This is a genomic window from Bacillus sp. MMSF_3328, assembly GCF_030733525.1.
In the GTDB taxonomy this organism is placed as follows: Bacteria; Bacillota; Bacilli; order Bacillales; family Cytobacillaceae; genus Bacillus_AB; species Bacillus_AB infantis.
Genome location: NZ_JASHIV010000009.1, coordinates 1 through 114,501 on the forward strand (window position 1 = coordinate 1; position 114,501 = coordinate 114,501).

The window sequence follows — 114,501 nt, forward strand, 5'->3', positions numbered from 1 at the left end:
GGGTTGGCGGGGGTTTTGGTGGGTTGTATTTGAGGATATTAGCAACTTTTGGGATTTATTAGCAAGTTTGGTGATTTATTAGCAACTTTTCTGTTTTATTAGCAACTTCTGGATTTTATTAGCAACTTTCAGCCTTTATTAGCAACTGGCCGCTTTCCGCCACTATCACTAAACGCCTGCCCGTTTTTAGGGACTCTCTCCTTGCACAAGGGTAGCCAACCGACGCATCCGGCCTCCTTTATTTGCGAGATTTCCGATTTATTTGCGTGTTTCAGCTTTTATTTGCGACTTTCTGATTATATTTGCGACTCACAATTTTTATTTGCGACTTCTCCATTTTATTTGCGACTCCCCCGTCCACACCACCAGGCAGCTCCACATCAAAACATCAAAAAAGCCCAGCAGATCCCCGCTGGGCCTTACATACCTATTTCTTAACCATACCCTTCAACACGAATGCCACATTGGCCGGGCGTTCTGCGAGCCTGCGCATGAAATAGCCGTACCAGTCTGTTCCATAAGGGACGTATACCCTCATTTTATAGCCTTCATTGGCCAGCTCCAGCTGCCGCTCATTGCGGATGCCGTAGAGCATTTGGAATTCAAATTGGCTGTTCGGGATGTTATGTTCCCTGACCAGCTGCTTTGTATAGTCGATAATCGCATCATCATGGGTGGCAACGGCTGTGTAGTTGCCGTTCAGGAGATGCATTTTGATGATTTTCTTGAAGTTTTCATCCACGTCTTTCTTTTCCGGGAATGCAACCTCCGGGGATTCTTTATAAGCACCCTTTACAAGCCTCAGATTGGGCGAATATTGGTTTAGGTCGTCCATGTCGCCCTCTGTCCTGTACAAATAGGCCTGGATGACTGTCCCGATATTATCGTATTCCGATTTAAGCTGCTTGAAGATATCAAGTGTCTTCTGGCAGCGTGAATAGTCTTCCATATCGATCGTGACAAACACGCCGTTTTTCTTGGCTGCCTCCAGGATGCGCCTCATATTCCCCATTACCACATCATCGGAAATATCAAGGCCCATGCTCGTCATTTTGAGCGACAGCTGTGAATTGATTCCTTCACGGCCGATTGCTTCGATTGCCAAAATTGAGTTATCCGCCATTTCCCTTGCTTCTGCCTCATTGTCCACGAATTCGCCCAAATAATCAATGGTCACCACAAGACCCTTGCTGTTAAGATCTTTAATTACGTTGACTGCCTGGCTGATCATTTCCCCCGCAACGAAGCGGCTGGCCCCAAAACGAAGGCCGTACTTCTTCGCAAGCTTTGTCAGCGATTTATTTTTGGATAAAAAGAGAAAAAAGTCCCTCATTACTTGTTCCATAATGGCTCCCCCTTGAAAACGCATACATTTTGGATAATTAAGCCCTGTCTTTCAGCGAAATCCGGGCAGTGGCAAAGGATCATGATTCATGGATCACATTCAATTTTGTATATGGTCAATTTTCTGAAATGTGCCTTTGATAACCATAATTCTATCATCTTTCTCTTTATTTGAATATAATTTTCCGAGAAATTTAGCGAGATTTGTCGGCTGATGGCCAAACTCTTCTACCTACTGTAATCTCGCTTATTCCGGCCTCTAATAAATGCTGCTCCCTGCCTTTCATTCTGCTCTTCCAGCTTTTTCTTGTATAGCAAAGCTGCATAATAAAAGGACCTTCCGCCCTGGAAGATCCTTCATTAGTCGCTTCTGTTATTCTCTTCTTTACGCTTTGATTCATTAAGCTCCTTGATTTCCATGATCAGCTTCTTGACCGAATCCTTCGACTCCGGGCAGGATCCATTCCAATGGCGGGCAAGTGCTGGCATGGACTTCGCGATATGATTATAAAGAATCCATACCTTCACCTTTTCAGTCATTTCCTCATTAGCTTCGCCAACAAGAAGTTCTGTATATTTACTATAAAGGCCTTCTATTTCTTCTTTGAATTTTGGATCCATATTAAACTCCCCTTTCACTCAGCCCCCATGACTTTGGGCAGGTGGTGCACCGCATTGAATCATCTATGAGATTTGAAAGGCAGCATGTCTTCCTCATCTTTGCTTCCTTCTCAGGCGAATGGTACTTTTTTAAAGGATTGTCCTTTATGCCGAATAGTTTTCCGGGCAATCCCAGGAGACAGGCAAAATCATCCGCACCTCTTGCTTTCACCTCATCATGTTCACCAGCGAGGACTGATTCGTAGAGCCAATAGATGTAAACGGCTATGTTTTCCCACAAAATGTATCTGGAGACTCCAGCGGCTTTAGATACTCTTTCCAGCAGAATTTGCATATGTTCTGAAAATAAAGCTTCAAAACATTCTTCCCTCCGCTCTTCACGGGGTTCAGACTCTGTTTGAACGGAACTTGTATCCTTCAAATAAAAGCCTGGGAGCCACATTCCATTTTTATAGCCTGATACCACAGTGATATTGGAAAATGATACATCAAGCCTGCAATTTCCGGCTGTGAAGCTATATAAATAGATTACTGCCAGAAAGCTGTATCTTTTCATAAAAAGTGAACCTGCGGCTGGGAGGGGTGCATCAAGCTCTTTCGCAAGCCTGTTCAGATATATTTCCATTTCCCCTGGCTGCAGAAGATGCCCTGTGTTAACAGAGAGAGGGTCATCGTTTTCCTCCCGGACAAGACGGAAATCTTCAAGCCTGTGTAAAGCCTGGGCCGGTTCAGACACTGGCAGCCTCAGGCTTCTTCAGAATGCATCTGCCTTTTCCGTACGGGATGCACAATGGCGTACCGAAAAGCGGATCCATCGTCACTTCGCATTCCATTCCGAACACATTGCGGACAAGGCTGCAATTGATGACGAACTCGGGCTTGCCCTGGGCAAAAATCTCTTTATCCTTGATTGCTACTATATTATGGGCATAGCGGCAGGCAAGATTTAAGTCATGCAGCACCATCAGGATTGTCCTGTTCTCCCTTTCGTTTAGTTCAAACAGAAGGTCAAGGATTTCAATCTGATGGGTCATATCCAGGTAAGTCGTGGGCTCATCCAGAAGGATGATATCGGTATCCTGCGCAAGTGTCATGGCAATCCATGCCCTCTGCCTCTGGCCGCCGGACAGGGAATCGACTGTCCGGTCCTTCAGGTGCTCGATCCCGGTTGCAGCAAGCGCATCATTCACCTTTGCTTCATCATCTTCGGTCCATTGCTTCAGCCATGTCTGATGCGGATATCTCCCCTGTTTCACAAGCTGCAGGACAGTCAGCCCTTCTGGTGCAGATGGCGATTGCGGCAGTATGGCCATCCTTCTTGCTACATCCTTTGTGGACAGCTTGGAGATGGCTTTTCCTTCAAGCAGGACTGAACCTGATTTCGGCTTCAAAAGCCTTGCAATCGAACGCAGCAGGGTTGATTTCCCGCAGCCGTTCCCTCCGATGAATACTGTGATTTCCCCCTTTGGGATTTCCAGCTCCAGTTCATTTATGATAATGGTGTCCCCATATGAAAGTGTCAGCTCTTTTGTTGAAATAGCCTGCCCGGCAGTCATAGCGCTCTCTCCTTTTTTATCTTTTCATCCAATGGCTGATATTCTTATATGCTATCCATTTCGAGTTTTAAATAATAAGTAAATAAAATACGGCGCCCCGATGCTGGCAGTAAACACACCTGCCGGAATTTCAAGGGGCGAGAACAGTGTCCTGCCTATCAGATCGGCTGCCATTACAAGTATGCCGCCAATCAGGCCGGCAGTCGGCAGCAGGGCACCGAATGATGATCCGACGAGCCTCCTTGCGATATGGGGAGCCATGAGCCCGACAAATCCAATCCCTCCGGCGAATGCAACAGATCCGCCGATCAGGCCTGTGCTGAGCATCAGCATGATGAATCTGTGGCGCTGCACTGCTCCGCCGATCCCGGTGGCCACATCATCCCCAAGCTCCTGGATGTTCAGGTTGCGGGCAAATATCATAGCCAGTGCCGATAATAGGATGATCCATGGGACAATAATTTTAACATTATCCCAATTCGATCCGTGGACAGTACCCGTGATCCATATATTGGCCTGTGAAGCCTGGTGGATGGGGCCAAGGATCATCATCAGATTAGTAAGCGCCTGGGTGAGGGTGGATATCCCTATTCCGATCAGCACAAGCCTGATTGGTGATGATCCATTTTTCCATGCCAGAAGATAGACAAGGAAAGCAATGGCTGCAGCGCCTGCGAAAGCGGCAACAGGCATCCATTCTATACTTACGGTCAAGGCATTATTATCATCACTGAATATCGCCAGGAAAGCCACAACGGCGACAGATGCGCCTCCGGTGATCCCGATGATGTCAGGTGAAGCAAGCGGGTTCCTGATCATCCCCTGAAGAATGCCCCCGGCAACAGCAAGCCCTATTCCCACCATAAGGGCAACAATAATTCTTGGCAGGCGGAAGTTCTTGATGACCAGCTGCTCCATATTCGTCCCTCCGCCAAAAAGGACCTGCAGCACTTTGAGCGGATTTATTTTCATCTCCCCCGTGCCTGTGCTGAAAAGAAAGACAAGGAAAGCAGCGGCAGCGAGAATGATTATGGTAAAAAGTGATTTACGGTCAGCCAGGAAGGAAATCCTGCCTTTGAATATCCTGAAATTCATATACTTGGACATCAGCTGCCAAACCCCCTTCTGGCGATATAAACAAAGAACGGGGTACCGATGATGGCGGTCATGACACCGACAGGGACTTCCTGCGGCATGATGATATATCTGGCAGAAATATCTGCCGCAACAAGGAGGATTCCCCCCATAACGGCGGAAAATGGGATCACCCATCTATGGTCGATCCCCACCACTGCTCTTGCCAGGTGAGGGATCACAATGCCGACAAAAACAATCGGGCCCGCTACAGCAACAGCTCCGCCAGCCAAAAGGATGATCGCGGCACCGGCGAATAGCTTCGTCCAGCCTGTGCGAAGGCCCAGCCCTTTGGCAACATCTTCGCCCATTGATATGACATTCAGCTTTTTCGCAAGGAGCAGGGATCCAATCCAGCCTGCAGCAAAGTAAGGCAGTACAGCTGTGAGAGACTCCAGCTTCCTTCCTGACACTGAACCCGCAAGCCAAAAGAGCACCTGTTCCAGCGCCGCTTCGTTGACCACAAGCAAACCTTGTGTGAAAGCTGAAAACATGGCGCTCATTGCAGCGCCTGCCAGCGTCAGCTTCATAGGGGTGAGCCCCTCACGCCCGACAGAACCGATTCCATACACAGCTGCAGCGGCTGCGGCTGCGCCTGCAAAAGAGATCCAGGTGTACGCCTGGAGGCTGGAAACGGAGAACACAGATACGGCGAGCACAACTGCAAAGCCGGCGCCTGCATTTACTCCAAATACGCTCGGCGATGCGAGCGGATTCTTTGTCACCGTCTGCATGAGCGCCCCGGCAATCGCCAGGCTTGCTCCTGTAGCAGCACCAATCAGCGCCCGCGGAAGGCGGACTGATTGGAGGATAATATGTTCATTAGATCCATCGAATGCCGAAAAAGCTTCGAAGGCCATTTTCCAGGTAGTATCTGTATAGCCATACACTATGCTGGCACACATTAGTAATAGAAGTATCAGTATTGTAATAAACAGCCCGAGCCATTTATGTCCTGTTTTTTTTAATAGCATCCTGCGTAAACCTTTCTGCACTCTTTTATAAACAAATAACAGTTTTTCTCTATTAATAAGTCTAGGGGAATCGGCATACTCTGTCAATGAGTTTGAGAATCATTTTCATTAACCTGTTGACAGTTTGAACGCTTTCATTTTATGATAAGAAAGTCATTGAAAATGATTATCAATTAATCACATATAGGAGGATACATATATGAAGTTGAGCAAAATTTATCTTGGGCTGTTTTCACTTATAGCCATCCTGATGCTGGCTGCCTGCGGAGGCGCTGCCGAGGATGAAGCGGCAGACAGCAAAGATTCATCATCCGGAAGCGGCGAAGATACAAGCTACACAGTAGAACATGCAATGGGAACTGAAACTTTAGAAAAAACACCTAAAAAAATTGTCATTCTGACAAACGAAGGAACTGAGGCACTTCTTGCTATGGGCGTCACTCCGGTTGGGGCTGTCCAGTCCTGGACTGGTGATCCCTGGTATGACCATATTTCAGACCAGATGAAAGATGTCCAGGTTGTCGGACTAGAGAGTGAAGTGAATGTGGAAGCCATCGCAGCTCTTGAGCCGGACTTGATCATCGGAAACAAGATGCGCCAGGAAAAGATTTACGATCAGCTGAAGTCAATTGCCCCGACCGTTTTTGCGGAAACATTGCGCGGCAATTGGAAGGAAAACTTCGAGCTTTACGCCAAAGCCATCAATAAAGAGGAAGAAGGCAAGCAGGTCATTGCCGATTATGATCAGCGCATCGCTGATATAAAGGAAAAACTCGGCGATGATGTGAACAAGGAAATCTCCATGGTCCGCTTCATGGCCGGAGATGTCCGCATCTATCATAAAGATTCTTTCTCGGGTGTCATTCTTGATCAGATCGGTTTTGCCCGCCCTGAAAGCCAGGATGTAGATGATTTTGCCGAGAAGAATGCCACTAAAGAACGAATTCCGGCCATGGACGGAGACGCTCTCTTCTACTTCACCTATGAAGAAGGGGACGGCGAAGCAACAGATGTGGAAAAAGAATGGATTGAAGACCCGCTCTTCAAAAATCTTGAAGTTGCTAAGGCAGGAAATGTATACAAAGTGGATGATACCATCTGGAATACAGCAGGCGGTGTCCTTGCAGCCAATCTCATGCTTGATGATATTGAAAAATTCATGATTAAATAAGGAATTTCTGCTTAACAGAAGCCCCCTCTTCTATATAGCAGCCAAAAGGATCCGGAAACGGATCCTTTTTTTATTTGCATTCGTTCATAACTATTCCAACTTTGGCAACAATATCGGTAACGCTAAAAAGATGCGGTGATATGAGTGAAAAAGAAAAGCTGGATGAAAAAGCCACGCATCCAAAAGGATGTCGAGTATAAAGACTGGGAAGAGTCACTTGTTAAATCTGAGGACTATAAAAAGACTTTCTATTATAACCAGAAAACGGGACTGAGATTCGGCTTTTCCTTTATGTCTACACTTGTGGATGAGAGCATCCTCCAAGAAGGGGTCCTTCCTTATCTTCAGGGAGAGGAATTTACCCGGATCGAGGATGTCAAAAAGATTATTCCTATTCCAGATGTAAGTGTCTCCGAGGACCCTTCAGATATTGAACAGAAGCTATTCAATGGCTATGTAATGGTGACGATTGAAACAGAAGTAAAGCATTTTGCATTTGTTGCAGCCCAGAAGGAAGTTGTCAGAAGCCTGACCCAGCCTGAGGTGGAGTTCAGTGTCATCGGCCCGAAGGAGGCCTTTGTAGAAGCTATTGACCAGAACTTGAACCTGATCCGGAAAAGACTGTCCATTAAAGAACTGATCATCGAGCAGTATACAATCGGAAAGCTGTCTAAAACGAAGGTCGCCGTCCTGTATATCGAAGGAATTGCCGACAATGAGAATGTTAACACGGTGCGGCAGCGCCTGAAGGATATTGAGATTGACCATATCATGGACAGTTCTTATATTGTCGAAATCATAGCCGACAATCAGAATACAATATTTCCGCAAATCCTGGATTCGGAAAGGCCGGACCGGGTTTCCGGCATCCTTGCAGAAGGAAAGATCGCCATTGTGGTGGACGGCTCCCCGCAAGTGCTGATATGCCCGACGACGCTTGTGGAATATTTCAGTTCTTTTGAAGATTATTATCTGAATTGGTATTTATCTTCCTTTTTCAGGCTTGTCCGCCTGTTTGCGGTTGCCTTTTCCATTTTAATCACACCCATATATGTTGCTACACTGTCTTATCATTATGAACTGATACCAAAGGATCTGATGAGCACGCTGATCACTTCCAGGAGAGAGATTCCGCTGCCGCCAATCCTGGAGGCACTATTCCTTGAATTGACTATAGAATTGCTGCGTGAGGCCGGTGCACGGCTTCCTACCAAGGTAGGCCAGACAATCGGTATCGTAGGAGGAATCGTTATCGGGACAGCTTCTGTTGAAGCCGGCCTGACGAGCAACGTCCTTCTCATCATCGTAGCTCTCTCTGCCCTGGCGTCTTTTACTACACCAGTCTACCGGATGGGCAACACGATCCGCCTTTTGCGGTTCCCCTTCCTTTTCCTGGCCGAGTTATGGGGGCTCCTCGGGATTGTATTTTGCTTCTGCATCCTTATGACGCATCTGATCAGGCTGACATCGCTGGGCCGGCCATTCCTTGAGCCGATCTATCCCCTCAGAGTACCTGATTTAAAGGATGCGCTCATCCGCCTGCCATTTTCAAAGCAGTCAAAAAGGCCGGTATATGTCCGGCCAGAGCAGCCAAGGCGTTTTTCAAAAAAGAAGGCTCAGCAAAAGAAAGACATTGATGAGTAAAACGGAGGGTTATGGCTATGAAGCAGTCCTTGCCTGAAAATGTGAAAATATCTCCCTTCCTGATATTTTATATTATAGTATCCATACAGATAGGCATCGGCGTTCTTGGGTATCAGCGGATCATTGCCAAAACAGCCGGCTATGATGCATGGATGTCAGTCATTGCGGCCGGCGCCTCTATCCATATCATTCTCTGGATGATGTATAAGACAGCCGAAAACGCAGGAGGAGATTTAATATCCATCAACTCATACGTTTTTGGAAAGAAAATCGGAAAAATAGTCAGCCTTGCTTTTTCTGCCTATTATATCCTGCTGACTACTACAATTATAAGAACATATATCGAAGTCATCCAAGTCTGGCTGTTCCCGGAATTGAGCACCTTCTGGTTTTCTTTCGGCTTCTTGGCCCTGGCAGCATATGTAGTCAGCGGGGGCCTGCGTACAGTCACAGGCGTCGCCTTTCTTGGCGCCATTCTTCCCAGCTATCTGATGCTTACCTTCGCCTTTGCAATTCCATTCAGCGATTATCGCAATCTTTTTCCTGTATTGGACCATTCCATTAAGGATATTGCACTTGCAGCAAGAGATATGTCGCTGACGTATCTTGGCTATGAAATCTTATTGCTTGTCTATCCATTTTTAAAGGATCCGGGCAAATCAAAAAAATGGGCACACCTTGCCATTTTCACCACAACCTCACTATATGTCATCCTGACAATCATTACCTTCGGCTATTTTTCTGAAAAGCAGCTGCAGAAAACTGTCTGGGCAACATTGACGATGTGGAAAATTGTTGAAATGCCTTTTGTTGAGCGGTTTGAATATATCGGGATTGCCAACTGGAATTTAATCATTCTCCCAAATGCCTGCCTGGCGATTTGGGGGGCAAGCAGGATCGTCAAACGGGTCGCGGGCATCCAGCAGCGCAAGAACGTCATTGGCATCGTCCTTATTTGCCTTGCTGTTGCCAATATATTTGAGACCAGGGAGCAGATTGATCTCCTCAATAATATCTCTTCCCAATTTGGCTTCTATTTTAATTACGGCTATGTTCCTTTGTTGTTTGCCGGCAGCCTCGTTGCAAAGAAGGTGAGGAAAAAATGAAATTATCCAGTTATTTATCCCTCCTTGCGGTCTGTATACTGCTGACCGGGTGCCTGGAAAAAGAAATTATTGATGATTTAAATATTGAGAGCGGGATTGCTTATGATTGGGAGGATGATAAATTGAAGGGCACTGCCCTTATCCCTGTCTACCTGCCCGACCAGCCTGTAAAAAATGTCACGTTTACCAGCACCTCCACATTGAGCAGGGATCTGCTGCTGGAAATGCAGCGCCAGTCGTCCGAGCCTCTGGTGACTGGAAGCTTGGAGGTAGGCGTGTTCGGCAAGGAACTCACCCAAAGGGGTATCATTGATGTCCTTGACTCATTCCAGAGGGATGCAAGCATCGGTGCCAGGGTATTTCTCGCTGTTGCAGATAATAAGGCAGGCGATATCATGAAAGGCGAGTATGGGACAAGGGGCAATGCCATTTATATCTCCAATTTGCTCAAGCACAATATGGAACAGCGCGATGTCCCCAAAAGCAATCTCCAAATTTTCCTGGCATCTTTCTATCAGCAGGGCAAGACAGCTTATTTGCCTAAGCTGAAAGATATGGGCAAGGACAAAGTAGAGATTTCAGGAATGTCCTTATTTAAATTTGATAAAGTGGTAGACGAAATTGATGCAGAGAAAATGTTCTTTTTTAAACTGCTGGTAGACAAGTACAGCGAGGGTTCCTATAAGATAAATATCGGGAACGATCAGGCAGCCATCAAGAGCATTAAATCCAAGCATAAAATTAAAATCATCAAAAGCGAGCCTTATGCATTTAAAGTCGAAATAAGCATAAAAGGAATTATCCGGGAATACTCCGGAGAACAGCTGACCATAAAAGAAATCAAGGGTGTGGAGAAGAACTTCGAGAATCTTATAGACAAGGAAACGGAAGCGCTCATTACCCGCTTTCAAAAAGAGGGCATTGATCCGGTAGGATTTGGCGCTTTTGTGAAAAGCAAAACAAGGGGCTTTGATTTTAAGAAATGGGAAGACGAATACAAGCGCATGAGCGTAAAGGTTACAAGCAATGTAGAGATACTTGAATCAGGGGTAATAGAATGAAAAAAGGACAGGGGCTTCCCTGTCCTTAGTCACTATTGGAGAACATATACTTTTTATAATGGTAGCGGATGGAGAAGATCAGGCTGATGGCAAGCATGCTGCCCATGAGCGAGCTTCCTCCATAGCTGACAAATGGAAGCGGGATACCAGTGATCGGCAGGAGCCCGATTGTCATGCCGATATTCTGGAATACATGGAATGTGATCATGCTGATGACACCGACACAAATATAGGTGTAAAAGTCGTTCTTAGTTTCCATGCCAACTTTCGTAATATGGTAAATCAGCAGGAAAAACAGGCTGATTAAAACACTCGCTCCAATGAACCCGAACTCTTCCCCAACAATGCTGAAAATAAAATCAGTATGGCTTTCAGGTAGATAGACTTCCCTTGTGCCATAGCCCTTTCCGCTTGTTTCCCCAGAACCGATGGCAAGCAGGGAGCGTGTCAGCTGGAATCCGGTCGTCCCCTGATAATTATAGGGATCGATCCAGGAATAGATGCGGCCGAACTGGTACTGTTTGACGCCCAGATATTTTTCCAGCAGATCGGGGTGCCAGAGCACGAGGTAGAAAATGCCTGCGATTAAGGTGATTCCGCCGCCGAATATTGGGAGCAGAAGCTTCCATGTGATTCCTGAGATGAAGATCATGCCAATCATGATTGCTATGAATACAAGGCTTGTGCCGAGGTCAGGCTGCTGCATCACAAGCATGAGCGGCAGGAACGTCACTGCACCGATTTTCACCAGCAGCCAGAGATCGGTTTGGATCGTCTTGATCCGATACTTCGGATGATGGTCTGTTATCACCCTTGCCAGAGCGAGGATGATAAAAACTTTAACAACCTCAGAAGGCTGAAGGGACCCTACCGCAGGGAAGGTATACCAGCTCTTTGCCCCATTTATGACAGGTGCAATCCCCGAAGGAGCCACGATCAAAAACCCAAGCAGCGCAATACCCAGCCCATAGGCATACCAGGAAATCTTCTTCAGCTGATCAGAATCAAGCGTCATAACCGTTCCAACAATGCCGGCCCCGACCACCCACCAGACAATCTGCTTCAGAAGGAAATTATCTTTATACTGGCCCGTAGTCTGCGCGCTGTAAATCGATATGCAGCTAACCAGGCACAGCAGCATCAAAATCAATATCAACCCAAAATCTATACGATAACTAGAATTATTTTTAGAAGTCATAATCGTCTCCTTTTATAGAAAAGCGGAGGCGGCTTGTTCAGAGCCGACAAGCATAAGACACACAAGAATAAAAGGCGTTCTTTGCCTTTAATTCTTGTGTGGCTTATGACTCGAGGCTCTAGCCGCCGGAGCTGGACAAATAGAAAAGCGGAGGCGGCTTGTTCAGAGCCGACAAGCATAAGACAAGCAGGACTGAAGGTTGTTCTTTAACCTTCTGGCCTGATTGGCTTATGACTCGAGGCTCTAGCCGCCGGAGCTGGACAAATAGAAAAGCGGAGGGCGCTTGCTTTATGATGCGCAGGCTGCCCAAACAAAAAATCTACTACAATTCTTCATTATATTTTTTTAAGAGACAAATCACAACTTGTTTCATGCTGTTGGATATTATTTCATTTTTCACTTTTCTTTTTCAGTTGCCGGATCAGTCTTCGGCAGGGAAGCTGTCAAAGTACTTTGCACGGATGTCCTCTTTCATCCATTCCAGATTATTGGGGACCTGCGGGATCGAATAGCCGATGTAAATAGGCGTTGTTATGAACCGCGGGACTATTTTGGCATAGATGTCCTCTCCGAGTTTATAGAAAAATAAATTATAGCTGGAGCATTTGAACGGAAAGCTGTGAAGGATATAGCGGACAGCTGCCTGAATATAAGCAGCAAAGGCACCGATTTCCTCCATGTCTCCAAGCTTTGCATTAAATTCATAGAAGCCGATTTTCGGGGCTGTTGAAATATTGAGCAGTGATCTGCCTTTTTGGCTGATGGCCAGTCCCTCAAATTCTTCTTCCCTGATATTTTCTGTGTAATCCACTTCATTAAGCCCGACAATCTGCATATGGGGATGCGCAATGGTCCCCCCTGAGAGCGGCCCGTGGTTTTTAAAAAACAGGACAGATGTGAAGCGTCCGCTGTTTTCCATTTCAATCCAATGCTTCAATCCGAAACTTAGCAGCTTTTCCAGATGCTCTAAAGAATAGGTTGAGATATCCCCGCTGCATTCGTCTGATTCAATCAAAACAGTCTGCAGGGTATTTTCAAGGACAGGGAATTTATTTTTCAGCAAAATGATATTGTCCTCGACTGCAAGGATATCGGTCAGCTTTTCTCTCTCACAGAAAGGGCAGCCCTGCTCTTTGTCACGGATACTGTTTGGCTTTTTCACTCCGATTGAAGTGTTGAAGTTCAAATGTGTTTTTGTCATATTTCCACCATCCTGCAGGTTTTTCTCCTATAAATCATATCACTTACCTCCTGAACCTGGCGCCTTTTTGACCTTGCGCAGGAAAAAACGGCAGCCCCGGAGCTGCCGTTTCTCTTTCCTATTCGCTGACTGTCAGAGGAAAATCCGAGTGTTCATGCAGCCCTTCCGAGTTTTCCACATGAACAGTCACTGTATAGCTGCCCGCCTCTGCAAAGCTATGTTCTGCAGAATATTTTCCTTCGCCGGACTCTGTCAGGTTCACCCACTCAGGGGTGTCCTTGCCTTCTTTCATGATTTCAAGCTTAACAAGCGCTTTTTCCAGGGGAGCCCCATCTTTCTTGTCCACCTGGACATCAAGGCCCGCCGCCTGTTTCATATGGATATGATCCGGCTTGATGAAACTGATTGCAGCCTCACCATGATGGTGGGATGATTCTTCTCCGCCTGACTCATGGTCATGGCCTTCATCTTCCCCATGCTCATGAGCGGCTTCTCCGTCCGCACTATTGCCAGCGTCTCCGCCCTCACCGGCTTGTACCTCAGCTTTTGGCATTGTATGCATGTCCCTCGCTGTCACATGGACCTGGACTATATAATCGCCATCCTTGCCGAAGGTCTTGGCAGCCTGGTAAATTCCTTTGCCTGTATGTTCTGCAGGAAGCATCTCACTCTCCTCTTGATTTCCTTCCTGCCAGATTTCAAACTTTACTTCATCTGCATCCTCGACAGCTTCTTCCCCCTGCACTACTTCGACAGAAAGGGTTATTTCTTCATTCAGCTCCACTTTTTCAGGAACATCAAGCTTGGCTTCAAGGATTTCCGGCACTTGTCCCCCGTTCCCCTGGCCGCTGTCATCAGAACCCTTTCCGCAAGCTGCAAGAACCATCACGGCGAGGATAAAAACATATAGATATTTCTTCATTCTTTGTCCCTCTTTCATACAGATTCCCTTTATAAAGGATACTATATCTCTTAATTGTGAAATAAGTAAGAAATTACATCAAACATTTGATAACGGAAGCTGTGCCTTTATGTACATTATAGCTTTCCTTCCCCCCGGGTCCAAATTCTATAAAAAAAGCGGCACAAGGAGGTTCCTTATGCCGCATATTTATTATATGAAAGGAGGTAGGGTTGGATAAGTCTGCGTTTTTTAAGATTGCCTATTACAGGATTTCCAGTTCAATAACCAGTGCAAGAAGTACCTGGATCAGCAGGTTAAGTGTCAGCGCTACTTGAGTATCTTCAAGGTTTACAGTACAGTCTTTCGCATTTTCAATATAAACGCTCTGGCGGTTAGATTGGTTGATTTGTGTGAATTGAAGCAAATCTTCAGTGATCCTTTCAGCTTGGCCTCCGTCAGCAATTGAGATATTGATGACAATGACGATTGCTACAACGAGGGCTGCCTGCAATGAAGCGGCAACTTGGGTTTCACTTGAGTTTACTTCAACATTGAGACAGTTTTTAAGGACAATGGACTCTTTAGAATATTGGCCCATATTCGTGCCTTGCACAACATCTTTTACATCTCTGTCGCTGCTGTCAAAAATGCTCATAGGATGGCTTGATGAAGGATCAAGGGCATTCCATCCGCTGTGGTGGCATGATGAACCGGCAGCATTGCTTTCACAATAAACATCTTCTACCTTTGGACGATAGTTTCCACTTAACAATGTAATCTCTCCCTTTAATTTTTTGCCTTATCGGCTTTTTTTCCTAAACGTGCGTTTGGCTTCTTTCTTAGGCTCTTCTTCGGCAGAATCATTTTTCTTTTTTTGTGCTTCAACAAAATCTTTAACCTGCTGTTCCAGATCTTTCACAAGATTGCGGATACGCGTTTTTTCCTCATCTGACAGGTTTTTCGTTTTCAATCCGCTTTCGTCGCTTTGATTCCGCTTTAAAAGGTCTCTGACTTTAAGGCTTACAAGCTGATTCGATAGCTCAGCCATCTTGTTATTTAGTTCATCCAACACAGTTCACCCCCTCCGAGCGCTTATACTATTTAATATGATTTTTAAGCCGGCAAGTGAGGGCTAATCCCTATCCCGGCTTAAAAGGGCGTTTGTATCGGCTGATGGTGCGCCACTCAAGGCGCTTGGCCCTTATACTACTTGTATATGGGATTTCATCCATTTAGTTCGGGCTCATCCCCCAAAAGCAAAAAAAGGGCCCTATGCAGGGGCCCTTTTACAGCAATAAAGAAGCAGGCGGCACTATTTGCCGCCCGCTGCATCTTGTACTCGGATTTTTAATGCTTCAACACTCTTCAGTCCTTTTCCACTGCTTCTGCTGCAGCGGTCCCATTATGGATCTTAATGACTTTTTGATTTTGTCCATCCCCTTTTACAAAAAAGCCATTGGAGAAATCGGTGGACAATTCCCTGAAAAAGGTGCCAAGAGTTCCTTCTTTCCCGTTATCATCAAACGAGATTTTATAGCCGCCTTCTTCTTTTACCAAAGAAGCTTCTATCCCCTTATCCCATTCTCCTGCCGGATCGTATACATCGCGGTTCACTTCAACAAGATGGAGGTCAACGCCTTCAAGAAGCTCGAACAGATGATTGACGAGGGAATGCTTGACGACCATTTCCCATTTGCTCTGAACGGCGTGGGCCATGACGATTTGAGTGGCGGACTTCTCCCGGACTGTTTCGGCGATTAAATCAGAAACCTTCTGTCCGTTCTTATACTTTTGGATGGCTGGAAGGCCGTATTTTTCAGCCAATGATTCGAACAGCATTTTCGTCTGGATCTGGTTGAACTCAAGATCCTTTTCCTGCCCCGGGAGCACTGACAATACATAGCACTTCCCCTTAAATGCATCAGCAAGGAGCTTCCCCCTTTGAATGAGCGTTTCAGCATGCTGAGGGCTGCTTACACATACCAGTATCGTTTCCAGCAAATCATTCACCTCGTTTAGAATTTTGCCTACATTATAGCATAGCCAGTCAGAGCAACCCAGCCAAAAGCTGGTGTTCCAGCCATCCTTTCAGCCGCTGCATATAAAAGATTCCTTGATGGGAAGATAATGATGTACTTAGGATAAGGAGGGGAAAAGCGATGACAAAAAAGTATAATAAAGGCAGCAGCAACCAAAACTCCCCGCGCGCTGGCCTGTCCGACCCAATAAGCGGCGACAACAGCAAAGGGAATAAACACAACAAAGACCAAAAAAGCAAAACTGACGCGGATTAATCGAAATGCGGAGGGCGCTTGTTCAGCCCCGACAAGCATAAGACGCTTCAGGATTGAAGGCGTTCTTTGCCTTCAATCCTGAAGTGGCTTATGACTCGAGGGGCTAGCGCCCGGAGCTGGACAAATCGAAATGCGGAGGCGGCTTGCTCAGAATCAAGGAACGCAGGCTAAAACCGCCACGTCCTGTGGTAACGCCTGCATGACCCGCATCCTGCGGGCCCAGCCAGCATAAGACGAGCAGGACGGAAGGTTGTCCTTTAACCTTCTGGCCTGATTGGCTTATGCTGGCTGGGCCCGCAGGAGCTGGACAAATCGAAATGCGGAGGGCGCTTGTTCAGCGCCGACAAGCATAAGACGCTTCAGGATAGAAGGCGTTCTTTGCCTTCAATCCTGAAGTGGCTTATGACTCGAGGGGCTAGCGCCCGGAGCTGGACACTCGAAATGCGGAGGGCGCTTGCTCAGCCCCGACAAGAAGCCAGCCTGTACAAGGCTGGCTTCCTTTCATGCAATGGAAGCATCCAGCCTTGGACGGGCTGAGTCGGCCTGCAGATAATCAGACAGACTCCCTTTGTATACAAGATGGAGCGAAAAGACTTTCTCCAGTTCATGCGGCTTAAGCAGTGAAACAGGCTTTTCCACCCGGCATCCGTTGGTTTCCTTGAGGATGGTCCCGACGAATTCAGAGCAGAAGAAGGCATTGGATCTGTTATATTCCCAGTTGAACAGCACGGCGAACAAGCCGAGCAGATTATATTTATAATGATGCCTGTTTTCTTCAAAAAATGCCGCCTGCTCCTGCATCCTGCCATATTCCTGCTCGCTCACCGTACAGGCATAAACCGCACAGCGGGCATTTGCAAACAAATTCGCGCGCACATCTTCTTTCACGAATCCCCCGGAAAACGGATTGGCAGGATTAATCCTCCCGAAGCTGTACACATCCAGCAGCCCTTCATCAAATGAGATGGATGCATGATTGAGTTCTTTTCCAGTAAAAATCCGGATCAGCTTTGTGAATAAAGTTCCCGTGTCGGTCAGCAGTACAAATACCTGGCGATGGCCCATTTCTTTTCCCTCCTGAAAAAAATGAAGGGAAATGCGCAGTGGCGACCGTGCTGCCCTTCTCCATAATCATACAGCCACAATGCTCCCTTAAAGAACGAACTCGGGTATTATTTGCTTCTAAGACCCTGGGCCTAGATGATGGGGATTAATGATGGAAAACATCAGCAGATCATCAAACTTTCCGCAGGTATATTCATAATTCCTCAGCAATCCTTCACGGATAAACCCGCATTTTCCGAAAAGGCGCTGGGACTGGAGGTTTGCCGGTTCAATCAGTGCCTGGATTCTCATCAGATTCAAATCCTCGAAGCCATACTGGATGATAGCCGTGATTGCCTCGGTGCCGATTCCCTGATTCCAACAGGCAGGATCCAGTTCAAGACCTATATCTGCCCGGAAATGGGTGGAATTCATATTCAAAAATCCGCAGCTTCCAATCAGCCCTTGTCCGTCCTTTAACGAAATTCCCCAGCGGATACCCGTTCCTTCCTCAAGAATGCGTTCATACCAGCCAATTTCGGAGCGTGCATCATCCAAGTCAGCAAATGGCTCGATTCCATAGTATTTCGTTACTTCGGCATCAGAAAGATATCCGAGGATATCCTCTGCATCCTCCATTATCACTTTCCTAAGCAGAAGGCGGGCCGTTTTGATTTCCGGAAACGATCCCTTCAATTTTTCATTTATATTATTCATTGGACATACTTCCGTTTCTCATTTTTAGTATTTATTCTCCAGCTGCGGACCCAGCCAATTCAAAGACGGGATTAGCTTCCCACTCTTCACGCAAAATGCCCATCCTGATTGAATCATAATGGACGCCTTTGTAAATCCGGCATTTCCGCAGCCTGGCTTCCATCGTCATCCCCAGCTTTTCGCCGACCTTGACCATCCGCTCATTTCCTGACCAGGTGGTGTAGCCGGTCCGGGCAATCGGCTTTGTTTGGAAAAGGTGGCTGATCCAGAGTTTCAATGCCCTGGTCCCATAGCCGCCATTCCAATATTCCGGCGAATAAATGACGATTCCCATTTCCAGCCACAGAGATGGCTCATGCTCCCAGTAATAGCTGACCGTCCCTTCTATCTTGCCGTTGATTTCGATGGCCAGCATATCCTCCTGGTTGACTACCTGCTCCTTCCGCAACTCATATTCAGCAAACGTCAGTGATTTATGCTCAAAATAGGGAGCGTCCCACTTTTTCCACGCCGGATGCTCTTCCTTAAAAGCCAGCTCCCATAACCGGGGCAGATCTTCTTCGGTGATGGTCCGCAGAATAACTTCAGCGTCTTTCAGTAACATAGCTCTACCTCTTTGTGTTTATTTTTGTAATATTTCCATTATAACAATAAAACCTCTCTCAAAAAATGGAAACTTCATTATTTCCTCATAATAAAAAACCGCCTTATGGCGGTTTCGTTAAATAGATTAATTGAAGGGCGGATCAATGCTGCTGCCGGCGCTCCACGAATAGGTTTTCCCCGGTTTTTTCGCAGGCTGGTATTTTCTCATCGGCCCTTTTTCAAGCACCTCTTTTAAAAACAGGCCACCGTCCGGGTTCTGCTGCTTCATGAGCTCCATCAGATATGTAATATCGTCCATCGCCCTGTGAGTTTGATGGTCTGTAATATTGTGGGCGGAAAGAAGGGTCGCCAGTTTGCTGTTGGCAAAGCCATACTTTTTCCATTGTACTCCCTTCATGGTGCAATACCATTTAAGGTCATTCACTTCAGGATACATCTGATACATGAAGCTTCTGTCAAATGATGCATTATGGGCAAATACAGAATCGGCTTTATTAAGGAAGGACTGGACTGACTCATCATGGAAAACCTGTCCCCTTACCATTTCAAACGGAATACCATGAATCCTGTAGGCACTGCTGTAATTTCTAAGGGCCCTGCTTGAAAGCGGCTCCCTAAGGAAAGACTCCTTTTCCTCAACCTGGAGGATTTCACCTGTAGCTCCATCATAAGAAAACAGAATAAATGCCAGTTCGATGATTTCGTCCCCGCCAGGAGCCAGGCCTGTTGTTTCTACATCGACCAGCAGTCCTTTTTTGTTTATATTCATTTTGATCACCTTTATATTTTTTTGCCTTCAAAAAGAAAGCTGGAATTTTTAACATTCTTATAGCTATTTCCTATTCTAGTATTTTCGCGGGAAAAATGACAGTTAAACCCCCTTTCTGGCTGAAAAAGGAAATTAATAAAAACACAAAAAGGCACGGCAGAGACCGCACCTTTAATAGGACTATAATGAAGCAACCCTTTCATATACATCTTTCAGGGTCATACAACCCTTATCCCGGACCTTGCTTATATAACAGCACCATAGCTCGGCAGCCAGCCGGGCATCCTCCAAAGCATGGTGCCGCTCCATGACCGGAATGCCGTTGTGGCTGCACAGGTCCTCCAGCCTCTGCAGGTTAAGCTCCGGCTCGGCAATCCGGTACAGGAAAGAGGTATCTATAATTCTGTGCTTAAGAGGAGCCTTAAAATGCTTCCAGCTCGCATTCTGCAGGAAGCTCTTCTCATGACGGGCATGATGCGCTATGATGGTCCGCGCTTCGCAGAATTTGAAGAACTCTATCAGCACTTTAGGCAGCGGTGGCGCCTCCTTAAGCTGGGAGCCCCTTAGGCCTGTAAGCTGTTCAATCTGAGGTGAGAGTGTTTTTTCATATCTGATCAGGGAATAAAACTTCTTATCCTCATTTATGGTTCCATTCTCTATCTTGACCGCCCCTATAGAAATAATCTCATCTCCCTGATCAGGAAAAAAACCAGTTGTTTCAATATCCATGACGATAGCTTCCATCCTGTCAAGCGGCACCGACAGCGCTTCCTCTGCCCGTATTTCTTTATGCAGTCTGCGCAGGAAGGCCTGCTGCTGGGAATTCTGCCCGCCCTGCATCCCCCCGAATACACCGGAATTCAGTTTCCCCGGCAGCCCTTTCATCATTTGAAACATGCTTTCAAAGCCCATTATTGGACACCCTTTTCAATCTTGGCCTGTACAAATTGGTGCAGCTTTTTTCCGCCCTTCAGGATATTGCGGAGCTCCGCCCGTTCTTCCCTTGGAAGGTTTCTTACATTCAAATAGTGTGAAGCCTCATAAGAGCGGGCACTGGAGAAAATGGATTCCCTGCAGGCCAGCAGAAGGCGGAAATTGCGCTCTGCCTTTTCCAGCGCATCCTTATACTCTGCCTTTTCCGCAAGCCTGCTGATTCTTTCAAGTGTGGAGGTTTCAAAAAACCCTTCCTTCATCGCCAATAGACGGATGCTGTTAACATAGGGAAGGAAAGCAGTCTGCTTCAAGTCTATGAAGCCCTCAAATTTTCCTTTTTCCTCAACAAGGATCTGGCCCAGGGGACCAACAGCCGGTTTTATATGCATGCTATTCTCTGCAAGCCTTTTTAAAAGTCTGGGACCTGCCATCATCTTAGTGTGCACATAAGATTTAAGCTCACTGATATACACTCCGCTTCCTTCCAGGGCCCTCGCATCATAAAAAATCTGCAGATACCGGATCGACTCCCAGCTCTCCTCCTCAATCCATCGCTCCAGCTGCTCTTTCCAGGCTTCCGCTGTTCTCCGCCATAAAGGGTTGCTGCTCATCACCTTGCCTTCACAATAGGGATATCCCGTTTCATTCAGGCCATATGACAGCTCTTGCCCCAGTTCCTGAAAGTACGCTGCTTCCTCTTCCCCCCCGGTAAAAACAATGCCGTGATCCTGGTCACTGATGACACCCTGCTCCAGCCTGCCTCCGCTGCCGGTCACAAACCAGACAAAATCCGATTCATCCGGCCCTTTTCTAACCTTTTGCACAGACTGCCTGAACACGTATTTCATCGCTTCATCATGGATTTCATTTATTTTGGATGTACTGGCGGCAGCCATGAAGATCCGGCTGTCCTTCCATTCCCTGATTTCTGCATATGACTGAAAATCCTGCAAATAAACGCACTCCCTTTATATGAAGAAAACATAAGGCCCCATGAAGAGGCCTTATGCTCATGAAGATAATTTATTATCTTTCGAAAGGAAAACCTCCGGGTATCCATAGCTGCCATGCTCACTGACATCAAGGCCCATAATTTCTTCTTCCTCAGATACACGCAAGCCATTCATAACCTTCTTTGCTATAAGCAGTATGACAAATGATACGGCAAAAGCATAGAGGGCAGATACAGCAACGCCCATGAATTGGACTCCCAGCTGTGTGAAGCCTCCTCCGTAGAATAATCCAGGCTGGCCGACTGTTGCCAATTCCGGGGTGGCAAAGAATCCGGTTGACAATGTGCCCCATACCCCTGCAGCTCCATGGACAGAAAGGGCGTATATCGGATCATCAATTCTCAGTTTCTCGAAGAATCGGACACTATAGAAAACGAGTATTCCCGCAACAAACCCAATGAGTACAGCTGCCCATGTGTCAACGAAGGCACAGGATGCTGTTATGGCAACAAGGCCAGCCAGGGCGCCATTCAGCATTGTCGTAATATCCGATTTGCCGAGAACCACCCATGAGATCAGGAGCGCTGCGACCGCCCCTGCTCCTGCAGCAAGATTGGTATTCAGGGCAACAAATCCAAAGAATGCTCCGTCAACAGAAACGGTGCTTCCTGCATTGAATCCGAACCAGCCAATCCAAAGGATCAAGACCCCAAGGGCAGTGAATACCTGGTTATGTCCGTAAATATTATTGGCAGAGCCATCTTTATTATATTTGCCGATTCTTGGTTTAAGAAGGAGGGTCGCTGCCAATGCCGCCATCGCCCCTGTCAGGTGAACGACAGTTGAGCCGGCAAAATCCTGCTTCCCATGTTCAGCCAGCCATCCCCCGCCCCAGATCCAATGGGCAACCACCGGATAGACAAGTGCTGAAAACAGAATCGTAAATATCAGATAGATTGAAAGTTTTGCCCTTTCTGCGAAGCCGCCGAGGGCAATCGTGATGGAGATTCCTGCAAAAGCAAGCTGGAAGAGGAAAAATACTGATGAGGAAAGACTCATTCCTTCAATTTCATATCCTGAATAAAAAAAGTGCGATAAACCTGTAAAGAAATTGCCGTTGTCGCCAAAAATAAATCCAAAGCCGACAGCCCAAAAAACGAGTGAGGCAAGCCCGAATGTAAAAATGGTCTTCCCCGCGATATGGCCGGCATTTTTCATTCGTGTAGACCCGGCCTCCAGCATAATGAATCCGCCAAGCATGAAGATGACCAGGACTGCACTAACCATGACCCATAAACTGTTCATCAAAAAAGTTGTATCCACTTTCTCTCCCCCTCAAATAATGTATGCTTATTATCTAACAAATTCATGTTAGATAATATAACATTAAGTTTCTTACCCTTATTTTATCTCTTTTCAAACAGGTGTCAATGAGTATTTTAAAGTTTCTGATAACTACATGTTAATTAAACTAACATGAAACCGCTGTCTTCCTTGATATATATGGTTTTACTTTTTTGGGGAAAAAGTTAAAAGGGATTTACGGAAGAGGACCAGATTTAATGGCTGAACTGAATTTCGCATAAAAAAAGAAGAGGGCAACTGCCCCCTCCTGATCATCACTCTTCTTGCTTCCTCTGCTCTTCGATTTGTTCCTGCGGAAGCTGGGTATTCCGCTCCAGCTCCTTCGTTTCCTGCCCCATCCCTTTCAGGAAGGTCAGCAGCAGGGTGACGGCCCTGTTGACTTCAGGATCCTTGAGAGATCTGGCCAGATCAAAAAAGCTTGTTTTTTCCTGAGTATCTCCTGCTTCCGCCACCCTGGCAATGCCTGAGTCGATTTTAAGCAGAAACGGCTCCAGCTGTTTGACATTGATCATGCCCAGTGTCCCGCCCATCAGGAGCAAATTTTTCAATGTGTTCGAGGTTTCCGGCTTGTCAGCCGCCCTGACAAGGATGTCGAGGACTTTGTCTCCCTGGCCAAACAGTCCGCTGAGCAGGGAAAGCACCCCCCGGTCATGCATATTCCTCATGACCTTGAGCGACTCCAGGATGGCTTCTTTATTATCAATCAGGGCATCTTCCACTTCCATCAGATCTTTTTTACGCTTTTCTTCCTCGCTTAATGTCTTGCGCTGGATGTGCGTGATCGCTTTAGCCATGTTCTCGCTCCTTTTTCACAAGATCTCCCGGGAAAATATAATCCTTCCGTGCCCACTTTTTCTGAACCTGTACACCAATCTGCGGCTGCGGGTTTCCGTAGCGGTGGTTGATTCTAGGAAGCGGATCTTCGCCCTTGGCCTTCAGGATCTCCATTTTTGCCCGGATTTCTTTATAAGCCGGCGTATCTGTATCTTTATCTGCGTAGCTGCTTGTCAGCAGATTGATGGCAGCCTCTCCCCTGTCATTCATCGGAAGGTACACTTCCTTCCCTTTTACCCTGTCGGTGATATGGCATTGCACCTTCACATTCCCATAAGGAGATGAAAGTCTTACAAGCGTGCCGCTTTCCAGTCCGCGCTCTTCTGCAAGCTCCGGAGATACCTCCAGGAACACGCTTGGTGTCTTCTCGCTGATTCCTTTGGAACGGTACGTCATATTGCCTTCATGGAAATGCTCAAGAAGGCGCCCATTATTGATATGGAGATCATACTCTTCCGCAAACTCCAGCGGCTTCGTCCAATCGACCGGCACGAGCCTTGCCCTGCCATCTTCAAACGGGAACCTTTCTGTATATAAAAGCGGGGTATCCTGCCCATCCTCCGCCACCGGCCATTGCAGACTGTTATATCCTTCAAGCCTTTCATACGTCACACCGGAATATAAAGGCATCAGCCTGGAGGCTTCTTCCATGATTTCAGATGGATGCGTGTAGTTCCAGCCTGCTCCAAGGCTGTTGGCAATTTCCATGATGATCTGCCAGTCAGGCTTTGAGTCCCCAAGCGGTTCAAGAGCCTGGTACAGTCTTTGGATCCTGCGCTCGGTATTGGTGAATGTCCCTTCCTTTTCAAGGCTCGGACTTGCAGGAAGGACAACATCGGCGAACTCCGCCGTCTTGCTGAGGAAAATATCCTGGACCACGAAGAAATCAAGCTTCTCAAACGCAGCATGCACATGATTGATATTTGAATCAACGAGTCCCATATCTTCACCCTTCAGGTACATGGCCTTAAGGGTGCCGGCGTGAATGCCTTCCACCATTTCGTGGTTATTGAGCCCTGGCTCGCCCGGAAGCTCTGTTCCCCATGCCAGCTCATACTTCTTCCTGATCTCAGGATCGGCGACTTCCTGGTATCCCGGGAACATATTCGGCATGCTGCCGAAATCGCTCGCCCCCTGGACATTGTTATGTCCTCTAAGCGGGTAAGCCCCTGCACCCGGCTTTGCATAGTTGCCAGTGACAAGCAGAAGATTAGAGATGGCTGTACTGGCATCACTGCCGCCCATATGCTGGGTGATGCCCATCGCCCAGAGTGCGCAGACAGATTTTGCCCTGCCGATCATTTCTGCCATATCAATCAGCTGTTCCAGCGCAATGCCCGTCACTTCAGCCGCATACTCCATCGTGTACTTTTCCAGATTCTTCGTGAATTCATCCAGTCCGTTTACTTTTTCAGCAAGGAACTCTTCATCTGCCATGCCATTGTCAATAATATATTTGGCCACAGCTGACAGCCAGACAATATCAGTGCCTGCCTTAGGCTGCACGAACAGATCGGCCCTGTCGGCCATTTCATGCTTCCGCAGGTCTGCCACAATCAGTTTCTGGCCGCCAAGTTTATGCGACCTCTTCACCCTGGTGGAGAGGACAGGATGGGATTCTGCTGTATTGGAACCTATAATAAGGACAAGATCTGACATTTGGATATCCCGGATGCTGCCTGCATCCCCGCCATAGCCGACCGTCCTGAACAGCCCGACGGTCGCAGGAGTCTGGCAGTATCTGGAGCAGTTATCGATGTTATTTGTTCCAATTACTGCACGGCCAAGCTTCTGCATCAGAAAAGACTCCTCATTTGTACATTTAGAGGAAGAAATGAAGCTCATGGCCTGTGCCCCATGTTCATTTTTAATTTCGGTGAAACGGCGGGCAATCAGGCTGATGGCTTCATCCCATTCCGCCTCCCTGAAGAATTCTCCTTCCCGGATCAACGGCTTTGTCAGGCGCTCTTCGCTATTGACAAAATCCCAGCCGAACTTCCCTTTCACACACGTGGAAATTCCATTTGCCGGGGCTTCCGGCTGCGGATCCACCTTCAGGATTTCACGGCCCTTTGTCCAGACATCAAAGCTGCAGCCCACTCCGCAGTACGTGCAGACCGTTTTCGTTTTTTTAATCCGCTCATCGCGCATCGCGGCTTCCATATCTGAGATGGCAAGAATTGATCCGTAGCCTGTCTCGACATTTTTAGTGATTTCGATCATCGGCCGGAGCGTCTGCTTGGCAATACCGGTTAAATAGCCGGCTTCCCCTTCCATGCCTTTTTCCAGCATGGCATTGCACGGACAGACGGTTGAACAGTGTCCGCATGAAACACAAGAAGACTCATTGATTGGGACATCATTATCCCAGATGACCCTTGGTTTTTCACGTTCCCAGTCGATTGTCAGCGTCTCTGTCACCTGCACATCCTGGCATGCTTCCACACAGCGTCCGCAAAGGATGCACTGATCCGGATCATACCGGTAGAAAGGATGGGAATTATCCGCAGGATACGGTTTCTGTGCAAAAGGGACGCTCTGATGGTTGATTTTCATTTCTTTGACTGTGTTATGTACTTCGCATCCGCCGTTATTATAATCGCATACTGTGCAGTAAAGCTCATGATTGGTCAGGATGCGGTCCATCCCGATAACCTGTGCTTCCTTTACATCCGCTGATACCGTATCAATGATATCCCCATCGTTGAGCTTGGTTGAGCATGACCTGACAAGCTCCCCATTCACACTGACGATGCAGGTATCACATGTTTCAATCGGCCCGAGGCTCGGGTGATAGCACACATTCGGCACCTCCACCGATGAGTTCTGCAATAGCTGAAGGATGGTTGTCTCATCACCTGCCGCCACCTTCACTTCAGCACCATTTAGTTTTACTTGGTATGTATCAGGCAAATCACTCATCCTTTCTCACTTAATCATTTTCCTGCTAACAATCCCTCTACCCTCCTTTTTCCAAAATAAACATCCGAGGAAAAGCGGTTTCACTTGTATGTCTAAGGTCTTAGAAGAAAATCATGCGGAGGTGCATTAAAGGAGATTGGATCTTCCGGTAGAATACAAACAAGGACCATTTAATGCTAAATATAATATAGAAAGAGGTTCCCATATGAAAAAAATCATTCTGTTATTCCTGGTTATCACCGGTCTTTACCTGGCCTTTACAAGCTTCAGCCATTTCAGCTGGCTGGGCCTGGGCGCAAACGGAAAGGAAAAAGCTTCAGCCGAGCGGGTAAGCCGGATTGAAGTAAATGTGTCAGGAGTAGAGACAACTATCATCCAGGAAGAAAGAGATACCGTTGAAGCCGTTCTGGATGGCAAGGGTGAAGTGAACGTGAAGAAAAACGGCAGGACAATAAAGGTCGATTATAAACGAAAATGGCCTCACTGGTTCGGCGGCTTTGAAAAGACAGAGCTCAGCATTTATATCCCTCAAGACTATGACAAAGATCTGGACATCAATCTCGGCTCCGGAGATTTTGATTTTGCCGGCAATGAACCGATAAAGCTGCGGGACGTCTCTCTGGATATGAGCTCAGGAGATGTTATGCTCGGAGACCTTCAAGTCCGGGAATTTGAGCTTAACGGCGCATCTGGAGAACTATTCATCTCTTCATTGAAAGCAGAAGAAGCAGACCTTGAAATTAGTTCAGGCAGCACCATCATTGACAGCTTAGAAGGAAAACTTGAGGCCGGCATCGCATCAGGAGAGCTCGGCATCAAAATGAAAAAGCTTTCAGCACCTATCGACCTGGATGTCAGCTCAGGCGATGTCCAGCTCGATTTGCCTGATAGTGCCAGCTTTACACTTGATGCCCATTACAGCAGCGGTGACATTCATGCAGATGTCCCCATGGACCAAAAAGAAGTGAAAGACAACCGCATAAGCGGCTTCAATAAGGAAGGCAAACATGAAATCAAAGTTGATGTTTCCAGCGGTGATGTCAGCATTTATTAATCTGGAAAGGGCCCCTCATTATGAAGGTAGGCCCTTCTTTTCTTTCAGGATGGACGAAGATAAATGATCCATCAGCTGAAGCGCATCCGTGATCATATCTAGTTCCGGTGCTTCCGGAGGTGTATTCCCCTTTCGAACAAGCAGAGCCAATTCAATCACTGAATGCCATTTATCCGGCATATTCATGAGCCCATATTTCCCTGCCCCTGCTTTGGAGGTGATCCCGTTCTCCCGAATGGTATAAAACTGCCGCAGCAGGCCCAGTATGCTCCACTCCAGCTCTTCATAAATCATCTCTGCCGGAAGCTCCATCATTCTTTTCGGGTCAGCTTTCATTGCCTCCGTTCTTTTCCGCCAGTACGACTGGCTGTTCTCCCTGATATATTCAGCCAGGTCCTCCTCCAAAACAGGGATAGAAAGATCTGAAATGTCTGGGCCCCTTAATCTGACTCCATGATCTTTTAAGATTCTCCACATGACCGGGTTAAAGGGCGCGCCCTCTTTAAATTCCCCGCCATTATAGATATAGCGGGATTCCGCTGCAAGACTGCCAAGGTCGTCCCATATGATATAGCAGCCATCCAGTTCTGGAGATTGATGCTTAAAAGCAAGCTCTCCATGGACCCTGATAAGCCGATCTGCTTCCTCCTGACTTAAGACACCTTTTGTTACCGCAATAAAGTCAATATCGCTTTTGCCCGGCAGATAAGCTCCGAGCGCGGCAGAACCATGGATATACAGGCCTTCCAGCCTGCCTGGCAGATAACGGTCGGCCAGTTCCATATACTCTTCCATTATCAGATAAAATCCATTTCCCAATCTGCTGCCTCCCCCCTGGGATTTTCTTATCACCTTCTACTATTCGAGCCGGAAAATAAAAAACCTTCTGTAAAAGAGAAATTACCTGCCAGTCCTTCACTAAGGCCCCGGCATGCTGCTTCAGGTTAATTCATCGGTAAAAAGGGAAAGGACAATAAAAACGCTAAAGGAGAGAAATTCTTTGAAAAAAGCAATGATAGCTGCAGTTATTGTGCTTGCCGGCTGTTCTGACAGCAGCGGTGCCGAAGAAGAAGCTGTCTCCAGGCCAGCAGAGGAGCAGACAGCCGAGCAGATGATGATCGATGCCCCGCATATTTCCCAGAAGCCTGAGCTGATGAGGGGCTGCGAAGTGACAACTCTTGCCATGCTGCTCCAGGATGCTGGTGTCTCTGTTGACAAAATGACCCTATCCGAGGAAATCAAGCGGGTGCCTTTCGAGGAAAACGGTGTCCGCGGCAACATCCATGAAGGATTCGTCGGCAATATGAAGACAATGGATGAGCCTGGCCTTGGCGTTTATCATGAACCGGTCGCCGAACTGGCAGAAAACTATCTGCCGGGGAAAATAAAAGACATGACAGGTGAAAGCTTTGACTCTGTACTGGCGCAGGTCGAAGATGGCCGCCCTGTCTGGGTCATCGTCACCAGCACCTTCGATAAACTTCCTGAAAGCGAATGGGAAACATGGGAGACCGAAAGCGGACCTGTCAAAGTCACCTACAGCATGCATTCAGTCCTTGTCACAGGATTTGATGAACAAAACCTCTATGTTAACGACCCTCTCGACAAAAAAAACCGCAAGCTCCCGCGGGAAGAGTTCATAGCCGGCTGGGAGCAGATTGGAAAGCAGGCCATTACTTATGAGAAAGCGGCAGATTAACAAACGAATCATTGGCATTCCAGCTTTATGATAACAGAAGGCAGAATTTGCTCTGCCTCTTTTTCCCATTTCTCCATGAGAGATGCCGCTGTATTCAGGAACCTTTCATGGGCACTATCTCTAGCCATCTGTCCCCCTGCAGGTTTTTCTTCCGGGCCATAAAGGGAATCTGCAAACAGCCGCTTATTTTTCTACTTCTGCTGCTAAAATCCAGCCGGCAGGACAACTTAATAAAGTGAAAAACAAAAAAGACTGCTTCGCATGAAGCAATCTTTTTTCGTCATTTTGCAGTCTGATCGGGATCCTGGCCAGAGTTTATGACGGTCTCCATATAATTTTTCCCCCAGCTGTACATGCTGTCCAGGATTGGCATGAGCGTCCTGCCCTGTTCAGTAAGGGAATATTCGACCTTTGGCGGCACGACAGGATAAACTTCGCGGTGGACGATGGCGTCCTCCTCCAGCTCGCGCAGCTGGTTGACGAGCATGCGCTGGGTGATGCCCGGTATAAGGGCTTTGAGTTCGCCAAATCGTTTGGTGCCTTCTTTGCCCAGGTGCCATAAAATAATCATTTTCCACTTTCCGCCAATTACGGAAAGAGTCAGTTCTTTTTCACAGTTAAAGGTCTTATCCAGCATGCGGGACATCCCAACCACCTCCGAAGCCTATTATAACTCATTAGTATACTTTTAGGCACTATGTAAAAATAAAGTGCGTACTTACAATCGAGAGTCGTTATCTCTATAATGACATTCATACTGTGATATTCAATAACACAGTTCATCCCAGACAATTTTGAAGGAGTGAAAGAAATGGAATTACAATTAGCATTAGACCTGGTAAACATTCCTGAAGCAATCGAGTTGGTGAAAGAAGTAGAGGAGCATATCGATGTCGTTGAAATCGGCACTCCTGTTGTTATAAATGAAGGCCTCAAAGCCGTCAAAGAAGTAAAAGAGGCATTCCCTAACCTGAAAGTGCTTGCCGACCTGAAGATCATGGATGCAGCAGGATATGAAGTCATGAAGGCATCTGAAGCTGGCGCAGACATCATCACGATCCTCGGCGCTGCTGAAGACGAGTCCATCAAAGGGGCCGTAGAAGAGGCGAAAAAGCAGGGCAAAAAAATCCTTGTTGATATGATTGCCGTCAAGGACCTCGAAGGGCGCGCAAAAGAACTGGACGAGCTTGGCGTTGACTATATTTGCGTACACACCGGCTATGACCTGCAAGCTGTGGGCCAGAACTCTTTTGAAGATCTAAAAACAATTAAAAGCGTTGTAAAGAATGCCAAAACAGCCATTGCAGGCGGAATCAAGCTTGAGACCCTTCCGGAAGTGGTCAAGGCTCAGCCGGATCTGGTCATCGTCGGCGGAGGCATCACCAGCCAGGACGATAAAAAAGCAGCTGCAAGCAAAATGCAGGAAATCATCAAGCAAGGGTAAGATGATGGATACTGCAGAATACGTGAAAAAGATTCTTAGCGAGCTGGAGCATGCAGCTGAAGCAATTGACCCAGGGCAGGCGGAAGCACTCGCAAGCCAGATACTCGAATCCGGAAAAGTGTTCACAGCAGGCGCCGGCAGGTCAGGCTTCATGGCAAAATCCTTTGCCATGAGGCTCATGCATATGGGGGTCGACGCCTATGTCATCGGCGAAACCGTCACGCCGGGCTTCGAGGAGAATGATCTGCTGATCATCGGGTCGGGCTCCGGAGAGACAAAGAGCCTCGTTTCCATGGCTGAAAAAGCCAGGTCGATCGGCGGCAAAATAGCAGCCGCTACGATAGTCCCTGACTCATCCATCGCCAGCCTTGCTGACATCATTGTCAAAATGCCTGGCGCGACAAAGGATCAGAACGAAGGCGGGCTTTCCACCATCCAGCCGATGGGATCACTGTTCGAGCAGTCCCTGCTCCTGCTTTATGATGCCATCATCCTCCGCGTCATGGAGAAAAAAGGCCTTGATTCAGCCAAAATGTTTGGCAGACATGCCAATTTGGAGTAGTATCATATCATTAAAAGGAGTGATCTTATGCAAAGCCTAAAAGGAAAAACAGCTTTAATCACAGGCGCCGGCCGCGGAATCGGCCGTGCAGCGGCAATTGCTTTCGCTAAGGAAGGCATTTCTGTCGGACTGCTCGGAAGGACTCTTTCCAATCTTGAAAAAGCAGCCGATGAGCTGAAAGAGTTTGACGTAAAAGTCTCTATTGCAGCTGCCGATGTCCAGGACAGCGAGTCCGTCAACAAAGCCGTTGAAAAGATAACGTCTGAGCTTGGCCAGATCGATATTCTGATCAACAATGCTGGCATCGCTAAATTCGGCGGCTTCCTGGAGCTTTCCCCGCAGGAGTGGGAAGACATCATTCAGGTAAACCTGATGGGCGTCTACCATGTCACACGTGCAGTCCTGCCTGGAATGATTGAAAGAAAATCCGGCGATATCATCAATATCTCTTCAAGTGCCGGCCAAAAAGGTGCTCCTGTGACCAGCGCATACAGTGCTTCCAAATTTGCCGTTCTCGGCTTGACAGAATCACTGATGCTTGAGGTCAGAAAGCATAATATCCGGGTCAGTGCCCTGACGCCGAGCACTGTGGCGACAGATCTTGCAATTGAAACAAACCTGTCTGACGGAAATCCTGAAAAAGTCATGCAGCCTGAAGATTTGGCTGAATACATGGTTGCCCAGCTGAAGCTGAACCCGCGCATCTTTATTAAAAATGCCGGAATGTGGTCGACCAATCCATAAGAATCTTAAGAAGCAGACCGCACCGGTCTGCTTCTTTTCTATCTCTCCTTAGTCAGCTCAACCCTTCCGACTGTAAAATAAAATGGGGACGGGAATGGCGGGCGCCTCTTCTTTCTTAAACAGTCCAGGGCGATGTTCATCCAGTTTCTTTCCCTGTGCAGCCCTGTAAAAAATACATAGAGGGTATTCCGGTCAGCTTCCGACTCCCCATAGTGGCCTGAGGGGCTGCCAATGCCGTGCTTGTACCAGTCCTCCCCCTCCTCTGCATCCAGGATACAATAAGGATCAGATGACCAGCCGCTGCGCTTTCCGTCCGGCTCAGTTCCCTGCAAAAGCCACAGGCCCTGTTTGGGAAACGGCTTTCGCCCATATAAATTGGTGCTGCGGCATACCAGCATTTCAAACCCTTCCGGTGCTGAAGGGTGAACTGATGCATCATAATAGTTTTCATCCTCTCCAAACAAAGGGAAAGGGCTGCTCCAGCCTGTCAATCCATTGTCACTTTCTGTGTACATGATTGTATAATGCGGATAGCCCTTTTTCCCTGTCTCCCGTCTTGTGGTTACATACCACATCCTCCACTTTCCATCCATGAATCCTGCCTTAGGCTCGAGCACATTCGGGCTACTGCTCGTCCCCTTAATTACCGGGAAGGGTATCCTCCTCCAGCCGCGGGCTGTCCTTTCAATAGCCCCGATAGAGTATGGAGCATCATTGTCGAGGACCTTTTTGGAGGCTCTTCCGGTATAATAAATCAATTCTTTTGTTTCACCATTTTTTCCTTTTCCCTTCACATAGCAGGGAGTATGAAAGCCGAAGTAATCCCAGCTCCCTTTCTCGGAATTCTCAATAAGAGGCTTTGCCTTTTTCGGGTTCTGATTATCCATGGAAAGCTTCCAATTATTGCTGCTGAGCGGTTCCCCATGCGGGAGCGAGGCGGTGAATAGGTTGTTTTTGAAATTTGTCTGAAAGCCGCCGATAAACATCTGCCACCGGCCATCCACTTTTTCTACATGCGGATCCCCGAATCCAAGAACATTGGTGATTTCGCCATACCTCTCAATCTGGTCAAATAGCTTGACCGGCTTTTTCACAATATATTTCATATAGAAGTCACCCCGCCTTTCATCTATGCTATCGTTAATTTATGCTATATATCTTTTCACATACAAAAAAACCGCCCCTCTTGAGGGGCAGCATCCTGTTATAAAATATCCATCCAGGTCTTAATAGCTGTAGCGAAGATCAGGACAGCCAGGATCACTTGCAGCAATTTCGTATTGGCTTTTTTCCCTGCATTCGCCCCAAGAGGAGAGGCCAGCAGGCTTGCCGCAACCATGATCAGGGCTGGAAGATACTCCACCTGTCCGGTCGAAATCTTAGCCGCTGTTGCACCAATGGAAGAAATAAATGTAATGGCGAGGGAAGATGCTATCGTCATCCTTGTTGGTATTTTCAGGACAGCAAGCATAATCGGAACAAGCAGGAAGGCTCCGCCGGCGCCGACGATTCCCGCACCGATGCCGACGATGAAGGCAAGTGAAGCAGCAAGCCATTTATTAAAAACGACCTCATCGAGCGGAACATCATCAATCCTCTTCTTCGGAATGAACATCATGACCGCCGCAATCAAGGCAAGTATGCCGTACACAAGGCTGATGCCTGCTTCAGCCAGGAATTTCGAACCGAATCCGCCGATCATGCTTCCGGCAAGGATGCTGATGCCCATATAAAGGATCAGGGACTTATTTAAAAACCCTCCTTTACGATAGGCCCATACACCGCCGATTGTCGCAAATAGCACCTGGACCGCACTGATGCCGGTAACTTCATGCGCAGTGAATGAAGCCAAACCCAAAAGAGCCGGTATATACAGCAGCATAGGAAAATTGATGATCGCACCGCCTATGCCGAGCAGCCCGGAAATAAACGATCCAGCAAAGCCAAGCAGGAAAATGACGATGATTAATTCAATGCTCATGGTTCTCATCCTCCCTTTTCAGGAAAAAGCCTGCCGGCTGTGAAAATTCAAACGGCAGGCTTTTTCCTCATAAAAAAACAGCAATTTTCACTTAGATTACTGTCTAGCAGCTGCGCCCCCTCGAGGTCACAAGTCAATCCTCCCAAAAAGGCAAAGAACGCCTTTCTGGGAGGATCGCCTTGAGGCCCCCAGGATGGGGGTCATGCAGACGTTGCCACAGGACGTGGCGTTCTTAGTCTGCGTTCCTTTAGTAGCAAGGCGCTTGCGCTTTTCTAATTACCTGACAGCACAGCGGTTTGGACCTATTTCCATTTCACGCTGCTCTTCTTCATCAGGAGTGATTCTGCCCATATTGGTTTTGCGGATTTCCTGATAGGCATTCGGCTGCGGCGGGAGGTTTTCGGTGACCAGCCTGCGGAATTCTGCCTCATCGCTGATGTTCAGGCCATGGTTTTCTGCAAATAAGGTGCCCAGCTTCTTAGAAACAGAACCATCATCATTCAATTCATCAATGATCATGAAATGGGCCGGCAGAACGAGCAGCTCTTCAGACAGATCGCGGTATCGCTTATACAGTGTCTCACGCAGATCCCCTACCCAGTCGTCTGCCAGGCCGGCCAGATCAGGACGGCCAATGCTGTCGATGAATAAAATATCGCCAGAAAGCAAGTATTGTCCATCAATCACGAAAGATGTTGATCCAATCGTATGGCCAGGAGAGTACAATGCATGGATATCAATAGCAGTTGTGCCGATTTTCACTGTTCTTCCATCTTCAAGGCTGCTGTAATCGAAAGTGACTTCGCCGGCATCCTTTGGCGGCAGCCAGTAGCTAGCGCCAGTCTGCTCAGCAAGCATTCTTCCTCCGGAAATATGGTCGGCATGAAGATGTGTGTCAAACACATGCTTGATCGCTGCGCCTTTTTCGTCAGCAAACCCTCTGTATGCTTCCGTCATCCGGGCTGCATCAATAATGGCCGCTTCCCCGCCGGAAATCGCCATATAAGAAAGACAGCCTTTCCCCAGGCGCACAAATTGGTACAGCTCTCCGCCGTCCTTCAGGTCCCCAACTTTGACCGGTTCAAGATGCTCGCTCCATGCCTTCATTCCGCCCTGCAGATAAGATACATCCAGCCCTTCATCGGAAAGCATCTCAGCTACCATTACAGATGAACCTTCCTTGGCACAGACAACCAGGATATCTTTATCTGCCGGCAGCTTTTCCATAATCTCCCCGACGCCGTCCAAAAGATCGAAATAAGGAATATTCAAATACTGAAAGTGGTCTCCTTCCATTTTCCAATCCGCGAATGCATCATGATTTCGGACATCAAGAATGAACATTTCTTCTTTTTGAATTACTTTTTGCGCAGCTTCTTCAGCAGTCATTGCTTTTACAGTCAACCCAATTACCCCCTACCGTATATTTTAATGTAAAATTTTTTATTGATTCATACTGGCTGATGGTCCGTTCCACTGGCTCATGCCAGGGATCACATTTTTAACATCCTTGAAGCCTTTGGCATCAAGCATCCTTGCAGCAAGATCGCTTCTGCTGCCTGTCCGGCAGACTACATAAACCGGCGCTTCAACGTCCAATTCTCCAGCGCGCTCCTCCAGCTCTCCTAATGGGATGGAGACAGCGCCCGGAATGTGGTGGAAAGCAAATTCTGCAGATTCCCGTACATCCAGCACAATGATATCGCCGTCTTCTCCCACAAGTTTCTCAAGATCTTCATTGCTGACAACATGAGGATGCTTTTTCTCCTGCACCTCTTCGCCGCTTGCTTTGCGCAGATAATGCTTAAGCACGCCTTCCTCTTCAACAGTTCCAAGATACTGATGGCCGGCACTTTCAGCCCAAGCCTTCAAATCTGCTTTTGAACCTTTATCAGTAGCCAGCACCTCCAGTACTTCGCCTGCATTCATGCCCGTAATCATTTTTTTCGTTTTGACAATTGGCATAGGGCATGCAAGCCCTTTTGCGTCAAGAGTGGAATCAGTTTTAATCTGTGTCATCTTTAAACCTCCCAGGGTATATGATTTCCTAAAAAAATTACTCCGTGCGCCCTTCCCAGGCAAGCATTCCGCCTTCCATATTAACAACCTTGAAGCCATGGGATTCAAGCAGCTGGCACGCCCTTCCGCTGCGGCCTCCTGACCGGCATACAAGGACATATTCTTTATTTTTATCAAGCTCATGCATCCTGAATTCAAGGAGTCCAAGCGGGATATTCACACTATCAGGAATACGGCCCTCTTTTACCTCATCCACTTCCCGGACATCCACAATATTAAGCATCCCTTTTTCCAGCTTGCTTTCTACTTCTTTAGCTGACCATTTCTCCATTGTGTTGCCCTCCTATATAAACAGATTTACATTGCCGTCTTCGGCATCACCAAGATAAGCTGCAACACCAGCATATTCAATATTGTCAAGCAGCTCCTCCTGCTGCAGTCCGAGCAAATCCATCGTCATCGTACAGGCAACCAGTTTTACATCCTGTTCCTGAGCCATCTCGATCAGCTGCGGCAGCGGGAGTGCATTATGCTTTTTCATTACGCCTTTGATCATCTTAGGGCCAAGGCCAGCGAAGTGCATCTTTGAAAGCCCCATTTTATCGGCTCCCCTTGGCATCATCCTGCCGAACATCTTTTCCATGAATCCTTTTTTAACCATAGTATTCTCATCTTTCCGAAGAGCATTCAATCCCCAGAAGGTATGGAAAATGGTAACTTCGTGATCATACGCTGCAGCACCGTTCGCAATGATATAGGCTGCCATTGCTTTATCATAATCTCCGCTAAAAAGGACAATCGTTGTTCTTTTCTTTTCTGACATTCTAATCCCCCTCATCTACTATACTGTACTGGGTATATAACCCTGCAAAAAAAAATCAGCCTTTTTTAATGTAAAAAGTAAATACGCCTGCTTCTTCCTTCATATCGATCAGTTCATGACCTGTTGATGAAGCCCATGCTGTCAGATCGCTCTTCGCTCCCTTGTCAGTTGCCAGGACCTCTAATATCTGTCCTGATTCAAGCTCACCGATTGCCTTCTTTGTTTTAACGATCGGCATTGGGCAAGCCAAACCTTTTGCATCTAATACTTTATTGCTTTTCATGAAAAACTCCTCCTTGGATAATTGTTTTATTTTAATACCTAGTGGGGTATATAATATTTCAAAATAAAAAGGATGTCAACCCTATCTGCTTCTCACAAGCAGATTGACTGCTTCCTTTATCATCTCTTCCGGCTCCAAAGTGCCATCTTCATCGGCACCTTTCATGCATTCCACAAGATTTGTGCTCACGATTACGCCGATTGCCCGGTCAATTGCCGACCTTGCAGCAGACAGCTGGGTAATGACATCCTTGCAATCTGCATCTTCTTCAATCATGCGCATAACACCGCGCATCTGCCCTTCGACCCGCTTGATCCGGTTCTTCGTTCCATTATTATATTCCAAAGGATGCCCCCTCCATTCTTTTGTGAACGCCGCTTTGTTCGGCGGCTATGAACCAATATTATACCCTACTAGGTATTTTGTCAACACTCCAAATCTGAATTTCTGTAATACTGCATAGCAGGCGCTTTAATACCGGTGATAAGGCTTAAGATTGGACGGGAAGTCTGTAATCCTGCCAGCCTTTTCTTTGCGCTGCAAACTCCCCTGCCTTTTTTTTATCAGCACTGGCATTCATCCTTCCAGCACCGGCTGATCCTGATACCCCCTCGGCTATAAGTTTCTATCTGCTGGCAAAAGGGTAATTTTTCTTTAAAATGCGAAAGGGGGAAAGAGCATGGAGCCGATAAAAATAATACTGCTGCTTTTGGCGGGCTACATTGTTTTGACCATTGATAAAAAGAAAAAGCTGTTCCCAGGTCCGCCTGTATTGGTGCTGATAGGGATCGGCCTGTCTTTTATAGGCTATTTTGCATCGCTTCATATCGGAAAGGAAATTTTGTACGAAATTTTCCTGCCTTCATTATTATTCATTTCAGCATATCGCTTTCCTCCAGCCGCCCTGAAGAAAAATGCAGGCATGATTGGTTTCCTGAGTACAGCCGGCCTTTTGATCACGGCTCTGCTCCTTGGGACTGCCATTTATTATTTTGCCAATCTTTTCGTTAGCATCAGCTTCCTGGGAAGCCTGATGATTGCGGCCATTCTTACACCGACCGATCCGGTTTCCGTCATATCCATCCTAAAGGAGGCATCCTCCGACCCGAGGGTAAGCGAAATCGTGGAAGGTGAGTCCATGATCAATGATGGGACAAGCTTTGTACTGTTCACTGTACTGACAGGGATGTTTGCCAGAGGAGAATCCTTTTCGGTTCTTTCTTTCGCAAAAGACTTTCTCTTTGTATCCCTTGGGGGTATTTTTCTTGGACTAATATGCGGCTGGATCGTCAGCAAGGCCGTCCATGTGACCGAGCGGAAAGATTATCAGGTGATGCTCAGCATCATTCTTTCGTACGGAATCTTCTATGCAGCCGAGCTTGCAGGCGTTTCGGGTGTCCTGGCAACGGTTTCTGCCGGCATCATGCTGTCATGGGAGTTCACTCACACAAATAAGGAAGACCATTACCTGGAGTCGCTCGACAGCTTCTGGGGAATAATCGAGCCAACCATCATATCCCTCGTCTTTCTTATGATCGGAATTGAAGTAACCAGCCATCTGGCCATTGATCAATGGGGCATTGCCTTTGTCATTTTTGCTATGAGCATTCTGATCCGCTTTGCTGTCATCCATGGAACCGTCCTGGCCCTGCCAAAAGAAAGGAAGCTGTTCGGCTGGCGGGAATCGTCCATCATATCATGGGCCGGTATTAAAGGGACCATGTCGGTCGTTCTGCTGCTGATCCTCGATGCAGCACAAACCACCAGGGCGGATATGATCATCTCGCTGACCTTTACAGCGGTCATTTTAAGCTTGATTATCCAAAGCTCAACCATTTATCCCCTTTCCAAAGTGCTTATAAAAAAATGAAAAAGCTGCCATGATGCAGCTTTTTCCCTTGATGAGCATATTTCTTCAGGATGAAAGCTTCTTTTCCCTGCTCCTGCCCTCCAGATCCTTCACCGTTTTGCTTGTTTCCACTTCCTTCTCATCCTTTAACGTCCCAAACAGAGCATCGACAAAAGGGGTTGAGACACCGTACCAATAGTTTTCATTTTTAAAATGGTGAAGGATATGCGTCTTTTTCAGCCATATTCCAAATTTGGATTTCGGTTTGATCGGGCGGTGTGCTACATAATGCTTCCATTCATAGATCAGCAGCATGAGCACGAGGCCGAGGCTGAATGATACCGTATCAGGAAGCGAACCAGTAAGGAAGAAAAAGATGAGGGCAAGGACCGATAAGTTCGGCAGGCTGTACCAGACCGGCAGAAACAGCAGCTTTAAATCATTGGGATATTTGTGGTGGTCATAGTGAATGCGCTTTAAAAATGTCAGAAACAAAGCATTCTTTGGCGGATTAAGATGGAACAGGAAGCGGTGTGTGAGATATTCACTGAACATAAATGTAAGCATTCCCCCTGCTGTAAAAGCAAGGAGCTGCCAGCCAGCACCGAGTACTGCTATATACCAAATGAGCCCGGCTGCAAAGAGGCCTGACATGATGATGATATCAGGATGGAAAAAGAAATCCTTATAAATGCCTTTGCTTTTCAATTGCTTCACACTCCTGTCTAATATGTCCAATATATTCTTGGAGATATTATATGTCAATATTTTCTGAATATTTATTAGGCAATAATAAAAGCCTGGATAGAGTCTATCCAGGCTTTCGCTTTTTAATCCGCTTTACTCAGCCACTTCCACATTTCCTGCGGAGTGGCATTTTTGCCGTGCATTAAAATGCCAACCTTAAATATCTTCCCGGCCGCCTTCATCAGTAAAGCAATACTGGCCAGGAGGATGATTGCTGAAAGAAGGATCTCTCCCCATGGCCATTCCTCCATGACGGAAAGCCTCATGATCCATACCCCCGAGGCTGTGAAGGGGATAAAAGAGCCCGCGATTGCAATCACTCCTTCAGGATCGGAAAAGACCGGCTTGATTAATAAAAGCGGTGCAAAAGGAAGCATCAGTATAAAGCCCTGAAAATTGCTGGCAGAGTTTACATCTTCCACGGTTGCACCCATCCCTGCAAAAACTGCGGCAAACAGCAGATAGCCAAGGATCGCAAACAGCATAAGGACCAACGTTTCCGGGGCTGCGAGATACTGGATCAGCGGGACATCGAGCCTCCATGATGCGGCCGGGATGACGAACAGAAGCCAGACGGCCACCTGAATGATGCCAAGAGTAAAATAACCGATGATTTTCCCCTGCATCAGTTCACCGGATGTCAGAGAAGACAGCATAATTTCAGCTATTTTATCTTTCTTTTCCTGTGACGCACTCTGGAAGATCATCATTCCCGAGATTACAACCGAAAACAGGACAACACCCGCAGTGATTCCCGGGATCAGCTGACCATACATATCCTCTCCAGCGCCCGTCTCCTTCGCATCAACCGCTGCAAAACTGATATCCTGTGAGACTGCTGCCATCTCCTCTTCATCATTTGCCAGCTGGCTCAGCTGAAAGGCGCGCAAGGGCTGCTCCAGCAGCATCGCCTGCTGCAGAACATCATCCGGTACTCCTTTACTCTTATAGATTGGGAAACGTCCAGCATCAAGTCCGTTCTTTGTCAGTGGAATAAAGATCGTATTCTCAGCCGCTTCAAGCTTATTTAAAATTTCACTTTCAGAGGCATCTGTCAGTTTGACTTCCCAATCAAGCCCTGCCATGATTCCTTCAGTGCCATTCCAGATACCCAGTTCGTCCTTTATAATTACATTAACCGGCTCGGGCTCGCTTTGAAAACGGTCCATCATGGCTGGCAATATGGCAAAAAACAGGAAGCTTAACGGAGTCAGCAAAAGCGAAATGACAAAGGATTTATTTTTCAAATTCCGTTTTATCTCCCATTTGGCTACCTTTAAGCTATTGCGCAATTCTATGACCTTCTTTCTGTACAGGATGCTTTTCCGATGCAATGTCTATGAATATTTCATGCAGAGAAACACGGTCGATGGACAGCTCCTGGACTGCCAGCTCCTCAGGCAGCTGCTTCAGCCACCTGGCTGGATGAACATGGCTGTCGAGATAAAGGACTGACACATCGCCTTTTTGCTCCACCCTCTGCACATGGGGGATTTCCTCCAGCATTGCCGCTCCATTTGCCCCGCGGATTGTGCATTTATAGTTCGCATACTCTTTTTTCACTTCTTCCACCGTTCCAGCAAGGACCTTGTGCCCTTTATGGATCATAAATAACCGGTCGCACATTTCCTCTACCATATTCATCTGATGCGAGGAAAGCAGAATGGCCGTCCCTTTATCCGCAAGCTCCCTGATTTCCTTTTTGAAGACCTCCTGGCTGACTGGATCAAGCCCGGAAAAAGGCTCATCAAGGATGAGAAGGCGGGGCTCATGAAGGACAGAGGCGATAAACTGGATTTTTTGCCCCATCCCTTTGGACAGTTCCTCCAGTTTAGCTTTCTCCTTCCCTTCCATATTGAACTTAGCCAAATACTCCAAGACCCGCTCTTTTGCCTTTTTCAATGGGTAGTCCTTTAACTCCGCAAGATAGAGCAGCATATCCATCACCTTGACATTTTTATAAAGGCCCCTTTCTTCAGGGAGGTAGCCGATCAGGTGGCGGGGAATGCTTTTTCCTGAAGAATATCCGTGAAACGTGATATCTCCTTCATCCGGCAGAATGATGCCCATGATGCTGCGGATCGAGGTGGATTTGCCGGCGCCATTCGGTCCAAGGATTGCCATGATCTCACCCTCATGCACCGAAAAAGAAATATCCTTCAGCACCTGCTTTTCTTTATATGATTTGCCGATTCCTTCAACAGAAAGTACCTTCCCGGTCACTCTCTCCACCCCTTTTCCTGTTTTGGCTGCTGAAGCATGATGGTCAGCGCTTCCTCAAGCTCCGGCACCTCTTCCTCCAAAATCGAAATGCCAGCTTTTTTAAAATAACGTTCTGCTTCCAAGGCTGCCGAGGTTATGACCATCCGATCCCCCTGGCGTGATACTTCCCCCGGTATGCTTGAATCCGGCAGCTGGCCCACCCAATACTTTTTAAACTTGAGGGCCAATTCATCTTTTTCAAAATGGCCAGTGATTTCTCCATCCTTCATAAAAAGGATATAATCGGCCAGTTTGCGGATATCCTCTGCCTGATGGGTCGCAATGATCATCGTCTTATCTCCCCGCTCCATCCACTTAGCAAGCACTTCCATTAAAAGATGCTTTGCAGGTATATCCATGGAGGCAGACGGTTCATCCAGAAGAAGAATCTCTGTATCCCTGGGCAGGGTCAATGCAAGATTAAGTTTCTGCTGGACGCCTTGGGAAAGCTTTCCGTAAGGCTTATCAAGGGGAACCGAAAATAGGTTTACAATCTCGTCGAACAGCTGCTTATCCCAGGAAGGATACCATCGCGAAACAAGTGAATACAGCTCATATCCGGTAAGCGTGCTGACGCCGTTCAGTGTCTGGGGCTGATAAGCGATGGTCTGCTTCCATGACTCTCCCTCTGAAATCGATTGTCCGTTTATCAGGATATCTCCCTTGTCTCTCTTGGCAAGATTCATCATTAATTTTAATAGGGTGCTTTTTCCTGATGAGTTATTGCCGATCAATGCTGTGATGGTCCCTGGCTCAAAGCTTGCATTCAAAGGGCCCAGTTTGAAGCCGTCTATATTTTTTTCAAGTCCGGTGATTTCTATTGGCAGCATGCTCATTCCTCCCCGTTCTTAATTTTTTCTACCACTTTATGAAAAATCTCTTCTATTTCTTCAAGTGTGCAGTCATAGCTCATGGCCGTCCGGATGCCATTTTCGAGTGCCTGGTAGACTGAACTGTGCTTAACATCCGCCTTTTCCGATTCAGCCACCTCGGCTACAAAGGTTCCCTTTCCCTGGATCGTGGTGATGAAGCCTTTATATTCAAGATCCTGATAAGCCCTTCTCGTTGTGATGACACTCACCTCAAGATCCTTAGAGAGGGAGCGGATGGACGGTAGCGGCGATCCTGCCGGGAGCACCCCGCTCGCAATCAAAGCTTTTATCTGGCCCTCAATCTGGTGGTAGATGGGAACGCGGGATTCCTTGGATAATCTGATAGGAAGCTCCAAGCGGTTTCCTCCTTTCTATGATAGATAGTCGATTGTAGACATTTTCTTCAGCATGTATTTTTTATAGAAGAGCGTGCAAGCCACTGCCGCTGCTATCGCCAGCAGGGAAGTAAATAATGGCCATCTCCCCGCGGCCATAATCGTCCAGCCGACAAGGCCGCTGCTGTAGGTATTGAAAAGGATGACAGCTGCAATTCCTCCGCCATACAGCATAATGCTGTAAATGACCATGCGGGTGCGGTTGATCATATCGCCAGCTTCCATTACCGGGAAAGACAGGCCAAAGAAAATGCTGAAAGCAAGCCACATAAGAGTAAAGGCAGCAAATCCGCCTAATCCCAGCTCATGGTTCAGACTTGGACTAAAGCTGTACAGCAGAATCATGAAAATCAGCTGTGCTGGGATAACGGTCATAAAATAAGTCAAAAAACGGCTTTTCACCAAAATCCCTTTCCTGATCGGCAGCTGGCTCAGCGTCATGAAATAAGGGGAGGCCCATACATCTCTTTGCACCTTTTGAGATTGGAAGTCTTTTGTCCTCGACCAAGCCCCCGAGAATCCGAATAAAATCATAAACATAAAATCCACAATGGCAGTTTTGCCAATACCGAGCGAAAAAGCTAAAACGGTTACCCCAAGGAACAGGACAGTATTGAGTATGAGCTGTATAAAACCTCTTGCTGATTTGCCCAGTTCAAACTTAACGAGCCACATTGCTTCTTTCCATTCATTCAATTTTGATTCCTCCCACTGTTATACTGTTTATATCTATATACACAGTATATGATATTTAGTATTATATTTCCAATGTTTTTTAAAGGTTTTAAACACCAAAAACAGTTGTTCCTTTTCTACTCACCACTTTTTAAAAAATCCGGATAGGATATCCTCTGATAAGCTTAAGTCAAAATTTACGATACCCTAAACACTTAAAGTTATTTGACGATAATAAATTGGTGAATCAGACCAATTAAAAGAAAGAGGAGTTTGCATAATGAAATTATCAATCAAGCAGAAATTAATAGGAAGCTTCCTAATTGTGTCCTTCATTTTTGGGATTGCATCCTTTATTTCATACAAAAATATGAAAGACTCAAATGAATCTTATGATTATGTAGTTGAAACTGTTGCTGAAGTAAGAGCACTGACACAATCCATCCAGACAGACGCTGCTCTGCAGACAGGCTATTACCGTGCTTTCCTGTTATATGATGAAGACAGTGAAAGTTTCAGAGATATGATGAATCAGGCAAATGAAAGAATCAATGCTTCTATAGCCAAAGGAAGAGAGCTGGCTACCCTGCAGGAAACACAGGATCGATTTAACTCTATCCAGGAAGCAAATAAGAACTTCAAAGAATTGGCTAACCAAATCATGGATGACAGCAGCATAGATAAGGAGAAAGCAATTGCTGAAGGCTTAAACTTAATTGTCCCTATCAGCAATAATCTGACAGAGAGCACGCTTTCTATGCATGATTGGCTGAAAGAAGACATTCTTGATGTTAAATTTAAAGAAACACAGGAACAATCCAGCAAAGCACGAATGTTATTGCTTTCTCTAAGCCTAGCCGCTGCATTAATTGCTTTGGCCAGCGGGATTATTATCTCCGTGTTAATCACCAGGCCGATTGCGAAACTGGGCAGTCTGGCCAAGCAGGTAGCTGGCGGAAATTTAAACGTGGATACATTGAATTTAAAGAATAAAGATGAAATTTTTGATTTAAATCAATCTTTCGAGGAAATGAAAAATAATCTCAGAGACATGATCAGCTCCATCTCTTCTAACTCTGATTTAGTGGCTGCATCTGCTGAGCAGCTGAATGCGAGTGCGGAACAGTCAACCATAGCCAGCGAAACAGTTTCATCTGCCATACAGGAAATTGCCGGTGGAGCCGAAAACACGACAATAAATCTGGAGAATAATTCAAAAGCCTTAAATGAAGTGCTTCAGGGCATTTTACATATCTCGGAAAGGTCAGCTAATGTAGCCGAGCTCTCAAGAAAGACAACTCAGGAGGCTGAAGAGGGGGAGAAACAAGTTACAGACAGCCTAGAGCAAATGAAGTTTATTCACCATTCCATCAAGCGATCGAACCAAGTGATATCTTCTTTATCCAGCCGTTCAAAAGAAATAGGTTCAATCTCTGATGTGATCAGCGGGATTGCTGATCAAACAAACCTGCTGGCTTTAAATGCCGCAATTGAAGCGGCAAGAGCCGGAGAGCATGGGAAAGGGTTTGCAGTGGTAGCTGATGAAGTGCGCAAATTAGCAGAGCAGTCTCAAGCATCAACAAAGAGTATCGCTGACCTGATTGCACTAATACAGCAGGATACAGAAGAATCAGTTAAAATCATGGATGAAGCTGTAATAAATGCAGAAGAAGGCGTAAAAGTTTCAGAGCAAACATCTGAAAAATTTGCCGGGATACTAAATAGCACCAGAAACATTACCCCGCTGATTGAACAGGTTACTGCCACTGTCCAGCAGATTACTGCCAGTATAGATGAAGCGACTAATGCAGCAATGGATATCTCGATGATGGCCCAGGAAAACGCATCAACTTCGGAAGAAGCTGCTGCATCAACAGAGGAACAGCTGGCATCAATGGAGGAAATCCATTCATCTGCCCAAGCATTGGCACAAATGGCTGAAGAATTGAAGCAGGTGGTAGATAAATTTAAAATCTAAGCAGTACTAGTAGAGCCACTCATATTTTATGGGTGGTTTTTTATATTTCTATGAGCCTGCTACAGACGGAATAAGTAAGCAGGTCATAAAGGTGAGCTTATAAAGAAACACCGCCCTGCCTAGCAGGACGGTGCTCAAGAAGCTAACAGCTTTTATTCATTTGTTCCCCTTTTAAATGGCCACCAGTTTGCCTGGCCGAAGTTTTTCACCATCACCGGGATAAACAGAGGGAGGATGATGAACGCATACAACAGGAGTCCGACCAGGATGATCGAGGCAATCTGCAGCAATGACAGCATGCCGGATGGCATCATCGCCGCGAATGTACCGCCAAGGATGACAACTGCCGAGATGATGACAGTTCCCATCTTCTTCATCGCCATCAGCATCGCATCTGCTACAGAAAGGTCTTTATATTCATTGAAGCGGTCCATGAGGAAGATGCTGTAATCCACCCCAAGCGCAACAAGAATGACGAACCCGAAGAACGGCACGGCCCAGCTGATGCCTGTATAGCCGAGAATATCCACGAAGATCACTTCGTTCATCGCCATGGACGTGTAATAAGTCAGGATCAGTGATCCGATAATATAGACTGGCATAATAATAGAACGGAACAGGAATACAAGAATGATAGAAATGCCGACGAGCATCAGCACGACTGTGCGGGAATAATCCTTGCCTGACATCTCATCAAGATCTGCGTTCGTACTTGTAATTCCGCCCAATGCCAATTTAGCATTTTCAAGCTTTGTATCCTTCGTCGCCCTCTCCACGGCATCCTTAATTTCCGGAACCTGATTGATGGCTTCATTTGAATACGGATTTGCTTCAAAAATAACATCCAGTGTCATGACTTTGCGGTCTTTTGACATATAAGCATCTACCGCCTGGTCGAAATCATCGCTTTCCAGGACTTCTTCCGGCAGATAGAATGCATTCAGGGAATCTGACTGCGACAGTCCGGACAGATAGTCCTGTGCAGAACCCAGTCCGTCTGATACCTGATTCAGCCCATCCACACTCTGATTAAGGCCGTCAGTCAGCTCACCCAGCTGGCCGCCGAGGCTGCCGAAGCCATCCAGCAGCTGCTTTTGGCCATCATTAACGCCTGCAAGTCCGTTTGACAGCTGCGGGAATCCATTGACAATCTGGCCCTGCCCGTCTGCCAGCTGTTCGAGGCCGGCCTGCTGCTGTTCGAGGCCGGTGATGATTTTCTGAAGTCCGCCGGCCAAATTCTGCTGGCCGCTGATCGCCTTGCCGAAGTTATCATTTGCCTTATTAAGTCCATTCTCTACGCCTGCCAGCCCGCCATTCAGCTGTGTCAAGCCTTCTGCCAGAGGTTTAATATTTGCCTGTACATTCTGCACAGTTCCTTTAATTTTTTTGTAAGAATCATTTTCAGCTATTCCTTGATAATTGTCTTCCAATATAGCAAAATCATCTGCTGTAATGCCTGCAAGAGCTTCTGAAAGACCGTTTAAACCTTCACCGATACCCTTATATTTAGCTTGCAGCCCACTTACTCCTTCGGCAGCTTCCTGATATCCTCCGAGTAATTTATTGTAATTTACAAGCAGCTCTTCCGCCCCAGCCTTTGTCTCCTCCAGCCCTTTTTTCAGCTCAGTGGATCCGGCTGTGCCCTGGCGGAGGCCGTCTTCAATTTTGGCCAAATTGGTTTGAATTTCAGAAAGGCCATTCTGAATTTCGCCTGTTCCTGATATCAATGTACCGATGCCTGAAACAGCCTGATCCAGCTCCGGCTCTGATTTAGACAGTTCGCTTCCTGCTTCCTGTAGCCCGTCGCTGATCTGTTCAAGTCCGTCTTTTCCTTCGCCCAGGCCATCTTCAAGGCTTTCGGCCTGCTTGGAGACGAAGAAATCTTCAATCGGCTCACCTGTCGGCCTTGTTACAGACCGGACAGTATCGACCAAGTCCACTTTTTCCAGCTCCTGGCTGATTTTTTCTGCGAGAGCGATGTATTCAGCTGAATCCATCCGCTCATCGTTCTGGAGCACAATTTGCGTCGGCATCGATTCACCAGGGCCAAAGCTGCCGCTGATGGCATCAAATGCCTTGATGGACGGTACATCCCCGCTGATTTCCTCCAGGGAGTTATAGGAAAGATCTCCGTCATACACCACAAGGAACGGCACACAAACCGCCGCAACTATGAACAGGGCAATGAATGGGCGTGCAAGCGAGAAGCGCCCGACAGTACCCCAAAGCTTGCTTTCACCATGTTCTGCCGTGCTTTTTGAAGGCCAGAAGATCTTTTGGCCGAGCACAGCCATGAAGAATGGCACTACCGTGAACAGGGCGATCAGCAGCAGCGCTACCCCTACGGCAACAGCTGAGGCTGACTGATACAGCTTAAACTGGGAGAACCCGATGGCCGCAAAGCCGATCATAACCGCCAATCCGCTGAAAAATACGGTGCGGCCGGCATTCTTATACGTCGCAACAATCGCATCTGCCGTTGATTCACTGTGAGCCAATTCTTCTTTAAACCGGCTCAGCAGCAGGATACAGTAATCAGTCCCGATACCGAAAAGGACGGCCACCAGGAAGATCTGCGTATAGTTGGAAATCGGGAAATCCACTTTATCCACCAGGATCGATACAATCGATTGTGAAGCCAGATATGAAAATCCGACCGTCAGCAGCGGGATGACCGGCGCCACGATAGAGCGGAATACCAGGAACAAGACAACGAGGATGAACACAACGGTAATACCCTCTGTTTTCTTCAGGCCTTCCTCAGAGCTGGTGGTCAGATCTTCATTGATCATCCAGTTGCTCGTATAATAATGGTCAACATCCGCATCTTCAATGGTTTCATACAGGGCATCGCTCAGCTCGCCTGCTTCGCGGCCGTTCCAGCTGATGCTCAATGATGCGAGAATCGACTTCCCGTCATCGGAAACAAGCTGGTCTTTCAGGTTTTCTTCTGTAAAATGGGAGAGGATCTGCGTGATCCCAAGTTCCTCTTTATTTGCTTCCAGATCATTGATGGCTTTCTCAGCTTCTTTGATCTGATCTGCCGACAGCTTTTTATCATCATGGAAAACAAGGGCCACCGAGGTTTCATCGCCTCCGCCTTCCTGCTTCTGCACTTCGTCCATAATCTGGCCGGCCAGCTTGGAGGAGTATTCCTCCGGCACATCCACCTGCCCTTTTTCACGGACAAGATCAGCCATATTAGGGGCCAGGAAAAACAATCCGGCAATAACTGCGATCCACGCAATAAGGACAAACCATTTTCTCTTGATTATTGTATACACGCCTATTCCTCCACCTGTTGATCTTTAATTTCAAGCAGAATACTGCCCAGTTTCTCATAGGTTGTGATAAACTGCTCTATCTCCTGCTGGTCAAATTTTTTGATAAAAGATTCAACCAGCTTGTTGATGCGTTCTTCCGTTTCCGAAAAAAGCTCCCTGCCTTTTTCAGAAAGCGTCAAGTACACGACCCTGCGGTCTTTTTCATCACGGGTCCGTTCGATCAGGCCCTTCTCAAACAGTCTGTTGATGATGGCCGTGATCGCACTTTTTTTGACATCGAACACCTCAGCCAATTCTGTTGACGTGCAGTTCTCTGAATGGTGGATGTATCTGAGCGTGTAATGCTGGTCATTTGTCAGTTCATCCCCGAGCTGGCACTTTACCAGGTTTTCGCCCGTCTTGTTTACTGAGAAGGAAACGGATATGTACCGGTCCACTAAGTCTTTTATATTCTCATGCGGCATGCATTATTCACCTCTCCCGCTATAAAGTTCTACCCTTTAATAATTCAACACTTTAACTAATTTATCTTAATTGTATTTTTCTGTCAAGGGGGAGTTTTTGAGTAAAAATTGAACTCAAATGGATTTCCTATAATTAGACTATTTCTGTAAAAATGAGTTTTTCTGGATATCTGCTTATTATGGGGTGTTGATTTCCGTTACAGGCACTTCGCTTTCCGCGGGGCGGCGCTGCAATCCCGCAGGAGTCTTCGTGCCTTCCACTGCAATCAACAGGTTTTTGAAACTCGTTTAGCTTATGTAACCAAGGCTGTTGAACAATCAAAAAAAAGAGGTACGGAATGAGAATATTCCGTACCCTTTTTTCTGTTATTTACTTAATCGATTAGGTTTTTCTGTTTCAGGAAGTCGATTGCTACTTCGCGCGGGTTTTCTTTGTCGAGGTCGACTCTGGCATTCATTTCAGCCATTTCTTCCTCGGAAATCTGGTTGCCGAGCCTGTTGATGACTTCTTCAAGCTCTGGATATTTTGCCAGTGTTTCCTGGCGGATGATTGGTGCTGCATAGTATGGCGGGAAGAATTTCCTGTCATCTTCAAGCACCTTCAGGCCGAAGCGGACAATCCGCCCGTCTGTGGTAAAGGCAGGGATGGCATCTACTTCCCCTTCCTGTACAGCGGAGTACATCAGGTTTGCATCCAATGTCCGCTTTTCGCTGAAATCGAGATTATATGTCTCAGTGAAAGCGGTGAATCCATCCTCACGCTCGTAAAAATCTGCAGGACCCCCAAATCGGAGCTCCGAGGACACAGGAGATAGGTCGGAAATTTTTTCAGCACCATACTCGCTGTCGGTTTCCTGATTGACTGCGAGGGCATATGTGTTCTGGAATCCTAGAGGCTCCATCCACTCCAGCTGATATTCTTCGCTGTAGCCTTTCTTTACTTTGTTATATATATCCTCAGGGCTGTCCTCCGGGTTATAGGATTCCTTCATGATCGTCAGGAGACCCGTCCCCGTATAGTCCACATACATATCAATATCGCCCTTTCGGAGGGCCTGGGTCAGGATTGGAGTGTCTCCGAGCCCTTCCTGCACCCTGACATTATAATCTGTCTGATCTTTGATATATTCAGAAAGGATATGAGGGAGGATATACTGCTCTGTCCATCTCTTCCCGCCGAGGACAATGGTATCTTCCTCATTGCCGCCCCTGAGTCCAAAGAACAATGCCAGCGCAGCAATAGGAATAAGGACAAAGGAGATCTTCTTCCAGTTCACCTTTCTGCCTCTGCGCGGGTCGGTGGCAATTTCAATTCTTTTCAAGATCAAATCAATCACAATCGCAAGGACGGCTGCCGGTATCGCACCTGCAAGCACAAGCTCATTGCGGGCAGTGGAAAGGCCCCTGTATATCAAGTCCCCGAGACCGCCTGCCCCAATGAAGGCGGCGAGGGTCGCCACACCGATTGTCAGAACGGCTGCTGTCCTGAGGCCTGCCATAATGATCGGCAATGCAAGAGGAAGCTCAATCATCCTGAGGATCTGGTTGCTTGTCATCCCCATGCCGCGTCCTGCCTCAACGGCAGACTGGTCTACACCATTGATGCCTGTATATGTATTTCTTAAAAGAGGCAGCAAAGCATACACAGTCAGGGCGATGATCGCCGTTACATTTCCTATCCCGAACAGGGGAAGCAAGAATCCGAACAGCGCAAGGCTCGGGATCGTCTGGAAGATGGATGTAATGCCAATGATCGGCTCAGCCAGCTTCTTCCTCCGCGAAATAAAGATACCCAAAGGCAGGGATATCGCTGCTGCTATCACAATGGAAACAACCGACAAAAATAAGTGCTGCTGAAGGGCTTCCAGAATTTCAGGCCATCTATTTTTAAAAATATCAACAACGAGTACAAAGAAATTATCATTCATTTATAGTGCCCCCTTCAGCCGGTGATGAAATTTTCATCCCCGCCAGGCCTCTCATCATCGTGGACCTTGTGATAAGCCCGGCAAGCTTTCCGCCCTCAAGGACGGGAATGTAAAGGGACCCTTTGGCAAACAGCTCAGCAACCTCATTATAAGGTGCATCAACGAGTACTGACTGATAGTTCGCGCTCATAATATCGCCAAGCGTTTTTTCTTCCTCGGCGTAATTTTTTTCGACATCATCAATGGTTGCAATGCCAAGGAGCTCATTCTCGCCATTTACTACAAAAAGTGAGTCAACCTTATATGTCTTCATCGTTTTCAACGCCTGTGCCAGACCTCTGCCGGGACGCGCTGTAATGACCTTCCTGAGCATCAGGTCAGCAGCAGCAGGCTGCCCGTTCTCAGCATCATTCAGGCGGTCTTCGCCGATGAAGCCTTTGACAAACTCATTCTTTGGATAACGCAGAATTCTTTCCGGCGTATCGAACTGGATGATCTCGCCGTCTTTTAAAATGGCAATCCGGTCGGCGATTTTAATGGCCTCATCCATATCGTGGGTGACAAACACAATGGTCTTTTTGATGGTTTCCTGCAGCTTGACCAGCTCATCCTGCAGCTGCTCACGGCTGATCGGATCCAGTGCGCTGAAAGGCTCGTCCATAAGGATGATGGGCGGTTCTGCCGCCAGGGCGCGGATAACGCCTACACGCTGCTGCTGTCCGCCCGACAGCTCGCCGGGGAACCGGGTCCGGTATTCTTTCGGATCCAGGCCGACAAGCTCCAGTAATTCGTCCACTTTATCGGAGTACTGCTCCTTTTCCCAGCCTTTAAGCCTCGGAACAAGTGTAATATTATCTTCAATGGTCATATGGGGAAGCAGGCCGATCTGCTGGATCACATAGCCGATATCCCTGCGCAGCTTCACAGGATCCTTTTTGGATATGTCTTCTCCATTGATAAAAATCTGGCCGCTGGACGGCTCAATAAGCCGGTTGATCATTTTCATGGTTGTCGTCTTTCCGCAGCCGCTCGGCCCGATCAGGGCAACCAGTTCCCCTTCTTCTATATGGAAATCAATATCCTTGAGGGCAACAAAGCCATCCGGATATTTCTTTCCTACATGCTTAAACGTAATCAATAATCAACGCCTCTTTCATTATGTAGTGCTGCTAGGTTTAACATGCCCAAAACAGGCAGCTTGAATGAATGCACAGAAAAAACAGGCTGTAGCTTCATAAGCAGCCAGGTGTATACTATTGGATTTGCAAAATGGTATTAGACAAGAGTTCTGCGATTAGCAGATGCAGATAAATGCGGGAATTTCAAAGACAGGTAGATCCTGAAAGATTGATTTGCCTTATATGGCGCTGAGGATTTTGGCCATAAAATCGCGGATTCAGCAAATCAATGTATTGAGCAGGCGTTCGCCGTTCCCAAATACTCAGCAGCATGATGCGGTGGAGACCGCCAGAGCTGCCTGCCCTAAACAGGGCTGATGCAAAAAAATGAAATCCCAATAGCAATAATTCTTTGTAGCCTTCCCTCCTTTATATAGTCCAACTTTTTACCCATCTCTAATTAATTGTAAACATAAATGACACAGTTTTTCAAATTTATTTGAAATAACGACTGTTTTAACTTGATGCTGAATTCAATTTTCTGTGGTTTCTTAGTGAATGAAGCTGCGATTTAAAAACACAGCACAATATCTGCCAGCTTATATATTGTTTTTTAATCAAACGGACATGGATTCTACCAAATCCGCCTTTAATTTCACCAATTGAGCATATATTCTACCAAATTGGGCAAGGATTCTACCGAATCGGCCAAATATTCTGCCGATTGAATATCTCCCCTGCTAAACAGACTCTTTTTCACCAGCCATTACCTCATCTGCACGCCACGCCATTTATTTGCCAATTAATCACCATCAGCCAGCTCTTCCTTGTTGGAATCCAGCACGTTTACCGCAATTTCAGTCCCGGCTTAATAAACCAAAAAAGGCCGCCATTAAGGCAGCCAGGCTAGGATACGGAAACAGGTGATTCGCAGCATGTAACTCTGTTTCTGCCTCCATTTTTTGATTGATATAAAGCAGTGTCTGCATTGTGAAGCAGCCGTTCGAGCGTCATTCCCGGTGCTGCTTCTGCCGCTCCAAAACTCGCGGTCAATGAAATCATTCCCGTTTCAGAAGGCAGAAAAACCTCTTCGATTCCGGCCCTGATTTTTTCTGCCTGATCAGCCGCTGATTCTAGATCGGCACCAGGAAGGCAGATGACAAATTCCTCTCCTCCGTAGCGTGCAAAAATTGAACCTCCTCCCAGCAGGCTTCCGCTGACCCGCGCTATATGCCGAAGCGCTTCATCGCCCTGCAGATGTCCATACTGATCATTGATATTCTTAAAATAATCGATATCAAACAAAATGACTGACATGGTTCCCCCGGCAGCTTCCGCTTCCTTAAGAAGCCTGCCGCTCTGCTCAATGAAATAGGTCCGGTTATAAATGCCTGTCAGCCCATCTTTAAAAGCAAGCTCCTCCAGTTTCTGCCTTAGCTGTACTTCCTGGGTGATATTGCTGAGGATCACCGTAGTACCGGCCAATTCGCCGCTGCTTTTTTTTATCGGGAAAGAATGGATCTGGATATAAGTTTCTGCCTCGCTCTCAAACTTATGGATGCCGGAATAGCTGCCGCCATCAGCCCCGGTCCCTGAATATGCTGCAGCCGGCTGGAGAACTACCTTCATCTTTTCACCGATTGAGCTGGAATCAAGCCCTGGCAGCATTTCCTCTGCAGCCGGGTTAAAGTCCACAAGTCCATCATCCTGGGCAAAAACGAGAACCCCATCTCTCATGCTTTCAAAGACCCGTTCCTTTGCGATCGGTGCGGCTGTCAGCCTGTCCATAAAAAAGGCGCGCAAATATAAAAAGGATGTCAGGCACATCACCATCGGAACAGGATCCATGCCGTAAGGGGAATATCCCATTAAATAAAGGAAAGAGGCTGTCATGGGGATCGTCAGTCCCGCGAACATGGTCATCAGCTGCCTTCTGTAGGCGAATCCTGCCCTCTTCCAATACCATACAACCATGCAAGCCCCTGCAAAAAGGCTGCCGAAGGTAAAGCTGCCATGAATCACATACCAAAAGCCAACATCCATATCTACAAGCAGATATGACCCCTCCCGGTGCAGATGATATCCGGTGTAAAAAAGGCCATGCCAATCATTTGTCAGCACCATAACCATGCTGATGAAAGGAATGGTGTATAAAAGAATAAGATTGAAGGTGGTCAAATATCTGTCCAAACCTGTGAATCTCATGATCATGACTAATGTGATAGGGGAAATAAAGGGCAGGCCCGCATATTGAAAGGCAATCCAGAACTTGATTTCTGCCAGCGAATCAGCTGTCAGTTCAAAAGCATGCCCGAATATGTAGATGGCCGAGGTAACCGCTATCCAGACAAAGGTTTTGCCGGCTGAAAAGGTCTTTCTTTTAGCAAAGGCATACATGCCCAAAATGCTTGTCAGGACTCCGGATACAGAGATCAGAACCATATAGCTGAAAATATCTGAGTTCATTATATTCACCAGGTTAATTTTTTGCTTTAATGGTACCATAACCCGGATAGAAAAAGAATATAAACCGGAAAGATGGAATTTTGTTTAGTTGTAATCAGAAAAAACCTGCCTGGACTTTTGTCCGGCAGGCCGTTATGTAGCGGCAGCCTTCATCCAAGGCTGCCATAGTGCTTATTGAGGCTCAAAAGTTTTACAGTCGGTTTCTTCATTGGTGCTCGCTTTCTTTCCGGTGATCGCCCCGACAAAAATCTCATCCGCCCCGCATTTCCTGCCGTTGCGGTTAAACTTGCAATTGACTACTTCACATAATACATCCTGTGCCACTCTAACCACCTCCTGTGAGATTTGTAAAGTGAGACTAGTGTTTCTGATTAAGTAGCACTTAATAGTCTATTCCCGTATAGAGGCATTTTAAACGCTTTTAAACGGAACCCGCGGGGCTGCCGGTCACCTGATTCAGTATGCCGCTACTCTATAAGCCCTTCATTTTTCAGGAATTCCCTGGCTGTATCTTCAGCACTCATTCCATCAACATTGACTTTATAGTTCATTTCCCGCATCTGGTCGTCTGTGATTTTTCCTGCCAGCTTGTTCAAAGCATCCGCGATTTCCGGATGATCATCAAGCGTCTCTTTCTTTAAAAGGGGAGCCCCCTGATAAGGCGGGAACAGATTTTTATCATCTTCAAGCACCTTCAGATTGTAGGCTTCCAGCTCACTGTCCGTCGAATAGGCATCCACCATATTGATATCGCCGGTTTCAACGGCACTATAGCGAAGCTTAGGCTCCATTGTTTTCACATTAGGAAACTCTATGCCATACAGCTTTTGAATACCCCGGTAGCCATCTTCCCTGTCGGAAAACTCCAGCGTAAAGCCCGGGTTGATATTCTGCTGAACCGCTTTTACATCTGAGATCGTTTCAAGTCCATATTGTGCAGCCAGCTCTTCCGGCACAGCCAGTGCATATGTATTGTTATAGTCCATCGGCTCCAGCATCTCCAGTTCAAACTCTTCTGACATGCCGTCCCTTGCCTGCTCATATACTTCCTGCCGGTCTGTGCTCACTGCCGTTTCTTTTAAGAATTCCGAAATGGCTGTTCCTGTGAACTCAGGGTAGATATCAATATCACCTGAACGGAGTGCATTGAACACAAAAGAAGTCTTGCCAAGCCCTGGCTGCAATTCAACGCTCATATCCGTTTCCTCTTCAATGAGGAGTTTGTACATATTGATCAGGATCTCCGGTTCAGAGCCAAGCTTTCCGGCAATCACGAGATCTTTTTCTCCCTTGCCTGAAACAAACGGCAGAACCATGATGACAATGGCTGCAAGGGCAATCGCCCCGAGCGGGATCAGTGATTTTTTGAATGAAATCTTTTCGAACCTTTTCAGCAGCAGGTCAAATAATATGGCCAGCAGCGCTGCCGGGATTGCTCCCAGTACAATGAGGGATGTATTGTTCCGGTCAATCCCGAGAAGGATGATATCTCCAAGGCCTCCTGCACCGATCAAAGCTGCAAGCGTTGCTGTCCCGACGATCAGGACCATTGCCGTCCTGATCCCTGCCATGATCACTGGCATGGATAGAGGCAATTCTACTTTAATAAGCCGTTTCCAGCTGTTCATCCCCATGGCCCTTGCCGCTTCAATAAGCGAAGGCTCCACTTCTTTTATGCCTGTGTACGTATTCCTCAGGATCGGCAGAAGTGCATAGACGATCAGCGCGATGCTTGCAGGCACTTTCCCGATCCCGAACAGCGGGATAAGGAGCCCTAGCAAGGCGAGGGAAGGAATGGTCTGCAGCACCGCTGTAACGCCGATGACTGCCTCAGCTGCTCTTTTATGCCGCGTCAGATAAATTCCGAGCGGGATTGAAATCAGGACAGCGAAGAAAAGCGCAATGAATGAGATTTGTATATGTTCAATGAGTGCACTGAAAAGCTCTGATTGCCTCTCTTTAAAAACACCGGCCAAATCATTCAATTAGAGCCCCCCTTTCTCCTAAGCTTCCCGCCACATGCCTGATGGCTTCCCTGCGGCTGATTGAACCGACGATGGTCCCGTCTTTTTCAACAGGTATCTCTTCCCTGTCAGTCAGCAGTTCCAGCACTTCCTTTAAACTGGCCGAAGCTGCGACCGCTTCAGCAGACACACTTTCGGCATATCCGGCTTTCATCATTTTTTCAGCTGTAATCTCGCGGCCGGCTCCAGCCTGCGCACCGACAAATTCACGCACAAATTCATCTGCCGGATTTGCAATGATTTCCTCAGGCGCAGCCAGCTGCACAATCTTCCCTTCCTTCATGACGCAAATTCTGTCTCCCAGTTTAAGAGCTTCCTGCATATCATGCGTCACAAACACGATCGTCTTCTTAATATTGCGCTGCAGATCCAGAAGATCATCCTGCAGCTTTTCCCTGCTTAAAGGGTCAAGTGCACTGAAAGGCTCGTCCATCAGAATGATTTCAGGGTCGGCTGCGAGGGCACGGATAACACCGATCCGCTGCTGCTGCCCGCCGGAAAGCTCGCTCGGCTTCCTCGTCAAATATACATCCGGCTCCAGCCCGACCATAGTCAGCAGCTCTGCCGCCCGCTTGCGGATCTTTTCCCGCTCCCATTTTTTCAATTCCGGGACTATAGCGATATTTTCTTCGATCGTCATATGCGGAAAGAGCGCGATTGACTGCAGCACATAGCCGATGCTCCATCGTAATTCATGGATATCATACTCACTGATCCTTTTCCCCTCTATCCTGATCGTTCCCTTCGTGAGATCGATCAGCCGGTTGATCATCTTGAGCGTCGTTGTCTTCCCGCACCCGCTTGGCCCGATCAGCACGAAGAATTCCCCTTTCTTTATCGTAAAATCCAGGGACTCTACCGCCTTCGTTCCGCCGGGGTACTCTTTTGTCACACCCTCAAACTCTATCATGGCTTCTCTCCTTTTCATCGTCCTGTTTACTCTTTATGTATAAACACCATTTTTATTATTGCCTTTTTTGAAATGTCTGCGGCTCCTGCACCTAGGAAAATTTAACCACCTCACTCCATTAACTCTATTACCTACCCTGTTGCCCATTTTTCCAAACATAGCATTTTTCACTGCCAGCTTCAATTCTCAGTTCTCTTACAAAAAGTAAAAAAGCCGGGAGCAGTCTCCCGGCACTTATTTGTTTATTTGTTATAATACTCGCCAAGGTATTCTGATACCTGTTCCGGTGTCTTCGCATTTGCGCTGTGAAGATGCCCGAGCTTTTCATCGTTCTTGAATACCAGCAGACTCGGAATGCCCATCACATTATATTCAGCAGCCAAATCAGGCAGTTCGTCTTTGTTCAGCTCATATAAAGGAAACTCCTGAAATTCCTCCAGCACGCTCGGCATGAACATATCCATCCGTTTGCAGTCCGGGCACCAGTCCGCAAAAAACTTTACAGTCACTGTTTCCCCGCTGCCGATTATTTCCCTGAATTCTTTTTCTGTTTTGATCATATTAGCCATTCTCATCAACCTCCTGCCCTCATTATATACAAAACGTTTCTGCTTATCCTCAAACTTGCTTCCCTTCGAAAATAGGGTATTTCCGTGTTACACTTAAGCATAAAAGAACACAAGTGAGGAGCATGTAACGATGAAAACTTTATGCTTGCTGGGAAGCACCCGCAAAAATGGCAACTCAGAATATTTGGCAGGAAAAATTCTTGAAGGAACAGACCATACTGTTGTTCACCTGGCTGATAAGCATATTGAAGCCATCCACGACCAGCGCCATGCTGAAGGCGGCTTTGATCCGGTCCACGATGACTATGACGAATTGATTGAGCTGATTTTCAGCCATGATGTCATCCTGTTTGCTACTCCCCTGTACTGGTATGGTATGAGCGGCCCAATGAAGAATTTTTTTGACAGATGGTCACAGTATCTTCGCGACGAGCGCTTTAATTTAAAAGAAGAGCTTGCCAGAAAAAAAGCTTATGTAGCCGTAACAGGCGGCACAAGCTCAAAAATCAAGGGACTGCCGCTCATCCAGCAATTTGAATACATATTTGAATTTGTCGGCATGGAATTCGCAGACTATATCATCGGCGCAGGCGTCAAGCCCGGCGAGGTGAAGGAAGACCAGATTGCGCTGGCTAAAGCAGAGGCTTGGAATAAAGGATTGCGCTCATAATAGAAAAGGACCTGCTGGGAGGGCAGGTCCTTTTCTCCTAAGATTTCTTCACTGACTTATTAATATTCTCGATTTTGCCTTCAATGAAAGAAACGAATCTATCATCCTTCTGCGCTTTAAAAATGCTAATTGTTATATCATAGTGCTCAATCGCCTGATTGTATTCTTTTAAGCCTTCATAGCTTATGCTCAGATAATAATAGAGCTCCCCTAAATAGTCCAGCAGATTCGCCTTCACGCACCAGTTAATGCCTTTATAGCAGCACTCTATTGCCTCTTTATATTGTTGAAGGGCCCATAAGCTTCTTGCTTGATTATACAGTACTTTAGTTTTCAAATCCTTATTTTGCAGCTGCGGCAGCTCTTTAATAACCTGAGACGCTTTTTTCAGCAAATCATAGCACTGCTGGAATTCTTTTATATCATAGTGGAAAATGCCCATGCTGATATAAATCTCGAGCTCGGATTCCGTCCAGATCGAAGCATTTTTATGGGTAAGATCAATCGCTTCCTGCAATATTGAAATACTTCTCTCAAAATCTTTTTCCAAGTAAAAGGTGTAGATTCCTTTATTCCAGAGAAGCACCTGATGGTATTCGGGATTTTCCAGAATTCTAGGATTCTTTTCCTCGACTTTAACAATATCCCTTACCTGGTCATACTCCAGCTTTTTCCGGGCATTATACAGCTGTGTCATTACTTCTTCAACATACTCATTGCTGGCAATGCCGTTCATCCCGAAAAAATAGGAAATATCCACTCCAAGCCTCCGGGCGATAAGATAAAGAGTGGAAGAAAGCGGGATGATATCCCCCCGCTCAATCTTGCTGATCTGCGCCTGTGTGCAGATGCCTTCAGACAGTTCACTCTGCTTAAGCCCTCTTGAAACTCTTAAATCTTTAATTTTTTTCCCAAGATTGCTTCCAAAAATATTCAAACTATCACGTCCTGGATTATCTTTTATTGTAGAATAGCAATAAATCCAGCAAAATAGAAATGATTTATCCGCGGTCAGCTCATATTAAAATGGCTTCATTACCATTAGAACAATCAAAACAACTGCTGCTAAGTGTGTATATAAGGTGAATGGCTGCTGTTCTTTGTTTATGCGGTGGTAAGAGTCAGGCAGTGATTCGTCCTTGCCTTCATGATTAGCAAGAAGCTCCTGCTGTGCTTTGACTTTCTTCGGCAGTACTGCTGCTACAATCGGCTGAACAGATATAAAGATTATGATGGAAATGATATACCAGACCTGTTTGAATAAAGCAGGATTCAAAGCTCCAAAAATCAAACCGGTGATCAATAGTATAATACTCCCGTATTTTGCGAGCTTCTCTACTCTCTCATTGATTGAAATACAAAGCCTAGCCTGTGAAACCGTTTTTGGAGCCTTTGAAATGATGGGCTGCGCAAAAGCAGCGCCAAGGCCGCACACTGCGGCAATGATATGCACTGTAAGCAGGATGGAATAAAAAGTCAAAGATAAGTTCCCCTTTCAAACAAAATTTTTTATATCTCTCTTGTATAATAATACAGATTTGTTAAAATATGAGCATTTCTTACCAATTTAATGGATAATTTTCTCTATTTTATTGAGTCATATACATGAACGACCATTATCTTGAGGGCGTTTATAAGGAAATTGGCATGTGTTTTCTTATGCGAAGAAGGTATATATGGAGGTTTTTTAAGCAAATAAAAAAGCCTGAATCTTCCATCAGGAAAATCCAGGCTTCGTAATTTAAGATTTAATCCACCAAAGTATGTATGGTGGAGACGGTGGGAGTCGAACCCACGTCCAGAAACATCGCCACTTAAGCTTCTACGAGTGTAGTCAGCATATTTGCGTTTCGCTGCATCTTATGCCTGCTGACAGGCGTCCGTGCAGCTAGTCTGGTTGTTCTCTTCCTTCATCCTCAGACGGTGGAATCCGGCGTAGTCCACTTAGAGTGAGTCCCTTACCCTACCACATGGACGATGGAGGGAGGAACCGCTTAGCGCTATTAGGCAGCTAGAGCGAAGTTGTTTTGTTGTTTGCCAGTTATAGGCTTTGACGTTTTAACGAGGCCGATCCCCTCGACTCGCAACCTAAGCTCGAACTATCCCTGTCGAATCCGTAACGTCCCCATATTGGGCAATGTGCATAACGCATCATTTCCGCTGAGAGCCGGTGCGAATCTTATTCTGCCACTCGGTTTGACGCCAGGAGCGCTCGAAATAGAAGAGCGTAAGTCAGATAGCATCGCTGCTACAATACTTATTATATCATATACAGCACGGATATCAATTGTTAAGTCTTGGATTTACATTTTCTGCCGTTCGCGGAATGCCCGCTCAATATCCCGGCCTGCTTCTTTCTTTTTCAAGGTTTCGCGTTTATCATAATTCTTTTTACCCTTGGCCAGGCCGATCAAAACTTTCGCAAAACCATTTTTCAAATACATTTTCAGCGGTACGATAGAATAGCCGGCTTCCTTTGTTTCGCCGATCAGCTTGCTGATTTCTTTATTATGAAGCAGCAGTTTCCTGGTTCTGAGCGGATCATGGTTGTACCGGTTTCCCTGCTCATAAGGGCTGACATGCATGTTGATCAGGAATACCTCCCCGCTGATGATCCTTGCATAAGAATCCTTCAGCTGCACCCTTCCTGCCCGGATAGCCTTAATCTCTGTACCTTGCAGGACGATTCCCGCTTCATAGGTGTCTTCTATAAAATAATCGTGATACGCTTTTTTATTTTGGGCGATAACCTTGCCCGTTCCCTTTGGCATATGAATTTCCCCCTCAATCTCTTACACTGATTTTAACAAAAATCTCTCCCAGCAACAATCATGACTCTATATCGGAAAGGAGAGCCACTTGGATGGCTCTCCGGGTTCCAGCTTTTTAGCGTTTCTTTTTCTTACGCTTGGCTTTTGGCGCATTTTCAAAGTGCTTTTTCTCTTTCCGGGCAGGTCCGCCGCTTTTGCCTTTCGAGCTGCCGCTGCGTCCTTTTGGGCCTTCGCCGGCTTTGCCTCTGCGCGGCTTCTTTTCTGTGCTGCCCGTCTTGAACACTCGCGGCGCATCCCGGTCATCACGCTTCCGGGGGCCTTTCATGCCGACGATTTCAAAATCTATGGAGCGCTCATCTTTGTTGACATTAATGACGCGTACTGTAATTTCGTCGCCAATCCGGAACACATTGCCGGTTTTCTCGCCGATCATCGCGAAATGGCGTTCATCATAACGGTAATAATCGTCCGTCATATAGCTGACATGGATCAGACCTTCAATCGTGTTCGGCAATTCGACGAACATGCCGAAGTTTGTAACTGAGCTGATGATGCCATCATATTCTTCGCCAATTTTATCAGCCATATATTCTGCTTTCTTCAGCTCATCTGTTTCCCTTTCAGCTTCGACCGCGCGGCGCTCCATATTGGAGGAATGCTCGGCAATATCAGGAAGCCTTGAATTCATCCGCTCTCTTGTTGCCTGGCTTAAATCGCCTTCAATCAGATAGGTGCGGATGAGCCTGTGGACAACCAAGTCCGGATACCGGCGGATCGGTGATGTGAAATGAGTATAGAACTCAGTCGACAGCCCAAAGTGGCCGAGGCTCTCAGGATCATATTTCGCCTGCTGCATCGAACGCAGCATGACGGTCGAAATTACCATTTCCTCAGGTGTACCCTGCACCTCTTCAATGATTTCCTGGAGGGCGCGCGGATGCACAGAGTTTGCCGTGCCTTTTACAATGTAACCGAAGTTTGTAATAAACTCGAAGAATCTTCTCAGCTTATCTTCCTTCGGATCTTCGTGAATACGGTAGATGAACGGCACATCCATCCAATGGAAATGCTCGGCGACCGTTTCATTGGCTGCAAGCATGAATTCCTCGATGAGGCGCTCTGCCACGGAACGTTCGCGGAGTACGACATCACTTGGCTTTCCTTCTTCATCAACAAGAACCTTTGACTCTTTAAAATCAAAGTCGATGGCGCCGCGGCCCATCCGTTTCTTGCGGAGCACCGCTGCCAGTTCCTCCATAAGCTGAAACATCGGGACAAGCGGCTCATAGCGCTTCATCAGCTCTTCGTCTTTATCGGTCAAAATCTTGTTAACGTCATGATAAGTCATACGCTCTGTTGTTTTAATGACACTCTGGAAAATTTCATGATTAACCACTTCACCGGAGCTGTCCATTTCCATTTCACAGGAAAGGGTCAGGCGGTCAACCTGCGGATTAAGGGAACAGATGCCATTGGATAATCTGTGCGGGATCATCGGGATGACCCGGTCCACCAAGTAAACACTTGTCGCCCGTTCTTCCGCTTCCTGATCGATCGGTGTATTCTCGCGCACATAATACGTCACATCGGCAATATGTACTCCGAGCTTATAGTTTCCGTTTTCAAGCTTTGTAACAGTTACCGCATCATCCAGGTCCTTCGCATCAGCGCCGTCAATCGTGACGATTGTCTGGTCGCGGAGATCGCGCCGGTTCTTGATTTCACTTTCATCAATGCTGTCAGGTGTATCATTCGCCTGCTCCAGCACTTCTTTCGGGAATTCCATCGGCAGCCCATGTTTGTGGATGACAGACAGGATATCCACGCCTGGATCATTTTTATGGCCAAGGATCTCAAGGACTTCCCCTTCAGCACTCTTGCGCCCCTCCGGATACGTCGTCAGCTTGACAACGACCTTATGTCCTTCTATTGCCCCTTTAGAAGCTGATTTCGGGATAAAAATATCGCTGGTGAACTTTTTGTCGTCCGGTAGCACAAAGCCGAAATTTTTACTTTCAACATATGTCCCGACAATCTGCTGGACACCTCGTTCGAGAATGCGCACGACCGTCCCTTCACGCCTCTGGCCGGAAGATTCAGAAGAAACCCTTGCAAGGACAATATCGCCATGCATAGCATTATTCGTCTCATTCGGCGGTATAAAGATATCATCAAGGCCGGGCTCTTCAGGAATGACAAAAGCAAAGCCTTTTGCATGGCCGGACAGCTTACCTTTGATCAGATTCATCCTGTCCGGCAGGCCGTAGCGGTTGCTCCGTGTCCGGACAACAAGCCCTTTCTGCTCCATGACCACAAGGGCCTTCACAAAGTCTTTAAAATCGGAAGAATCCTCGATTCCGAATGCCTCTTCCATCTCCTGGACGGTCAGTGGCTTATATGCTTCATCTTTCATAAAGTGGAGAAGCTTATCCACGATTTGCTTAATATTATTTTCCATCTATGCTATCCCTCCTAAATAAAGGATTTAAACAGTCCAATCCAGCGATTCCAGGAACTGATATACATCCTCATGCAGCTGATCCTTTTCCTTGTCCAATGTGATGACGTGGCCGGACTCTTCATACCATTTCAGCTTTTTATTATCATTCTCCACTTCGCTGAAGATGATGTTCGCGCTGTCGGTATTGATCATGGCATCATGACGGGCCTGAGCCACAAAGGTTGGGGAATAGATCATATCCACATGATTCCTCACATCGGCGATCAGCTCCTGCAGCGTTTTAAGTGTCTCCATCGGAGTTTTCCTGAATTCAGCCATTTCCTGTTCAATCTGCTCAGGGGATTTGCCTTCAAGCCTCTTATACTCGCTGGCATAGTGAAGGATGCCCTGATACATGACTTCCTCGCTCTTAATATACATTGGTGCACACATTGGAACGATACCCTTTATAGGAACAGTGTAACCTAATTTCAAGGAAAATACCCCGCCAAGCGAAAGCCCGGCAACTGCAATCTCTTCATAGCCCTGTCCCTTCAGCAGCTCATAGCCTTCCATAACATCCTTCCACCAGTCCTCAGGCCCGGTATGGACCAGCTCTTCAGGCGGCACCCCGTGTCCCTTATACTGTGGCGCATGGCAGGTATACCCCTTGGTCTGCAAAAACCGTCCAAGCATCCTGACATCCGCAGTATTGCCTGTAAAGCCGTGCAAAAGCAGGACAGCCCTTTTTCCGCCTTCAAAGGTAAATGGTTTCGGTGCAACAATCTTCATTTTGAAAACTCCTTTTGCTATGTAAATGATTTCTTTGATAAGTTCAGCTTCCTTATTTTTAGCAAAGCCGCGCCCAACAATCCACTAAAACGGCTTATCGGCAGCTGCAGGAAAAATATTCCGTTTAGCGGCAAATAAAAAACCTGACCTTCTGGGCCAGGCAGCAGCTTTATTATTTTACAAAATAAGCGACAGCAATTGTTAAAACAAAAAACAGTACAGATAACACAATCGTCACACGGTGGAGTATAAGATCAAGCCCGCGCGCCTTTTGCTTGCCGAAAAGCTGCTCGGCACCTCCTGAAATCGCGCCGGAAAGACCCGCACTTTTTCCTGATTGAAGAAGTACAACAACTATAAGAGCAACTGAAACAATAATCAACAGCGTAATTAATAATGTGTACATGAAGTCCACCTCCTGAAACGTACAATCACATTATTCTTAATTTATCATATTTTGGCGGATTGGACAATAGCAATGTTGGTTTGCGGAAGATTGAGCGGGTGTTATTTGAGAAGGGAAAAGACGGTGCCGGATGAATTGGAGCACGTGGAGGAAGGAGCATTGGGTGTGGGGGATTTAGTTAGCAGCTCAAGAAGGAGGACAGGACATGGGGGACGAAATAATTAAATAATACATTTATAAGGAGGAAGATATGATTGTTAAAGAATTAACAGTACCAGAGAGGATTTTAGCCCTGGAAGCTCTGCTGCGCCGGCTGGAGGAAGGGAGTCCTGACTGGCACCGTGTTAAGGAAGATCTTGCGAAACGCTGGGCGGGCTACTATGGTGAATTGTCTTTGGATTATTATTTGCAGATGCTGCCGGAAAAAGAGTATCTGGTACTGCATGATCTGCGGCTCGGCCTGTCCGGGAGCTTTTTTCAAATTGATCTACTTGTCTTGCATGCTCATTTTGCATTAATCCTGGAGGTTAAAAACATACTTGGCACCCTTGTATTCGATAAGCAATTTAGCCAGATGATCCGCACCCAGGATGAAAAAGAAGAAGGCTTCCCCGATCCGATCGCTCAGGCAGAACATCATAAAAAACAGCTGGCCCGCTGGTTTGCGGAACGCAGCATCCCTCTCCCCGTCGAAGCCCTCGTTGTTATCAGCAAACCATCCACTGTCCTAAAAGCGAACTCCCCAGCCATCAGCAGAACGGTCATCCACAGCCATCGCCTCCTTGGGAAGATAGAAGACTCGAGCGGCCGCTATCCACAAGCGCTCCTGGATGCGAGAGAGCTGAGAAAAACCTCTAGATTGTTGATCAAACACCATACACCTGAAAAAATTGATATTTTGTCCAGGATGAGAGTCAGCCCGGAGAATGTGAGGATGGGTGTCCATTGCGGCGGCTGCGGCCATATTCCGGTTATAAGGGTATATGGTACGTGGCTTTGCCCGAAATGCGGGTTGAAGGACAAGTCAGCGCATATCGCAGCTTTGAAGGACTACTTCCTTTTGTTTGGGAAGGAGATTACGAATGGGAGATTTCGGGAGTTTGCGGGGGTGGAATCCGTCCATACAGCTTCAAATATACTAGCAAGCTCAAATTTAGTGGTCTCAGGCAGAGGAAAAGGGCGCAAATACAGCGCACCAGCAGATTGATGGAATGGGTAAAAAGCGTTTATTAGCAACTTTTTCCGTATATTAGCAACTTTTCAAATTTATTAGCAACTTTTTTGTTTTATTAGCAACTTTCAGGATATATTAGCAACTTTTGGATTTTATTAGCAACTAGCCCTGAGCGCGGCCACTAAACTCCAATCAGGTACCATGCATCAGCTCGAAAAACCAAAACCCAAAAAAACACCAGCCCCAAAAGGCTGGTGTCTCCCCCAAAAAAGAATTACTTCTTCAGGTTATAAAAAGATTTCAGTCCATCATATACAGCCAGATCGCCAAGCTCGTCTTCGATGCGAAGAAGCTGGTTGTATTTCGCGATGCGGTCAGTACGGCTCATAGAACCAGTTTTGATTTGGCCTGCGTTTGTTGCAACAGCGATGTCAGCGATTGTGGCATCTTCTGTTTCACCTGAACGGTGGGATACAACTGCAGTGTAGCCTGCGCGCTTAGCCATTTCGATTGCTTCGAAGGTTTCAGTCAGTGTACCGATCTGGTTCACTTTGATCAGGATGGAGTTGCCAACGCCCTGCTCGATACCTTGTGCAAGCTTCTTAGTGTTTGTTACGAAAAGGTCATCTCCGACAAGCTGAACTTTTCCGCCGATGCGGTCAGTCAGAAGCTTGTGGCCTTCCCAGTCGTTTTCATCCAGTCCGTCTTCGATTGAAAGGATTGGGAATTCGTTTACCAGCTCTTCGTAGAAGTTAACCATATCTTCTGAAGATAAGCCAGTGCGGCCTTCGCCTGCAAGGTCGTATTTGCCTGTTTCTTTGTTGTAGAACTCAGAAGAAGCAACGTCCATGCCAAGAAGGATGTCTTTGCCTGGCTCATAGCCGGCACTCTTGATTGCTTCGATGATGACTTCAAGTGCTTCGCGGTTAGAACCAAGGTTTGGAGCGAATCCGCCTTCGTCGCCGACTGCTGTGTTAAGGCCTTTGCCTGAAAGAACTTTCTTAAGCGCGTGGAATACTTCAGCACCCATGCGGATCGCTTCCTTGAAAGTAGGAGCTCCTACAGGAAGGATCATGAATTCCTGGAAGTCAACGTTGTTGTCAGCATGTGATCCGCCGTTGATGATGTTCATCATTGGAGTTGGAAGCTGCTTCGCGTTGAATCCGCCAAGGTAACGGTATAATGGCAGGCCTACAGATTCAGCTGCAGCGTGCGCACAAGCCATGGATACGCCAAGGATTGCGTTAGCGCCCAATTTGCCTTTGTTTTCAGTACCGTCAAGCTCGATCATTGTGCGGTCGATTCCGACCTGGTCAGTTACATCCATGCCGATGATCGCTTCTGAGATCAGGTTGTTTACGTTGTCCACTGCGTTTTGAACACCTTTTCCAAGGTAGCGGGACTTGTCGCCGTCGCGAAGCTCAACTGCTTCGTGCTCGCCTGTTGATGCTCCTGAAGGAACGATTGCTCTTCCGAAGAATCCTGATTCTGTTAATACTTCTACTTCAACTGTTGGGTTACCGCGGGAATCTAATACTTCGCGGGCATATACGTGCTGGATAAATGGCATAGTAAAATCTCTCCTTAAAATGGGATTATTTTTTTAAAATCGTTGTGCCGGTCATTTCTACCGGCTTGTCAACTCCGAGCAGGTCAAGCATGGTTGGGGCAAGATCAGCAAGGATTCCGTCCTCGCGCAGCTCATCCCCTTCTTTTGTTACGATGACAGGCACCGGATTAGTGGTGTGTGCTGTCATTGGATTGCCTTCAAGGGTGACAACTTCGTCTGCATTTCCGTGGTCAGCTGTGATGATGGCATGACCGCCTTTTTGAATGATCAGGTCAACAATGCGGCCAAGGCATTCATCCACAGTTTCGATTGCTTTCACTGTCGGCTCGAGCATTCCGGAGTGCCCGACCATATCAGGATTAGCAAAGTTCAGGATGATAGCATCAAAGTTATCTGCTTCTATTTCTTTCACGAGGGCATCGGTTACTTCATATGCACTCATTTCAGGCTGAAGATCATAGGTTGCCACTTTTGGCGAATTGATGAGGATCCGTTCTTCGCCTGGGAATTTCTCTTCACGCCCGCCGCTCATAAAGAATGTTACGTGCGGGTATTTCTCAGTTTCAGCGATGCGCAGCTGTTTAAGATTGTTCTGGGCCAAAACCTCGCCGACCGTGTTGTCCAGGTTGTTTGGCTTGAACGCTACATAGCCGTCAACGGTTTCGCTGAAGTGGGTGAAGCAGACAAAGTGCAGATTCTGCGGGTGCCCTGGGCCCCTGTCAAAGGATCTGAAATCTTTGTTTGTGAATGTATTGGAAATCTGGATCGCACGGTCAGGGCGGAAGTTGTAGAAAATGACAGAGTCATTGTCTTCAATGGTTGCCACCGGTTCTCCGTTTTCCCTTGTAATCACGGATGGAATGACGAACTCGTCAAAGATTCCGTTTTTGTAGTTGTCTTCGACAAGATCAAGCGGATCGGAATAAGATGGTCCATCTCCGTACACCATCGCACGGTAGGATTTCTCCACACGGTCCCAGCGCTTGTCGCGGTCCATGGAATAGTAGCGCCCTGAGATGGTCGCAAATTCGCCTACTCCATATTCCTTGATTTTTTCCTGTGCTTCTTTGATATATTTCTCGGCTGTTTTCGGACCGACGTCTCGGCCGTCAAGGAAACCGTGGATATATACCTTTTTTAGTCCCTCATCAGCTGCAAGCTTCAGCAGGGCGTACAGGTGGTGGATATGGCTGTGGACACCGCCGTCGGACAAAAGGCCAAACAGATGGAGAGCTTTATCGTTCTCCTTCGCATGGTTAATTGCGTCTAAAAAGGTTTGATTCTTTTCAAACTCGCCTTCACGGATGGCCACATTCACCCTTGTCAGGCTCTGGTAGACGATCCTTCCGGCACCGATATTCAGGTGTCCTACTTCCGAGTTCCCCATCTGCCCTTCAGGAAGGCCGACTGCTTCTCCGCTTGCCTGCAGGGTAGAGTGGGGATATTTGTTCCAATAACGCTCAAAGTTCGGTTTGTTCGCTTGAGCAACTGCGTTTCCCATCCGTTCACCGCGCAGGGCGAATCCGTCCAGGATAATCAGTGCTACTGGGGATTTACTCATTCTTGCCTGCCTCCAGTAATTGAAGGAATGAGTTCGGCTCAAGGCTCGCCCCTCCGACCAGTGCACCATCGATATCAGGCTGGGCCATGTATTCTTTGATGTTTTCCGGCTTAACGCTTCCGCCGTACTGGATGCGGACTGCCTCAGCTGCCGCAGTTGAGAACTCCTCGCCTACCACCTGGCGGATATGGGCGCAAACTTCGTTTGCATCCGCAGAAGTGGAAGATTTGCCTGTCCCGATTGCCCAGATAGGCTCATAAGCGATAACAGTCTGCTTCACCTGGTCTTCTGTCAGGCCGGCAAGGGCTTTTTTCACCTGGCTGCCGACGATTTCAGTTGTTTCGCCGTTTTCGCGCTGTTCGAGCGATTCGCCGACACAAACAATCGGTGTCAGGTTGTAGTTGAACGCAGCCAAAGTCTTTTTGTTAACAGCTTCGTCTGTTTCGTTGAACATTTCACGGCGCTCTGAGTGACCAAGCACTACATAAGATACACCAATGTCCTGAAGGGCTTTCGGGCTGATTTCGCCTGTGAAAGCACCGCTTTCTTCAAAGTGCATATTTTGGGCGCCGATTGCGACGTCATGGCCTTCTGCACTTTCAACAAGTCGCTCTAAGAATAAAGCTGGAGCACAAACGACTGTATCAACATCTTCCTTTGAAGGTACAAGGCCGTTGATTTCCTCTAAGAAGCTTTTCGCTTCAGGCAGGGTTTTATGCATTTTCCAGTTGCCTGCAATAATTGATTTACGCATTCCGGCACATCCTTTCAACTCTTTTGCTTATTTATCATTTAAAGCCGTTACACCAGGAAGCTCTTTTCCTTCGATGAATTCGAGGGAAGCGCCGCCGCCTGTTGAGATATGGCTCATTTTATCAGCAAGATCAAACTTTTCGACTGCAGCCGCAGAGTCTCCGCCGCCGATTACCGAATATGTATCCTGGGATTCAGCAAGGGCTTCGGCTACTGCTTTCGTTCCGCCTGCAAATGCATTCAGTTCAAACACACCCATAGGGCCGTTCCAGATGACAAGCTTGCTTGATTTGATGACATCCTGATAGATGGCACGTGTCTTCGGACCGATATCAAGCGCTTCCCAGTCTGAAGGGATTTCTTCAATGGAAACTTCTTTAATATTGGCATCCTCGGAGAAATCATCCGCAACAAGCACATCGACAGGCATATAGAATTTAACGCCTTTTTCCTCTGCCTTTTTCATGAACGAATCGGCAAGATCGATTTTGTCTTCTTCAAGAAGGGATTTCCCGATTTCATGGCCTTGTGCTTTAACGAACGTATAAGCAAGACCTCCGCCGATGATCAGATTATCTACCTTATCAAGCAGGTTTTCGATAACACCGATTTTGTCCTTTACCTTCGCTCCGCCGACAATTGCCGTAAACGGGCGCTCCGGATTGGACATCGCTTTTCCAAGAACGTCCAGTTCCTTTTCCATCAGCAGGCCGGAAACAGCCGGAAGATGGTGTGCAATGCCTTCAGTTGAAGCATGGGCACGGTGGGCAGCGCCGAATGCGTCATTTACATACACATCCGCAAGTTCTGCAAACGCCTTTGCCAGCTCAGGATCATTCTTTTCCTCACCAGGGTAGAAGCGGACGTTTTCAAGAAGGAGCACATCGCCCTCAGCCATTTCGGAAACCAACCCTTGTACAGCTTCACCGTAGGCTTCGTCTGCTTTCTTTACAACCTTGCCCAACAGCTCTGATAAGCGCTTGGCAACTGGTGTAAGGCGCAGTTCTTCTACTGCCTGGCCTTTTGGACGGCCAAGGTGGCTTGCAAGGATGACTTTAGCTCCCTGTTCAGTCAAGTACTGAATGGTAGGAAGAGCTGCTGTGATGCGAGTTTCGTCCGTAATAGAGCCATCTTTCATCGGCACGTTAAAGTCCACACGGCAAAAAACGCGTTTACCTTTTAAATCAATGTCTTTTACGCTTTTTTTGTTCACGGCAAAGGACCTCCCAGTTTCTGATAGTGTTCAAAAGAAAAGGGAGAGGGAATTGTTTCCCGCTCCCCTTTTCCCCATCATTATAGATGTTCGCTATTTTTTTATCCAATAAAACAGGGTTTTAAAGGAAAGCTTCGGTTCCCGGAGTTCATACAGGACCAAACAATAGCTTATTTATTGTTTTAAATCGTGCCTATTAAAGGCCTTGCTTTGCAATGTAGTCTACAAGGTCTACAACGCGGTTAGAGTAGCCTGATTCGTTGTCATACCAAGAGATTACTTTTACCATGCTGCCTTCCATAACCATTGTTGACAATGCATCAATAGTAGAAGAAGCAGGGCTTCCGTTGTAGTCGCTTGATACAAGCGGCTCTTCGCTGTAAGCAAGGATTCCTTTAAGGTCGCCTTCTGAAGCTGCTTTGAATGCTGCGTTGATTTCTTCAGCTGTTACGTCTTTGTCAAGCTCAGCAACAAGGTCAACAAGAGAAACGTTTGGAGTTGGAACACGCATAGCTCCGCCGTTCAGCTTGCCTTTCAGTTCAGGCAATACAAGGGAAACTGCTTTTGCAGCACCAGTTGTAGTTGGGATGATGTTTTCAGCAGCTGCACGCGCACGACGGTAGTCTTTGTGCGGAAGGTCAAGGATTTGCTGATCATTTGTGTATGAGTGAACAGTAGTCATCATACCGCGCTTGATGCCGAACTTGTCGTTCAATACTTTAGCGAATGGCGCTAAGCAGTTTGTTGTACAAGATGCATTTGAGATAACGTGGTGGCTTCCTGCATCATATTTGTCATGGTTAACACCCATAACGATTGTGATATCTTCGTCAGAAGCTGGAGCTGAGATGATAACCTTCTTCGCGCCTGCTTCTAAGTGTTTAGCTGCATCGTCGCGCTTTGTGAAGCGTCCAGTAGATTCTACTACTACTTCAACGCCAAGGTCTCCCCATCCAAGCTGAGCAGGATCGCGCTCTGCAAGAACCTTCACTCTTTGGCCGCCTACTACCAGGAAATCTCCGTCTACAGAAACTTCTTCGTTAAGTGTGCCGTGAACTGTGTCATATTTTAAAAGGTGTGCAAGCATGTTTGCATCTGTAAGGTCGTTTACCGCTACAACTTCTACTTCTGAGTTCTTAAGTGCTGCGCGGAATACGTTGCGCCCGATTCTTCCAAATCCATTAATACCAACTTTAACTGCCATGTTAATATTTCCTCCTTTAGATAGTAGGGATATTTGTTAGTTTTATATTAAAGGGGATTACCCTTTTAACAACTGTTTTGCTGCGCCTTCATCCGTGATCAGGATCGTTGAGGACGGCGCCTGTTTCATATAGGCCCTTATTGCCTTTGCCTTCGAAGACCCTCCGGCAACTGCAATAACATGTTCGATATCTGCCAGGTCTTTGAGCTGAAGCCCTATGGTCTGCACTTTATGGACCACTTCGCCCGCTTCATCGAAATAATAGCCGAATGCTTCTCCTACTGCTTTCCGCTCCTGAATCTTCAATAAGTCCTCCGGTGTCGTTTTACGGCGCTCCGCCATTGTTATAGCGTCTCCAATTCCATGTAAAACCATTCCAGCGGATTGTATCAGATTCAATACTTCATTAATAACGGGTTCCTTCATGATTGTCTCGTACATCGTCTTGCTTACCTGATCCGGGACATGAAGGAATTTGTGGCGGGAGGCTGTGTGCTCCGCCATCATGGCGCAGATGGTATTCGCCTGGTTTTTGACCTCCTCGCCGATGCCGCCCCGTGCAGGGACGAACAGCAATTCGTCGTCAAAGAGATTGGGCGTCAGCATCTCCGCCACGGCCGCCATGGTCGATCCGCCCGTTACAGCAACGGTATTCTTCCCTTTAAGCCTCTGTTTCATACTGGCCGCACAGGCCCTGCCAAGCTCGCTTTTCACCCATGGTGATTCATCGCTGTTGCCGGCAACCACAATCACCTGCCGGACGCCAAGGACTTCTTTCAGCCTTGCTTCCAGTATGTCTATACCCGTTATGTCTCTCATTATGCTTTCAAGTCTTTCCAGTAAATCCTTGCCTTCGGCTGTCAGGTTCATACCTGAACTTGCTACAGAGATAAGATTTTGATTCTTTAGGAAATCAACCTCGCTTCTAAGCACTCTTTCCGTTGATCCAAGGCTCACTGCCAGACTTCTTCGGCCCACCGGCTGCATAAAACCTATGTACTGAAGAATTTGGTAGCGTTTTTGCATAACAGTAAGTAAATCAGGCAATAATCTTTTTTGTATATCGATCAATGAGTCCATCGCATGCCCCTTTTTTAGAAGTATTCCACATAGGAACGTTCTAACGTGGTCAATTTCTGTCCCGCATAGACATATTATGTCCCGCTTGAACCAAAAAAAATCACCCCTGTTACAATTACATTCTAGCAGGAGTGATTTGCGAATTCAACTGATTAGAACCGGTTTTTTGCTGTAAGCGCTTCATATAGCGTAAATTGATCAATCCGCCCAAACTGGACCTCTTCCCCATCCAGTTCCACGACCGGAATCATAAGCCCGTACCGTTCAGTCAGATCATCGCTGGCGGTGATATCCACTTCCTCAAGCTCAAATTCATGCTCTGCTTGAAGATCCAGGATTAATTTTTTTGCATTATCGCACAAATGGCAGCCTTCTCTTGTATATAATCGCATCTGTCGATCTTTCACTATACTTCCTTCTTTCTTCATTCATATCTTTTGCGTTTCGCTGAAGAGGGGATGCCCAGCTGGTCCCTGTATTTGGCGACCGTCCGCCTGGAAATGACGATAGCATCCCCCTTCTCCAGTATGCTCATGATCTCCGAGTCAGAAAGAGGCTTCAGTTTATCCTCAGCTTCTACCATGGCAGCAATCTTCTTCTTCACACTTGCTGACGAAGCACCATCGGCACCGGTAGTCTTTACCGCGCTTGTAAAAAAGGTCTTCAGCTCAAATGTGCCAAAAGGAGTCTGGACATACTTTTCGCGGACCGTCCGGCTTACTGTCGACTCATGGATTTCCAATTCATCCGCGATTTCTTTCATTGTCATCGGTCTCAGCTTTGCAGGCCCTTCAATGAAAAAATCCTGCTGTTTTTCTACCAGCTTCATTGTAACCTTTTTAATCGTATCTTTCCTTTGTTCCAAACTGCGGACAATCCAATTATAGTCCTGCGACCGGTCCTGGAGGTATTTCCTGACCTCTTTGTCGCCAGTGCTTTTAAAGCTTTCATAATACTGGCTGTTAAAGCTGACTTTTGGGAGCAGCTCATCCTGGACGGTTATCAGGAAAGAGCTGCCGTCCCAGCTGACAGCCACATCAGGAACAATATAGCCTGCACTTTCTTTTGAAAAAGCCGCTGCAGGCCTTGGATTGAGCGTTCTGACTAAATCGGAGACACGCTGGATATCCTTCAGCTCCACACCAAGGAGCGAAGCCAGCTGCTTCCACTTTTTATCGGCGAACCATTCGAAATGCTCTTCCATGATCACTTCAGCGAGATCATCCGGGCGCAAAAGCCGCTGCACCTGCAAAAGGAGGCATTCCTGCAGTGTCCGCGCCCCAATGCCCGCCGGCTCCAGAAGCTGAAGCTCTGCGAGTGCTTCAGCTGCATCGCCTTCACTGACGCAGAGCTCATCCGCAATTTCTGTGACACTTTCACGCAAGTAACCGTTTTCATCTATACTTTTAATAATCCTTCTGATGATCTTGTCCATCAGAGGAGATATATATTTAATTTCAAGCTGTGAGATCAAATAATCCTCAAGCAGATTGTCTTTTGCCCTGATCTGCTCGATCCACGATCTGTCATCCTTTTTCAGCTTGCTGCTTGCACCTCTGACTCTGTCGCGGCGCGGATCCATCGCCCTTACATTTTCTGTCTCTATCTGCATAAGGGGATTTTCAAGCGCCCTGCTCTCCAAAAAGGCCGTAAGCTCAAGCGCAGAATATTGAAGGAGCGCAATCGCCTGGGACAACTCCTGTGTCATCGCCAATTTAAGCGACTGCTGCTGAAATAAACCTGCATTCATGTTCATTGCACATTCCCCCTTCTTCTATTTTACATGATGGAAGGGGAATGGTGAATGGGAATATATATAAAGAAAGCAGAAGCTTTTCGCATTCCGGACTATGGCAGGTGATTCCATGATGTTCATCCCGCGAAGCTGTAAAGCATCTTTCAAACGAAAAAAAGCCTCCAGCCCTATAACAGGCAGGAGGCTTTTGGTACGCCCTCGGCAGGAATCGAACCCACATCTCAAGAACCGGAATCTTACGTGCTATCCGTTGCACCACGAGGGCAAATCATACAAGTCTTCTATAAGACACTAGTATATAATACTAAAGCCGGCCGCTTTTTGTCAATGGTTAAACAATAATTGACTATAGCGGCCGATTTTATTTAAAGTTTTTCTCGATATACTTCTGTTCCTCTTTTTCGCTCAGGAGTCCTTTGGCTTCCCCGACAGTACCGCCCTGGAGCTTCCAGATGCTGTTATGGTCCCTGGCTGCAGACGAAAAGTCGCCCTCACTCCATCTTTTAAGGATATCCAGGTATAAATCTGAATGCTGGTAGTTCATTTCATTGGCTTCCACCACATAGATCAGCCTGCTGATCCTGTCAGGAGTGATCTGCAGTGCGCCCCATTTATTTTCCGCTTTCACCTTTTGATGGCTCATGTCATGGATGGCCTGCTGTACAGCTGATTCTTCCATATTGCCCGGGAACAGCTTTTTCAAGTCCTTTTCCCCTTTGGACGAAGCTGACCTTTCTTCCGCAGCCCGTTCTCCCTTTCCTAGTGAAGTATAATTATAGGCAGCATATCCGGCCAGTGCCAGGATGATCAGGCCCAGCCCTGCAAGCCGCAGCTTATTATGAAAAAATGATTTCTTTTTTTTAGACAAAATCGCAGCCTCCAGCATTAATTTACATGCCCGTATCCCCACTTCAATTTTCAGCTTCCTTTGTTTAAAAATAGAAGAGGTGGGTATGATGGTTATGGATAAGGAAATTTTTATCAATGCAATTATTATACCGCATTAAGCAGGTATATCCTGCTAAAGAGAGAATAAAATGATTGCAGCATATATTGGATTTCCATAAGCGATTTGTTTGACCTTTATTGACCATCAGTGTATCATAATGATTACATACAGAACCCAAAATATTTCTTCTTATGGAAGAACATGCTTTAATCCGTTGTATGTTGGATCTTTATCTTGAAGGAGGAACTGACAAATGAATTTAATCCCTACAGTTATTGAACAGACAAACAGGGGCGAGCGCGCATACGATATTTATTCACGCCTTCTGAAAGACCGCATCATCATGCTTGGTAGTGCGATCGATGATAATGTGTCAAACTCCATTGTAGCTCAGCTGCTATTCCTGGAAGCAGAAAACCCTGAAAAGGATATCACTTTGTACATCAACAGCCCTGGCGGCAGCATCACTGCCGGTATGGCGATTTATGATACGATGCAGTACATCCGTCCGAAGGTTTCCACAGTCTGCATCGGGATGGCCGCTTCCATGGGTGCATTCCTTCTGGCAGCAGGCGAGAAAGGCAAGCGTTTTGCCCTTCCAAACAGTGAAGTCATGATCCATCAGCCGCTGGGCGGAGCTCAGGGCCAGGCAACAGAAATCGAAATTGCCGCAAAGCGCATTCTTTTCCTTCGCGAAAAGCTGAACCAAATCCTTTCAGAACGCACAGGCCAGCCGCTTGAAGTGATCGCTAAGGATACTGACCGCGACAACTTCATGACAGCTGAGAGAGCATTGGAATACGGCCTGATCGACCAGATCATCAGCCGCAATGTCCTGGAAGAAAAGAAAGACAAGTAAAGAGAGCAAGAGGGCTGACAGGTTCAGCCCTCTTTTTTATGGTTAAAGAGATTATGGTGTTAAACAAAGAAAAAGCGCCCTGCACAAATGCTCAGGGTGCCTTTTCAGTTTTTTTCAGCTTTCCTGCTGGATATATTGCGAAAGCTCTTCGAGTGCTTCCTCTTCATCACTTCCATCAGCCACCAGGTTTACAACAGAGCCGGTGCTGACTGCAAGGCTCATAAGGCCCATGATGCTCTTCGCATTGACCTTCTTTCCGTCCTTCTCCAAAAAGATATCTGAAGAAAAGCGGTTTGCTTCCTGGACAAACAGGGCGGCAGGTCGGGCCTGCAGGCCGGTCCGCAGCTTTACTTCCACTTGTTTTTCAACCATTTCTCTCTAACCTCCCATATTATCTTATTTCTAATTGCCTGTTATGGATTCACCTAAACGCAGTTTTTCTGCTATTTCATCTATTTTTCTAAGTCGGTGATTAATGCCTGATTTGCTGATATGGCTGCCTGACACCATCTCCCCAAGCTCCTTCAGGGTTACATCCTGATAGGCTACCCGAAGCTCTGCAATTTCCCTGAGCTTTTCCGGGAGTATATCAAGGCCGACAGTATCCTTGATATAACGGATATTCTCGACCTGCCTGAGAGCCGCGCCGATTGTTTTATTAAGATTGGCGGTCTCGCAGTTTACAAGCCTGTTCACCGAGTTCCTCATATCCCTGACAATCCGGATATCCTCAAAGCGCAGCAGCGCTCCGTGGGCACCGATGATGTTCAGGAATTCGGTGATCTTCTCGGCTTCCTTCAAATACGTGATATAGCCTTTTTTTCTTTCAAGTGTCTTGCTGTTCAATCCAAATGTATTCATTAATTCACACAAAGAATCATTATGCTCTTTGTATAGTGAAAAAATTTCCAAGTGATAAGATGATGTTTCAGGGTTGTTCACCGAGCCGCCGGCAAGGAAGGCGCCGCGCAGATAGGAGCGCTTGCAGCATTTCTTTTTCACAAGCTCCTCTGAAATATCATGGGTAAAATCAAATCCCTCTTTCAGGATCTTCAGGTCGGCGAGTATTTCCTGCGCCTGCTGCGCCAGTCTTACAATATAGACATTATTCTTTTTCAGGCGCATCTTTTTTCGTACAAGCAGCTCCACTTGAACGGTGTAATTCTTTTTCGTCAGTGTATAAATTCTTCTCGCTATGGCGGCATTCTCTGTCTGGATATCCACAATTAGTTTCCGGCTGGAAAAAGAGAGTGATCCGTTCATCCGAATAAGCGCTGATAATTCAGCCTTGCCGCAGCAGTCTTTAACTTCAAGGTTGGTTAGTTCCTTTTTCGTTTCCGAAGCGAAAGACATACCTTCACCCCCCCGCCCAGACAAACGCTTGCACATTTATATTTACGCTTTATATCGCTTGCTGGTTTCATTTATTAGTAAAGAAAATAAAATATCTGCTACTTCCTGTGTATCATGGCGGATAACGCCGCCGTCCAGGCTGACGATTTCGCCGTGGACAACCTCGAGGCCCAGCCCCTGCAGGTTGGCCACATCATAATGGACAGGCTTGGCCAGCTCCTCGCTGTACCGCTCCTGTACTTTTTCCGGAATATCTTCCTTATTGACAAGGATCGTATTGATAAAAGAACAGTTCATATGGTCATATATGGCCTTTACATGATCGCTCGCCGTAAAATCAAGCGTCTCCCCTGCCTGCGTCATCAGATTGCAGATATAGACCTTTTTGGCCTTCGCATTGCAGACCTCTCTTCCCAGGTTCGGAACAAGGAGGTTTGGAAGTATGCTTGTATAAAGGCTGCCAGGTCCGATGATGATCAGATCCGCCTGCCTGATGGCCTGGATGGTCTCCGGCAGGGCATTGACATCCTCAGGGCTCAGGAAGACTTTTTTAATTTTTTTCCCTGAGTATGGAATCTTGGATTCTCCTGAAACAATTGTCCCATCCTCCATCTCAGCATGGAGGACGACACTCTGGTCTGCAGCCGGGAGAACCTTTCCCCTAACATTGAGGACCTTGCTCATTTCCTGGATGGCATGAGTGAAATTGCCTGTGATCGAGGTCATGGCAGCAAGGATCAGGTTGCCGAGTGAATGGCCGGAAAGCTCATTCGCGGTGCTGAACCTGTGCTGGAACATTTCCTCGATGAGCGGCTCCACATCAGACAGTGCAGCTAAAACATTCCGAATATCCCCAGGGGGAGGAATCTGCAGTTCATTCCGGAGGCGGCCCGAGCTCCCGCCATCATCAGCCACCGTCACGATGGCTGTGATATCTGCAGGATGCTTCTTCAAACCGCGCAGGAGGACCGGGAGCCCTGTGCCTCCCCCTATGATGACGATTCTAGGCTGTTCTGTACCTGTCATGTTGTTTTATCCTTTCTCCTCTCGATATCGCGATGAGTGATATGTGTATGGTAATCCGCTTCATAAAAGCGGGCAATATACTCAGCTAGGGCTACAGAACGGTGCTGGCCGCCTGTGCAGCCAATCGCGATCACCAGCTGGGCCTTGCCCTCGCGCTTATAGTGAGGGAGCATGAAGCTCAGCAGATCTGTAACCTTTTCGAGAAATTTATTGGTTTCATTCCATTTCAGTACATATGTCGACACATCTTCGTCCAAGCCGGTTTTCGGCCTCATGCTCTCGATGTAATGGGGATTCGGCAGAAATCGTACATCAAACACAAGATCTGCGTCTATCGGCAGGCCATGCTTAAAGCCAAATGACATTACATTGACGGTAAACGTCGTCTTCCGGTTGACTGAAAACTGATCAAGGATTTTTTCCCTCAGCTCCCGCGGCTTCATGTTTGATGTTTTATATATCAGCTGGGCCCTCCCCTTCAGCTCCTCCAGAAGCTCCCTTTCAAGCTTGATGCCTTCAAGAGGCAAACCTGACGGAGCAAGGGGATGGGAACGACGCGTTTCCTTGTAGCGCCTGACCAATGTAGAGTCATCCGCATCCAGATACAAAATCTGCGGAGCCACCCATGAAGTTTCGGCCAAATCGTCCAGCGCCTTGAATAGATGATCAAAGAACTCCCTGCCGCGAAGGTCCATGACCAGTGCAACCTTATTCATCTTATTCCCTGATTCCTTCATCAGTTCAAGAAATTTCGGAAGCAGAGTCGGAGGCAGGTTATCCACACAGAAAAAGCCAAGATCCTCAAAACTCTGGATCGCCACTGTTTTCCCTGCTCCCGACATCCCAGTTATTATGACCATTTGTGTATCAGTCGCCGCACCGCTGCTCATTCCTATTCTCCCCCTGTAATCTATATTATTTAACTCGGGTCCAGCCGGTAGCTTAGAAGCTCGAAATTCGGCGTATACGTAAACGTCCCGTAAATAATTCCATTTCCATGAATCATATATTCAAGAATGTGATAATCGCCGGCAGCCATCGGCAGATTCTTAATATCATCAAAATCATGCCAGGCCAGCTTCCCTTCCTCCGACTCATCCAGATTGATGCCATCAGACTCCCGTGCAAGGAAAGTAAACATCATCCATTCAGAAAGCACCTTATCCCCGTCTTTCATAATGAAGGTAAAGATCCCCTTCAAGCCCGGGTTTCTTAAGTATATGCCTGTCTCCTCGCGGAATTCCCTGATGCAGGAATCCCGGACTGATTCACCCGGCTCCATCTTTCCTCCGGGCGCTACCCACCAGCCACGTCTCGGTTTTTGTAAAAGCAATACTTGATTTTCCTTCAACAGCACACAATTCGTGACCCGCTGCAACAGCCTCACCTCAGCATTTCCTTCTCATGACCGCCGTACAGGCAGTCCTGTCGAATATATTCTTTTCATTATACTATTTTTGTCATGCAGCCACAATGAAATGAAAAAATGAAATGTGGAGGCGGCTCGCCCAGAGCCGACAAGCATAAGACGCAAAAGAATAAAAGGCGTTCTTTGCCTTTAATTCTTTTGTGGCTTATGACTCGAGGCTCTAGCCGCCGGAGCTGGACAAATTGAAATGCAAAGGCGTCTTGCCTTCGCCCCAAAAAAAAGAGCACAGGCTATGTAGGCCTGTGCTGCACAAAGGATTATATCTTAAAAGGGGGTCAATTTCTATTCCTATATTACCCGATGTTTATTGCACTACTGTTACAGTACGATTAAAACAAAATGACTTTTTAAAATTCTGGTAAAAAGCTGCCCAAAACCCTTATATATTGCGGCTTTTGGCCTATTACCCCAGCTGGATGGAAGCGGCATCTTTATTACTTTTCCCTCTTAAAAAATCTTATCTGCCCTGACAGTGAATGAAAAAAACGTCCATCTTCGGAATGGACGTTTTTTCAATCAATATTAAGCTTTCGCCTTTAAAGATTCCATCAATTCTTCCACAAAGTGCTGGGCACTTTGTGCGGCAATACTGCCATCGCCTGTTGCTGTCACGATCTGGCGAAGCATTTTCTCACGGATATCTCCGGCAGCGAAAATGCCGGGAACCTTCGTTTCCATGCGTTCGTTCGTTTCGATATAGCCGTTCTCATTGGTGATGCCAAGGCTTTGGAAAGGTTTGGACAATGGCACCATGCCAATGTAGATGAATACGCCATCTGCCTTGAATTCGCGCTCTTCCCCATTTTCAGTAGAAACAAGCGTGACGCTTCCTACCTTGCCTTCGCTCTCGTTGATTTCTTTAACTGTAGAGTTCCAGATGAAATCAACCTTCTCGTTGTCAAACGCGCGCTGCTGAAGGATTGCCTGTGCGCGCAGCTCGTCGCGGCGGTGGACGATGGTTACTTTTTCCGCGAAACGGGTCAGGTAGACGCCCTCCTCGACAGCAGAATCTCCTCCGCCGACAACAACAAGCTCTTTGCCTTTGAAGAACGCGCCATCACAGACAGCACAATATGATACACCGCGGCCGCCGAGTTCTTTTTCACCCGGAACACCGATTTTTTTATATTCAGCACCCGTTGTAATGATTACAGCACGGGCTTTATATTGTTTTGATCCTGCAACCACGGTTTTGTATTCTTCACCGTCGATGATTTCTTTGATATCGCCATATGCATATTCGGCGCCGAATTTCTTGGCGTGGTCGAACATTTTAGTAGACAGGTCAGGGCCCAGGATATGATCGAAACCAGGATAGTTTTCGACTTCTTCTGTGTTGGCCATTTGCCCTCCCGGTACGCCGCGTTCAATCATCAATGTAGACAGGTTGGCACGGGATGTATACACAGCAGCTGTCATTCCGGCCGGTCCTGCGCCAGCGATGATGACATCATAAATTTTTTCTTCTGTCATCTTGCTCCACTCCTTCACTAGGACTTGCTGATTCCCCCTGAGAAATGCTTTTTCTATAGTCATATTACCGCTCTGAAAAAATTGCCTTTACCGCCTCGGCGGGCAGAAGAGACTGATGGAGCAGTGTATTTATTCCCAAGAAAAACAGCGGTTGTTTCAGTAGTATTTCCTTACTAACCATATCCTATAAAACAATAAGGTTACAGTCCAAGAATCTGCTCATTTCAGAAAGCTGCTGACTGATTTTACATACTTTTGCAGCGTGGAAGCAGAAAGTCCGTACTGTGCTGCGACGCTTTGCTGCGAGACTTTTTCACTGCGCTGCTTTCTCCAGACATATTCCACGGCACCGGCCCATGCTTTTGCATTCCTGGCAAGGAGCCCCTGGTCTTCGGCTTCATTGAAGACAGTAAACCATGCCAGGTACAATCCGGCTTCAACCGTTCCGATCGGCTTGTGGTGTTTGTATAAGAGCTCTGCCGTTTCATGGGCAATATTCACACTGTTTTTTTCTGGAGCGCCCTTTTCAATCAATGATGCATATTCTCTGTCAACGCTTGTGAATTTCGGATTCTGCTTAACATCCTTGCTTGCAAGGATCTCATCTTTGCTGCCTGATTTTGAAGCAAGGAAAAGAGCAAATAAGCGTTCCTCCGCATATTCACTGTTCATTTTTTTATAGATGGAATCCAGATGGTCCTCGAAACCCGCTGTTTCCGGCTTATCTTCATTCCATGGTTCAAGGCCCGCCTTCTCAGGGCTGTATTCCAGCACCCGTTTCCAGAAGTTCCTGGCCTGGTCCTCTTTCCCCGTAAAGTAGGAAGAATAAGAAAGCCAGTAATAAAAGGCGCCATCCCCCTCGTAGCCTGACTTGTGAAGCTTGCGCAGCCACTTGTAGGCAGGCTCATATTCACCGACAAGCGCGAAGGTGGCCCCCAGCTTGAACTGGTGATCAATCAAAAGCGGCTGAATTTTTTTCAGCGTTTCAATTAAAGCCTTTACCTCTTCAAGATCATGCTGATAGTAGGCAAACACAAGCTTATTGCAGAGCGCATGAAGATTGCCCTGGTTGCGTACAAGCACCTCGTCAAGGATATCGTTCGCCTTGTTCACTTCTCCCAGGTAAAAATGGGCAAGCGCCAGGTTATTGTAGGCTGACCAATATTCCGGATAATCCTCAATCACCGTGCTCAAAATTTCCACCGCTTTCGGGAAATGCCCTGATTCTAGAAGCTCTCTTGCCTGCTCCTGCTTGGTGATCAGGTCGTCCTGCTCATACAGCTCTTCATCCAGATCTTCTGCTTCCAGTGTCAAAAGTTCCAAAAGATCTTCCGTATCCTCAATGAACTCTCCATCAGGCTCGAGCTCCAAATACGTATTGGCATGCTGGTAAGCATCCTTGAAGAATCCCAGGTGGGCATAATTATTGGCAAGGAAGTAATGGCATTCAGCCATTTCCTCGTCAAGCTCCTCCAGGACAAGATGCAGCAGCTTATTCGACTTCTGGTATTCATTCAATTCTGTATACACGATCGCCAGCTGGCAGGCAATCATCGGCTCGCCCGGCTCCAGCTGCATCGCACGCTGCAGATATTTGCTAGCTTTATGAAAATCCCGGCGGTGAAAGGATTTGATCCCTTTTGAAAAATAATACTCGCCAGTCGGGATGAATGTAAGTAGTTTCCCCATCGGTTGTCTTGCTTTTGAGTCTTTGCTCATGTAATCCCTCATCTCTAGGCAGCAGGCCAATCACTCGCACACCTGCGCCAGCCTTAACTACAGTAGTATATCACATGTGCAAGCCGCCGGAGAAGAGCAGAATGAGATTAGTATTTTTCGGTAAACAGAATTGTGGCCATGAGTTTAAAAGCGTATCTGCAGGTGGAGTTTTCCTGCCCATCATGGCATTCAGTTGGTTTGCCTAAGGCACTTCCGGAGGTTCTTGAGGAAATTTCTTGGATTCTTTCACAATATCTGCGGAATTTCCGCACTGTTCTGCTTAACCTAAGCATGTTACAGCATAATTCTGCCGTGATTCTACCTAGAACAGCCGTTATTCAACCCTGATCCCGCATGATTCACCCTAGTTTTTTTGTTATTCACCCCAGTTTCCGCATGATTCACCCCTTCTTACATTTTTCACCACAATTCACCAAAAAGAGGCCAGCTTAAGCGTGCTGCCCTCCTCAAAAATCAACCTTTTTCATGCCGCTCTTTCAGCACACCAAGCACTTCCTCGAATGGCAGCTTCTGCTCGCGCAATAGGACGAGCAGGTGGTAAAGCAGATCGGCGCTTTCCCATTTGAGCTCTTCCTGGTCGCGGTTTTTTGCCGCGATGATGACCTCTGCGGATTCCTCGCCAACCTTTTTCAGGATTTTATCCACACCTTTTTCAAACAGATAGGTTGTGTAGGCCCCTTCCGGACGCTCTTTTTCCCGCTGCTCAATTACCCGCTCCAGATCGGCAAGGATGCTGTAGCTGTCCTGTATACCTTCTGCCAATCCTTCTGATTGATAGACCGTTTCATTAAAGCAGCTGACGGCACCTGTATGGCATGCAGGCCCGGCTGGCTCAACAAGCACGACGAGGGCATCTTGGTCGCAGTCATATTTGATTTCAGCGATCCTCTGCGTATTTCCGCTGGTTGCTCCTTTATGCCACAGCTCCTGGCGTGATCTGCTGTAGAACCATGTTTCGCCGCTTTCAATGGAAAGAGACAGTGATTCACTGTTCATATAGGCCAGAGTTAATACTTCCTTCGTTTTCCGGTCCTGGACCACCGCCGGAATCAGACCGTTTTCATCAAATTTCAGTTCTTCCAGATTCATCGGACCGTCACCCCTTTTTCTTTTAAAAATTGTTTTACTTCGCTGACTGATGTTTCTTTATAATGGAAAATCGACGCAGCAAGGGCCGCATCAGCCTTCCCTTCTGTAAAGGCATCAGCGAAATGGGCGCTGTTGCCGGCACCTCCGGATGCGATGACCGGAACGCTGACAGCCTCGCTCACTGCTTTCGTTAATAAAAGGTCAAACCCGTTTTTCCCGCCGTCGGCATCCATGCTGGTCAGCAGGATTTCCCCGGCGCCAAGCTCAACCGCCTGCCTTGCCCATTCAATCACTTCAAGGTCCGTCTCTTTGCGGCCTCCATGAGTGTACACTCTCCAGGATCCAAGCTCAGGATCATACTTCGCATCAATTGCAACAACAATGCACTGTGACCCGAAGAAGCTTGCTCCTTCCCTGATCAGGTCCGGATTGTTTACAGCTGCTGTATTCAAGGAAACCTTGTCTGCACCTGCCCTGAGGATTCTTTTCATGTCATCAAGTGCATTGATTCCGCCGCCGACCGTGAAAGGGATGGCCAGCTCTGAAGCGACCGCCTTCACCACTTCGGTCATCGTTTTTCTGCCTTCATGTGATGCTGAAATATCAAGGAATACAAGCTCGTCAGCTCCCTGCTGATCATAAAAGCGGGCGAGCTCGACCGGATCGCCGGCATCGCGGAGCTGTACGAACTGAATTCCTTTTACAACCCGGCCTTCCTTAACATCCAGGCATGGAATGATTCGTTTTGTCAGCATCAGCGGGTCACTTCCTTCAAGGCCTGTTCAACTGTGAACCGGCCTTCATAGATGGCTTTCCCGACAATCGCGCCGGAAACGCCTTCAGCCTCATTCTCCTTCAATGCTGCCAAATCAGCAAGGCTGCTTACGCCCCCTGAAGCAATGACGCTTTTTCCGGTCGCTGCCGCGAGCTCCCTGACCGCCTCGGCATTTGGCCCGGACAGCATCCCGTCTGTCGCGATATCGGTAAAAATAAAGGTCTCTGCTCCAGCTTCAGCAAACCGCTTCCCAAGCTCAACCGCCTTTACACCGGAAGTGTTAAGCCATCCGTGTGTCGCAACATAGCCATCCTTCGCATCAAGACCGACCGCAATTTTATCGCCGTACTTGCGGATCATCTCTTCAGCAAATTCAGGATCAGAGACCGCAATGCTGCCGATGATCACACGGGATACGCCATTATCGAGATAGTGGGCGATATCCTCCTCTGTCCGGATCCCCCCGCCTATTTGGACCTTTGCACCAAGCTCCTGCGCAGCCTTAATGACAAAAGAGTCATTCACACGCTTGCCATCTTTTGCGCCGTCAAGGTCGACCATATGTATCCATTCTGCGCCTGCATCGGCAAAAGATTTGGCCATATCGAACGGAGAATCGCCGTAAACCGTTTCCTTCTCATAATCTCCCTGCAGCAGGCGGACACATTTGCCCGCTCTCATATCAATGGCCGGATAGATGGTAAAGCTCATTGAGACTCTCCTCCTTTGCTGGCTATCGTCGTAAAATTCCGCAGCAGCTCCATGCCAAGGGAACTGCTTTTTTCCGGGTGGAACTGCATCCCGAAGACATTGTCCCTGCCGACCACAGCAGGAACTTCCCTATCATAAAAGCTTCTTGCAATGACAACATCATGATCACCCGGCTCTGCATAATAGGAGTGGACAAAATAAACATATCCTTCTTCCACATTCTTCAGAATCGGTGAAGAGTTGATGAACTCCAGCCTGTTCCAGCCCATATGCGGGACCTTGTATTTTTCCCCTTGTTCATCTTCTCCTGGGAAACGGACAACCTTTCCAGGCAAAAGTTTCAAGCCTTCTGAATAGCCATTTTCCTCACTGCTTTCGAACAAAAGCTGCATGCCAAGGCAGATGCCGGCAAGCGGCTTGCCTGCCGCGGTATATTTCTGAATCATCCCTGTCAGCCCGGTAGCATTCAGCCGGTCCATTGCATCCTTGAAGCTGCCTACTCCAGGAAGGATCAGCCCATCCGCTTTTTTCAGCTCTTCCTGGTCTTCTGATAGAAAGTAAGGAACTTCAAGCCGCTCTAGCGCTTTGCTGACGCTGAACAGATTACCCATTCCATAATCAATGATGCCGATCATTTTATAACATCCCTTTCGTTGACGGAACTCCTTTAATTCTTGGATCGATTGTCGTCGCTTCATCAAGCGCCCTTGCAAGCGCCTTGAAAATGGCTTCGATAATATGATGTGTATTTTGGCCATAGTGGACGATCACATGCAGATTCATCCGCGCTTCAAGGGCCAGCTTCCACAGGAATTCATGGACAAGCTCTGTATCGAAGGTGCCGACCTTCTGGCTCGGGAAGTCTGCCCTGATTTCCAGGTGCGGACGGTTGCTCAGGTCGACAACAACTTGCGCTAATGCTTCATCCATCGGCACAAATGCATTTCCGTAGCGTTTGATGCCTTTTTTATCCCCTAGTGCTTCCTTTAAAACCTGGCCGAGGCAGATGCCGATATCTTCTGTTGTATGATGGTCATCCACCTCTGTGTCGCCCTTCGCATCTACTGTCAGATTGAATTGCCCGTGCTTGGCAAAAAGGTCGAGCATATGTGTCATAAATGGGACAGGCGTTTCCAGCTTGGATTGTCCTTCTCCATCAATTTCGAGGGAAAGAGCTATTTGTGTTTCGTTTGTAATCCGTTCAACAGATGCCGTTCTTGCCATTTATTTTTCCTCCTTGTTATTCAAGCGCTCCTCGATTGCCCGCGCATGGGCTTCCAGGCCTTCAAGCCTGGCAAAGGCAGCGATTTTTGCTCCATTTTCCTGAAGCGATTTTTTACTATAATAAACGATGCTCGATTTTTTCTGAAAATCCTCCACATTGAGCGGACTGGAGAAACGGGCTGTCCCGTTCGTCGGCAATACATGATTCGGGCCGGCAAAATAGTCGCCGACAGGCTCAGGGCTGTATCTCCCCAGGAAGATGGCCCCAGCATGCCTGATCTGGCCGAGAAGCTCCATCGGGTTTTCCGTCAGCACTTCGAGGTGCTCAGGTGCCAGACGGTTCACCGTTTCTACGGCTTCTTCCATAGTTTCCGCCACATAAATCATACCGAAGTCTTCAATTGATTTCCCGGCAATTTCCCGGCGGGGGAGATCTGCAAGCTGCCGTTCCACCTCTTCTGCTACCTTTTCAGCGAGAATTGAGGAGGCTGTAACCAGAACACTGCAGGCCATCGGATCATGCTCTGCCTGTGACAGCAGATCTGCAGCCACTTCGTTTGCTCTCGCCGTTTCGTCGGCGAGCACGGCAATTTCACTCGGGCCGGCAATCATATCGATATCAACATCTCCAAATACTTCCCTTTTGGCAAGAGCTACGAAAATATTACCCGGTCCAGTAATTTTGTCTACAGGCTTAATGGATTCTGTTCCATAAGCCAATGCAGCAATGGCCTGTGCACCGCCGATTTTATAGATCTCTTCTGCTCCTGCTTCCTTAGCAGCTACAAGTACTGCAGCCGGGAGCTTTCCGTCCCGGCCTGGCGGGGAGGTGATAACAATCCTTCTGACTCCCGCCACTTTTGCCGGAATTACATTCATCAGGACAGAGGATGGATAGGCTGCAGTGCCGCCCGGAACATACAAGCCTGCTGAATCAAGCGGTGTCACCTTCTGGCCTAGCATCGTCCCGTTTTCATCCGTGGTCATCCAGGATGGCCGAAGCTGCTTCTCGTGAAAGCTGCGGATATTGGCTGCGGCCTCCTTGATTACCTCGAGGATTGAAGGATCAATTGTACTGTAGGCTTCCTCTACTTCAGCAGAAGTGGCCGCGAAGGAGGAAAGCTGGATCCCGTCAAATTTTTCTGTGTAGCTGCGGACGGCCTCGTCACCATTTTTGCGCACTTCGGCAATGATGCTTTTAACAGCATTCCTTTGCTCTTCCGTACCGCTATCAACCGATCTTTTAATAGAAATCTCTTCTGATACTCTGATGATTTTCATCCTGTTTCCCCTCCCTGAAGCAGCAAGCTATTGAGCTGCCTGTTCATTCACGACCCTGCTGAGCTTGTCGACAATCTCGCTGATGCGCTTGTCCTTGATCCGGTAGCTGACCGGATTGACAATCAGCCTGGATGTGATGCCGACGATCTGCTCATACTCGACCAGTCCATTTTCTTTCAGTGTCCTGCCTGTTGACACGATATCGACGATCCTGTCCGACAGTCCGATCAGCGGGGCAAGTTCAATGGAGCCGTTCAGCTTGATGATTTCAACTTGTTCCCCCTGCTCGCGGAAATATGCCGCGGCTACATTCGGATATTTAGTTGCCACTTTCGGCGCCACTTCATTCATTTTTGTACCCGGAATTCCTGCTACAGCAAGATAGCAGGCACTGATTTTCAAATCAAGCAGCTCATATATATCACGCTCTTCCTCGAGCATAACGTCTTTTCCTGCTATCCCGAGGTCCGCCACCCCATGCTCCACATAGGTCGGTACGTCCATCGGCTTTGCAAGGATAAATTGAAATCTTTCTTCTTCCACATCAATGATCAGCTTGCGTGAGTCATCAAATTCGGGAGGCAGATCGAAGCCGGCCTGGCGCAGCAGCTCTGCAGCCTCCTCAAATATCCGCCCTTTCGGCATCGCAATCGTCAGCAGGTCCTTCATTGCTGCTCCTCCTTCCCGGCTTTTCCAACTAAAAAGGTAATATCATCATATTGGCTTGTGCACGCATCCAGGTTTTTGACGCCGCTGATATCCTGAAGCACAGCCTTGATCCCTGATTTCCGCATAACCTTTGCTTTTTCATATGCCTCGCGCCTGCGCTCCGAGCTGAAGATGATGCAATGGAGCGGCTCTTTTTCCCCTGCTCCGCCTAGAGCTTCAAGCAGGCGGTCAAGCCGGATGGCAAAGCCGGTCGCCCCTGAAGATTTTCCAAACTTTTTCAGCAGAAGGTCATAGCGGCCCCCATTGCCGATCGGAAAGCCGACATTCCCTGCGTATACTTCAAATAAGATTCCGGTGTAATAGCTCATATGGCTGACAAGCGTCAGATCAAGCTTGATTTTTTCACCTTCGCCAAAATCGGCTATCGTGTCCCACAGACGTTCAAGCTGGACGATCGCTTCCCTGCCCTTATTATTTTCAATCAGGCTGAACGCCTGCTCAATCGCTTCGCGGCCGCCCCTGAGCTGAAGGAAATCCAGGAGGCGCTGCTTATCTATAGAAGATAGCGGGAGATTCTTCACATGCTCCCGGTACCCGACATAATTTTTTTCATAAAGAAATCTCGTTAATTCATTGGCCCTTTCTTCTGTTCCAAGAACCTGGCGGAAAAACTCCTGTACAAAGCCGATATGGCCGACAGACAGCTGGAAGTCCTCCAGGCCCGCTTTTTTCAGCGAGCTGATGAGGAGAGCCAGGCCTTCGCCATCCGCGCTGATGGAATCATCGCCAATCAGCTCGACGCCGATCTGTTCAAACTCAGCCGGGCGGCCGCCTTCTCTCTGCTGGGCCCGGTATACATTGGCTGAATAGGCGAGTCTCAATGGAAGATCTTCTTTCAAAAGCCTGGATGCAGCCACCCGGGCAATCGGGGCTGTCATATCCGGCCGGAGCACAAGAGTATGGCCCTGCTGGTCCAGGAGCTTGAACAGCTGTTGATCAAGTGTCGCCGAAGCCGAGCCGACGGTTTCATAATATTCAAGCGCCGGTGTTTCCATAAATTGATAGCCCCAGCTCTTCATCTCCTCTTCAATGGAAGAGCGGACCCTGCTTTTTGTTTCATATATTTCAGGCAATGTATCACGCATGCCTAATGGCTTTTCAAACATAAATAAACGGCTCATCGTATTCCACCTCTAAATCAAAAGTTCCGAATCCTTTAGTTCGCTAATATGTTATCGAATTGAAGTTAATAGTAGTTTATCGCTGTTTCCAGCATGCGTCAACCATTAATGCTTATTTTCTGAAAATCGGGAGGATGTATCCGTGGAAAAGCTTTTGAGGCAGTTGAACTGGGCTTGGAACCGGTATTGCAGGGGTTCTATGGTTTATATTTGCGGGATTTTTGTTTTATTTGCGGGAATCTGATTATATTTGCGGGTTTTAATTTTTATTTGCGAGTTTCCAATTTTATTTGCGGCTTTTCCGATATATTTGCAAGTTCCCCTTTTTGCAGCTTTCACGATTTACCTGTCCCCTCCTCCTATCAAAAAAGCTCCATCAACCGAAGTTAATGGAGCTTTTCTCACTCAGCCTGGCCGTAGATCGGATCATCCTGCCAGCGCTTTTGCAGTTCTTCTTTTGTATAAATGACGCGCATCGGGTTTCCCCCGACGAAACTGCCGGGCGGGACGTCCTTGTGGACAAGGGTGCCGGCGGAGACGATCGCACCGTCGCCGATCGTGATTCCGGGCAGCAGAGTTGAGTTGGCGCCGATCATGACCTCGCTGCCGATTTTCACCTCACCGAGGCGGTATTCGCGGATTAAATATTCGTGCGCCAGGATGGTCGTGTTATAGCCGATGACCGTGTTGCGTCCGACGCTTATTTTTTCCGGGAACATCACATCCAGCATGACCATAAGCGCGAACGAAGTCTGATCGCCGACCTTCATTTTCAGGAATGTACGGTACAGCCAGTTTTTCAATCCGAGAAAAGGGGTGTACCGGGCCAGCTGTATGACGATGAAATTTTTTACAACCTTCGCAAACGGGACCGTTTTGTACACATGCCAGAGAGAATTGGCGCCCTCAACCGGATGCCTGACTGTCTTCCTCATCCTTTATAATCCTCCAGAATATCAAGAAGGTCAGCCATATTCTCCAGCATAAAATCAGGCTTGTACTGCATCAGATGCTCCCTGCCCTTAGCAGACCAGGCGACAGCGGCTGATTTGGTGCCTGCATTATGCCCGGCAAGAATATCATGGTGGTTATCCCCCACCATAATAGCTTCCTCCGGACGGGAGCCGAGGAGCTCAAGCGCCTTGTAAATCGGCTCCGGATCAGGCTTAGCTTTTTCAACATGGTCCAGTGCCACAACAACTTCAAAGTACTGGTCCAGATTCGTCAGCTTCAGCCCTTTTTCCACGACTGGCATAACCTTCGTCGTAACAATCCCAAGCTTGTAGCCTGATTCCTTCAGGGTCCTGACTGTATCAAACACACCATCAAACTCTTTGACAAGCACATCATGGTTCGCAAGATTGAACTCGCGGTATTTGCCGATCATCTCTTCAACCCGGCTTTCATCAATGCCGGCAAAAGTCTCATGCAGGGTCGGACCCATGAACGGAAGCACATCCTCCCGCTTGTATTTGTTCGGATAATACGCTTCAAGCGTGTGGAGGAATGAGCTGATGATCAGTTCATTTGTATCAATCAATGTTCCGTCCAGATCAAATAAAATCGTGTTTATGTTTTCGTTCACAAAGCAGCTTCCTTTCTATTGCTGGCCACTTGGGAGCGGCGGTTCCAGAAAAAGGCGACCGCCAATGTCAGTACAATGGCTGTGCCAAGGCGTATCAGGAGCAGCGGCAGCACCGGAATGCCCAGCGGGAGGAAAATAAGTGTATCTTCGATTACCGCATGGCATGCGACCAGGAAGATGAACGCGATGGTTACATCCTTCCTGCTGACTCCGTCCTCTTTGACAGCCTGTATCATGACTCCCGCCCCGTATGCCAGGCCAAAAATCAGGCCGGCAGCCAAAGTGGTCGAGGTATTCTCTTTCATTCCCAGCGCCCTTGTTGCAGGCGCCATCCATTTTGAAAAAACATCCAGCCATTTCAAGTCTTTCAGCAGCTGTATCCCAATCATCAGCGGAATGACGATGATGGCGAGCTGCAGAATCCCGAGACCCGCCTTGGTTACCGCTTCTAGAAGAATGGCAGCAACACCTGATGCCTGTTCTTCCTTGGCCGGGATCAGGCCGTACTGTGCAAGCTCGGAGCCGCCGCGCCATACCAGATTGATCACCACGGCAGACAGGATGGCCAGGCCGAAACGTACGGCCAGGATAATCCAGAGCTTAACACCCACCTTGAGCGCCACACCGGATTCAATCAGGATATTATGCGAGAAGGACAGCATAACCGCAATGATGAATACTTCCTTCACCGAAAGATCCAATGTCAGGATGGCCCCGATGGCTGCGTACAGATTCAGGAAGTTCCCGAGCACAAGCGGAATGGCGGCATCACCGGATAGTCCAAGCAGTCCCATCAGCGGCGTTATCACCTTAATGACCCAGGGAAGCACAGGCGTATATTGAAGCAGCGCAACGATCAGCGTGACAGGGAAAATGATTTTCCCCAGTGACCATGTCGTTTTAAGCCCTGCAGCTAATCCTCGTTTGAGCGTGCCGAACAGCATGTTTCTCTCTCCCCTTTGTTTTTATACTATGAGCTTAAGCACTCTTATCCAAATACCTTTTATCTGCATAACCCTTTGTTCTTCTGATAACGATGAGCACTATGGCCCCGATGACCAGGACGATGGATATAAACTGCGCCATGCGGAGACTCTCAGTCAGCATCAGGCTGTCCGTCCTCATCCCTTCAACGAAAAAGCGGCCGATGCTGTACCAGATCACATACGTAAGGAAAAGCTCGCCCCTGCGCAGATTTACTCTTCTTAAAGACAGCAGGATAACAAATCCGGCTATATTCCATACTGATTCATACAGGAAGGTCGGGTGGTAATACGTTCCGTTTATGTACATCTGATTTATGATGAACTCCGGAAGATGAAGATTTTCCAAAAACGCACGTGTCACTTCACGGCCATGTGCTTCCTGATTCATAAAGTTGCCCCAGCGGCCGATGGCCTGGCCAAGGATGATGCTCGGCGCGGTGATGTCAGCCAGCTGCCAGAAAGAAATGCCTTTTTTCTTCGCAAAAACATACGCAGTGATGACTGAGCCGATCAGTGCCCCGTGTATAGCGATTCCGCCATGCCAGATCTTTATGATTTCGGCAGGGTTTTGTGCATAATAGTCCCATTCAAAAATGACATAATACAGCCTTGCAGACAAAATTGCGATCGGAATCGCCCACAGCATCAGATCAGCAAACAATTCCTTCTGCAGCCCGCGCTTTTCCCCTTCGCGCATGGCCAGCCATAAAGCAAGCGCAATCCCCGTACCGATGATCAGCCCGTACCAGTGAACCTGGATGGGACCGAGCGAAAAAGCAATCGGATCAAGCGGCTGGATATTTTCTTCCATAATCATTCTCCTTTTTGCAGAATCCCCTTACAGAAACTCTCTATTTATTTGGGTATACTAGTCGTTGTCCCCGTCCTCGATCACATCAGAAAGGCGGCTTGTAAATTGTTCTGCGGCATTGACGCCCATTCGCTTCAAGCGGAAATTCATCGCCGCCACTTCAATGATGACAGCCAGGTTCCGCCCCGGACGGACCGGGATGGTCAGCCTTGTGATATCTGTGTCAATGATCTTCATTTTCTCTTCATCAAGGCCAAGACGGTCATATTGTTTTTTCTGATCCCACAGCTCAAGATTCATAACGAGGGAAATGCGTTTATTGCTGCGGACAGCACCTGCACCGAACAAGGTCATCACATTGATGATGCCCAGTCCCCTGATTTCAAGCAAGTGCTCAATCAGTTCCGGCGAAGTACCGACAAGATAATCTTCATCTTCCTGGCGGATTTCCACGCAGTCGTCAGCAACAAGGCGGTGGCCTCTTTTCACAAGCTCAAGGGCCGTTTCACTTTTACCGACGCCGCTCTTGCCCGTAATGAGCACGCCAACTCCGTATATATCGACTAGCACGCCATGCACCGCGGTCGTCGGGGCCAGCTTGCTTTCAAGGAAATTTGTCAAAAGGCCGGAGAACCTCGTCGTTTTCTGCTTGGAACGCATGACAGGCACCGCTTCCCTTTCAGAAGCCTCAATCAGCCCTTCCGGCACTTCCATATCCCTTGTAATGATGATGCCTGGCGTGATATCAGTGCAGAGGGATTCCATCCTGTTTTGCCTGTCTGCATCACTCAGCTTTTCCGCAAAGCTCATCTCTGTCTTCCCTATAAGCTGGATGCGCTCTGCAGGGTAATAGTCGAAAAAGCCCGCCATTTCAAGCCCGGGTCTGGAAATATCACTGGTTGTAATCGGACGGCTGATCCCTTCCTCCCCGCTGATCAGCTCTAAATTAAATTTCTCAATGATGTCTTTTGTTCGCACTTTTGCCACGCTGTTGTCCTCCTTTTGCGGAATGCGCCTGATAAGGTCTATTATAATGAATGGTTTCTTTCGATTGGAGAAACTAGACAATAAAGTTTCATCTTATTGTAGCATTTTTCCCCGCAGAACCAAATTGTGCTATCTGATTTTTTCAAAAACCTTTACATAAAGGATACAAAATTGGTATAGACAACTATATGTGTTTATTTTATCATGGAAATATAAAATATCAGGATTCAGAACGGAGATGTGAGGCATGAGTTCCCTACTTTTAAAAAACAGCAGAGTGCTGACAGAGGATGGAATAATTGATAAAGGATATATATTGGTTGAAGACGGCAAGATTAAAAGCTTCGGCCCGGCGGATGAGCTTGGCGGCCAGTCTGCAGACAAGACGATAGAGCTGGATGCCGGTGCAACCCTGGCGCCGGGCTTTATCGACCTTCATATCCACGGTGCAGGCGGGGCCGATACGATGGACAGCACACCTGAAGCATTACAGACAATAGCCCGGACCCTTCCCGCCGAAGGGACGACAAGCTTCCTCGCGACCACCATTACACAGGAAAGATCCTTGATCGAAAAGGCATTGGCAAATGCAGCGGCATACAAGCCGGAAGGATTTGAGGCCGAAATGCTCGGCATCCACCTGGAAGGCCCATTCATCAACGAAAAACGAAAAGGCGCCCAGCCGCTCGAGCATATCCTGAAAAGTGATGTCGAGTTATTCAAGGCTTGGCAGGAAAAATCCGGACAGCTGATCAGGCTCGTCACCCTTGCACCTGAACTCGAGGGCGGAAAAGAGCTGGTCCGCCATCTGGCCGAAACAGGCGTTATCGCTTCCATCGGGCATTCCGATGCTGACTATGAAGAAGTCAGGGAGGCTGTCGAAGCAGGTGCGACCCATGTAACCCACCTGTTCAATGGCATGAAGGGACTTCATCACCGTGAACCAGGCACAGCAGGCGCAGCTCTCCTCTTCAAAGAACTGATTGTGGAAATGATTGCAGATGGAGTCCATGTGCGTCCAGAAATGATCAAACTTGCATTGAACAGCAAAGGCATAGACGGAATGGTGCTGATCACCGATTCAATGAGGGCAAAATGCCTGAAAAACGGCACCTATGATCTCGGCGGCCAGGATGTTACTGTCAAGGATGGGATGGCCTTGCTTGAGGACGGCACACTGGCGGGAAGCATCCTGAGAATGAAAGACTCTGTTAAAAATATGACCAAGTTCGCGGATATCACATTGGCTGAGGCAGTCAAGCTCGCCAGCGAAAATCCGGCAAAGCAGCTGAAAGTATTCGACCGCAAAGGCAGCATTGCAGAAGGAAAAGATGCAGATCTTACTGTACTGAACGAAAACATGGACATCGTACTGACGATCTGCCGCGGAAAAGTCGCATATAATCATTTGGAGGTAGAATGATGAAAATCGTCCAAGCAAAAAACTACCAGGATATGAGCTCGATTGCCTGCCAGATCATCCTGGAAAAAATCAAATCGGCTCCTTCCCTCACACTGGGCCTTGCAACCGGCAGCACACCGAAAGGGCTTTATGATTGCTTAGCAGCAGATTATAAGGAAAACCGGACTTCTTATAAAAATATCCATACCGCCAATCTTGATGAATATATCGGCCTCCCGAAGGAAGATAAAAACAGCTATCATACCTTCATGAATGAAAACCTGTTCAAGCATATCGATATACCTTTGAGCCAGACTTATATTCCGAATGGCCTGGCTGCTGACCTGACAGAGGAATGCAGGCGCTATGACAGGCAGATCAAAATGCTTGGCGGAATTGACCTTCAGGTGCTTGGCATCGGCCAGAACGGCCATATCGGCTTCAACGAACCAGGAACCCCCTTTTCAAGCAGGACCCATGTCGTAGACCTTGATAAAAGCACAATCGAAGCAAACAGCCGATTTTTCTCCAGCATAGAAGAAGTTCCGAACCAGGCCATCACAATGGGCATTGCCTCTATCCTGGACAGCAGGGAAATCCTGCTGCTTGCTTCCGGAAAATCAAAGGCCGAAGCCGTCTATCACCTATTGAACGGAAAGCCGGATGAAAAATTCCCTGCCTCCGCCCTCCAGCTGCATCCGCACGTGACAATCGTGGCTGACGCAGAGGCATTGCAGAAGGTATAAGGAGACATTCATATGATTGATAAAAATTCACCGATCCCTATTTATCACCAGCTGGAAGAACAGCTGAAAAAGCAGATCAGGGAAGGCCTCCTGCAGGAAGAAGAAGCCATCCCATCTGAACGGGAATATGCGGAGCAGTTCCAAATCAGCAGGATGACCGTCAGGCAGGCCATCAGCAATCTTGTGAGGGAAGGCCTCCTTTATCGGGAAAAAGGCCGCGGCACATTCGTCAACAAACAAAAAGTCGAGCAGGAGCTTCAGGGGCTAACAAGTTTCACGGAGGATATGCAGATGCGCGGGATGAAGCCGAGCAGCCGCACCCTTTCCTTCCAGACACTGCCGGCTCCAGGCGGCATAGCATCACGCCTCCAGATTGCCGAGGGCAGCCCAGTCTATGAAATCTCCAGGATCCGCCTGGCCGACGGACTCCCCATGGCACTGGAAACCAACTATATCCCTGAAGCGCTCATGCCCGGCCTGACCGAAGAGGACCTGGGCCATTCCCTTTACGAATACGCTGAAAACCGCCTATCTCTGTCCATTGCAGAAGCAGAACAGGAAATCGAAGCAGCCGGCGCCAAAAACCGGGAGGCAGGACTTCTCTCCATACAAGAAGGCTCCCCCATCCTCCTCATCCTCCGCACAACCCGGCTCTCCGACGGCACCCCCTTCGAATTCGTCCAATCGGCTTACCGTGCTGACAGGTATAAATTTATTCATACCATGCGGAGGGTGTGAGGGTTCAGCGGTTATTAAATCAGTATAGAATGGGGAGGGTGTGCTTCTTCATGGGGGCGGGTTAAGTTACTCAACTCGGAATGCTGTCATATTGAAGGGAGTTTAAGGGAGCCTTTGAAAGCAGCTTTAGGTTGCCCAATCAATTTTCAGAAGCTCTGTTGATCGGAGTGGAAGGCACGTAGACTCCTGCGGGAAATAGCGGAAAAGTTGAGACCCCACAGCGCGCAGAGCGAGGAGGCTCAACTCCGCCCCGCGGAAAGCGAAGTGCCTGCAGCGCAGATCAACAGCCCCATTCAAAGAGAGCTAAGGTCTCCCTTTTGCTAATGCAAATAAATTCTAAAAACCCTGTTGATCGGAGTGGAAGGCACGAAGACTCCTGCGGGATTGCAGCGGCAAAGCTGACACCCCGCAAGAGCTCGCTCTGAGGAGGCTCAGCGCCGCGGAAAGTGAAGTGCCTGGAACGCAGATCAACAGACTAAATCCAAAGAACCAAACTACATAGTTCCTAAAATTTTTTCTCCCTCACCATGTCCTAAATCCCCATTTCCCCCTATATAGTAAATGAACAAATCATTAGGAGGGAAACAAATGAAAATCATACTCGACGCAGGACACGGCTACGAAACCCCTGGAAAAAGAAGCCCCGACGGCTTCAGAGAATACGAATTCAACCGCCAGGCCGCCCACCACTGCCGCAAACTCCTCGAACAGGCCGGATTAACCGTCATGGACACTCATTCCGACGAATGGGACATCCCATTATCCGAAAGAACCGGAATGGCCAACCGCTGGAAAGCAGACTGCTATGTCTCCATCCACGCCAACGCCTACGGAACAGGCTGGAACAGCGCAAACGGAATCGAAACATACGTCCACACCTCCCGCCCTGCAGAAGCAGTAAAGCTAGCCCAATCCGTCCAGGCACAGCTCGTAAAAGAAACCGGCCTGGCCGACCGCGGAGTCAAAACTGCGGACTTCCATGTACTAAGAAAAACCACAATGACAGCCATCCTCATCGAATGCGGATTCATGACCAATAAAACAGAATGCAGTCTACTGCAATCCAAAGAATACCAGCAGCTCTGCGGAGAAACCATCGGCATGGCACTCCTATCATTTTACAAACCAGCCGGCGGCCTCTACAAAGTCCAGGCCGGAGCCTTCTCCCAACTAACAAACGCCCAATCCCTCGCCGGAAAACTAAGAGAAAAAGGCGTACCTGCATATATTACTTACTCCCAAGAAAAGCAGAGGTGAAAACTCTTCATAGGTAGACCCATTCGATTTTATAAGTAAAAGGGGTACGGCATAATGCTTCAGTACCCCTTTTGTTTATATGATTTTTTTATACCAGCTTAAGGCATTAATGGAATGTTGGCCTGTCTGGTTTGTAAAGTTGCCAAAAAGTTTTAGAACCCTGTTGATCGGAGTGGAGGGCACGCAGACTCCTGTGGGATTGCAGCGGCAGAGCTGAGACCCCGCAGACGCGCAGCGGTGAGGAGGCTCAGCGCCGCCCCACGGAAAGCGAAGTGCCCGGAACGGAGATCAACAGCCTCATTATCGGCAGTAAACTATTTTTATAAGTTAGCTGGAAAGGCGGGCTTTCCGTTAGAAGCCCCTCCACTCCTTCAGTTTTCCTTCCGATCCATAACCGTCCTCTGAATAACCAAATTAACAACCGCCATAATCACAGCCACCAAAAAAGCCATCCCAAACCCATCTATCTCAAAAGAGCTCCCCATAATCCCATCAGTCAGAAGCAAAGTAACAGCATTGATAACAAATAAAAACAAGCCAAGCGACAAAAGCGTCACAGGCAAAGTCAAGATAATCAGAATCGGCCGCACCAGCACATTCAGCAGCGACAAAATGAAGCTTGCCCCCAATGCTGCACCAAAGCTTTCTAAATAAAACGATTCACGGAAAAATCCTGCCAGAGCGGCAAACAAAACAGCATTGATCAAGATGCCTATCAGCCATCTCACGGTCCATCACCTCTTTTATAGATAAAAGCCAGAAGCATCGCTTCTGGCCGCAGCTTATTCTTATATTATTTAACAAAATCACCAGTTTTAACAGCAATTGAACCTGTCTTGGTCTTAGCCCTTAAATCGATGGCAGCTGCAGGGTCTTTAACAGACTGAAATCTGAGCATTTTCTGCACCATTTCTGATTTTTCCTCCACTACCTGGATTCCATCCAGCTCAAGCTGGAAGCCTCCAAGATTGGTTCTCAGATCACCATTCACAGGCGTTCCGGATGGAAGATACACGTCGACTGTACCGGTGACAGCTTCCGCTTCGAGCCGTTCACATCTGTCGCCTTTAACATGAACCTGGATATTACCATTAAAAGATTGAAGATCAGCACTTTTATAATCACCAGCAACTTTTATCGCCCCATTGACGGTCTCTGCTTCAATATGATCCAGTGTGCTGCCAGTAACTGTGATCTGGCCATTTCCTGCCTCAGCTTCAAGATGGCTGGCATTAAGCTTATCCAGCGTAATTTTTCCGTTCGCTGACTTGACCTTCAGTTTTGTCACGGCCAGGTCGCTGCCTTCTACCGGCCCATTGAACATCCTGATTCGGATGCTGTCATACTGCTCCTTTGGAATATGCACAGCGGCCTCAACTTTCATCCACTTCTGCTGCGCAGAAAACAGCAGCCGGCCATTGTCCGCCGTAAAAAGGACATCCCTTAAAAAGTTCTGGCGGGCTTCATCTTGGGTTTCACCGCGGTACACCTTAGCCCGGCAGTCAATTCGGACATCATTCTGTTCCCAGGGAATCAGCGTCAATTTCCCATTCGCCACTTCCATTTCAATTTCAGACAATCTGACATCGTTCTGCTGGAACACATGAGATATTTCAAATGCAGGGCCGAAATTGAAATCAAGATCGGCATCCTTAATCTTCTGGAAAGCAGTATCTACAAACTCAATGATTTTTTCTTTGGCATAGTGGAATTTATATTGGGCCGTGTCCTGCTGCTGTTTCTTCGCTTCTTCAAAATAGGTCTGGTTTCCCCATTCACTATGCAGCTTTTCTTCTTTTTTCTCCATCGTTTTCGACGCCTTTTCAAGCTCCTCAAGCAGAAGAAGTGCCTCCTCAGCACGCAGGCTTCCGTCCTCGACCATTTTTAAAATCCTTTTTCTTTCATCTTTCATGTTATTGCCTCCTCGATATAGTATTCACTATTCACTTGCAGCCAATATCTGAACGCCTTTGACAATATTCCAGACTACAACAATCAAGCTAAGAATTACGGAAAGGCCGATTCCAATCAGGAAAAAGACCGGAACTTCGTTTGGATTGGAAAAAATCTCAAAAGGGATGGCCAGAAAAATGACCGGCAGCGCAATCAAAGGGATCAGATGCGACAAAAATGCCTTTTTAGCATGCACTTTTACAAAAGGATTTTCAGATGCAAAGAAAACCACGAGCGGAAAAATAAATCCTGCAAAAAACACACTAAAATAACTTAATGCCGAAAGCACCTTTTTAGAATCCATCATTTTCAACTCCTTGATAATACTTACGCACGGGCGCTTTAAAAGTTTCACTGAAGCTGAAAATAATGAGGGTAATCATAATTTTTAAAAATGGAAAGAAATGAAAGAATTCGTACTACATTCATAAAATTAACCCGAAAAGAGGACAAATTAATGTACGCTTGCAGTATCGTAATACCTGGAGTAATATTTATTAGCAGCTTTTTCTTTTTATTAGCAAGTTTCCCAATATATTAGCAACTTTTTCAGTTTATTAGCAACTTTTTCAGTTTATTAGCAACTTTCCCGATATACTAGCAACTTTCACGTTTTATTAGCAACTAGCCTAAATCAACACAGTCCCAGCCCCAGCTGACAAATAAAAAAGCACTGATTACCAGTGCCCCTTCGAAAGTCAGCTTAAACCGTTTTCGCTGCTCCCTTCCTGCATACTTCATCAATTTTATGGACAAACATCTGAAATACCTTGCGCTTTTCTTCCAAATCCCGGATTGAGCCCTTCAGCTCATTATATTTTTCCTCAAATGGGCGGTGGTACTGCTCTCGGATGGTTTCAATGATCTCATCATTGACCGTTGATTGTATAACCTGCTTTGTTATCCCGTATTTGTATGTATATACCTGCAATTCCCTTTTGACCTCTTCATAATCCTGATTGATCTGGTCCAACACCTTGGAAATATCTTCTTTCCATTCATTAAGGGAATCTTCGATATAAGAATGCATGGGCTGCCCCCCTGAAACTCTTTTTCTTTATTATAAAGGCTGCAGTTTACAGCCCTTTTTCTTTTCGTTTACAGAGTGGTGTCAATCTTCCTGCAGCCTGGCATATTCCTTGGCCACCCGGTCTGCAATCAGGTCATATCCGCGGTCATTGGGATGCAGGGAATCATAGAAAAAGAGACTTTTCTCCTTGCCCTTAAACAAATCGTCAGTAGGAACCCATCTTACCTGATGATGGCTCGCAGCTGCTGCTTTTACTTTCTCGTTCCAGCCCTCTATGATGCTGCCGATTTTTTCATTGCCTGGATAGGGATTATAGAGGCCAAGCAAAAGGATTGGACTCTCAGGATTGTTCCGCTCTGTCCACCGGACTATTTCTTCCAGGTTTCCCCTATAAATTTCTTCTGCCTTCTTAAGCCTTTCTTTGTGCAGTGGTGCCAAATCCCCGCCATTTGCATGAAGCAGGTCATTTGTGCCGATAAAAATGATGATTGTGTCTGCCTCCTGCACCTCTTTTAAAACAGCCGGGGTATTCAGCTGTTTTTTGACGTTCAGTGTATCTTGTCCATAGATTCCAAAGTTTTCAACTTCAACGTTTTCCTCATAAATCTTGTCCAATCTTCCCTCAAGCCTTCCGGTATAGCCTTTTCCGTTTTTATCGCCATACCCATAGGTGAGAGAATCCCCGAGTGCCACGATTTCTGTCTCGCCATCATGCGAAACAGTATTTTTTGCCTGGATGGCGACAGCAGAGCCAATTAACAGTATAAAGCCGATAATAATCCAAATATATTTTTTCATCATGAACCTTCCTTTTCTAATTAAGGTTCATTTACCCGATTCAGCGGCAGGCAATCTGGCAATATTCAGCAGGAATTCCATCATCCTAAAAAAGCGAGCCCGCAGTAAATGCGGAACTCGCTTTTGGGTTTATGCTTTTGATACGCTTGTTTCTCTTTCTTTGACCAGCTTCTGCATGCGAATGCGGTCTCTGTCCAGGATAGGCTTTAGATATTTGCCGGTATAAGAGCCTTCTGCTTCAGCCACTTTTTCCGGGGTGCCCTGGGCAATGATGGTTCCGCCTTTATCGCCGCCTTCTGGCCCAAGATCGACAATATAGTCGGCAGCCTTGATGACATCGAGATTATGCTCGATGACCAGGACTGTATCCCCGTTTTCAACAAGCCGCTGCAATACAGTGAGCAGCCTGGAGATATCATCGACATGAAGTCCGGTCGTCGGTTCATCCAGTATATAGAAAGAGCGGCCGGTTGACCTGCGGTGCAGCTCTGAAGCCAGCTTTACACGCTGAGCCTCCCCTCCGGATAATGTGGTTGCCGGCTGGCCGAGCGTGATATAGCCCAGGCCAACATCATAGATTGTCTGGAGCTTTCGGCTGATTTTTGGAATATTTTCAAAGAATTCAAGTGCATCCTCGACTGTCATATCAAGGATATCTGATATATTTTTCCCTTTATACTTAACTTCAAGAGTTTCGCGGTTATAGCGTTTCCCGTGGCAGACCTCGCATGGGACATACACATCAGGAAGGAAATGCATCTCAATCTTAATGATTCCGTCTCCCCGGCATGCCTCGCATCTTCCTCCTTTAACGTTAAAGCTGAAGCGTCCCTTCTTATATCCGCGGACCTTTGCTTCATTCGTAGAGGCGAAAACATCGCGGATATCATCAAAGACACCGGTATAGGTGGCCGGATTGGAACGCGGTGTACGTCCAATCGGCGACTGGTCGATGTCAATGACCTTATCAAGATGCTCAATTCCTTTGACATCTTTATGCTCGCCTGGCTTTGTTTTGGCTTTATGGAGCTTTTGCGCCAGGGTTTTATGAAGTATTTCATTGATCAGCGTACTTTTTCCTGATCCTGATACACCAGTGACGGCAGTAAACGTGCCAAGCGGGAATTTGGCATTTACGTTTTTCAGGTTGTTTTCCTGTGCACCCTTGATTTCAATGAAGCGCCCATCGCTTGTTCTCCGTTCAAGCGGCAGCGGGATAAACTTCTTCCCTGACAAATACTGGCCGGTCAAGGAATTCGGATCATCCATTACCTCTGCCGGTGTCCCCTGGGAAACAATCTGGCCGCCGTGGACGCCGGCTCCCGGGCCGACATCGATAAGGTAGTCGGCTGCAATCATCGTATCCTCATCATGTTCAACAACTATGAGCGTATTCCCGATATCACGCATATTCTTGAGCGTATCGATCAGCCTGTCATTGTCGCGCTGGTGAAGGCCGATTGACGGCTCGTCCAGGATATACAGGACACCGGTCAGGCGGGAGCCGATCTGAGTGGCAAGACGAATGCGCTGAGCTTCCCCTCCTGAAAGCGTGCCTGCTGCCCGGCTTAGTGTCAGATAGTCCAGTCCCACATTGATCAGGAATCCGAGCCTTTCTTTTATCTCCCTAAGAATCAGGTTGGCAATCTGCCTTTCTTTCTCAGAGAGAATCACATGTTCAAAAAAGTCTTCTGCCTCTTCAATGGACAATGATGTAATCTTTCCAATATGCTCCCCTGCAATCAGGACAGCAAGACTTTCCTGTTTCAGGCGGTTTCCTTTACAGGCCGGGCAAGGGTGCTGGGCCATATACTTTTCCATCTGTTCGCGGATATAGTCAGAGCTTGTTTCCTTGAAGCGCCTTTCCACATTGCGGATCACGCCCTCAAACTCAATAAAGTTTTCTCTTACCTGGCCAAAGTCGTTTTCATAGCGGAAATAGATTTTTTCCCCTTTTGCTCCGTAAAGAAGCTTGTCAAGCAAATGCTTCGGTATATCCTCTACAGGCATATCCATGTCAATCCCCAAATGGCTGCTGACTGCCTCAAGCAGCTGCGGATAATACTGGGAGCTTGTCGGCTCCCATGGTGCGATGGCATGCTGTCTTAAAGATAGTCCGCGGTTTGGGATGACAAGGTCAACATCCACTTCAAGCTTGCTGCCAAGACCATCGCAGGATGGGCAGGCGCCGAATGGGCTGTTGAAGGAGAACATCCTCGGTTCAAGCTCGCCGATTGAGAAGCCGCAGTGCGGGCAGGCATGGTTTTCGCTGAAGAGGAGCTCTTCCTCTCCGATTACATCAATGATGACTTTGCCTTCACCGAGCTTAAGCGCCGTTTCAAGGGAGTCAGCCAGCCTTGCTGCTACGCCCTCTTTTACGACCACGCGGTCAATGACCACTTGTATGCTGTGTTTCTTATTTTTTTCCAATGTGATGTCTTCGCCCAGGTCATGCATTTCGCCGTTGACTCTGACACGGACATAGCCTTGCTTTTTCACATCCTCAAGAACCTTGACGTGGGTCCCCTTCCTGCCCTCAACGACCGGAGCGAGGACCTGCATCTTCGTTCTTTCCGGATATTCCATGATCCTGTCGACCATCTGTTCGATTGTCTGGGAGGATATCTCCACATTATGAATCGGGCATGTCGGACGGCCGACCCTGGCGAACAGCAGCCTCAGATAATCATAGATTTCCGTCACGGTGCCGACAGTCGATCTTGGGTTCCTGCTTGTTGTTTTCTGGTCGATGGAGATTGCCGGCGACAGCCCTTCTATGGCATCGACATCAGGCTTATCCATCTGGCCGAGGAACTGGCGCGCGTAGGCGGAAAGAGATTCCACATAGCGGCGCTGCCCCTCTGCATATATCGTATCAAAGGCCAAGGATGACTTCCCGGATCCGGAAAGCCCCGTCAGCACCACAAGCTTATCCCTCGGGATGGTGACATCAATATCCTTCAGGTTATGGGCCCTGGCGCCTTTTACAATCAGTTTTTCCATTGCCATCAGTTCGTCATCCTTCCGCTTTCAGCTCTAATAATAGATCACGAAGCTCGGCCGCCCGCTCGAAATTGAGCGCCTTGGCAGCTTCCTTCATTTCTTTTTCCATATTTGCGATCAGTTTGTCGCGTTCTTTCTTCGTCATTTTTGCCGGTTTGGCTGGTGCAGCATAGTCGGCCTGCTCCTCGGCAGCGTGGGTGGCGCGGATCACATCGCGGATTTCCTTCTGGATCGTCTGCGGTGTGATGCCGTGCTCCTCATTATAAGCTTCCTGGATTTCCCGGCGCCTTTTCGTCTCGCTGATCGCCAGCTCCATTGAATTGGTGATCTTGTCTGCGTACATGATGACATGGCCGGAAGCATTCCGGGCCGCGCGCCCGATTGTCTGGATGAGGGACCTCTCTGAACGGAGGAAGCCCTCTTTATCTGCATCAAGTATGCTGACAAGGGAAACCTCTGGTATGTCGAGCCCCTCCCTCAGGAGATTGATCCCGATCAGTACATCATATTTTCCAAGGCGAAGCTCACGGATGATCTCAATCCGCTCAAGCGTCTTGACCTCTGAATGGAGATATTGCACCTTTATGCCGATTTCCTTCAGATAGTCGGTCAAGTCCTCTGACATTTTTTTCGTCAAGGTCGTAATGAGGACCCTCTCATTCTTCTTTACCCGATCATTGATTTCGCCAATCAGGTCATCAATCTGGCCTTCGATCGGGCGCACCTCGATCGTCGGATCAAGCAGCCCTGTCGGCCGGATGATCTGCTGGACCATTTCCGGCGTATGCTCTATTTCATATGGACCCGGGGTTGCGGAAACATATACAATCTGATTGATATGCTTTTCGAATTCCGGGAAGGTGAGCGGCCTGTTATCCATCGCGGATGGCAGCCTGAATCCATGATCCACAAGGACTGACTTCCTGGCCTGGTCCCCGTTGAACATCCCCCTGACCTGAGGGATCGTTACATGTGATTCATCGACGACCATCAGGAAATCGTCAGGGAAATAATCAAGCAGCGTATACGGCGTTGATCCGGCCGGACGGAGAGTCAGATGGCGCGAATAGTTCTCGATCCCTGAGCAAAAGCCCATTTCCCTCATCATCTCCAGGTCATAGCGCGTTCTCTGCTCCAAGCGCTGAGCCTCAAGAAGCTTGCCGTTTTCACGCATTTCCCCCAGGCGCTCTTCCAATTCCTTTTCGATATTCCCGATCGCAATTTTCATCTTTTCCTCGCGTGTTACGAAGTGGGAGGCCGGGAAGATGGCAACATGTTCGCGCTCGCCCATGATTTCTCCGGTCAGTGCATCCACCTCCCGGATCCGGTCAATCTCATCACCGAAGAATTCGACCCGCATGCAATGCTCATCCCGTGAAGCCGGGAAGATTTCCACCACATCGCCGCGGACTCTGAAGGTCCCCCTCCGGAAATCAATATCGTTCCGCTCATACTGGATATCAACAAGGCGGCGCAGAAGCTGGTTCCGCTCAATTTCCATTCCTGTCCTCAAAGAGAGAACAAGCTCCTTGTATTCCTCAGGTGAACCGAGGCCGTATATGCAGGAAACACTGGCGATGATGATAACGTCCTTCCGTTCAAAAAGCGAAGAAGTTGCTGAGTGGCGCAGCTTGTCAATCTCATCATTAATGCTTGCATCTTTTTCGATGAATGTATCTGTCTGGGGCACGTATGCCTCAGGCTGGTAGTAATCATAATAACTGACAAAATACTCTACAGCATTGTTCGGGAAAAAGTCCTTGAACTCACTGTAAAGCTGGCCTGCCAGGGTTTTGTTATGGGCTATGACCAATGTAGGCTTGTTAACCTCTTTAATCACATTGGAAATGGTAAACGTCTTACCAGTACCAGTTGCACCCAGCAGGGTCTGGTGCCGCTTGCCGGAGCGGATGCCCTCGACAATCCTGCTGATGGCCTCTGGCTGATCGCCCTGCGGCGAATATTTTGAGACTAATTCAAATTGGTCCTTCACAAAAAAAGCCTCCTGTTCAAGAAGTTGATTTTAACATTTTATCTATATTTGCAGGCAGGCATACCAGTAAGCAAGAACCTTGCTTCTGTTGCCCCTGTTCTTTTAATGGTTAAGCGGTCCTGAATGCACGTGATGATTCCTGCTGAAGTTATATTATAGAAGAAAAAGGTCTGAAGCCTTGTACGAAGCTGAAAAACTCATATCCTCATTCTACCACAAAGCACATGAAAGAAACCAGGAATATGCGAACGGATATTCGTTTTTCATGAAATAGCATGTGATGAGTAAAAAGGCTCCTGCCAGGAACGGCTCGATTCCTGCCGAATAAAGGTTAATCAAACGTTTGATTAAATGGTGGACCGGCCCTTTAAAGCTGGAATATTTCCCGCGAAATATGTCGGCAGGAAATATGGATGGAGATGACAGCTGAAAGACTTGCTTGCCAAATAAAATAACCTGCCCGATTAAAACCAGGCAGGTTTTTGAGAATCATTATAAAATCAAGCTCGCTTCTTTGCTCTTTGTTTCATGATCTGCGCATACCAGAAACCGGCAGTCAAAGAAAAGGCATCAACAACAATAAGCCCCCAGCTGTCTGTATAGCCCTTGTAGACGGAGGCGGCAATCAGGGCTACTGTCAGAATGAGCCCGATTACATGATTATACGTCACCCTCGTAAAGAACATGACAAGCAGTCCGGGCAGCAGCAGGGCTGAAAGATACTTTAGCGCCACTTTTTCACACCTTCTTTATGATAGATTCACTATGAATTGCGGACAAGTATAACATTAGAATAGCGGTTCAAACTATATGATACAAGCAATTTCAAAAATATGCCGCTATATTTTTTTGCTTAGGGCATTGTTGTCCATTCATCGATTTCTGTTTGCAGCTGATGATATGGACGGGCTTCGCTTAGAAAAAGGCTGTTTGCAAAATATTATCCATAATGAACGGAAAGGAGGTTTGCATATTGTCCAGAAGAAGGAGGCGCCCCCTAGTTCCAGAATCCCGTGAAGCCCTCGACACATTGAAGGCACGTGTTATGGCTAACCAGGGCTATAAGGTCGGACCGGATGCGCCGGAGGAAGTAAAATATGAGGTGGCCAGGGAAAAGGATGTTCCGCTTCAGCATGGATATAACGGCAGGCTGACATCGCGCGAGGCCGGCAAAGTCGGCGGCCCGATCGGCGGCAGCATGGTGAAGGAATTAATCCGGCTGGCCCAGGAAAGCCTCAACAAAAAGCAATAGTATAATGGAAAAATGGAGCCGCCATATAGGCAGCTCCATCCTTTATTTTTGCGCTTCTTTGTTCCTAGCGAACTCTTCTTTAATGGAAGCAAGCAGTTCAGGCTCCGTGATAAGCCGGAATGCGGTTTGTGCCAGCGCCTTTGCACCTGTGAGCAGGGCTTCATCGCCTTTTTCCGACCGTGCAGCTTCACGGAAAGGTACAGTATGGGCAACAAGATCATCGCTGCCGATCTTGATATAAGGGTGGATCGTCGGTACCTGCTGGCTGATGTTGCCTGCATCTGTTGAACCGATTCCTTCCCTTCCTGACAGATCGACCTCTTCCCCCAGTTCCTCGATGACTTCACGGAACGCTTCATCATACGCTCTATTTAATAGGAGATTATCGACTTCATTCTGGAATGCAATTACATTCAATTCAGCGCCTGTTGCAAGGGCGGCAGCTTCTGCCACCTTCTTCACTTTTGCTGTAACTTCATTTAGATAGGTTCTTGTCGCTGCCCGGATGAAGAAACGCGCTTTGGCATATTCCGGAATGATATTTGGTGCGTCTCCTCCATGGGTGATGATGCCGTGGATCCGCACATCATCTTTCAGCTGCTGGCGCAGGGCATTGATGCCGTTGAAGAGCTGGATGACCGCATCAAGTGCATTAATTCCTTCGTGCGGTGAAGCCGCAGCATGGGCAGGCTTGCCGATATACTCAAAGTCCAGCGGATCCACCGCCAGGGAGGAGCTTGTTAATGCCGTCCTGCTTGAAGGATGGATCATAAGCGCCGCATCAATTCCCTCTGTCAGGCCGTGCTTCACGAAGCTGCCCTTTGCACTGCCGTTAGGTCCGCCTTCTTCGGCGGGTGTTCCGAATACGACGACCTCTCCGCCTGTTTCTTCAATCACCTTGCTTAAAGCAATCGCTGCCGCTGTGCTTGTTGTGCCGATGATATTATGGCCGCAGGCATGGCCGATTCCCGGCAGTGCGTCATATTCGGCAAGGAAAGCGATGGACGGTCCCGGTTGGGAGGATTTTTTCCTTGCAGCAAAGGCTGTTTCATGGCCGGCAACAGCACGCTCAACCTCAAAGCCCTCTTCTTCAAGAATTCCTGAGAGCAGCCCGGATGCGAAAAATTCCTGGTTGCCGATTTCCGGTTTGTCATGAATCTGGTGGCTTGTTGAAAGGTAAAGCTCCCTTCCAGCTTCTACACTTTGATTGATTCTTTCCTTCAGCTCGGTTACAGATTTAGCAGGTGCTGACATAATGATCTCCTCCTTGGGTTATAGCGGTGCCAGGCACCGGTTATTATTCTCCGATTTCACTAAGCGGAACGAATGTCGGGATTGTGCTGCCTTTGTATTCTTTTTCAATGAATTCAGCTACATCATCTTCCTGATACAGTTCGCCGAGGCGCTTCAGTGTCTCATTGTCTTTGTCTTCTGTTCTGGCGGCAATGATGTTGATATATGGAGTTGCTGTTGCACTTTCATGGAAGATAGAGTCTTCTACAGGGTTGAAGCCAGCATCAACAGCGATTCCATTATTGATGATGGAGGCAGCTACATCCGGCAGGACGCGTGGTGTCTGGCCCGCTACTACAGGGACGATTTCCAGGTTTTTCGGGTTGTCGACGATTTTGTCGATGCTGCCATTTCCGTCAAAGTCTTCAGGCAGCGTGATCAGGCCGGCTTCCTGCAGAAGCAGGAATGATCTTCCCATATTGGTTGCTTCGTTCGGCACGGCAATCTTTCCGCCTTCCGGGATATCTTTTACATCTTTATATTTTTCAGAGTAGATCCCCATTGGTGCAATAACGGTTGTCGCGATTGGTGAAAGATCCAGATCATGCTCCTTTTTAAAAGCGTTGAAATAAGAAATGGTCTGGAAGGCATTGGCATCAAGCTCTCCCTCTGCAAGGGCGATGTTTGGCTGGACATAATCAGAGAAGCGGACGATTTCCACTTTGATTCCTTCTTTTTCAGCCTTCTTGGCTACAAAGTCCCAAATGCGGTTGTCTGACCCGCTGACCCCGATTTTCACTTCTTTTTCTTTTTCCTTGCCGCTTGTTGATGATGAGCAGGCTGCACTGAAAACCGCCAGTGCGAGGATGATTGCCGTTAATAGTAGTTTTTTCATGGATGATTCCTCCTGTTATCGTCTTCTGATTTTTTTGGATAAAATATTGCCGAAGCTTTGCAGCCCCTGGACCATAATGACCAGGATAGCGACTGTTATGAGCATGACCGTTGTATCAAAGCGCTGATAGCCATAGGTAATGGCCAAATCGCCAAGCCCTCCGCCGCCGACAGCCCCTGCCATGGCGGATGCTCCGACAAGTCCGACGGTTGCAATGGTCAGTGCCAGGACAAGTGAGCTGAGTGCTTCCGGTACGAGAAACTTAAAGATGATCTGTGCCGGAGTCGCTCCCATCGCTTCCGCCGCCTCGAGGACACCGGGATCAACCTCGAGGAGTGAGTTCTCGATTAACCTTGCAATATATGGGCCGGCATAGAATACTAGCGGTACGACAGCAGCCGCCGTTCCGATTGAGGTGCCTACTAAAAGGCGCGTCACCGGGATGATTGCGACCATCAGGATGATGAATGGAACAGAGCGGAATATGTTGATGATCCCATTCAGCACGTTAAAAACGGGCAGATTCTCCAGCAGATGGCCTTTTCTCGTAATAACCAGCAGGATGCCCAGCGGCAATCCGAGGATGGTTGAGAAAAGAAGCGAGAAAGCCACCATTTGAATGGTTTCGATGAGTGCTTCTATGATTTGCGTGTGATCAACTAGCATGTGCTTTCACTTCCTTGATTGAGACTTTTTCCTGATGAATATACATAAGCGCGCGCTGCACTTCCTGGTCGGTTCCCTGGAACTCGACAACAAGGTTTCCAAAAGGGATTCCCTGAAGCTCGGTTATATTCCCGAACAGCACGTTGATATCAATATCGAACTTCTTGGCAAGTCTGGAAAGCAGCGGCTGCCCGGCTGACTCGCCGACGAAATTGATCCGGAAGATCCTTTCCTTTCCATCGTTTTTCTCTACAAGCTGCTTTACAGAATCAGGGATTGAATCATTCATGACAGAGCTGACAAAGTTCTGGGCCGTCTGTGTTTTCGGCGCCGAGAATACATTGAACACTGACCCTTCTTCAATGATTTTTCCTGCCTCGATCACTGCCACCCTGTCGCAGATTTCCCTGATGACCGTCATTTCATGGGTAATGATCAGGATGGTGATGTTGTATTCTGCATTAATTTTTTTCAAAAGCTGAAGGATGCTGCTCGTCGTCTGTGGATCAAGGGCCGATGTCGCTTCATCGCACAGAAGAATCGATGGCTGTGTCGCAAGCGCCCTGGCAATCCCGACCCTTTGCTTCTGGCCGCCTGAAAGCTGATCCGGATATTTATCCGCTTTATCGGCAAGGCCGACAAACTCAAGCAGTTCAGCGACCCGTTTGCGGATCTGCTCTTTCGGCAGCTTTGCCAGTGTGAGCGGCATGGCTACATTGGCGAACACCGTTTTTGAGTTGAGCAGATTGAAATGCTGGAACACCATGCCGATATTCCGTTTAACTTCCCTCACCTCTTTGGGCGAAAGCGAGGTTAGATCATGGCCATCGACGATCACCTTGCCCGAGGTCGGCCTTTCGAGCAGATTCACACAGCGGATCAGCGAGCTTTTTCCCGCTCCGCTAAAGCCGATGACACCAAAAATTTCTCCTCTTTCTATTGCTAGATCAATCCCGTTGAGCGCGGCAACCTGCTGCCCGCCGCTTTCATACACCTTTCTGAGATCCTGAAATTCTATCATTTTGCTTCACCCTCCATATCAAATAAAAAACCCTCTTCTGAGAACAGAAGAGGGCATGTATCATCAGCATCCGCTCTTCTTATCTCCCAGGCTCACACCTGCTGGAATTGGCACAGTACTCATAAGAGTCCGCTGCCGAGGCTTCATTGGGCCAGTCCCTCTGCCTCTCTGGATAAGAAATTATGGTTTTCCTATAAAATTAATTGGTTTTAACACAATAGCTATGCAGCATCACGCACTTTTATTCCGGAAAACAAGAAAGCCCTCTTCAAAAAGAAGAGGGCAGAATAATAGGCGTTCGTCCTCTTCTTATCTTTCAGGCAATCTGCCTGCTGGAATTGGCACGGTTCATCAGTCCGCTGCCGAGGTGTCATAGGGCCAGTCCCTCTACCTCTCTGGATAAGAAGCTATCGTATTAAGTTTATTTGCTTGATTAATTGTTTTTTACTTTACACGCGTTTCAAAGTTCTGTCAAACCCTTTTTAAAATTTTTCG

114 protein-coding genes, 1 tRNA gene, 1 other RNA gene and 2 riboswitches are annotated in these 114,501 nt (G+C 47.4%); of the genes, 20 read left to right on the forward strand and 96 right to left on the reverse strand.

Annotated features, from left to right (window positions below):
* Positions 1-427: 427 nt before the first annotated feature.
* The 6 genes from RBB45_RS15180 to RBB45_RS15205 all read right to left on the reverse strand — a co-directional run bounded on the left by RBB45_RS15180 (position 428) and on the right by RBB45_RS15205 (position 5,629).
* Positions 428-1,345: a proline dehydrogenase family protein gene (locus RBB45_RS15180; protein ID WP_094768565.1), complete on the reverse strand. Its 918-nt coding sequence runs from the start codon at positions 1,343-1,345 to the stop codon at positions 428-430.
* 359 nt (positions 1,346-1,704) lie between these two features.
* Positions 1,705-1,965: a YusU family protein gene (locus tag RBB45_RS15185; protein ID WP_306009871.1), complete on the reverse strand. Its 261-nt coding sequence runs from the start codon at positions 1,963-1,965 to the stop codon at positions 1,705-1,707.
* Between the two features lies 1 nt (position 1,966).
* On the reverse strand, positions 1,967-2,701 hold the full coding sequence (locus RBB45_RS15190) for an IucA/IucC family C-terminal-domain containing protein (RefSeq protein ID WP_306009872.1): 735 nt from the start codon (positions 2,699-2,701) through the stop codon (positions 1,967-1,969).
* Positions 2,694-3,521: an ABC transporter ATP-binding protein gene (locus tag RBB45_RS15195; RefSeq protein WP_009793150.1), complete on the reverse strand. Its 828-nt coding sequence runs from the start codon at positions 3,519-3,521 to the stop codon at positions 2,694-2,696. Before RBB45_RS15195 ends, RBB45_RS15190 begins: the two co-directional genes overlap by 8 nt.
* Positions 3,522-3,572: 51 nt before the next feature.
* Complete coding sequence (locus RBB45_RS15200) at positions 3,573-4,628, reverse strand: FecCD family ABC transporter permease (protein WP_009793149.1); 1,056 nt, start codon at positions 4,626-4,628, stop codon at positions 3,573-3,575.
* Positions 4,628-5,629 carry a FecCD family ABC transporter permease gene (locus RBB45_RS15205; protein WP_306009873.1) on the reverse strand — a complete coding sequence of 334 codons (1,002 nt, stop codon included), beginning with the start codon at positions 5,627-5,629 and terminating at the stop codon, positions 4,628-4,630. Before RBB45_RS15205 ends, RBB45_RS15200 begins: the two co-directional genes overlap by 1 nt.
* 199 nt (positions 5,630-5,828) lie before the next feature.
* On the opposite strand from RBB45_RS15205, the gene RBB45_RS15210 reads away from it, so the two are divergent.
* The 4 genes from RBB45_RS15210 to RBB45_RS15225 all read left to right on the forward strand — a co-directional run bounded on the left by RBB45_RS15210 (position 5,829) and on the right by RBB45_RS15225 (position 10,611).
* Positions 5,829-6,800, forward strand: coding sequence for an ABC transporter substrate-binding protein (locus RBB45_RS15210; protein ID WP_306009874.1), 972 nt, complete (start codon positions 5,829-5,831; stop codon positions 6,798-6,800).
* A gap of 162 nt (positions 6,801-6,962) precedes the next feature.
* A complete protein-coding gene (locus RBB45_RS15215; RefSeq protein WP_035402201.1) occupies positions 6,963-8,444 on the forward strand; it encodes a spore germination protein in 1,482 nt (493 codons plus the stop codon).
* A 17-nt stretch (positions 8,445-8,461) separates the two neighbouring features.
* Positions 8,462-9,550 carry a GerAB/ArcD/ProY family transporter gene (locus RBB45_RS15220; RefSeq protein WP_022544360.1) on the forward strand — a complete coding sequence of 363 codons (1,089 nt, stop codon included), beginning with the start codon at positions 8,462-8,464 and terminating at the stop codon, positions 9,548-9,550.
* Complete coding sequence (locus RBB45_RS15225; protein WP_224949731.1) at positions 9,547-10,611, forward strand: Ger(x)C family spore germination protein; 1,065 nt, start codon at positions 9,547-9,549, stop codon at positions 10,609-10,611. The genes RBB45_RS15220 and RBB45_RS15225 overlap by 4 nt, the downstream gene beginning before the upstream one ends.
* A 25-nt stretch (positions 10,612-10,636) precedes the next feature.
* Here the strand turns inward: RBB45_RS15225 and RBB45_RS15230 are convergent, their stop codons facing one another.
* From RBB45_RS15230 to RBB45_RS15255, 6 genes are all read right to left on the reverse strand, one after another.
* A complete protein-coding gene (locus RBB45_RS15230; RefSeq protein WP_022544361.1) occupies positions 10,637-11,809 on the reverse strand; it encodes an FtsW/RodA/SpoVE family cell cycle protein in 1,173 nt (390 codons plus the stop codon).
* Positions 11,810-12,230: 421 nt separating this feature from the next.
* Complete coding sequence (locus tag RBB45_RS15235; protein ID WP_306009875.1) at positions 12,231-13,010, reverse strand: DUF4931 domain-containing protein; 780 nt, start codon at positions 13,008-13,010, stop codon at positions 12,231-12,233.
* A 118-nt stretch (positions 13,011-13,128) separates the two neighbouring features.
* A complete protein-coding gene (locus tag RBB45_RS15240; protein WP_187445324.1) occupies positions 13,129-13,932 on the reverse strand; it encodes a FixH family protein in 804 nt (267 codons plus the stop codon).
* A 244-nt stretch (positions 13,933-14,176) separates the two neighbouring features.
* Complete coding sequence (locus RBB45_RS15245) at positions 14,177-14,686, reverse strand: spore coat protein (protein ID WP_022544363.1); 510 nt, start codon at positions 14,684-14,686, stop codon at positions 14,177-14,179.
* A 27-nt stretch (positions 14,687-14,713) separates the two neighbouring features.
* Entirely contained in the window at positions 14,714-14,983 is a 270-nt protein-coding gene (locus tag RBB45_RS15250) for a hypothetical protein (protein WP_022544364.1), read from the reverse strand.
* A gap of 296 nt (positions 14,984-15,279) precedes the next feature.
* Positions 15,280-15,924, reverse strand: coding sequence for an adenine nucleotide alpha hydrolase family protein (locus RBB45_RS15255; RefSeq protein WP_009793136.1), 645 nt, complete (start codon positions 15,922-15,924; stop codon positions 15,280-15,282).
* Between the two features lie 149 nt (positions 15,925-16,073).
* Between RBB45_RS15255 and RBB45_RS15260 the strand changes: the two genes are divergently transcribed.
* A complete protein-coding gene (locus tag RBB45_RS15260; protein WP_022544366.1) occupies positions 16,074-16,208 on the forward strand; it encodes a hypothetical protein in 135 nt (44 codons plus the stop codon).
* 501 nt (positions 16,209-16,709) lie between these two features.
* Here RBB45_RS15260 and RBB45_RS15265 read toward each other — a convergent pair.
* The 9 genes from RBB45_RS15265 to fdhF all read right to left on the reverse strand — a co-directional run bounded on the left by RBB45_RS15265 (position 16,710) and on the right by fdhF (position 26,351).
* Positions 16,710-17,273: a hypothetical protein gene (locus RBB45_RS15265; RefSeq protein WP_101549542.1), complete on the reverse strand. Its 564-nt coding sequence runs from the start codon at positions 17,271-17,273 to the stop codon at positions 16,710-16,712.
* Between the two features lie 117 nt (positions 17,274-17,390).
* Positions 17,391-17,969 (reverse strand): GNAT family N-acetyltransferase, encoded by a 579-nt coding sequence (locus RBB45_RS15270; protein ID WP_101549541.1) that lies wholly within the window; start codon positions 17,967-17,969, stop codon positions 17,391-17,393.
* Positions 17,970-18,000: 31 nt separating this feature from the next.
* Positions 18,001-18,573, reverse strand: coding sequence for a GNAT family N-acetyltransferase (locus RBB45_RS15275; protein WP_009793131.1), 573 nt, complete (start codon positions 18,571-18,573; stop codon positions 18,001-18,003).
* A gap of 126 nt (positions 18,574-18,699) precedes the next feature.
* Positions 18,700-19,344 carry an exonuclease domain-containing protein gene (locus RBB45_RS15280; protein ID WP_101549539.1) on the reverse strand — a complete coding sequence of 215 codons (645 nt, stop codon included), beginning with the start codon at positions 19,342-19,344 and terminating at the stop codon, positions 18,700-18,702.
* 180 nt (positions 19,345-19,524) lie between these two features.
* Complete coding sequence (locus tag RBB45_RS15285; RefSeq protein ID WP_306009876.1) at positions 19,525-20,256, reverse strand: exonuclease domain-containing protein; 732 nt, start codon at positions 20,254-20,256, stop codon at positions 19,525-19,527.
* Entirely contained in the window at positions 20,256-21,230 is a 975-nt protein-coding gene (locus tag RBB45_RS15290; RefSeq protein ID WP_009793128.1) for a putative nucleotidyltransferase substrate binding domain-containing protein, read from the reverse strand. Before RBB45_RS15290 ends, RBB45_RS15285 begins: the two co-directional genes overlap by 1 nt.
* 57 nt (positions 21,231-21,287) lie before the next feature.
* Entirely contained in the window at positions 21,288-22,553 is a 1,266-nt protein-coding gene (locus RBB45_RS15295) for an ammonium transporter (protein WP_022544367.1), read from the reverse strand.
* 296 nt (positions 22,554-22,849) lie between these two features.
* On the reverse strand, positions 22,850-23,389 hold the full coding sequence (locus RBB45_RS15300) for a helical membrane plugin domain-containing protein (protein ID WP_009793126.1): 540 nt from the start codon (positions 23,387-23,389) through the stop codon (positions 22,850-22,852).
* Positions 23,382-26,351 (reverse strand): formate dehydrogenase subunit alpha, encoded by a 2,970-nt coding sequence (gene fdhF / locus RBB45_RS15305; protein WP_129613388.1) that lies wholly within the window; start codon positions 26,349-26,351, stop codon positions 23,382-23,384. The genes RBB45_RS15300 and fdhF overlap by 8 nt, the downstream gene beginning before the upstream one ends.
* Before the next feature lie 205 nt (positions 26,352-26,556).
* Here fdhF and liaG point away from each other — a divergent pair, with 205 nt between their 5' ends.
* Positions 26,557-27,405: a LiaG family protein gene (liaG, locus tag RBB45_RS15310; protein ID WP_129613387.1), complete on the forward strand. Its 849-nt coding sequence runs from the start codon at positions 26,557-26,559 to the stop codon at positions 27,403-27,405.
* 18 nt (positions 27,406-27,423) lie between these two features.
* Here the strand turns inward: liaG and RBB45_RS15315 are convergent, their stop codons facing one another.
* Complete coding sequence (locus RBB45_RS15315; RefSeq protein WP_306009877.1) at positions 27,424-28,224, reverse strand: aminoglycoside adenylyltransferase domain-containing protein; 801 nt, start codon at positions 28,222-28,224, stop codon at positions 27,424-27,426.
* 181 nt (positions 28,225-28,405) lie between these two features.
* On the opposite strand from RBB45_RS15315, the gene RBB45_RS15320 reads away from it, so the two are divergent.
* Positions 28,406-29,104: a C39 family peptidase gene (locus tag RBB45_RS15320; protein ID WP_022544370.1), complete on the forward strand. Its 699-nt coding sequence runs from the start codon at positions 28,406-28,408 to the stop codon at positions 29,102-29,104.
* A 280-nt stretch (positions 29,105-29,384) separates the two neighbouring features.
* On the opposite strand, the gene hxlR is transcribed toward RBB45_RS15320, so the two are convergent.
* Entirely contained in the window at positions 29,385-29,750 is a 366-nt protein-coding gene (gene hxlR, locus RBB45_RS15325; protein WP_009793120.1) for a transcriptional activator HxlR, read from the reverse strand.
* A gap of 165 nt (positions 29,751-29,915) precedes the next feature.
* Here hxlR and hxlA point away from each other — a divergent pair, with 165 nt between their 5' ends.
* From hxlA to RBB45_RS15340, 3 genes are read left to right on the forward strand one after another with little or no spacing between them, the layout of a single operon-like run.
* Positions 29,916-30,548, forward strand: a complete 633-nt coding sequence (gene hxlA, locus RBB45_RS15330; RefSeq protein ID WP_009793119.1) for a 3-hexulose-6-phosphate synthase — start codon at positions 29,916-29,918, stop codon at positions 30,546-30,548.
* Positions 30,549-30,552: 4 nt separating this feature from the next.
* Positions 30,553-31,110 (forward strand): 6-phospho-3-hexuloisomerase, encoded by a 558-nt coding sequence (gene hxlB / locus RBB45_RS15335; protein ID WP_094768575.1) that lies wholly within the window; start codon positions 30,553-30,555, stop codon positions 31,108-31,110.
* 27 nt (positions 31,111-31,137) lie between these two features.
* Entirely contained in the window at positions 31,138-31,854 is a 717-nt protein-coding gene (locus RBB45_RS15340) for a 3-ketoacyl-ACP reductase (RefSeq protein WP_306009878.1), read from the forward strand.
* Positions 31,855-31,892: 38 nt separating this feature from the next.
* Here the strand turns inward: RBB45_RS15340 and RBB45_RS15345 are convergent, their stop codons facing one another.
* The 8 genes from RBB45_RS15345 to RBB45_RS15380 form a co-directional block, all read right to left on the reverse strand.
* Positions 31,893-32,960 (reverse strand): hypothetical protein, encoded by a 1,068-nt coding sequence (locus RBB45_RS15345; protein WP_306009879.1) that lies wholly within the window; start codon positions 32,958-32,960, stop codon positions 31,893-31,895.
* A gap of 98 nt (positions 32,961-33,058) precedes the next feature.
* On the reverse strand, positions 33,059-33,835 hold the full coding sequence (locus tag RBB45_RS15350; RefSeq protein WP_129613383.1) for a sulfite exporter TauE/SafE family protein: 777 nt from the start codon (positions 33,833-33,835) through the stop codon (positions 33,059-33,061).
* Between the two features lie 276 nt (positions 33,836-34,111).
* On the reverse strand, positions 34,112-35,224 hold the full coding sequence (locus tag RBB45_RS15355; protein WP_371931602.1) for an MBL fold metallo-hydrolase: 1,113 nt from the start codon (positions 35,222-35,224) through the stop codon (positions 34,112-34,114).
* Positions 35,225-35,278: 54 nt separating this feature from the next.
* Positions 35,279-35,854: a sulfurtransferase TusA family protein gene (locus RBB45_RS15360; protein WP_009793113.1), complete on the reverse strand. Its 576-nt coding sequence runs from the start codon at positions 35,852-35,854 to the stop codon at positions 35,279-35,281.
* A 37-nt stretch (positions 35,855-35,891) separates the two neighbouring features.
* On the reverse strand, positions 35,892-36,185 hold the full coding sequence (locus RBB45_RS15365) for a rhodanese-like domain-containing protein (RefSeq protein ID WP_009793112.1): 294 nt from the start codon (positions 36,183-36,185) through the stop codon (positions 35,892-35,894).
* Between the two features lie 12 nt (positions 36,186-36,197).
* A complete protein-coding gene (locus RBB45_RS15370) occupies positions 36,198-36,677 on the reverse strand; it encodes a DsrE/DsrF/DrsH-like family protein (RefSeq protein WP_009793111.1) in 480 nt (159 codons plus the stop codon).
* Positions 36,678-36,732: 55 nt separating this feature from the next.
* A complete protein-coding gene (locus RBB45_RS15375) occupies positions 36,733-36,960 on the reverse strand; it encodes a sulfurtransferase TusA family protein (protein WP_129613381.1) in 228 nt (75 codons plus the stop codon).
* A gap of 81 nt (positions 36,961-37,041) precedes the next feature.
* Positions 37,042-37,305 (reverse strand): metal-sensitive transcriptional regulator, encoded by a 264-nt coding sequence (locus RBB45_RS15380; RefSeq protein ID WP_306009880.1) that lies wholly within the window; start codon positions 37,303-37,305, stop codon positions 37,042-37,044.
* A 334-nt stretch (positions 37,306-37,639) separates the two neighbouring features.
* Between RBB45_RS15380 and RBB45_RS15385 the strand changes: the two genes are divergently transcribed.
* Positions 37,640-38,830: a cation:proton antiporter gene (locus tag RBB45_RS15385; RefSeq protein WP_009793107.1), complete on the forward strand. Its 1,191-nt coding sequence runs from the start codon at positions 37,640-37,642 to the stop codon at positions 38,828-38,830.
* Positions 38,831-38,875: 45 nt separating this feature from the next.
* Here the strand turns inward: RBB45_RS15385 and RBB45_RS15390 are convergent, their stop codons facing one another.
* From RBB45_RS15390 to RBB45_RS15415, 6 genes are all read right to left on the reverse strand, one after another.
* Positions 38,876-39,463 carry a sterol desaturase family protein gene (locus RBB45_RS15390; RefSeq protein WP_156917063.1) on the reverse strand — a complete coding sequence of 196 codons (588 nt, stop codon included), beginning with the start codon at positions 39,461-39,463 and terminating at the stop codon, positions 38,876-38,878.
* Between the two features lie 176 nt (positions 39,464-39,639).
* Complete coding sequence (locus RBB45_RS15395) at positions 39,640-40,803, reverse strand: ABC transporter permease (RefSeq protein WP_306009881.1); 1,164 nt, start codon at positions 40,801-40,803, stop codon at positions 39,640-39,642.
* A gap of 34 nt (positions 40,804-40,837) precedes the next feature.
* Positions 40,838-41,779, reverse strand: coding sequence for an ABC transporter ATP-binding protein (locus tag RBB45_RS15400; RefSeq protein ID WP_306009882.1), 942 nt, complete (start codon positions 41,777-41,779; stop codon positions 40,838-40,840).
* On the reverse strand, positions 41,776-42,648 hold the full coding sequence (locus RBB45_RS15405; protein ID WP_306009883.1) for an ATP-binding cassette domain-containing protein: 873 nt from the start codon (positions 42,646-42,648) through the stop codon (positions 41,776-41,778). The genes RBB45_RS15400 and RBB45_RS15405 overlap by 4 nt, the downstream gene beginning before the upstream one ends.
* A gap of 2 nt (positions 42,649-42,650) precedes the next feature.
* Positions 42,651-43,046 (reverse strand): GntR family transcriptional regulator, encoded by a 396-nt coding sequence (locus RBB45_RS15410; protein WP_009793102.1) that lies wholly within the window; start codon positions 43,044-43,046, stop codon positions 42,651-42,653.
* Positions 43,047-43,061: 15 nt separating this feature from the next.
* Complete coding sequence (locus tag RBB45_RS15415) at positions 43,062-43,781, reverse strand: hypothetical protein (RefSeq protein WP_306009884.1); 720 nt, start codon at positions 43,779-43,781, stop codon at positions 43,062-43,064.
* 259 nt (positions 43,782-44,040) lie between these two features.
* On the opposite strand from RBB45_RS15415, the gene RBB45_RS15420 reads away from it, so the two are divergent.
* On the forward strand, positions 44,041-45,738 hold the full coding sequence (locus RBB45_RS15420) for a methyl-accepting chemotaxis protein (RefSeq protein ID WP_253618311.1): 1,698 nt from the start codon (positions 44,041-44,043) through the stop codon (positions 45,736-45,738).
* A 152-nt stretch (positions 45,739-45,890) separates the two neighbouring features.
* Here RBB45_RS15420 and RBB45_RS15425 read toward each other — a convergent pair whose 3' ends face one another.
* From RBB45_RS15425 to RBB45_RS15465, 9 genes are all read right to left on the reverse strand, one after another.
* Entirely contained in the window at positions 45,891-49,022 is a 3,132-nt protein-coding gene (locus RBB45_RS15425) for an MMPL family transporter (protein WP_306009885.1), read from the reverse strand.
* A 2-nt stretch (positions 49,023-49,024) separates the two neighbouring features.
* Complete coding sequence (locus RBB45_RS15430; RefSeq protein WP_009793098.1) at positions 49,025-49,486, reverse strand: MarR family winged helix-turn-helix transcriptional regulator; 462 nt, start codon at positions 49,484-49,486, stop codon at positions 49,025-49,027.
* Between the two features lie 374 nt (positions 49,487-49,860).
* Positions 49,861-51,414: a glycine betaine ABC transporter substrate-binding protein gene (locus tag RBB45_RS15435; protein WP_306009886.1), complete on the reverse strand. Its 1,554-nt coding sequence runs from the start codon at positions 51,412-51,414 to the stop codon at positions 49,861-49,863.
* Entirely contained in the window at positions 51,407-52,552 is a 1,146-nt protein-coding gene (locus RBB45_RS15440) for an ABC transporter ATP-binding protein (RefSeq protein WP_306009887.1), read from the reverse strand. Before RBB45_RS15440 ends, RBB45_RS15435 begins: the two co-directional genes overlap by 8 nt.
* An 886-nt stretch (positions 52,553-53,438) precedes the next feature.
* The gene (locus RBB45_RS15445) at positions 53,439-54,998 is read right to left on the reverse strand and encodes a histidine kinase N-terminal 7TM domain-containing diguanylate cyclase (RefSeq protein WP_306009888.1); all 1,560 of its coding nucleotides are present in this window, start codon (positions 54,996-54,998) and stop codon (positions 53,439-53,441) included.
* 171 nt (positions 54,999-55,169) lie between these two features.
* Positions 55,170-55,322, reverse strand: a complete 153-nt coding sequence (locus RBB45_RS15450; RefSeq protein WP_009793092.1) for a DUF1540 domain-containing protein — start codon at positions 55,320-55,322, stop codon at positions 55,170-55,172.
* A 143-nt stretch (positions 55,323-55,465) separates the two neighbouring features.
* Positions 55,466-56,983 carry an osmoprotectant update ABC transporter permease/substrate-binding subunit OpuFB gene (gene opuFB, locus RBB45_RS15455; RefSeq protein WP_101549508.1) on the reverse strand — a complete coding sequence of 506 codons (1,518 nt, stop codon included), beginning with the start codon at positions 56,981-56,983 and terminating at the stop codon, positions 55,466-55,468.
* A complete protein-coding gene (opuFA, locus tag RBB45_RS15460; protein ID WP_306009889.1) occupies positions 56,976-57,932 on the reverse strand; it encodes an osmoprotectant update ABC transporter ATP-binding subunit OpuFA in 957 nt (318 codons plus the stop codon). The genes opuFB and opuFA overlap by 8 nt, the downstream gene beginning before the upstream one ends.
* Before the next feature lie 242 nt (positions 57,933-58,174).
* Positions 58,175-58,501, reverse strand: coding sequence for a thioredoxin family protein (locus RBB45_RS15465; protein ID WP_306009890.1), 327 nt, complete (start codon positions 58,499-58,501; stop codon positions 58,175-58,177).
* A gap of 130 nt (positions 58,502-58,631) precedes the next feature.
* Between RBB45_RS15465 and RBB45_RS15470 the strand changes: the two genes are divergently transcribed.
* Positions 58,632-59,171: a flavodoxin family protein gene (locus tag RBB45_RS15470; RefSeq protein ID WP_306009891.1), complete on the forward strand. Its 540-nt coding sequence runs from the start codon at positions 58,632-58,634 to the stop codon at positions 59,169-59,171.
* Positions 59,172-59,208: 37 nt separating this feature from the next.
* On the opposite strand, the gene RBB45_RS15475 is transcribed toward RBB45_RS15470, so the two are convergent.
* The 7 genes from RBB45_RS15475 to secG all read right to left on the reverse strand — a co-directional run bounded on the left by RBB45_RS15475 (position 59,209) and on the right by secG (position 65,580).
* A complete protein-coding gene (locus RBB45_RS15475) occupies positions 59,209-60,108 on the reverse strand; it encodes a helix-turn-helix domain-containing protein (RefSeq protein WP_009793087.1) in 900 nt (299 codons plus the stop codon).
* Between the two features lie 84 nt (positions 60,109-60,192).
* A complete protein-coding gene (locus RBB45_RS15480; RefSeq protein WP_009793086.1) occupies positions 60,193-60,651 on the reverse strand; it encodes a DUF2269 domain-containing protein in 459 nt (152 codons plus the stop codon).
* A gap of 288 nt (positions 60,652-60,939) precedes the next feature.
* Positions 60,940-61,298: a transfer-messenger RNA gene (gene ssrA, locus RBB45_RS15485) on the reverse strand.
* A 176-nt stretch (positions 61,299-61,474) separates the two neighbouring features.
* On the reverse strand, positions 61,475-61,942 hold the full coding sequence (gene smpB, locus RBB45_RS15490) for an SsrA-binding protein SmpB (protein ID WP_009793084.1): 468 nt from the start codon (positions 61,940-61,942) through the stop codon (positions 61,475-61,477).
* A gap of 115 nt (positions 61,943-62,057) precedes the next feature.
* Entirely contained in the window at positions 62,058-64,400 is a 2,343-nt protein-coding gene (gene rnr / locus RBB45_RS15495; protein WP_148948926.1) for a ribonuclease R, read from the reverse strand.
* A 27-nt stretch (positions 64,401-64,427) separates the two neighbouring features.
* On the reverse strand, positions 64,428-65,174 hold the full coding sequence (locus RBB45_RS15500) for an alpha/beta hydrolase (protein ID WP_306009892.1): 747 nt from the start codon (positions 65,172-65,174) through the stop codon (positions 64,428-64,430).
* Between the two features lie 172 nt (positions 65,175-65,346).
* Positions 65,347-65,580 carry a preprotein translocase subunit SecG gene (secG, locus tag RBB45_RS15505; RefSeq protein ID WP_009793081.1) on the reverse strand — a complete coding sequence of 78 codons (234 nt, stop codon included), beginning with the start codon at positions 65,578-65,580 and terminating at the stop codon, positions 65,347-65,349.
* A 250-nt stretch (positions 65,581-65,830) separates the two neighbouring features.
* Between secG and RBB45_RS15510 the strand changes: the two genes are divergently transcribed.
* Complete coding sequence (locus RBB45_RS15510) at positions 65,831-66,787, forward strand: nuclease-related domain-containing protein (protein ID WP_306009893.1); 957 nt, start codon at positions 65,831-65,833, stop codon at positions 66,785-66,787.
* A gap of 241 nt (positions 66,788-67,028) precedes the next feature.
* Here RBB45_RS15510 and eno read toward each other — a convergent pair whose 3' ends face one another.
* The 10 genes from eno to RBB45_RS15560 all read right to left on the reverse strand — a co-directional run bounded on the left by eno (position 67,029) and on the right by RBB45_RS15560 (position 76,759).
* Positions 67,029-68,324 carry a phosphopyruvate hydratase gene (gene eno, locus RBB45_RS15515; protein WP_009793079.1) on the reverse strand — a complete coding sequence of 432 codons (1,296 nt, stop codon included), beginning with the start codon at positions 68,322-68,324 and terminating at the stop codon, positions 67,029-67,031.
* Positions 68,325-68,349: 25 nt separating this feature from the next.
* Positions 68,350-69,885: a 2,3-bisphosphoglycerate-independent phosphoglycerate mutase gene (gene gpmI / locus RBB45_RS15520; RefSeq protein ID WP_129613363.1), complete on the reverse strand. Its 1,536-nt coding sequence runs from the start codon at positions 69,883-69,885 to the stop codon at positions 68,350-68,352.
* On the reverse strand, positions 69,878-70,639 hold the full coding sequence (gene tpiA, locus RBB45_RS15525; RefSeq protein WP_009793077.1) for a triose-phosphate isomerase: 762 nt from the start codon (positions 70,637-70,639) through the stop codon (positions 69,878-69,880). Before tpiA ends, gpmI begins: the two co-directional genes overlap by 8 nt.
* A gap of 27 nt (positions 70,640-70,666) precedes the next feature.
* Entirely contained in the window at positions 70,667-71,851 is a 1,185-nt protein-coding gene (locus RBB45_RS15530) for a phosphoglycerate kinase (protein WP_306009894.1), read from the reverse strand.
* Positions 71,852-72,047: 196 nt separating this feature from the next.
* The gene (gene gap / locus RBB45_RS15535) at positions 72,048-73,055 is read right to left on the reverse strand and encodes a type I glyceraldehyde-3-phosphate dehydrogenase (RefSeq protein ID WP_094768528.1); all 1,008 of its coding nucleotides are present in this window, start codon (positions 73,053-73,055) and stop codon (positions 72,048-72,050) included.
* Between the two features lie 57 nt (positions 73,056-73,112).
* Complete coding sequence (locus RBB45_RS15540; protein WP_009793074.1) at positions 73,113-74,135, reverse strand: sugar-binding transcriptional regulator; 1,023 nt, start codon at positions 74,133-74,135, stop codon at positions 73,113-73,115.
* Between the two features lie 152 nt (positions 74,136-74,287).
* The gene (locus RBB45_RS15545; RefSeq protein WP_371931600.1) at positions 74,288-74,542 is read right to left on the reverse strand and encodes a glutaredoxin family protein; all 255 of its coding nucleotides are present in this window, start codon (positions 74,540-74,542) and stop codon (positions 74,288-74,290) included.
* A gap of 17 nt (positions 74,543-74,559) precedes the next feature.
* On the reverse strand, positions 74,560-75,891 hold the full coding sequence (gene rpoN, locus RBB45_RS15550) for an RNA polymerase factor sigma-54 (RefSeq protein ID WP_224949681.1): 1,332 nt from the start codon (positions 75,889-75,891) through the stop codon (positions 74,560-74,562).
* Positions 75,892-76,084: 193 nt separating this feature from the next.
* Positions 76,085-76,156 (reverse strand) — tRNA-Arg (locus RBB45_RS15555).
* A gap of 96 nt (positions 76,157-76,252) precedes the next feature.
* Positions 76,253-76,759 (reverse strand): DUF6241 domain-containing protein, encoded by a 507-nt coding sequence (locus RBB45_RS15560; RefSeq protein WP_022544379.1) that lies wholly within the window; start codon positions 76,757-76,759, stop codon positions 76,253-76,255.
* Between the two features lie 334 nt (positions 76,760-77,093).
* Here RBB45_RS15560 and clpP point away from each other — a divergent pair, with 334 nt between their 5' ends.
* Entirely contained in the window at positions 77,094-77,699 is a 606-nt protein-coding gene (gene clpP, locus RBB45_RS15565; protein WP_009793069.1) for an ATP-dependent Clp endopeptidase proteolytic subunit ClpP, read from the forward strand.
* A 114-nt stretch (positions 77,700-77,813) separates the two neighbouring features.
* On the opposite strand, the gene RBB45_RS15570 is transcribed toward clpP, so the two are convergent.
* The 21 genes from RBB45_RS15570 to hprK form a co-directional block, all read right to left on the reverse strand.
* Complete coding sequence (locus RBB45_RS15570; RefSeq protein WP_009793068.1) at positions 77,814-78,071, reverse strand: HPr family phosphocarrier protein; 258 nt, start codon at positions 78,069-78,071, stop codon at positions 77,814-77,816.
* Between the two features lie 30 nt (positions 78,072-78,101).
* Positions 78,102-79,052 carry a DNA-binding protein WhiA gene (whiA, locus tag RBB45_RS15575; protein ID WP_009793067.1) on the reverse strand — a complete coding sequence of 317 codons (951 nt, stop codon included), beginning with the start codon at positions 79,050-79,052 and terminating at the stop codon, positions 78,102-78,104.
* A 42-nt stretch (positions 79,053-79,094) separates the two neighbouring features.
* On the reverse strand, positions 79,095-80,078 hold the full coding sequence (locus RBB45_RS15580; protein ID WP_009793066.1) for a gluconeogenesis factor YvcK family protein: 984 nt from the start codon (positions 80,076-80,078) through the stop codon (positions 79,095-79,097).
* Entirely contained in the window at positions 80,075-80,968 is an 894-nt protein-coding gene (gene rapZ, locus RBB45_RS15585) for an RNase adapter RapZ (protein WP_009793065.1), read from the reverse strand. The genes RBB45_RS15580 and rapZ overlap by 4 nt, the downstream gene beginning before the upstream one ends.
* Before the next feature lie 29 nt (positions 80,969-80,997).
* A complete protein-coding gene (locus RBB45_RS15590) occupies positions 80,998-81,456 on the reverse strand; it encodes an 8-oxo-dGTP diphosphatase (RefSeq protein ID WP_094768572.1) in 459 nt (152 codons plus the stop codon).
* A 573-nt stretch (positions 81,457-82,029) separates the two neighbouring features.
* Complete coding sequence (gene trxB / locus RBB45_RS15595; RefSeq protein WP_009793062.1) at positions 82,030-82,980, reverse strand: thioredoxin-disulfide reductase; 951 nt, start codon at positions 82,978-82,980, stop codon at positions 82,030-82,032.
* 219 nt (positions 82,981-83,199) lie between these two features.
* On the reverse strand, positions 83,200-84,699 hold the full coding sequence (locus tag RBB45_RS15600) for a tetratricopeptide repeat protein (protein ID WP_306009896.1): 1,500 nt from the start codon (positions 84,697-84,699) through the stop codon (positions 83,200-83,202).
* A 474-nt stretch (positions 84,700-85,173) separates the two neighbouring features.
* On the reverse strand, positions 85,174-85,809 hold the full coding sequence (hisIE, locus tag RBB45_RS15605) for a bifunctional phosphoribosyl-AMP cyclohydrolase/phosphoribosyl-ATP diphosphatase HisIE (RefSeq protein WP_009793059.1): 636 nt from the start codon (positions 85,807-85,809) through the stop codon (positions 85,174-85,176).
* Positions 85,806-86,564: an imidazole glycerol phosphate synthase subunit HisF gene (hisF, locus tag RBB45_RS15610; protein ID WP_129613360.1), complete on the reverse strand. Its 759-nt coding sequence runs from the start codon at positions 86,562-86,564 to the stop codon at positions 85,806-85,808. Before hisF ends, hisIE begins: the two co-directional genes overlap by 4 nt.
* Positions 86,564-87,295, reverse strand: a complete 732-nt coding sequence (hisA, locus tag RBB45_RS15615) for a 1-(5-phosphoribosyl)-5-[(5-phosphoribosylamino)methylideneamino]imidazole-4-carboxamide isomerase (RefSeq protein WP_306009897.1) — start codon at positions 87,293-87,295, stop codon at positions 86,564-86,566. Before hisA ends, hisF begins: the two co-directional genes overlap by 1 nt.
* Complete coding sequence (hisH, locus tag RBB45_RS15620) at positions 87,292-87,930, reverse strand: imidazole glycerol phosphate synthase subunit HisH (RefSeq protein WP_306009898.1); 639 nt, start codon at positions 87,928-87,930, stop codon at positions 87,292-87,294. The genes hisA and hisH overlap by 4 nt, the downstream gene beginning before the upstream one ends.
* A 1-nt stretch (position 87,931) precedes the next feature.
* Entirely contained in the window at positions 87,932-88,519 is a 588-nt protein-coding gene (gene hisB, locus RBB45_RS15625; protein ID WP_009793055.1) for an imidazoleglycerol-phosphate dehydratase HisB, read from the reverse strand.
* Positions 88,520-89,800 carry a histidinol dehydrogenase gene (gene hisD / locus RBB45_RS15630; RefSeq protein WP_306009899.1) on the reverse strand — a complete coding sequence of 427 codons (1,281 nt, stop codon included), beginning with the start codon at positions 89,798-89,800 and terminating at the stop codon, positions 88,520-88,522. It lies immediately after the preceding gene.
* A 27-nt stretch (positions 89,801-89,827) separates the two neighbouring features.
* On the reverse strand, positions 89,828-90,469 hold the full coding sequence (gene hisG, locus RBB45_RS15635; protein WP_009793053.1) for an ATP phosphoribosyltransferase: 642 nt from the start codon (positions 90,467-90,469) through the stop codon (positions 89,828-89,830).
* A complete protein-coding gene (locus RBB45_RS15640; RefSeq protein WP_306009900.1) occupies positions 90,466-91,650 on the reverse strand; it encodes an ATP phosphoribosyltransferase regulatory subunit in 1,185 nt (394 codons plus the stop codon). The genes hisG and RBB45_RS15640 overlap by 4 nt, the downstream gene beginning before the upstream one ends.
* 204 nt (positions 91,651-91,854) lie before the next feature.
* Complete coding sequence (locus RBB45_RS15645) at positions 91,855-91,989, reverse strand: hypothetical protein (protein WP_306009901.1); 135 nt, start codon at positions 91,987-91,989, stop codon at positions 91,855-91,857.
* Between the two features lie 62 nt (positions 91,990-92,051).
* The gene (locus tag RBB45_RS15650) at positions 92,052-92,585 is read right to left on the reverse strand and encodes an acyltransferase (RefSeq protein WP_009793051.1); all 534 of its coding nucleotides are present in this window, start codon (positions 92,583-92,585) and stop codon (positions 92,052-92,054) included.
* Complete coding sequence (gene ppaX / locus RBB45_RS15655) at positions 92,582-93,235, reverse strand: pyrophosphatase PpaX (RefSeq protein ID WP_306009902.1); 654 nt, start codon at positions 93,233-93,235, stop codon at positions 92,582-92,584. The genes RBB45_RS15650 and ppaX overlap by 4 nt, the downstream gene beginning before the upstream one ends.
* A complete protein-coding gene (locus RBB45_RS15660; protein ID WP_148949644.1) occupies positions 93,232-94,179 on the reverse strand; it encodes a nucleoside recognition domain-containing protein in 948 nt (315 codons plus the stop codon). The genes ppaX and RBB45_RS15660 overlap by 4 nt, the downstream gene beginning before the upstream one ends.
* Positions 94,180-94,213: 34 nt before the next feature.
* Positions 94,214-95,032 (reverse strand): prolipoprotein diacylglyceryl transferase, encoded by an 819-nt coding sequence (gene lgt / locus RBB45_RS15665; RefSeq protein ID WP_101549439.1) that lies wholly within the window; start codon positions 95,030-95,032, stop codon positions 94,214-94,216.
* 57 nt (positions 95,033-95,089) lie between these two features.
* Positions 95,090-96,019 carry an HPr(Ser) kinase/phosphatase gene (gene hprK / locus RBB45_RS15670; RefSeq protein ID WP_009793047.1) on the reverse strand — a complete coding sequence of 310 codons (930 nt, stop codon included), beginning with the start codon at positions 96,017-96,019 and terminating at the stop codon, positions 95,090-95,092.
* A 247-nt stretch (positions 96,020-96,266) separates the two neighbouring features.
* On the opposite strand from hprK, the gene nagA reads away from it, so the two are divergent.
* The 4 genes from nagA (at position 96,267) to RBB45_RS15690 (ending at position 100,162) form a co-directional block, all read left to right on the forward strand.
* Complete coding sequence (gene nagA, locus RBB45_RS15675) at positions 96,267-97,442, forward strand: N-acetylglucosamine-6-phosphate deacetylase (RefSeq protein WP_306009903.1); 1,176 nt, start codon at positions 96,267-96,269, stop codon at positions 97,440-97,442.
* The gene (nagB, locus tag RBB45_RS15680; RefSeq protein WP_306009943.1) at positions 97,442-98,167 is read left to right on the forward strand and encodes a glucosamine-6-phosphate deaminase; all 726 of its coding nucleotides are present in this window, start codon (positions 97,442-97,444) and stop codon (positions 98,165-98,167) included. The genes nagA and nagB overlap by 1 nt, the downstream gene beginning before the upstream one ends.
* A 12-nt stretch (positions 98,168-98,179) precedes the next feature.
* Positions 98,180-98,905 (forward strand): GntR family transcriptional regulator, encoded by a 726-nt coding sequence (locus RBB45_RS15685; protein ID WP_009793044.1) that lies wholly within the window; start codon positions 98,180-98,182, stop codon positions 98,903-98,905.
* Positions 98,906-99,493: 588 nt separating this feature from the next.
* Positions 99,494-100,162, forward strand: a complete 669-nt coding sequence (locus RBB45_RS15690; protein ID WP_306009904.1) for an N-acetylmuramoyl-L-alanine amidase — start codon at positions 99,494-99,496, stop codon at positions 100,160-100,162.
* 371 nt (positions 100,163-100,533) lie between these two features.
* On the opposite strand, the gene RBB45_RS15695 is transcribed toward RBB45_RS15690, so the two are convergent.
* From RBB45_RS15695 to RBB45_RS15730, 8 genes are all read right to left on the reverse strand, one after another.
* Positions 100,534-100,890 (reverse strand): phage holin family protein, encoded by a 357-nt coding sequence (locus tag RBB45_RS15695; protein ID WP_148949647.1) that lies wholly within the window; start codon positions 100,888-100,890, stop codon positions 100,534-100,536.
* 65 nt (positions 100,891-100,955) lie between these two features.
* Positions 100,956-102,074 (reverse strand): DUF4097 family beta strand repeat-containing protein, encoded by a 1,119-nt coding sequence (locus RBB45_RS15700; RefSeq protein ID WP_009793037.1) that lies wholly within the window; start codon positions 102,072-102,074, stop codon positions 100,956-100,958.
* 27 nt (positions 102,075-102,101) lie between these two features.
* Positions 102,102-102,422: a magnetosome magnetite crystal formation protein family gene (locus RBB45_RS15705; RefSeq protein ID WP_009793036.1), complete on the reverse strand. Its 321-nt coding sequence runs from the start codon at positions 102,420-102,422 to the stop codon at positions 102,102-102,104.
* A gap of 396 nt (positions 102,423-102,818) precedes the next feature.
* The gene (locus RBB45_RS15710; protein WP_009793035.1) at positions 102,819-103,145 is read right to left on the reverse strand and encodes a hypothetical protein; all 327 of its coding nucleotides are present in this window, start codon (positions 103,143-103,145) and stop codon (positions 102,819-102,821) included.
* 81 nt (positions 103,146-103,226) lie between these two features.
* Positions 103,227-103,946 carry an SGNH/GDSL hydrolase family protein gene (locus RBB45_RS15715; protein ID WP_148949649.1) on the reverse strand — a complete coding sequence of 240 codons (720 nt, stop codon included), beginning with the start codon at positions 103,944-103,946 and terminating at the stop codon, positions 103,227-103,229.
* A 126-nt stretch (positions 103,947-104,072) separates the two neighbouring features.
* The gene (gene uvrA / locus RBB45_RS15720) at positions 104,073-106,952 is read right to left on the reverse strand and encodes an excinuclease ABC subunit UvrA (RefSeq protein ID WP_306009905.1); all 2,880 of its coding nucleotides are present in this window, start codon (positions 106,950-106,952) and stop codon (positions 104,073-104,075) included.
* A gap of 7 nt (positions 106,953-106,959) precedes the next feature.
* Entirely contained in the window at positions 106,960-108,939 is a 1,980-nt protein-coding gene (gene uvrB, locus RBB45_RS15725) for an excinuclease ABC subunit UvrB (RefSeq protein WP_129613348.1), read from the reverse strand.
* Positions 108,940-109,439: 500 nt separating this feature from the next.
* Positions 109,440-109,673 (reverse strand): CsbA family protein, encoded by a 234-nt coding sequence (locus RBB45_RS15730; RefSeq protein ID WP_009793031.1) that lies wholly within the window; start codon positions 109,671-109,673, stop codon positions 109,440-109,442.
* A 239-nt stretch (positions 109,674-109,912) separates the two neighbouring features.
* Here RBB45_RS15730 and RBB45_RS15735 point away from each other — a divergent pair, with 239 nt between their 5' ends.
* Positions 109,913-110,191, forward strand: coding sequence for an alpha/beta-type small acid-soluble spore protein (locus RBB45_RS15735; RefSeq protein WP_022544389.1), 279 nt, complete (start codon positions 109,913-109,915; stop codon positions 110,189-110,191).
* 42 nt (positions 110,192-110,233) lie between these two features.
* Here the strand turns inward: RBB45_RS15735 and RBB45_RS15740 are convergent, their stop codons facing one another.
* From RBB45_RS15740 to RBB45_RS15755, 4 genes are read right to left on the reverse strand one after another with little or no spacing between them, the layout of a single operon-like run.
* The gene (locus RBB45_RS15740) at positions 110,234-111,445 is read right to left on the reverse strand and encodes a M20 family metallopeptidase (RefSeq protein ID WP_306009906.1); all 1,212 of its coding nucleotides are present in this window, start codon (positions 111,443-111,445) and stop codon (positions 110,234-110,236) included.
* Positions 111,446-111,488: 43 nt separating this feature from the next.
* On the reverse strand, positions 111,489-112,319 hold the full coding sequence (locus RBB45_RS15745; RefSeq protein ID WP_009793028.1) for a MetQ/NlpA family ABC transporter substrate-binding protein: 831 nt from the start codon (positions 112,317-112,319) through the stop codon (positions 111,489-111,491).
* Positions 112,320-112,334: 15 nt separating this feature from the next.
* Positions 112,335-112,985, reverse strand: coding sequence for a methionine ABC transporter permease (locus RBB45_RS15750; protein WP_009793027.1), 651 nt, complete (start codon positions 112,983-112,985; stop codon positions 112,335-112,337).
* Entirely contained in the window at positions 112,975-114,006 is a 1,032-nt protein-coding gene (locus tag RBB45_RS15755; RefSeq protein WP_224949649.1) for a methionine ABC transporter ATP-binding protein, read from the reverse strand. The genes RBB45_RS15750 and RBB45_RS15755 overlap by 11 nt, the downstream gene beginning before the upstream one ends.
* A gap of 76 nt (positions 114,007-114,082) precedes the next feature.
* Positions 114,083-114,185: riboswitch (SAM riboswitch) on the reverse strand.
* Positions 114,186-114,312: 127 nt separating this feature from the next.
* A riboswitch (SAM riboswitch) is annotated at positions 114,313-114,412 on the reverse strand.
* Between the last annotated feature and the right edge of the window lie 89 nt (positions 114,413-114,501).

What these genes read in the sequence shown, in the direction of transcription:
- RBB45_RS15180 (WP_094768565.1), bottom strand. Translation starts at nt 1,345, where the DNA reads ATGGAACAAGTAATGAGGGACTTTTTTCTCTTTTTATCCAAAAATAAA.
- RBB45_RS15185 (WP_306009871.1), bottom strand. Translation starts at nt 1,965, where the DNA reads ATGGATCCAAAATTCAAAGAAGAAATAGAAGGCCTTTATAGTAAATAT.
- RBB45_RS15195 (WP_009793150.1), bottom strand. Translation starts at nt 3,521, where the DNA reads ATGACTGCCGGGCAGGCTATTTCAACAAAAGAGCTGACACTTTCATAT.
- RBB45_RS15200 (WP_009793149.1), bottom strand. Translation starts at nt 4,628, where the DNA reads ATGTCCAAGTATATGAATTTCAGGATATTCAAAGGCAGGATTTCCTTC.
- RBB45_RS15205 (WP_306009873.1), bottom strand. Translation starts at nt 5,629, where the DNA reads ATGCTATTAAAAAAAACAGGACATAAATGGCTCGGGCTGTTTATTACA.
- RBB45_RS15210 (WP_306009874.1), top strand. Translation starts at nt 5,829, where the DNA reads ATGAAGTTGAGCAAAATTTATCTTGGGCTGTTTTCACTTATAGCCATC.
- RBB45_RS15215 (WP_035402201.1), top strand. Translation starts at nt 6,963, where the DNA reads ATGAAAAAGCCACGCATCCAAAAGGATGTCGAGTATAAAGACTGGGAA.
- RBB45_RS15220 (WP_022544360.1), top strand. Translation starts at nt 8,462, where the DNA reads ATGAAGCAGTCCTTGCCTGAAAATGTGAAAATATCTCCCTTCCTGATA.
- RBB45_RS15225 (WP_224949731.1), top strand. Translation starts at nt 9,547, where the DNA reads ATGAAATTATCCAGTTATTTATCCCTCCTTGCGGTCTGTATACTGCTG.
- RBB45_RS15230 (WP_022544361.1), bottom strand. Translation starts at nt 11,809, where the DNA reads ATGACTTCTAAAAATAATTCTAGTTATCGTATAGATTTTGGGTTGATA.
- RBB45_RS15235 (WP_306009875.1), bottom strand. Translation starts at nt 13,010, where the DNA reads ATGACAAAAACACATTTGAACTTCAACACTTCAATCGGAGTGAAAAAG.
- RBB45_RS15240 (WP_187445324.1), bottom strand. Translation starts at nt 13,932, where the DNA reads ATGAAGAAATATCTATATGTTTTTATCCTCGCCGTGATGGTTCTTGCA.
- RBB45_RS15260 (WP_022544366.1), top strand. Translation starts at nt 16,074, where the DNA reads ATGACAAAAAAGTATAATAAAGGCAGCAGCAACCAAAACTCCCCGCGC.
- RBB45_RS15265 (WP_101549542.1), bottom strand. Translation starts at nt 17,273, where the DNA reads ATGGGCCATCGCCAGGTATTTGTACTGCTGACCGACACGGGAACTTTA.
- RBB45_RS15270 (WP_101549541.1), bottom strand. Translation starts at nt 17,969, where the DNA reads ATGAATAATATAAATGAAAAATTGAAGGGATCGTTTCCGGAAATCAAA.
- RBB45_RS15275 (WP_009793131.1), bottom strand. Translation starts at nt 18,573, where the DNA reads ATGTTACTGAAAGACGCTGAAGTTATTCTGCGGACCATCACCGAAGAA.
- RBB45_RS15280 (WP_101549539.1), bottom strand. Translation starts at nt 19,344, where the DNA reads ATGAATATAAACAAAAAAGGACTGCTGGTCGATGTAGAAACAACAGGC.
- RBB45_RS15285 (WP_306009876.1), bottom strand. Translation starts at nt 20,256, where the DNA reads ATGGGCTTTGAAAGCATGTTTCAAATGATGAAAGGGCTGCCGGGGAAA.
- RBB45_RS15300 (WP_009793126.1), bottom strand. Translation starts at nt 23,389, where the DNA reads ATGGCTAAAGCGATCACGCACATCCAGCGCAAGACATTAAGCGAGGAA.
- fdhF (WP_129613388.1), bottom strand. Translation starts at nt 26,351, where the DNA reads ATGAGTGATTTGCCTGATACATACCAAGTAAAACTAAATGGTGCTGAA.
- liaG (WP_129613387.1), top strand. Translation starts at nt 26,557, where the DNA reads ATGAAAAAAATCATTCTGTTATTCCTGGTTATCACCGGTCTTTACCTG.
- hxlR (WP_009793120.1), bottom strand. Translation starts at nt 29,750, where the DNA reads ATGTCCCGCATGCTGGATAAGACCTTTAACTGTGAAAAAGAACTGACT.
- hxlA (WP_009793119.1), top strand. Translation starts at nt 29,916, where the DNA reads ATGGAATTACAATTAGCATTAGACCTGGTAAACATTCCTGAAGCAATC.
- hxlB (WP_094768575.1), top strand. Translation starts at nt 30,553, where the DNA reads ATGGATACTGCAGAATACGTGAAAAAGATTCTTAGCGAGCTGGAGCAT.
- RBB45_RS15340 (WP_306009878.1), top strand. Translation starts at nt 31,138, where the DNA reads ATGCAAAGCCTAAAAGGAAAAACAGCTTTAATCACAGGCGCCGGCCGC.
- RBB45_RS15345 (WP_306009879.1), bottom strand. Translation starts at nt 32,960, where the DNA reads ATGAAATATATTGTGAAAAAGCCGGTCAAGCTATTTGACCAGATTGAG.
- RBB45_RS15350 (WP_129613383.1), bottom strand. Translation starts at nt 33,835, where the DNA reads ATGAGCATTGAATTAATCATCGTCATTTTCCTGCTTGGCTTTGCTGGA.
- RBB45_RS15355 (WP_371931602.1), bottom strand. Translation starts at nt 35,224, where the DNA reads ATGACTGCTGAAGAAGCTGCGCAAAAAGTAATTCAAAAAGAAGAAATG.
- RBB45_RS15360 (WP_009793113.1), bottom strand. Translation starts at nt 35,854, where the DNA reads ATGACACAGATTAAAACTGATTCCACTCTTGACGCAAAAGGGCTTGCA.
- RBB45_RS15365 (WP_009793112.1), bottom strand. Translation starts at nt 36,185, where the DNA reads ATGGAGAAATGGTCAGCTAAAGAAGTAGAAAGCAAGCTGGAAAAAGGG.
- RBB45_RS15370 (WP_009793111.1), bottom strand. Translation starts at nt 36,677, where the DNA reads ATGTCAGAAAAGAAAAGAACAACGATTGTCCTTTTTAGCGGAGATTAT.
- RBB45_RS15375 (WP_129613381.1), bottom strand. Translation starts at nt 36,960, where the DNA reads ATGAAAAGCAATAAAGTATTAGATGCAAAAGGTTTGGCTTGCCCAATG.
- RBB45_RS15385 (WP_009793107.1), top strand. Translation starts at nt 37,640, where the DNA reads ATGGAGCCGATAAAAATAATACTGCTGCTTTTGGCGGGCTACATTGTT.
- RBB45_RS15390 (WP_156917063.1), bottom strand. Translation starts at nt 39,463, where the DNA reads ATGTCAGGCCTCTTTGCAGCCGGGCTCATTTGGTATATAGCAGTACTC.
- RBB45_RS15405 (WP_306009883.1), bottom strand. Translation starts at nt 42,648, where the DNA reads ATGCTGCCAATAGAAATCACCGGACTTGAAAAAAATATAGACGGCTTC.
- RBB45_RS15420 (WP_253618311.1), top strand. Translation starts at nt 44,041, where the DNA reads ATGAAATTATCAATCAAGCAGAAATTAATAGGAAGCTTCCTAATTGTG.
- RBB45_RS15430 (WP_009793098.1), bottom strand. Translation starts at nt 49,486, where the DNA reads ATGCCGCATGAGAATATAAAAGACTTAGTGGACCGGTACATATCCGTT.
- RBB45_RS15435 (WP_306009886.1), bottom strand. Translation starts at nt 51,414, where the DNA reads ATGAATGATAATTTCTTTGTACTCGTTGTTGATATTTTTAAAAATAGA.
- RBB45_RS15445 (WP_306009888.1), bottom strand. Translation starts at nt 54,998, where the DNA reads ATGAACTCAGATATTTTCAGCTATATGGTTCTGATCTCTGTATCCGGA.
- opuFA (WP_306009889.1), bottom strand. Translation starts at nt 57,932, where the DNA reads ATGATAGAGTTTGAGGGTGTGACAAAAGAGTACCCCGGCGGAACGAAG.
- RBB45_RS15465 (WP_306009890.1), bottom strand. Translation starts at nt 58,501, where the DNA reads ATGGCTAATATGATCAAAACAGAAAAAGAATTCAGGGAAATAATCGGC.
- RBB45_RS15470 (WP_306009891.1), top strand. Translation starts at nt 58,632, where the DNA reads ATGAAAACTTTATGCTTGCTGGGAAGCACCCGCAAAAATGGCAACTCA.
- smpB (WP_009793084.1), bottom strand. Translation starts at nt 61,942, where the DNA reads ATGCCAAAGGGAACGGGCAAGGTTATCGCCCAAAATAAAAAAGCGTAT.
- rnr (WP_148948926.1), bottom strand. Translation starts at nt 64,400, where the DNA reads ATGGAAAATAATATTAAGCAAATCGTGGATAAGCTTCTCCACTTTATG.
- RBB45_RS15500 (WP_306009892.1), bottom strand. Translation starts at nt 65,174, where the DNA reads ATGAAGATTGTTGCACCGAAACCATTTACCTTTGAAGGCGGAAAAAGG.
- secG (WP_009793081.1), bottom strand. Translation starts at nt 65,580, where the DNA reads ATGTACACATTATTAATTACGCTGTTGATTATTGTTTCAGTTGCTCTT.
- RBB45_RS15510 (WP_306009893.1), top strand. Translation starts at nt 65,831, where the DNA reads ATGATTGTTAAAGAATTAACAGTACCAGAGAGGATTTTAGCCCTGGAA.
- eno (WP_009793079.1), bottom strand. Translation starts at nt 68,324, where the DNA reads ATGCCATTTATCCAGCACGTATATGCCCGCGAAGTATTAGATTCCCGC.
- gpmI (WP_129613363.1), bottom strand. Translation starts at nt 69,885, where the DNA reads ATGAGTAAATCCCCAGTAGCACTGATTATCCTGGACGGATTCGCCCTG.
- tpiA (WP_009793077.1), bottom strand. Translation starts at nt 70,639, where the DNA reads ATGCGTAAATCAATTATTGCAGGCAACTGGAAAATGCATAAAACCCTG.
- gap (WP_094768528.1), bottom strand. Translation starts at nt 73,055, where the DNA reads ATGGCAGTTAAAGTTGGTATTAATGGATTTGGAAGAATCGGGCGCAAC.
- RBB45_RS15540 (WP_009793074.1), bottom strand. Translation starts at nt 74,135, where the DNA reads ATGGACTCATTGATCGATATACAAAAAAGATTATTGCCTGATTTACTT.
- rpoN (WP_224949681.1), bottom strand. Translation starts at nt 75,891, where the DNA reads ATGAACATGAATGCAGGTTTATTTCAGCAGCAGTCGCTTAAATTGGCG.
- clpP (WP_009793069.1), top strand. Translation starts at nt 77,094, where the DNA reads ATGAATTTAATCCCTACAGTTATTGAACAGACAAACAGGGGCGAGCGC.
- RBB45_RS15570 (WP_009793068.1), bottom strand. Translation starts at nt 78,071, where the DNA reads ATGGTTGAAAAACAAGTGGAAGTAAAGCTGCGGACCGGCCTGCAGGCC.
- whiA (WP_009793067.1), bottom strand. Translation starts at nt 79,052, where the DNA reads ATGTCTTTCGCTTCGGAAACGAAAAAGGAACTAACCAACCTTGAAGTT.
- RBB45_RS15580 (WP_009793066.1), bottom strand. Translation starts at nt 80,078, where the DNA reads ATGACAGGTACAGAACAGCCTAGAATCGTCATCATAGGGGGAGGCACA.
- rapZ (WP_009793065.1), bottom strand. Translation starts at nt 80,968, where the DNA reads ATGAGCAGCGGTGCGGCGACTGATACACAAATGGTCATAATAACTGGG.
- trxB (WP_009793062.1), bottom strand. Translation starts at nt 82,980, where the DNA reads ATGACAGAAGAAAAAATTTATGATGTCATCATCGCTGGCGCAGGACCG.
- RBB45_RS15600 (WP_306009896.1), bottom strand. Translation starts at nt 84,699, where the DNA reads ATGAGCAAAGACTCAAAAGCAAGACAACCGATGGGGAAACTACTTACA.
- hisIE (WP_009793059.1), bottom strand. Translation starts at nt 85,809, where the DNA reads ATGAATCTGGAAGAACTGAAATTTGATGAAAACGGTCTGATTCCGGCG.
- hisF (WP_129613360.1), bottom strand. Translation starts at nt 86,564, where the DNA reads ATGCTGACAAAACGAATCATTCCATGCCTGGATGTTAAGGAAGGCCGG.
- hisA (WP_306009897.1), bottom strand. Translation starts at nt 87,295, where the DNA reads ATGAGCTTTACCATCTATCCGGCCATTGATATGAGAGCGGGCAAATGT.
- hisH (WP_306009898.1), bottom strand. Translation starts at nt 87,930, where the DNA reads ATGATCGGCATCATTGATTATGGAATGGGTAATCTGTTCAGCGTCAGC.
- hisB (WP_009793055.1), bottom strand. Translation starts at nt 88,519, where the DNA reads ATGGCAAGAACGGCATCTGTTGAACGGATTACAAACGAAACACAAATA.
- hisD (WP_306009899.1), bottom strand. Translation starts at nt 89,800, where the DNA reads ATGAAAATCATCAGAGTATCAGAAGAGATTTCTATTAAAAGATCGGTT.
- hisG (WP_009793053.1), bottom strand. Translation starts at nt 90,469, where the DNA reads ATGAAGGACCTGCTGACGATTGCGATGCCGAAAGGGCGGATATTTGAG.
- RBB45_RS15640 (WP_306009900.1), bottom strand. Translation starts at nt 91,650, where the DNA reads ATGAGCCGTTTATTTATGTTTGAAAAGCCATTAGGCATGCGTGATACA.
- RBB45_RS15650 (WP_009793051.1), bottom strand. Translation starts at nt 92,585, where the DNA reads ATGAGGAAGACAGTCAGGCATCCGGTTGAGGGCGCCAATTCTCTCTGG.
- RBB45_RS15660 (WP_148949644.1), bottom strand. Translation starts at nt 94,179, where the DNA reads ATGCTGTTCGGCACGCTCAAACGAGGATTAGCTGCAGGGCTTAAAACG.
- lgt (WP_101549439.1), bottom strand. Translation starts at nt 95,032, where the DNA reads ATGGAAGAAAATATCCAGCCGCTTGATCCGATTGCTTTTTCGCTCGGT.
- nagA (WP_306009903.1), top strand. Translation starts at nt 96,267, where the DNA reads ATGAGTTCCCTACTTTTAAAAAACAGCAGAGTGCTGACAGAGGATGGA.
- nagB (WP_306009943.1), top strand. Translation starts at nt 97,442, where the DNA reads ATGAAAATCGTCCAAGCAAAAAACTACCAGGATATGAGCTCGATTGCC.
- RBB45_RS15685 (WP_009793044.1), top strand. Translation starts at nt 98,180, where the DNA reads ATGATTGATAAAAATTCACCGATCCCTATTTATCACCAGCTGGAAGAA.
- RBB45_RS15690 (WP_306009904.1), top strand. Translation starts at nt 99,494, where the DNA reads ATGAAAATCATACTCGACGCAGGACACGGCTACGAAACCCCTGGAAAA.
- RBB45_RS15700 (WP_009793037.1), bottom strand. Translation starts at nt 102,074, where the DNA reads ATGAAAGATGAAAGAAAAAGGATTTTAAAAATGGTCGAGGACGGAAGC.
- RBB45_RS15705 (WP_009793036.1), bottom strand. Translation starts at nt 102,422, where the DNA reads ATGATGGATTCTAAAAAGGTGCTTTCGGCATTAAGTTATTTTAGTGTG.
- RBB45_RS15710 (WP_009793035.1), bottom strand. Translation starts at nt 103,145, where the DNA reads ATGCATTCTTATATCGAAGATTCCCTTAATGAATGGAAAGAAGATATT.
- RBB45_RS15715 (WP_148949649.1), bottom strand. Translation starts at nt 103,946, where the DNA reads ATGATGAAAAAATATATTTGGATTATTATCGGCTTTATACTGTTAATT.
- uvrA (WP_306009905.1), bottom strand. Translation starts at nt 106,952, where the DNA reads ATGGCAATGGAAAAACTGATTGTAAAAGGCGCCAGGGCCCATAACCTG.
- RBB45_RS15740 (WP_306009906.1), bottom strand. Translation starts at nt 111,445, where the DNA reads ATGTCAGCACCTGCTAAATCTGTAACCGAGCTGAAGGAAAGAATCAAT.
- RBB45_RS15745 (WP_009793028.1), bottom strand. Translation starts at nt 112,319, where the DNA reads ATGAAAAAACTACTATTAACGGCAATCATCCTCGCACTGGCGGTTTTC.
- RBB45_RS15750 (WP_009793027.1), bottom strand. Translation starts at nt 112,985, where the DNA reads ATGCTAGTTGATCACACGCAAATCATAGAAGCACTCATCGAAACCATT.
- RBB45_RS15755 (WP_224949649.1), bottom strand. Translation starts at nt 114,006, where the DNA reads ATGATAGAATTTCAGGATCTCAGAAAGGTGTATGAAAGCGGCGGGCAG.